The organism is Micromonospora sp. NPDC049801, assembly GCF_040656575.1.
Classification (GTDB): domain Bacteria; phylum Actinomycetota; class Actinomycetes; order Mycobacteriales; family Micromonosporaceae; genus Micromonospora.
Genome location: NZ_JBFAMS010000018.1, coordinates 57,006 through 140,404 on the forward strand (window position 1 = coordinate 57,006; position 83,399 = coordinate 140,404).

Sequence of the window (83,399 nt, forward strand, 5' to 3'; positions counted from 1 at the left end):
ACCCTCGGGACACGCGTACCGTCCTCGGCCTCTGTCTATCGGCGATCCACAACGGACCGGTCAGGGGCGCCGACGGCTTCGGCGTCTTCCGGATGTAGAGGGAGTCGCCAATGATCACCAGACTGCTCGTGGCCAACCGGGGCGAGATCGCCCGCCGGGTCTTCGCCACCTGCCGGGCGATGGGCGTGCAGACCGTCGCCGTGCACTCGGACGCGGACGCCGACGCGCCCTTCGTCGCCGAGGCCGATCAGGCGGTCCGGCTGCCGGGCGCCACGCCGGCCGAGACGTACCTGCGGGTGGATCTCCTCCTGGACGCGGCGCGGCGCAGCGGCGCGGACGCCGTCCACCCGGGTTACGGGTTCCTCGCCGAGAACGCAGAGTTCGCGGCGGCGGTGACCGACGCGGGTCTGACCTGGGTCGGTCCGCCGGCCAAGGTCATCGCCGCGATGGGTGACAAGCTGGCGGCGAAGGCGCTGCTCGCCGAGGCGGGCGTGCCGATGCTGCCGAGCTGGACCGACACCGACCAGGCCACCGGCTTCCCGGTGCTGGTTAAGGCGTCCGCCGGTGGCGGTGGCCGGGGCATGCGGATCGTCCGGGACGCGGCCGAGCTCGCCGAGGCCGTCGCCTCCGCGCGGCGCGAGGCGGCTTCGGCGTTCGGTGACGGCACGGTCTTCATCGAGCGGTACGTCGAGCGCGGCCGGCACGTCGAGGTGCAGATCCTCGGCGACACCCACGGGACCGTGCAGGTGCTCGGCGTCCGGGAGTGCTCGATCCAGCGCCGGCACCAGAAGATCATCGAGGAGGCGCCCGGTCTGGTGCCAGCCGAGGTGCGGGAGCGTCTGCACGAGGCGGCCGAGGCCGCCGGACGAGCTGTCGACTATGTGGGCGCGGGCACTGTCGAGTTCCTGCTGACGCCCGACGGGGCGGTCTACTTCCTCGAGATGAACACCCGACTCCAGGTGGAGCATCCGGTCACCGAACTGGCCACTGCGGACGGGCTGGACCTGGTCCGGATGCAGGTGCTGGTGGCCGAGGGTGAGCCGCTGCCGGCGCAGCACCACGATCCCGACACCCGTGGCCACGCGATCGAGGTGCGGCTCTGCGCCGAGGAGCCGACGCAGGGTTGGCGGCCCGCCACCGGCACCCTGCACCGCTTCCAGGTGCCGGGCGTGGACCGCGAGTTCGGCTCGATCCAGCGAGCGGGCCTGCGACTCGACTCCGGCGTGGTGGCCGGCTCGGTGGTAAGCGTGCACTACGACTCGCTGCTGGCCAAGGTGATCGCCGTGGCCCCGACCCGGTCCGAGGCCATCCGCGCGCTCGCGGGCGCGCTGGCGCGGGCCGAGATTCACGGCGTCGCCACCAACCGGGATCTGCTGGTCCGGGTGCTGCGCAGCCCGGAGTTCACGGCCGGCGAGATCGACACCGGCTTTCTGGACCGGCACCCGGAGGTCTTCGCGCCGCTGCTCCCCGCCGACCAGCTCCCGGTCACCGCGCTCGCCGCCGCGTTGGCCGGCGCCGCACACCGCCGATCGACCGCACCGGTGCTCGCCGGCCTCCCCTCCGGCTGGCGCAACGTGCCGGCCGTCGGACAGGTCACCCGCTTCACCGGTCCGGACGGCGAGATCGAGGTCCACTACCGGCTCGACCGCACCGGCGGCCTGGTCGATTGGTCCGTCGCGCAGCACGCCGACCCGGACAACCCCGACGGACGCCGCGCCGCCGGCCAACCCGGCGCCCCTGACGGGAGCGCCGAGCGGCAGGTGGTCGAGCTGATCGAGGCCAACCCGGACCGCGTGGTCCTCGACGTCGACGGGGTGCGGCGGTCGTACCGCGTACACCGGGTGGGGTCGGAGATCTTCGTGGACGGTCCGGACGGGGCGGCGAGCCTGGCCGAGCTGCCGCGTCTGCCCCTGCCGACCGCGGAGCTGGCCGCCGGGTCGCTGCTCGCGCCACTGCCCGGCGCGGTGACCCGGGTGCACGTCGAGGTCGGCCAGCGTGTCGCGGCCGGCGACCTTCTGCTCACCCTCGAAGCGATGAAGCTGGAACATCCCGTGCTCGCCCCGACCGACGGCGTGGTCGCCGAACTGCCGGTGTCCGCCGGTGGTCAGGTACGGACGGGCGACGTGCTGGCCGTTATCGGAAAGGACCACTGATGAACTTCGACCTCACTTCCGAACAGGACCAGTTGCGCGACGCGGTACGGGCGCTCGGCCGCCGGTACGGGCACGGCTACTTCGTCGAGAAGGCGAAGGCCGGCGAGCACACCACCGAGCTGTGGGCCGAGGCGGGGCGGCTCGGCTACCTGGGGGTCAACATCCCCACCGAGTACGGCGGCGGGGGCGGCGGCATCACCGAACTGGCAATCGTCTGCGAGGAGTTGGCGGCGGCCGGCTGCCCGCTGCTGCTGTTGGTGGTGTCCCCCGCCATCGCGGCCACCGTGATCGCCCGACATGGCACCGAGGAACAGCGCAAACGGCACCTGCCCGGTCTCGCCGACGGCTCAGCGAAGATCGTCTTCGCGATCACCGAGCCGGAGGCCGGATCCAACTTCCACCGCCTCGGCACGGTGGCCCGCCGCGACGGCGACGACTGGGTGCTCAACGGCCGCAAGTGCTACATCTCCGGGGTCGACGAGGCGGGTCACGTGCTCGTCGTCGCGAGGACGGAGGACTCCGCCACCGGGAAGCTCAAGCCCGCGCTCTTCATCGTGCCGACCGACGCGGCCGGGCTGACCCGGTCCAAGCTGGACATGGAGATCGTGTCCCCGGAGAACCAGTTCCTGCTCTACCTGGACGACGTGCGGGTGCCCGCCGACGCGCTGGTCGGCGAGTCCCTCGACGCCGGGTTGCCGGCCCTGTTCAGCGGGCTCAACCCCGAGCGGATCACGGTGGCGGCGATGGGTGCCGGCACCGGCCGGTACGCCATCGAGCGCGCCAGCGAGTACACCGCCACCCGCAAGGTCTGGGGTGGCCGGAGCATCGGCTCGCACCAGGGGGTGTCGCATCCGCTGGCGCACGCGGCCGTGCAGGTGGAGCTGGCCCGCCTGATGATCCAGAAGGCGGCCACGCTGTACGACGCCGGCCGTGACCTGGAGGCCGGGGTGGCCGGCAACATGGCCAAGTACGCGGCCGGCGAGGCCGCCGCGCTCGCCGTGGACACCGCCGTGCAGGCCCTCGGCGGGGCCGGCATGACCACCGAGTACGGGGTGGCGACGCTGTTGGGCGCGGTGCGGGCGGGTCGGATAGCCCCGGTCAGCCGGGAGATGATCCTCAACTTCGTCGCCCAGCACGTCCTGGGTCAGGAGAAGTCCTACTGAGGCGCGGCGGGCGGCCCGGGGGCGCGGCAGGCGGCGTCGATGCGGTACACCGGGCGGACGCGGCGGCCCAGCCCTTCCAGCAGCGAGTCCTCGACGTGGAAGTCGTGGATGCGCAGCCGGTGCCGGGGCAACTCCTCCTCGCTCGGGCAGAGCACCTGCGCCCGGACGAGTCCGACGGGCACGTACCGGACCCCACCCCGCTCCTGCAGGATCACCATGTTGACATCGTCGGTGGTCACCACGTGCCCTCGTACGTCCTCGGTCGGGCCGTTCTCGGCGCCCACCGTGGTGACGGTGAGCGGTAGGACCGGTGTGCTGATCACCGGCAGCGCGGCCCAGAGCAGCATGGCCAGCACCGCCACCTCGGTCACCGACGCCAGCGGACGGATGACCACGCCGGGCAGCGGCCCGGCGATGAACAGCGCCAGCACCGGCGGGACCGTCAGCAGCGCCAGCACCAGCAGGTCACCCTCCGCGCCGGCGGCGCGCAGCGTGGGCACCATCAGCCACCCGTACCCGGCGAACAGCGCGATGATCGCCAGGAACCGGGGTACGACCCATTCGTGCAACCGCTCCGGCCGGAGCTGGAACGCGGCCGCGAACGCGGGCAGCAGCAGCGGCAGGTAGAGCAGCGGCCAGGTGAGCAGGGCGAGCAGAAAGCTGGCCAGCACGAACCAGGCCGGGGTGAGGTCCGCCCAGCGGGCGAAGAGTGGACGACGTCGGGTGCCGGGTGGCAGGCGCTCCACGCTCACGGCCAGCACCGCGCCGAGCGCGAAGACGGCGACCAGCCCGGTGGAGAGCAGTCGGGCCGCGGTGGTGAGGAAACCCGCGAGCAGGTTGACCGTCCCGACGTTGGCGACCAGCAACAGGGTGGTCTGTAGCTCGCCGCCCGCCTCCACGCCGAGCCGGAGCACCGAGAAGATCGCCGGCACGCCCACGACTGCGGTCCAGAACGACTGGCTGGCCCGCGCCCGCCGTTCCGACGGGTCCCAGGGCACGCGCCCGGGCTCGACCTGGGCCGTCGGCTCGACCGGCACCGCCGCACGGGGCGGTGGAACCGGGCCGTCGGTGGCGGTCGGCGTCGTGCTCACGACGAGGGCGACTTGTCGTCGAAGTCCACCAGTTTCGGCACGTTCAGCGGCTGCGGCTGACGCTTCTCGACGTGCAACCACGGCCCGAGGGTGCTGTTGTACGCGATCTGCCAGGGGCTCGCCTCCCCGTTGCGGCCCATCTGGTAGCTCTTCTGCAGGAAGTACGCGACGAGGTCACGCAGCGCGGGGTCGCCGATCGGCACGCCGATGCCCAGCAGTTCGCTGGTGCCGAACGGCATGTCGACGACCTCGAACTCCCTCGGGTAGATGGACAGGAAGCCGGCGAGGATCGTCTCGTCGGAGCTGACCGCGTCGTACCGGCCGCGCCGGATACCGTCGACGCAGTCCCCCACGTCCTTCACCACGAACGTTCTGACCTGGTGCTTCTCCAGCTCGGCCTCCGTGGTGGACCCACCGCTGGTGCAGACCTTGTAGGCCGGGTCACGCAGGTCCTCAATGGTGCGGATCTTGTCCTTGAGCCGGACCGGCACCATCACCTCCTGGGTGGTGACGAAGTACGGGCCGGCGAAGCTGACCAGCTTCTCGCGCTCCTCGGTCATCGAGAAGCTGGACACCACAAGATCCACCGTGCCGCCCTGCAGCGCCGGGATGCGGTTCTCGGTGGCCACCGACACGAACTCCAGCCGCTGCTCGCCCTGGTAGCCCAGCGAGGCCGCGATGTACTTGCCGATCTCGACGTCGAAGCCGACGTGCTGGCCGTTACGCAGGTCGCCCATCAGCGGCTCCTTGGTGGCGACGCCGATGCGCAGCGTCGACTGACCGAAGGTGTGCGACTCCCGCAGTTTCTGCTGGACCGACGGCAGATCCGGCTCCTTGCGGCTGTCGCATCCGGCCGCAGCGGCCAGGGTGAGGGTCAAAGCGACCGCCAGCGTCGTCGCGACCGAGCGGAGCCGGGACCGGGGTGGGCGTACGTTCATGGGCGACCTCGCTGACGGAGCAGCCTGCGGAACACCGAGAGTAGCGAGGCGAGTCCACTGCGTACGCGATCCGATCGGTCAGGTCGACCCAACCGTTTGATCGACGCCGCTCGGCGTGGCGGATCGCCTCTGCGGTTGACAGCGAGCCGGGCCACGACATGCTGGAAGGGTGAATCGACTCTCCAGGATCGATGCGCGGATGGTGGCGGCGGTCGCGGCCCCGGGTGCCCTCGCGCTGCTGATCCTGCTGGTCGTCCTGCGCCGGCAGGACCTTGTCGGGGTCGTTCTCGCGCTGTTGTGCGTGCTGCTGGCGACGGTCGCCACCGTCGCCGTGTCGGCCGCCCGCCAGCGTGACGAACCGGAGCCGGCGGAGCAGCCGAACCCCACCGCCCCACCGGACCTGATGCCGTACGGCATCGACGCGGACACCCTCGACGCGCTGGACAGCCGGGACGCGTTGCGTGCGGTGCGTGACCGGGGACGGACGCGCGGCGGGTTCAGCGACCGGTGAGAGTGGGGGCGGTGAGCGCGTCGACGCCCCGGCCGGCCAGGCAGCGGTAGACCCGGTCGACGTTGCCGTCGACGGGCGGCAACACCTCCAGGTGCCAGCCGGCCGGCTCGGTGATCTCGGTGGTCAGCCGGAACGTCGTGGCGCTGCACACCTGTCGTACCTGCTCGGCGGCGACCACCTCGTCGTGGTCCGCGCCCACCAGCGGCACCGGCAGGATGCCCTCGGCGTACGCCTCCCAGGTGTGCCGGCCGTCGCAGGGGACCCGGGCCGCCTCCGCACGTTCGCCGCGGATGCGCACCGGGCCGAAGCACTCCAGTTCGGGCAGACAGCGGGCGCCACTGGGCAGTGCGGTCGGCACGCCGGCGCAACCGGGCAGCGGCCCGGTTGCCGGGGCCGCGACCCGGGTCACCGAGGGGGACGGGCTGGGCGGCCCGTCACTGCTGGCCACCCAGGCGCCGGTGGTGGCGGAGGCGGCGAGCGCCAGCACGCCGGCGCCGCCGAGGAACCAGCGTCGCCGCCAGCGCCGCCCGCCGGGCACGCCGGGGCGGGTGTCCTCGACCGGTGGACGGGGACCGGGCTGGCCCGTGCCGTACAGGCCGGATCGGGGCGAGCCACCGCCGATCGAGGCGCCGCCGCTGAGGGGGGCGCCACTCACCGGGGCGGCCGGCCCGCCGAACGGCAGGGTGGTGAGCAGGTCGTGCAGTTCGAGCGCGGACGGCCGCTCGCCCGGATCGTTGGCCATGCCGAGCCGCAGCACGTCGATCAGCTCGTCCGGCACGCCGGGCAGGGCGGGGATCGGCTGGTTGAACATCTCCAGCACGGTCACCAGACTGGGGTTGCGCTCGGACTGCCACCGCGGCGGTCGGCCGTGCATCACCGCGTAGAGGGTGGCGCAGAGCGCGTACACGTCGACGGCCGGCGATGGCGGGCTGTGGCTGAACATCTCCGGTGGCGCGTACGCCGGGGTGAGCACCTCCAGGGTGACCGAGGCGTCCCGGGCCTCGGCCAGTACGGCCAGCCCGAAGTCGGCAAGCACCGCCGAGTTGAAGTGTGAGTAGAGGATGTTCGCGGGCTTGACGTCCCGGTGCAGCACCCCGGCGCCGTGCGAATGGGCCAACGCGTCGGCGATCTTGATGCCGAGGTCGCGGGCCTCCACCGGCCCGAGCGGCGAGTTGCGCATCCGCTCGGCGTACGACCCGTCGCAGAGTTCCATGATCAGGTACGGGTGCTGGTCGACGGTCACGCCGACGTCGAAGAGGTCCACGACGTGCGGGTGCGACGACATCCGTCCGGCCGCCCGCGCCTCGCGCAGGAAGCGGGCCTGGTCGCGTTCGCTGTCCAGCGTGCGATTTTCGACCTTGACGGCGACCTCGCGGTCGACGGAGATCTGGGTGGCCTGGTAGACGGTGGCGTAACCACCTCGGGCAAAGACCCGCAAATCAGTCAGACCGGGCACGATCGGCACCGGCAGGCCGCCGGTCGGGGTGTCGGTCACCGCTCGAAAATACCCAACCCTGCCGGTGGCTCAGCGCACCGCGTCCGCCGAAGCGGCCGGCGCTGAAGCGGCAGAGGCGGGCGGCGTGCCCCGGCGAGCGTCCATCCGCAGGCCGACCGCGGTCGCCACCGCACCGAGCCCTTCCCACGCGGCCACGCCGAAGAACCTGTCGGGAGCGATGTCGGCCAGCACGGCGATGGTGAACACGGTGAAGGTGACCAACCGGAACACCACCGTGAACCGGTAGAACGACCGCCACTCGGTGACCGTAGCGAGCAGGTAGTAGACGCCCATGTTGAACGCCGCCATCGAGGACGCCAGCAGGAAGGTGCCGGTGTAGTCGCCGGCGGAACGCGTCGCCGGCACCTCGAACCCGAGCATGCGCAACTGCGCCTCCGGCCAGAGCAGACCGACGCCGCCCATCACGAGCGCCAGGACGCCGAAGACCGCGATGGTCCAGCCGGCGACGGAACGCGGCAGCTTCATGGTGGGCCTCCCCCAGGCACGGCGACGGTCACCACTGTGGAGCACCGCGCGGTGGTGACACGCTAGCCGCTCCCCGGGACAACCACATCCCCAGAACCGCCAAAACCCACCGAACCCCCACCCACCCGCGGGCGACGATCATGACGTTATTGCGTCGACACGCCGGCGTCGGTGGCAACAACTTCATGATCAGCGGGCGGGGGATTCGTGGGGGTCAGGCGTTCCTGGAGGGCTTTGGCGGCCCGTCGTTCGCTGCGCTGTTCCGTCGCGTACGCCAGGCGGACCGCCTCGTCGGCGCAGGACCGGGCCTCCTCCGGGTGGCCGCAGGCCGCCAACGCCTCGGCGAGCACGCTCGCCGCGATCACCTGACTGCGTACGTCCTCGGCGGGTGCGGCGACCGCCCGTCGGGCCCAGTCCAGCGCCTGCTCCCGCTGACCGTGGGCGAGCAGCGCCGACGCGTACCGGGCCATGGTCTGGCGGCGGGACAGGAGCAGGGAGGGCGTGGTGGCGGCGGCCGTCGCCACGGGGGCGAGCAGCCCGACCGCAGTCGCCGGATCGCCGGCCGCCAGTCGGGCGGTGGCCAGCAGCACCCGGGGCGCGACCTGCGCCGGCGCCTGCGGGTTGTGCGGCTCGACGGCCGTCAACACCGCCCGTGCGGCCTGCTCTGCGGTCTCGTGGTCGCCCATGTCCAGCGCCACGGAGCCGCGCAGCGTGCCGGCCATTCCGGTGAGCAGCGGGTGGGAGGTCTGCTCGGCGTACACCAGGGCGTCGGTGAGCAGGTCGGCCGCGTGTTCCGGCTCGCCCAGCCCACGCGCCACGACGGCCCGGACCACCAGCGCGAACCCGCGCCCCCAGTCATCGGAGGCGGCCGCGAACTCGCGGTACGCGCGGCGGGCCTCCCGGTCCGCCTCGGCCAGGTCGCCCAGCTCCGCGGTGGCGTACGCCGCGACCGCGCGCAGCGTACCCACCGCCCACGCCTCGCCCACCCGCTCGCCGAAGGGCAGGAAGACCTGCGCCAGGCGGCACGCCTCCCGCAGCCGACCGGCGAGCAGCCGGGCGAACGCGGTGGTGCCCCGCAGCCACGCCCGACCGTACGGGTCCTTCAGCTCGGCGAAGAGCCGTGCGGCCCGACCGAGCACGGCGTCGGTGCCGGCGAAGTCACCCCGGGTGGTGGTCACCCACGCCAGGTTCTGCAGCGACCAGGCCTGCCCGCGCCGATCCTGCGCGGCGAGGCTGACCTGGTACGCGGCGGCCAGCCGGCTGCTCGCCTGGCTCAGCCGACCGGCCACGAAGTCGCCCATGCCGAGCCGGCGCATGGCGGACGCGCGCAGCGTGGGCAGCCCTTCGGCGGTGGCCACCTGCAACGCCTCCTGCCAGGCGGCCTCCGCCCGGCCCTGCTCACCGAGGGTCTGCTGGGCCTGCCCGGCGAGCAGCAGGGCGCTGGCCCGGGTGGCGTCGTCCCCCGCGTTCGCGGCGATCTTCTCGGCGAAGGCGAGCGCGTCCACCACCCGACCGATCTGCAGCAGCGCGCGGGCGTGCACCACCCGGTCGGTCGCCGGCACCCCGTCGCGAGCCAGTTCGCTGGCGCGTTCGGCGTACTCGACGGCGAGGGCGGGCTCCCCGGCGGACAGTGAGCGGCGGGCGGCCCGGCCGAGTGCGGCGATCCCGAGCGGGACCACGGCGCGGGCCGGCGCGTCCGGTCGCAGTTTCACCGCGTCGGCGAGCGTGGCCGCCCGCTGCACGTGTGCGGCGACGAAGTCGTCGCGGGCCTCCTCCGAGAAGCCGCCCGCGGTGACACCCTCGGCCGGCGCGGCCCAGCGGGCCAACGCGGCGTGCCGCTCGGCCAACTCCGCCTTGCTCACCCCGGCGTACGCGGCCTCCCGCATGAGCGGGGTGGCGAACGCGTACCCGGAGCGGGTGCGGTGCAGCATGCGGCGTTGCAGCAGCTCCTCGACGGCGCGGTCGAACTCGACGGCGACCACCGCCGACGGCCTCCCGTCCCGGCGCTGCTCGCGGAGCGCTTCCAGCGCGCCCGTCGGCACGGTGTCGCCGACGACGGCGGCGTCGCGCAGCACGGAACGGGCGTCCGGAGGCAGCGCGTCGATCCGGGCGGCGAGGACGGCCGCGAGGTCCCGCGAGAGCAGCCGGCTGCCCAGCGAGCCGGGCACCAACCGCCAGCCGGACGAGTCCTGGTCCCGCGTGCCGGCGGCGGTGGTCAGCGCACCGCGCTCGATCAGCAGGGTGACCAACTCGGCCAGGTAGAACGGGTTGCCCTGGGCGGTGGCGAGCAGCCGGTCGGCGTCGGCCGGCGGCAACTTCCCGCCGCCGAGATAGCTGGTCAGCAGGCGGGCCGCGTCGGCGCCCCGCAGCGGCGGCAGGGAGTGCACCTCGGCGTCCGCGACACGGGTCAACGCACCGGCGGTACGGACCAGTTCGGGGCGGCCGAGCAGCAGGACGAGCACCGGGCCGGTGAGTCGGGAGAGGGTCGACCCGAGGGCGCTGATGGTCTCGGCGGTCGCGTCGTGCAGGTCGTCCACCACGATCACCAGCGGCGCTTCCGAGGCGAGCCCGCTGAGCAGGTCGGCCACGGCGTTCGGCACCGCCTCGGCGTCGGCGGCCGCCGCACCCGCGGCGCCCCACTCGCCGTTGTCGGTGCCGGAGTGCGCGGGCAGTTCGGCGTAGCCGAGCAGGGCGAGCAGTTGGTCGTTGGCGATCGGAGCCGTCTCACCCGAGCGGGCGAGACGCTGGCCGAGTCGGCGTAGCCGCTCCTCCACGGCCGGCCGGGTCAGCGCGGTGGCGGCGTCGCTGGGGAGACCGACGGCGGCACGGACCAGGTCGGCCAGGGGCGCGAGCCGACGCCGCTCGCCGAAGGCGGCGCAGCGTACCGACAACACCCGCGCGCCGGTGTGCGCCGCGTACCGGCCGGCGCCCACGTCGTACCCGGCCGCGAGGCGCTCCACCTCGGCGGCGAACCGGGACTTGCCGATGCCCGCCTCGGCGGTCATCAGCAGCACCCGCGGGTCACCCTGGTCGATCACCTCGGCGAGTCGGCCGGCGACCCGCCCGATCTCGGTCTCCCGGCCCACGTAGGGCGCCTCGTCGCCGAGACCCGAGCGGGTGCCCGGCGCGTCCAACAGGCCCAGCAGCTCGTACGCCTCGACCGGTTCCCGCTTGCCCTTGAGCCGCAGCGGGCGCAGCGCCCGCCAGGAGGCGACGTGCCGGGTGGCGGCGGCGGTGCGCCCGCCGGCGTAGACCGCGCCGACGGCAGCGGCGTCGGCCAGCCGGGCGGCGGTGTTCACCGTGTCGCCGATGACCGTGTACTCGATGGCGGCCTGGATACCCGCGATGACGTCGCCCGTGTTCAGGCCGACCCGCAGACCGAGCGGCGCGCCGCCGCCCCGCTCGTCGTCGAGCACCCGGCGCACCGCCCGCTGCATCGACAGGGCGGCCCGGACGGCCCGCTCGGCGTCGTCCTCGTGCGCCACCGGGGCCCCGAAGACCGCCATGATCCCGTCGCCGGTCAGCTTGTCGACGTGCCCGCCGAAGGTCTTGACGGCGCCGGCCAGGGCAGCGAGCACGCGGTCGGTGACCGCGCCGACGCGTTCCGGGTCGAGGTCCTCCGACCAGGAGGTGAATTCGGAGAGGTCACCGAAGAGAACGGTGACGACCCGGCGCTCGGCCGCCGGCAACGTGGCGGCCGCCGGTAGCGCGGCGCCGCAGTTGTGGCAGAACCGTGCGCCGGGGACGGCGACAGTTCCGCACACCGGGCAGGTCACGTGTGCTCCAACCCACTGACCCCCGGCGCGGATTCCCCGCTGTCGACGCCCAGATATTCGAGCTGGGCACGGACCGACCATTCCGCCGCCCACCAGAGCGAGCGGTCCACGTCCGCGTAGACCGCCGCCACCACGTCGGCGGGCGTCCGGGCGCCGGCGTCGACCGCCGACCGGACCTGGTCGAGCCGGGCCCGCCGGTGGGCGAGGTAGAACTCGGCGGCGGCGGCGCAGTCGGCCAGCGCCGGGCCGTGGCCCGGCAGCGCCGCGATCCCGGTGTACGCGGACAGCAGCTCGAGGCTGCCCAGGTAGTCGCCGAGGTTCCCGTCCGGGTGGGCTACCACCGTCGTGCCCCGGCCCAGGATGGTGTCACCGGTGAGCACCACCCGCTCGTCGCCGCGCTCGATGAGGAAGCAGACCGAGTCGGCGGTGTGTCCGGGAGTGTTCAGCAGGCGGATGCCGAGGGTGTCGTCGAGCGTGGTCTCGGCGCTCAGTGGCGTACCGCCGATGGTGTGCGCCGGGTCGGCGGCGAGGACCGGCGCACCGACCAGCTCACGCAGGCGGGCGGCGCCCTCGGTGTGGTCCGGGTGGCCGTGGGTGATGAGGATCAGGCCGATCGGGCCGTGCTCCGCGATCCGCCTCAGGTGCCCCTCGTCGGCCGGCCCGGGGTCGACCACCACGGCGTGGTCGGCGTCGGGCGCGCGCAGCACCCAGGTGTTGGTCCCGTCGAGGGTCATCGGCCCCGGGTTCGGCGCGCGCAGCAGCGAAACCCACGCCGGCAGCTCGCCAGCCAATGCCGCCACGGCCCCCGTCACGTGCCCGCTCATGGCTGCGATCGTACGACCCCGCCCGACACTCCCCGCGATCTTGCACTTCCTGCTGCTACTTCATGCCTGTTCACGGCATTCGTCGGGACAGGAAGTGCAAGATCGCGGTGGGGTCAGGCGACCTCGACGATCAGTTCGATCTCCACCGGGGCGTCCAGGGGGAGTTCGGCCACGCCTACCGCGCTTCTCGCGTGCCGGCCGGCCTCGCCGAAAACGGTGCCGAACAGGTCGGAGGCACCGTTGATCACGGCGGGCTGGCCGATGAACCCGGGGGCCGAGGCCACGAAACCGGTCACCTTAACCACCTTGACCACGTTCTCCAGGCCGACCAGCGAGTCGACCGCCGCCAGCGCGTTGAGCGCGCACCGCTGGGCCAGATCCTTGGCCTGCTCGGCGGAGATCCCCGCGCCGACCTTGCCGGTCGCCAGGAGCTTGCCCTCGGCGATGGGCAGCTGGCCCGAGACGTACACGTGCTGCCCGGACTGCACGGCCGGCACGTAGCTGGCCACCGGCGGCACCACGTCGGGCAGCTCGAGGCCCAACTCGGCGAGCTTCGCGTGGGGGCCGTTGCTCATCGCGTCACCTCGCCGTTCGCGATCGCGGAGCGTCGCCGCGCCGGAGTCCCGGCGCTCACGCCTTGGGCCGCTTCAGGTACGCCACGAGCTGGTCCGGATTCGGGCCGGGGACCACGGCGACGAGTTCCCACCCGTCCTCACCCCAGTTGTCGAGGATCTGCTTGGTCGCGTGGACCAGCAGAGGGACCGTGGAGTATTCCCACTTCTGCATCGCTGGAGGGCTCCCTCGTGGTGCGGACTTCGTCGAGGCACAGCCTACGGTCCGCTGGCCGGGCGGGGCGCGGGACGTTGCTCCGGCGTGGCCGGCAGCTCTCCACAGGGCCCCTCGTGCCCGTACCCCTGCGGGCAACGCGAGCGGTCGGGCAGCAACAGGTCGCAGAAGACCCGGTGCCGGTTGTTCTGGTCGTCCGCGTTGGACACGGTCGTCTCACCCGCGTCCAGTTCCGGCAGGAAGCCCAGCGACACCGCGACCCGCCCGGCCAGCAGGGTCGCCGCCGCCAGATCGGGCACCCGGATCGGCAGGTGGATGACGAAACCCGGCTCGTCGTCGTCCCGCGACCGCTCGACCGGTCGGTTCGACGCTCGGGCGATCTCCGGCGGCTCCGAAACCCGGCGGTACGACCGCTCGTTGATGGGCAGGTTGCCGACCAGCCCGCCGGCCACCTCACCCGTGGACCCGAGCCGCCGTTGCCGGTCGTTCGTCGGGAACTGGGTGCGAGGGATGTTGTCCGCGTCGCGCATGAACTGCCTCCGGTCGTACCTCTCGGATCACGCTTCCGGTCGGGCTCAACCAACCGTTCCGGTCCCCCGCACCGGGACGAAGGTAGGTCCAGGGGGGCGGTCTCGCCAACAGGACGCGCACGATCAGTCACCCAGAGTCACATATGTGACAGACCGGGGGCAGGAATCCCGACTGCGTCGGATGTCACCATCCGCTTCTCCGGCTCGAGAAGTGACGTACGGCGCGGTAGGGGCGACACCGAACCGGCGGTCGGCCGCTACCCTCTCGGTCGGACGGTCGCGCAGCGCCCGGCCGCCCGCTCGATCTCGCTCGGCGCCCGGGGTGGCGGCCGGGCGCCGCACCCCCGGGGGAACGAGATGACCCAACCGCCCAGCGGCGACCAGGCCGGCCCGCGCGCTCTTCCGCCGGCCCACCCGGACCCCACCGGCCAGCCCGACGCGGCGACCAGCCCCGGACAGTCCGACCCGACGACCTCCACCGGCGAGTCCGGCTCGCCGACCACACCGGCCCAGCCCGCTATCCCGGCCCAGCCCGGCCCGTCGGCCCAGCCCGGCCAGCCCGCCGGGGCCAGCCCGCCGGCGTTCCCCGCTCAGAGCGCCGGGTCCGGCCCATCCGCCCCCGGCGGGCAGCTCGCCCTCCCCGGCCAGCCCTTCTCCGGCCAGCCAGTCCCCGGTCAGCCCCTCTCCGGCCAGCCCGTCTCCGGTCAGCCACTCTCCGGTCAGCCTGTCTCCGGCCAGCCTGTCTCCGGTCAGCCACTCTCCGGCCAGCCCGTCTCCGGCCAGCCACTCTCGTCCGGTCAGCTCGGGGCAGGGGCGTTTCCCGCGCAGCCCGGAGCGTCGGCCGCGCCCGCCCCGCCCGGTGGCGTCCCGCAGAACGGGGGCCCGGCCGACACGTCGGCGCTGCCCGTCTCCCCGGGCGCGATTCCGCCGCCCCCGCCCGGCTACCCGCCGTACGCCGGCACCGCCGAGCCGAAGAAGAAGCGCGGTCTGCTGATCGCGGTCATCGCGCTGGCCGTGATCATGGTGCTCTGCGTCGGTGGTGGCGTCGTGACGTTCCTGACCCTGCGCAACGCCGAGTCCGGCGAGGGCGCGAAGGAGCCGGCGGTCGCCGTCGACGAGTTCCTCACCGCCGTCTACAAGGATCGGGACGCCGGCAAGGCCGCCGAGCACGTCTGCGCCGCCTCGCGCGACGACAAGAAGATCGCCGCCAAGGTGGCCGAGGTGGAGAAGTACGCCGCCACGTACCAGAACCCCCGATTCAAGTGGACCACCCCGAAGGTCGACAACCAGACCGGCGACCGGGCCACCGTCTCCACCCGGGTCACCATGACCACGGCCGACGAGAAGGTTGCCGACCAGGACCTGCGCTTCACCGTGGTGCAGAAGACGGGTTGGTGGGTCTGCGAGGTCGCGTGACCCGTCGCCCTGGATAGGCTCGACAGGTGCGTGCACCTGAGCGGCCGTCCGACCCGGCCGGTAGCGGATGGTCGGCCCGCCTCCACGTCGTGACCGGCAAGGGCGGCACCGGCAAGACCAGCGTGGCGGCGGCGCTGGCCCTGGCGCTGGCCGCCGGTGGCCGGCGCACCCTGCTGGTGGAGGTCGAGGGCCGACAGGGCATCGCCCAACTCTTCGGCCTCGACCCGATGCCGTACGAGGAGCGACACCTCGCCGACGCGCCGGACGGCGGTGAGGTGCGCGCGCTCGCGGTGGACGCCGAGGAGGCCCTGCTCGAATACCTCGACATGTTCTACAAGCTGGGCGCGGCGGGGCGGGCGCTGCGCAAGCTGGGGGCCATCGACTTCGCCACCACCATCGCCCCGGGCCTGCGGGACGTGCTGCTCACCGGCAAGGTGAAGGAGGCCACCACCCGTACCTCGGGGCAGCGGCGCGCGTACGACGCCGTGGTGCTGGACGCGCCGCCCACCGGTCGGATCGGTCGTTTCCTCAACGTGACGGCCGAGACGGCCCGGCTCGCCAAGGTCGGCCCGATCAAGACCCAGAGCGAGGGGGTCTCCGCCCTGCTGCGCTCCCCGATGACGGCCGTGCACGTGGTCACGCTCCTGGAGGAGATGCCGGTGCAGGAGACGGTCGACGCCATCGCCGACCTGACCTCCCTCGGCTTCGGCATCGGGAAGGTGATCGTCAACGGCGCCCGGCCCTCGTTGCCGGCCGGACCGGCGGTCACCGCGGCGGACCTGCGCCGGGGTCTGGTCGCCGCTGGACTGCCGGCCGATCAGGACATCGTGGCCGGATTGCACGACGAGGCACGGGACCAGCTCATCCGGCGCGAACTGGAGGATTCCCTCCGCGCCGACCTGGTGGAGCTGGGGCTGCCGATGGTCGAGCTGCCGTTGCTGCCGGACGGGGTGGACCGGACGGGCCTCGCGACCCTGGCCCAGGCCCTCGTCCACGCCGATTGACTCACACCTGAGCGCAGCACGGGCGCATGGACCGACGCGGCCCGATACGCTCGATTGGTGCCTTCCGAAGACGCGGCGCCGCAGCTGGACGTCGACCAGATCCTCGCCGACCCGGGCGTGCGGATCGTCGTGTGCTGCGGTGCCGGCGGGGTGGGAAAGACGACCACGGCCGCCGCGCTGGCGCTGCGGGCCGCCGAGCAGCACGGCCGCCGCACGGTGGTGCTCACCATCGACCCGGCCCGCCGGCTCGCCCAGTCGCTGGGCCTGACCGAGCTGGACAACACGCCCCGGCAGGTCAAGGGCATCGACGTCGAGGCCAGCGGCGGTGAGTTGCACGCCATGATGCTGGACATGAAGCGCACCTTCGACGACGTGGTCCTTGCGCACACCGACCCGACGAAGGCCGCGGAGATCTTCGCGAACCCGTTCTACCAGGCCATGAGCTCGACGTTCGCCGGCACCCAGGAATACATGGCGATGGAGAAGCTGGGCCAGTTGCACGCGCGCGGCGAGTGGGACCTGATCGTGGTGGACACCCCGCCGTCCCGCTCGGCGCTGGACTTCCTGGACGCGCCGGCCCGACTCTCCCGCTTCCTCGACGGTCGGATGCTGCGCCTGCTGCTGGCACCGGCGCGCAGCGGCGGGCGGAGCATGTTCAGCCTGGTCACGGCGTCGTTCGGGATGTTCTCGAAGGTGGTGCAGAAGGTCCTCGGCGCGCAGCTGCTCACCGACCTGTCCGGCTTCGTGGCCGCACTCGACTCGATGTTCGGGGGCTTCCGGCAGCGGGCCGAGCAGACGTACCGGATCCTCCAGGCGGGGGAGACGGCCTTCCTGCTGGTCGCGACGCCGGAGCCGGACGCGGTCCGGGAGGCCGCCTACTTCGCGGGCCGCCTGCGCGAGGAGAAGATGCCGCTCGCCGGCCTGGTGCTCAACCGGGTGCACCGCCCGGTGGTTCCGAAGCTGGACGCCGAGCGGAGTCGCGCCGCCGCGGAGCGGTTGGCGGAGCTGGGTGGACACGAGGGCACCGCCGACGTGCTGCGGGCGCACGCGGCGCTGGCGCGTCAGGCGGTACGCGAGCAGCAGGTCGCCGCGCGGTTCACCGAGGCGTTCCCGGCGGTGCCGGCGGTGTCGGTGACGGCGCAGCCCGCCGACGTGCACGACGTCGACGGGCTACGGACGATCGGCGCGGCGATCAGCCGGTCGTGAGCGGCGTCAGGTTGCCGCGGTGACCAGGATCTTGTCCTTGCCGGCCTGGTCCTTGCTGTTCTTCTTCATCGCTGCCTCGAACATCTTGCGCCAGCTCGTCACCTGCGGGTGACGACGCAGCAACGCTCGGCGTTCCCGTTCGGTCATACCGCCCCACACACCGAACTCGATCCGGTTGTCCAGCGCGTCGGCCAGGCACTCGTACCGAACTGGGCAGCTTCGGCAGATCCGCTTGGCCACGTTCTGTTCGGCGCCCTGTACGAACAACGCGTCCGGGTCCCCGTTCTGACACGCCGCCAGCGACGGCCAGTCAGTGATCATGCCCATGTGTACTCGTCCCCCCTTGCAGTACCTACCGACCTCGTTGCACGGCAGCCGGCAATTTCCCCCCGATCGCCCGGCTCACCTTCCCCAAGGCGGCGCGGACGACATGTGGCGCTGTCGCCGCCATCATCATGCTCTGTAGTCGACTGATTACGCAACGTTGTCGGCGAAATCCATCATTCCGGACACTCCCGGCTTCCCGGGCTCTCGACCGCCGGTTACCCCGCCGAGGTCCACGAAAACGCTGCGCCGCCTTCACCAAACGGAGGAGACTCACGCCGATCACACGCAACCTCGTACCGGGGGTCATGCGTTTAGCACAACGAGGGCAGCGCGCGCAGGAAATGGGGAAAGACGCCCAGGCGCCCCTCGTTCCCTACTCGCGTACCATGCCGAGGTGACCTGGATGCGGAAACGTGACCACAATGTGCTGACCAACGCCGCATCGCTGGCCATCTGCGGCCTGTTGGCCGGCGTGGTGGTCGCTGCGGCGGCCTTCCCCGCGGTGGCGATGTCCGGACTGGCCGCGAAGGCCGGCGCTGAGACATTCGGCAACCTGCCAACGGAGCTGACGGTGGCCCGCGCGCCACAGATCAGCTATCTGTTGGCCTCGGACGGCAAGACACCGCTTGCGACGATGTATGACGAGAACCGCCGCGACGTGAAGCACGCCGACATCTCGCCGTACATGATCAAGGCCATCATCGCGGCCGAGGACCACGACTTCTACAAGCACAACGGCGTCGACATCAACGGTGTCGCCCGCGCGTTCGTCAACAACCAGAACGAGAGCGCCGGCCGCCAGGGCGCCTCGACGCTGACCATGCAGTACGTCCGGCTGGCGATCGCCTACTCGGCCACCCACCCGGCCGACGTGGTGGCGGCGACCGAGGACACCAGCGCCCGCAAGCTCCGCGAGATGCGCCTCGCCCTGCAGGTCGACAAGGAGTTCTCCAAGGACGAGATCCTGACCCGCTACCTCAACCTCGCCTCGTTCGGCAATGGCGCGTACGGCATCTACGCGGCCAGCCAGGTCTACTTCGGCAAGCCGCCGAGCAAGCTGAAGATCGAGGAAGCGGCGCTGCTGGCCGGCATGGTCAAGGCCCCGACGACGAACGACCCGACCACCAAGAGCGGTTACCCGCTGGCGCTGGACCGTCGTAACTACGTCATCCAGAACATGGTCGACACCAAGGCCATCACCCAGCAGGAGGCCGACGCCGCCAAGGCGGTCAAGCTGAAGGTCCAGGACAAGCGCACCCCGAACGGCTGCGTCGCCACCAACGTCAACAGCTGGGGCTTCTTCTGCGACTACTTCTACCGCTGGTGGATGCAGCAGCCGACGTTCGGCTCGACGCCGTACGACCGTGAGCGCCGGCTCAAGAGCGGCGGCTACACCGTCGTGACGTCGATCGACGTGCAGGCGCAGAAGGGCGCGGACAAGGCGGTCCGCAAGTCCAAGAGCGAGAACAGCAAGGAAGCCGCCATGGTCGCCGTGGTCGAGCCGGGCACCGGCCGGGTGCGGGCGCTCGCGGTCAACCGGCAGTTCAAGCTGGACGACCCGAAGCACCCGAAGAACAAGATCTCCAGCGATCCGGCGAAGAGCAAGCGGGGCATCAAGGGCAACTACCCGGCGACGGTCAACCCGCTGCTCACCGGCGGTGACGGCATCGCCGGCTACCAGGCCGGCTCGACGTTCAAGATCTTCACGATCGTGGCGGCCCTGGAGAAGGGCGTCCCGCTCAGCTACTCGATGAACGCGCCGCAGCAGTTCAAGTCGGAATACATCATCGACAGCAGCAGCGAAGCGGCCTGCCCCGGCACCCACTTCTACTGCCCGACCAACTCCGGCAAAAAGGCCGGTGGCGTGCAGAACATGTGGACCGCGTTCGCCCAGTCGGTCAACACGTACTTCGTGCCGCTGCAGCAGCAGGTCGGCGCGGAGAACGTGGTCGACGTCGCCAAGCGGGCCGGCATCCAGTTCCGGGCCAGCAACGACGCCAAGTTCGCCGCCACCAAGGACGCGGCCCACCAGTGGGGCGCATTCACCCTGGGCGTCTCCTCCACCACGCCGCTGGACCTGGCCAACGCGTACGCGACCCTCGCGGCGGACGGCAAGTACTGCGAGCCGATCCCGGTGCAGGAGATCCGCGACCCGGAGGGCAAGAAGCTGGACATCGCCAACCCGCGCTGTGAGAAGCGGTTCAGCACCGAGGTGGCCCGCGCCGCCGTCGACGCCGCCCGCTGCCCGGTCGGCGACAACTCCAAGACCAGCAAGTGCGGCAGCAGCCGTACGGCCGCCGCGGTGAAGGGCATCGTCGACGCGCCGGTGGCCGGCAAGTCCGGCACCACCGACTCGGAGAAGACGGCCGCGCTGGTCGCGATGACCAAGCAGTACGCGGTGGCCGGCATCATGGCCGACCCGGACTGGCCGCAGACGAACGTCAAGATGAAGCACTCCGAGAAGGACGGCATCAACCCGCCGGTGTACGAGACGCTGCGGGACGCCATGAAGGGCAAGCCGCGCATCAACTTCGAACCCCCGGGCCAGAAGATCTCCGAGGGTGACCAGCGCAGCATCCCCGACGTGAAGTGCCAGCCGGTCGACACCGCGAAGTCCCGGATCAAGGGCGCCGGCTTCGAGCCGGTCGTGTCCGAAACGAAGGTGGCGTCGTCCTGCCCGGCGGGCACCGCCGCCGGCACCAGTCCGGACGGGCGCACCATCAAGGGCGGCGTGGTCACCATCCAGATCAGCACCGGCGCCGGCGGCACTCCGCCGGACAGCAACAAGCCCGGGCAGCCCGGCAACCCGCCCGGCCGCCCCGGTAACCGTCCGGGCGGCTGAGGCCCGGCGACACCTGCGAACGGGCGGGCACCCTCTCTCGGGGGTGCCCGCCCGTTGCGTTGGGTCGAACCGGAGCCGCGTGGCGGATCAGAGGCCGAGCTGTCGCCGTACCTCGGCGGCCACCCGACCCCCCTCGGCCTGGCCGGCCACCGCGGCCTGGGCCGCCTTCATGGCCGGGCCCATCTGGGCCTTCCCGGTGAAGCCGCCCGCGGCGAGCGCCCCCGCGACCAGGTCGGTCAGCTCGGCATCCGAGAGCTGCTTGGGCAGGTAGCGGTCCAGCACCTCGCCCTCGGCGGTCTCCTTGGCGGCCTGCTCGGTGCGGCCCGCGTCGGCGAAGGCGGTGGCCGCCTCCCGGCGCTTCTTGGCCTCCTTGGTCAACACCGCGAGCACCTCGTCGTCGGTGAGCTCGCGCTTGGCCTTGCCGGCCACCTCGGCGGTGCCGACGGCGGCCAGGGCCATCCGCAGCGTGGAGGTCGTCAGCTCGTCGCGCGCCTTGAGCGCGGAACGCATGTCGGCGGTGAGGCGGTCCTTCAGCGTGCTCATGGACGGTCAAACTACCCTGAACGCCATGCGAAAGCGCACACTATTCCGCCTCGCCGCCGGAACCGCAGCGGTTGGAGCGACCACCCTCGCGTACGCGTCGCTCGTCGAGCGCAACCTGTTCACCCTGCGGCGGTACGACGTGCCGATGCTCCCGGCCGACGCGGAGCCGCTGCGCGTGCTGCACCTGTCGGATCTGCACATGATGCCCAACCAGGCCCGCAAACAGCGCTGGGTGGCGTCGCTGGCCGCCCTGGACCCCGACCTGGTGGTGGTGACCGGCGACAACATGGCGCACCCCGGGGCGGTGCCGGGCGTGCTGCGGGCGCTACAACCGCTGCTGGACTATCCGGGGGCGTTCGTGTTCGGCTCCAACGACTACACCGGTCCGGTGCTGAAGAACCCCTTCAGCTACTTCCTGCCCGAGCGGGAGTACACCGAGGGCGTCGAGTTGCCCTACGAGGAGCTACGCCAGGTCTTCACCGGCGCCGGCTGGGCAGACCTGAACAACGCCCGGACGAGCCTCAAGGCCGGCGGTCGCGAGCTGGACCTCGTCGGCGTCGACGACCCGCACATCGACCGGGACGACTACCCGGCCGTGTCGGGTCGGGTGGCGTCCTCCGCCGATCTGTCCATCGCCGTGACGCACTCCCCCGAGCCGCGGGTGCTCGACCAGATGGCCGCCGACGGCTTCGGCCTCCTGTTGGCCGGGCACACCCACGGCGGGCAGGTCTGCGTCCCGGGGTACGGGGCGCTGGTCACCAACTGCGGCCTGCCCCGCTCGATGGCGCGCGGTCTGCACCGATGGCCGGGCTCGGACTCGTGGCTGCACGTCTCCGCCGGCCTCGGCACCCACCCGACGGCCCCGGTCCGCTTCGCCTGCCCACCGGAGGCGAGCATCCTGACCCTGATCCCCCGCTAGGCTTGATCGACTCGACTTCCCGCAAACCGGCCCATCCGCCCGGACCGGACACCGCGCTTTCAAAGAAGGCGTGTCGATCACCCTCGTGACCGGGCTGGGGCGGCGGGGGTACCGAGTTTGACCATCGGAGCGGGTGGGCTACTATTTGTCGGCACGCCTCGGGGTGTGGCGCAGCTTGGTAGCGCGCTTCGTTCGGGACGAAGAGGTCGTCGGTTCGAATCCGGCCACCCCGACCAGAGGTAAGAGGGCACATCCGATCGATCGGATGTGCCCTCTGCGTATGTCGTCAGGCCGCGACTATCGACGTATCAACGCCTCGATACCCCGCAGTCGTTCGGCCAGTTCCGCTGCCGCCGACTGCGCGGACGCCAATGGCGGACCGAGTTGGGCGAGCTTTTGCACGTCCCGCAGCACCCGGGACTTCTGAATCGGCCGGTCCCGCGTCAGTTCCCGGACAAGGCGGTGCAGGAAGGCCATGTCGAGGTCGCCCAATGTGAGTTGGTCGAAGGCGGCGGCCGTCCGATCGACCAGTTCGTGTGTCTCGGTCAACATCTGGTCGGCCAGCCCTGGCCTCCGCGCGGCCGGCAGAGCGGTCAGGGCGGTCCCGGCCGTCGCCCAGGCGTCCCGCAGGCCGGACACGGTTGCCGGCAGGTGCCCGAGGACCACCGAGTAGAGCGGCCACGTGGCGGCGAGCAGTTGCAACTGCCCGGCCAGCGCCGTCGCGTGATCGGGCACGAGCGGCAGCATCTGAGCCCCGAGGATCACGTGTTGGAGATTGACGTCGTGCATGCCCTGCACGGCAGGGCCCGCCGCCGGTGCGGTGGCGGTGAGCGCCTCGGCGTACCCACGGGCCTCCCGTACGGCCTCGATCAGCTCCTCGCTGGCCAACCACTCCTGCCGGTACGACTCCTCACCGGCGACCAACTGTTGGATCACGACCAGCGCGATCGGCAACCCGAGTGCGGCGGTCGCCAGCGACGAGGCGACGTTCGTCAGGAACGGCCGGTCGGACCAGAAGCCCTCCCGATCCCCGAGCCATCCCGCGGCCAGCACCACCACGCCGACAGCCCAGGACACGAGCGCGAGCAACCGGACCGTTGGGCTGGCCGCCCGCCACGAGATCGGAGATCGGTTCTGTCGAGGTCGCACGCCCACCCCTGACGGAAACTGTGGTCGTCAGACGGCCGGAGCGTACGGCCAGCACCGTGACCGACAGCACCCCGAGTCGGGAGACGGACACCGTCAGTCGTGTCGCTCGGTGCGCTCGATCTCGCTGAACGCGGCGGCCAGGTAGTCGGCCAGCGGCGCACCCGTCACCGCCAACAGATCGGCCACGAGCAGCGGAGCATGCCGCGCCAGGGCGGACGCGCCGGGAGGCGAGTCGTCGCCCTCGGGGTCGTACACCCCCAACGCGCCAGCCAACAGTACGAGCACCACGTGCGGGTCCACATCCGAACGCCAGCGCGCCGCGTCCTGCACGCAGCGTGCCAGAACCTGGCGGATGTCGTCGCCGTCCAAGCCGTCCGGGTGGCTCTCCTCCAGCAGGAGCCGGACCACCGTGCCGAGCACCAGCCCGGACCGCTCGTCGGCCGCCAGGTCGTCCACCGTCTCGTCGTACGCCTGGTCGTCGCGGGCCTGGGCGGCGGCGACGGCTGCCGTGGCGGTCACCGCGATGGCGCGGGCGGACGCGGGCAGGTGTCGCCAGGTGCCGGTCATCGGGCCAGCATCGCAGACCGGGCCGACACCGGCGGACGTCGTGGCATTGGTCACGCCGCGCCGGGGCAGCGCGACGTTGGTCCAAAACGGTTCGCGTGCGTCACACCCACCGAACAGAATGCCGGACATGTTGCGCCGCGCCCTGCCTCGCCGTCCAGAAGCCCGCCGTATGCTCCTCGGCACCCTGCTGTCGGCGATCGGGCGTGGCCTGACCCTGCCGTTCCTGTTCATCTACCTGACCGACGTGCGGGGGCTCACCGACACCCGCGCCGGACTGGTGATCGGCTGGTACGGCGTCGTCACCCTGGCGCTGTCACCGCTGGGCGGGACGCTGATCGACCGGATCGGGGCGCGCCGGGTGGTGGTGCCGTGCCTGGTGATCGAGGCGATCGGCACCGGTTCGCTGGCGCTGGTCCACTCGACCGGCTCGGCCCTGCTCGTGATGACGGTGATCGCCATCGGCAGCTCGGCGATCTGGTCCGGCGGGAACACGATCCTCGCGTCGCTCACCGACGACGGCGAACGGCAACGCGTCTTCGGGCTGAACTTCGCGCTGCTCAACCTCGGCATCGGCATCGGCGGGATGACCTCCGGGGCGATCGTCGACACGGCGCGACCCGACACCTTCCAGACGATCTATCTGCTGGACGCGGTCAGCTATCTGATGCCGGCCCTGATCCTGCTGACCCTGCCGGGCGTCGGCCACCGACTCGGTCAACGCTCGACCGACGCCGGGCCGTCGAGCGGGGGCTACCTGACGGTGCTGCGGGACCGCCCGTTCCGCCGGCTCGTGATCTTCGGCCTGGTCCTCACCACCTGCGGGTACGCCCAGGTCGAGGTCGGATTCGCCGCGTACGCCATACGGGTCGCCGAGGTGAACCCCCGCGTCGTCGCCTGGGCGCTCGCGGGCAACACGGTGACGATCGTGCTCGCCCAACTGCTGGTCATCCGCCGGATCGAGGGCCGCAGCCGCACCGGCGCGCTCGCCGTGGTCGGGGCGGTGTTCGCCGCCGCCTGGCTGGTCCTCGGTGTCGCCGGCGTCGTCAGCACCGGCAACGCCCTGGTGGCCGCCCTGTGCGTGGTGGCCTGTTCGGCGATCTTCGGTTTCGGCGAGACGCTGCTGTCGCCGGTGATGCCGGCGCTCACCAACGCCCTGGCAACCGACGAACTGCGCGGCAGGTACAACGCCATGAGTTCGATGATCTTCGGCATCAGCGGGGTGATCGGTCCGGTGACCGCCGGCCCGCTCATCGGCGCGGCGAACGGCATGGTCTGGGTGGCGGTCGTCGTCGGCGGTTGCCTGGCCGCTTCACTCATCGCGCTCTCGCTGCGCCGGCTGCTCACCGTCGAGCAGGACGGCCGCGTGACGATCGTTCCGCCCACGCCCATCCCGGCACCCGCCTCCGCCTGACCCGCACCCGTGGGGCGCCCCGGGCCTCCTCGCCCGGCGGGCCGCGCCGCTCGCCTCCGCAAGCACCCCCCGACCCGGCGAGCAACCCGGCGTCCCCGCGCCCGGTGAGACCCCTTCGGCCGCCCCCGCAGCTTCACAGATGCTGCTGCCTCCGCCGCGTCGGAGACGGCAGCATCCCCGATACTGCGCGGATCTTGGCCGCACTCCGCGCTTGATCGTGCTCGATCCTGGATGTAGTGGCATCCCGGCACTCGCAGGCCACTACCTCCATGATCGAGCGTGATCTTGCGGCACAGACCGCGTCCGGCCGCACAGGCAGCGCGGGGCCGCCGGGGAAGGGTCGGGCCCCGGAGCGTCCGCTCCGGGGCCCGACGTCGCGGGGTCGGCCGTCAGGCGGCGGGAACCTCGGCGGTGGTGCGGATTCGGTCGAGCGCCGGGGCGGAGACCGGCGACTGCGCGGTCAGGTACGCCACCAGCGCGTCCAGGTCGATCAGGCCGGTGACCTGGTTGGTGCCGCCGGTGAGGGCGCTGAAGCCGTCGCCGCCGCCGGCCAGGAAGTTGTTCACCGTCACCCGGTAGGTGGCGGCCGGGTCGACGGCGGTGCCGCCGATGGTGAGGCTGCCCCGGACCACGCGGGTGCCGGCGCACGGGTCGGCCGCGGTGCCGGTGGCGCCGGCCGGGTCGACCACGTAGCCGACGGTCGACGACGGGTACAGCGTCCGACCGGTGACGAACTGCTGCTCCAGTACGCAGTAGAGCTGCGCCCCGGTCAGGTCGAGGGTCACCAGGTTGTTGGCGAACGGCTGCACCGTGAACGCCTCCTCGTAGGTGACCGGCCCGGCGTTGAGGTCGGCCCGGACACCACCGGGGTTCATGAAGGCGGCCACCGCGTTCTGTTCGTCGTCGGTGGCGGCGAGCTGCGCGTCGGCGACCAGGTTACCCAGCGGGGATTCGCCCAGGGTCGTACCGAAGAGGGTTTCCTGGGTCTTGGTGATGGCTTCGGTGGTCTCGCCGACCTGGCGGTCCGCGACCGGGCCGAGCACGGTCTTGTAGCGGTCGATCAGGGCGGTCTGCTTCGGGTCCTTGGCGACGTCCCGGGTGACGACCACGTTGTTCGCGGCGGCGGAGATCACGTCACCGCTGCGCCGGTCGATCTTGAGGTCGATGTCGGTGACGAGGCGGCCGAAGGAGCTGGCGCTGGTGACCAGCTTGCCGTTGATGTTGCAGTTGTACGCCTGGTGGGTGTGACCGCTGACCACCACGTCGATCGACGGATCCATCCGGTTGGCGATGTCCACGATGGGCCCGGTCATGCCGACGCAGTCGTTGATGCCACCGGTCGCCGCCTGGGCGCCGCCCTCGTGCAGGAGCACGACGATGGTCTGAACGCCCTTACGGCGCAGCTCACGGGCGTACCGGTTGGCGGTCTCCGCCTCGTCGGCGAAGGTGAGGCCGGCGACGCCCTGCTGGCTGACGATCTGCGGGGTGCCCTCCAGGGTCATCCCGATGAAGCCGACCTTGACGCCCTGCACCTTGTGGATCGCGTACGGCGCCATGAGCGGCTTGCCGGTGGCGGTCTTGAAGGCGTTGGCGGAGAGGTACGTGAAGCCGGCACCCCGGTACGGCGTGCCGTCGGCGCAGCCGTCCACCGGGTGGCAGCCACCGTTCTGGATACGCAGCAGCTCGGCGGCGCCCTCGTCGAACTCGTGGTTGCCGACGCTGGCGTAGTCCAGACCGGCCATGCTCAGCGCCTCGATGGTCGGCTCGTCGTGGAACGCGGCGGAGAGCAGCGGCGACGCGCCGATCAGGTCGCCGGCGGCGACGGTGATGGTGTTCTTCTTCTTCGCGGCGGCCCGCAGGTCGGCCAGGTGGGTCGCGAGGTATTCGACGCCGCCCGCGGTCTGTCCGGCGATGGTGCCGCTGGAGCCGCTCGGGGGTTCGAGGTTGCCGTGGAAGTCGTTGAGGGCCAGCAGGGTGACGTCGACCGGCTTCGGTCGCGCGTCGGCCTGCTCGGGGGTGGTGGCGACCGCGCCGAGCGCTGCCACCGCGAGCGCGGTCAGGCCGACAGCGGCCCGACGCATCCCGGGTACGGACATGGAACTCCTCGTGAGAATCGACGCGTGCGGTACCCGGCCGGTGGGTCGACCGGGCCGCCGACCGACACCGTCGGAGAGGGTCGGTCACGGTTGGGAATCGCCTCCCGCCCGGACAGCCTCTCATCCGGACGCCGGCCGGTCGAGTCGAGCGACGGATCGCGACCGACGCGTCGGGCTGAGCGTGAGAGCTGCGGAAATGCCCATCGTCGGACCAGGCCCACGTGTCGAACAATCGATGACCGGTGGCGGAACAACGTCGGTCGAAGGTCCAGAGGGGACGGAATCAGCCGACCGCGGTGAGCGCTTCGGCGACCACTGTGGCGACCGCCTCGGGCCGCCAGCCGTCGACGACCCCGGGTCGCCGCGCCAGGTAGTCGACGATCCGCTCAGCCGGCCAACCGTGTGACTCGTGCAGCCCTTGGGCGATCATCCGCAGGTAGGCGGGTGCCGGTGGCCGGTGCGGCACGGCGGACGCCGGTTCGGGCGCGGTGAAGGTGAGCATCGGGATGCCGGCACGCCGACCGGGGCAGACGAGGGTTTCGTAGCGCCCCGGACCGAGCGTCGCCTGGCCGTGGGCGACGGCCGCGTCGATGGCCGCGCCGGTCGCCGGGAGCAGGTCGGCGGTGTCGCCCGGCGGGCGGTACATCTCCTGCGCGGCGATGTCGGTGAACTGGTCGATGGTCACCAGGTAGGCCCGCGCGGCAGCCTCGCCCGGCAGCCGCGGGTCGTAGAACGCCATGCCGCCGGTCCACGCGCCGGACTCACCGGCGAAGTAGATCCCGCCGGGCATCCAGACCGGCGCCGACCGGCTCGGAGGACGGGTGTCGCGGCAACCCGGGTACGTCCGTCGGCCGCCGGGTGGACAGCCGCCGCCGATGTACCAGGCCAGCCTGGCGGCGTGCATGTTCGACCCGTACGCGACGTACCAGACGAGCACGGCGGCGACCTCAGAAGCCGCAGGTCTGCCCGGCCGAGTGGCTGACCTGGACGGTGTGCGTCACACAGCCGTCCGGCTCGATCCGGTGCAGCAGGAAGGCGCTCGGCTCGGCGACCCAGCCGATCACCTCGTCCGTGGCCATGGTGAGGGTGCTCTGCTTCCAGGTGCTGGGCGCCACGGTGAGCACGGTGCCCGCGTACCCGGTGGTGACCGTGCGGTGCAGGTGCCCGGCGGCGACCCGCACGACGTGCCGGTGCCGGCCGATCACCTCGGCCAGCGCGGGCCCGTCGGCGAGCCGGATGGCGTCGGCCGCGGGGATGCCGACCGCGACCGGCGGGTGGTGCAGGCAGAGGATGGCGGGCACCTCCGGACGGCCCGCGAGAACCCCGTCGAGCCAGCCGAGCTGCTCCTCGCCGAGCTGGCCGGCGTCGCTGCCGGGGACGAGCGAGTCGAGCACCACGATGGTCGCCGCCTCGTGGTCGACGTGGTAGTACGCGGAGAACCCGTTCCCGAGCCAGGGCGTGCCACCGAACGCGTCGAGCAGCGACTCGCGGTCGTCGTGGTTGCCGGTGGTCAGGTAGATCGGCAGTGGGAACCGCCCGATCAACTCGCGCAGCGCCGCGTACTCGTCGGGTCGGCCGTGGTCGGCCAGGTCGCCGGTGATGACCACGCAGTCCGGTCGCGGGTTCAGGGCGAGCACGCGGCCGAGCGCCCGGTGCAGCCCGGCGGCGGGCTCGGCGGCGAGCAGACCGGTGGTCAGGTGCGGGTCGCTGATCTGCGCGATGAGCATCGGCTCGCCTCCAGGACGTCGGGACCCCCACGCTATCGCCCGGCACCTTACCCACAGGCCCGTCCACAGCCTGTGGATAGCACATGTGTACGAAGCCGGAAGCCCTTCCGGAAAACGTGAGTACGCTTGCTCCAGCCCCTCCCCTACCTGGAACGACGTGCGAGTGGATCATCAGCGAGTCATCCGTGACGTCAGCGTCCGCCTGTCGATGGCGTCCAGCGCGCCGGAAGCCTGTCGGTGGACGGTCAGCGCACTGTCCCACCACACCCCGGCCACCATCTCGGTGCTGCTCGAGGCCCACGACCGGCTGCGGTGCGTGGCGGCGACCGGCGCGTGGCAGGTCTTCGCGACCGTACCGGCGCGCACCGGGATCGTCGGCCGGGTGTACGCCACCGGCACCGCCGCCGCGGTCCCGGACGTCACCGTCGACCCGGACTACCTACCGGTACGCCCCGACGTCACGACCGAGCTGTGCGTTCCGGTACGCGACCCGGGCGGCCGGGTGATCGGCGTACTGGACCTGCAGTGGAGTGACCCGGTCGACCTGCGGCCCTGGCGGGAGACCGCGCAGCGGCTGGCGGCCCGGCTCGGCGCGCGGATCGCCGCGCTGGGCGGCCCGCCGTCCGAGAGCCGCAGCGAGAAGCTGCTCCGGCACGCCGCGGCACTGTCCGCCGCCCCCACCGAGGCGGCCGTGATCAGCGCGGCGACCGAGGCCGCCCGGGAGGTGTCCACCCTCTCCACCGCGGTGCTGGTGATCGGCGGCCAGCTCGGCCCGTCCCCGGCGACCCCGGGTGACCTGGAGACCCGGATCCGTGCCGAGCTGGCCGGCGCGGGCCCGGCCGCCCTGGACCGGATCGTCGAACGGGCACACCGCTACGGCGCCGGATACACGCTGGGCGAGGCCGGGCATCCCCCGACCGAGGACTATCGACCGCTGACCCGGGCGGGGGTACGCACGCTTGTCGCCGTGCCGGTCGGGCCGGCGGACGCCGACGGAGTGCTGCTGGTCGCCGACGGCCGCGCCCTGCACCCGGACCCCACCACGGTCAGCCTCATGGAGCTGCTCGCCGGGCAGGCGTGGACCAGCCTGGACCGCCTGCGTACGCTCGTCCGGCTGCGTGAGCAGGCCAGCTCCGACCCGCTCACCGGGCTGCGGCACACCGGCCCGTTCGGGCAACGGATCGCGGCGGCCACCCCGGGGCGTACGGCCCTGCTGGCGATCGACGTGGACGGCTTCAAGACGGTCAACGACACGTACGGGCACCAGGCCGGCGACCAGGTGCTGGTCGGGTTGGCGCGGGCGCTGGAGGGCGCGCTGCGGCACGGCGACGAGCTGTACCGGATCGGCGGTGACGAGTTCGTCGCGGTGATCGAGGTGAGTCGCCCGGAGGAGGCGGTCCGGATCGCCGAGCGGTTGGCCGAGGCGGCCCGCCGTACCGGCCGCACGATCAGTGTGGGCGTCGCGCTCCCCCGCCCCGGCGAAACCCCCGACCGCACCCTGAAAAGAGCCGACCAGGCCCTCTACGCGGTAAAACGCCAAGGCCGAGACGGAGTCCACCTAGCGGCGGCCTAACCCCCACCCCCAGGCCCCGCTGGAGTGCGTCGATCTTGCACTCTCGGTTGCCGTTTTGTCACCTTCACGCCTTATGCGGCGACAGAAAGTGCAAGATCGACGCGGCGGGGAGCGCGGGGCCGGGGCCGGGGCAGCGCGGAGCGCGGGGGTTAGGGGGTGCGGAGTTCTTTGGCTAGGAGTTCGGCTATCTGGGCGGTGTTGAGGGCTGCGCCCTTGCGGAGGTTGTCGCCGGTGACGAAGAAGTCGAGGGCGCGGGGGTCGTCCAGGGCACGGCGGATCCGGCCGACCCAGCTCGGGTCGGTGCCGACCGCGTCGATCGGCATCGGGAACTCACCCGCTGCGGGGTCGTCGACCACGATCACGCCGGGCGCGTTGCGCAGCGCCTCGCGGGCACCCTCGGCGTCGACCTCGGTGGCGAAGACGGCGTGTACGGCCACCGAGTGGGCGGTGACCACCGGCACCCGGACGCAGGTGGAGCTGACCTTGAGATCGGGCAGGCCGAGGATCTTCCGCGACTCGTTGCGGATCTTCATCTCCTCCGAGGACCAGCCGCCGTCGGCCGACGAGCCCGCCCAGGGCACCACGTTGAGCGCCAGCGGCGCCGGGAACGGGCCGAGGTCGTCGCCGACCGCCTGGCGGACGTCGCCGGTGCGTGAGCCGAGCGCCCGATCGCCGGCGACCTTGGCGAGCTGGTCGTGCAGGATGTCCACACCGGCCTGGCCGGCCCCGGAGACCGCCTGGTAGGAGGCGAGCACCAGCTCCCGCAGGCCGTACTCGCGGTGCAGCGGCGCGATCGCGATGATCATCGCGAGGGTGGTGCAGTTGGCGTTGGCGATGATGCCCCGGGGCCGGTTGCGGACCTGTTCGGGGTTGATCTCCGGGACGACCAGCGGGACGTCCCGGTCCATCCGGAACGCGCCGGAGTTGTCCACCGCGATCGCGCCTCGCTCGACCGCGATCGGGGCCCATTCGGCGGAGACCTCGTCGGGCACGTCGAACATCGCCACGTGGACCCCGTCGAACGCCTCCGGGGTCAGCGCCTGGACGACCATCTCCTCGCCCCGGCAGCGCACCCGCTTGCCGACCGACCGCTCGGAGGCGAGGAGTCGGATCTCGCCCCAGACGTTGCGACGCCCGGTGAGCAGCTCGCACATCACGGTGCCGACGGCACCTGTCGCTCCGACCACGGCGAGGGTGGGCAGCGCCGTCATCGGCGCTACCTACCCGTCCCGGCGTAGACCACGGCTTCGGTGTCGCCACCCAGCTCGAACTGGTCGTGGATGGCGCGGACGGCGGCGTCGAGGTCGGTGTCCCGGCAGACCACGGAGACCCGGATCTCGGAAGTGGAGATCATCTCGATGTTGACCCCGGCGGCGCCGAGCGCGGCGAAGAAACCGGCGGCCACGCCGGGGTGCGAGCGCATGCCGGCGCCGATCAGCGAGACCTTGCCGACGTGGTCGTCGTAGAGCAGGCCCTTGAACTTGACCGGCTCCTGGATCTTGCTGAGGGCGGCCATCGCGGTCGGACCGTCGGCCTTGGGCAGGGTGAACGAGATGTCCGTACGGCCGGTGCCCTCGGTGGAGACGTTCTGCACGATCATGTCGATGTTGATCTCGGCGTCGGCGACGGTGTCGAAGATCCGCGCGGCGGCACCCGGCTCGTCGGGTACGCCGACGATCGTGATCTTGGCCTCGCTGCGGTCGTGCGCGACCCCGGTGATCAGTGCCTGCTCCACGGAAAGGTCCTCCATCGATCCGGTGACCATCGTGCCGGTGTTGGTCGAGTATGACGAACGGACGTGGATCGGCAACCCCGCCCGGCGGGCGTATTCCACGCTACGCAGGTGCAGCACCTTCGCGCCGCACGCGGCCAGCTCCAACATCTCCTCGTAGGTGATGTCCCGGATGTGCCGGGCGTTGGGCACGATCCGCGGGTCGGCGGTGAAGACGCCGTCCACGTCGGTGTAGATCTCGCAGACGTCGGCGTGCAGGGCGGCGGCGAGCGCCACGGCGGTGGTGTCCGAACCGCCCCGGCCCAGCGTGGTGACGTCCTTGGTGTCTTGCGAGACGCCCTGGAAGCCGGCCACGATGACCACCGAGCCCTCGTCGAGCGCGCCCTTGAGCCGCCCCGGCGTGACGTCGATGATCCGGGCGCGGCCGTGCACCGAGGTGGTGATCACGCCGGCCTGCGAGCCGGTGAACGAGCGGGCCTCGTACCCCAGGTTGTGGATGGCCATGGCCAGCAGGGCCATGGAGATCCGCTCCCCGGCGGTGAGCAGCATGTCCAGCTCGCGGCCCGGCGGCAGCGGGCTGACCTGGTTGGCCAGGTCGAGCAGCTCGTCGGTGGTGTCCCCCATCGCGGAGACCACCACCACGACGTCGTCGCCGGCCTTGCGGGCGGCGACGATGCGCTCCGCCACCCGCTTGATCCGCTCGGCGTTGGCGACGGAGGACCCGCCGTACTTCTGCACCACGAGTGCCACGACGGTGCACTCCCTCCCAGCGACCCTGAGCGTGCCGACGCCGCCGGAACCGGGGCCGGCGGCGCGTGTCAGACCCCCTGAGCGTATCCGGCGGGTCACGGCGGCGGGTCGGGTGATCCCACCATCCGGCCCGCGCGGCCGTCCGGCCGACGCGCTTGGCCAGGTCCGCAAGAGGCCAGGGGTACGCGGACAAACTGCTCCGACACGCCGGGAGGCGGCCACCGTGCGCCGTTGCCCGCAGGTGCCCCGCACCCACCAGAATGGGCCGGTGCCCGTCCTCCTCCGCCCGGCCGGCCGCGTGCTCGGACCGCTCGTGCTCGCTCTGCCGGTAGCCCTGGTCGCCTGCGACAGCGCCCAGCCCCCGCCTCCACCGCCGGCCGATCCCGGCCCGGTCCAGGTGGAGGGCACCCGTGACGAGTTGGCCGCCCTGGCCGCCGCCGCCCAGGATCGCCACCTGGTGGCGCGGTACGTGTTCAGCCGGAGTGGTCAGCCCGACCGCACCATCGTGTTCACCAGCGCGAACGACGGCAGTTGGCGGGTCGACGTGCCGGGTGGGGCGCTCGGCGGCACCGCCGACGTCTCGCTCGCCGCCACCTCCGACGGGCTGTTCCAGTGCGCCCTGCCCTCGACGGGCCACCCGGAGCCGGCGCGCTGCGTACGCCTCGGCGACCGCGACGACGCCATCCCACGCCGGTTGGATCCCCGGATCCAGCATCCGCTCACCGACTGGTTGGACGTGTTGACGGACCGACGCGCGCCGCTCGCGGTGGCCGCTGCCACCACGCCGAACGGCCTGACCGGTGCCTGCTACTCGGTCGACTCCACCTCGGCCTCGCTGAACGCGCCGCTGGACGTCGGCATCTACTGCTACGACCCGGACGGCACGCCGACCGGTGCCCGGACCGATGCCGGAACGCTGCGACTGGCCGCCCCGCCGGGCGCGGCACCCGCCACCGTGCAGTTGGCGGGGCCGGTCGTCGACGCGGAACCGTTGGACACCGCGGCCCCGCCGACTCCCGATCCGTCAGTCAGCCCGAGCGCGGGAACGTCCTGATCTTCGTACCGTTACGGGTGCTCTTGCCCACATCTCCGCAGCCCACTTTCCGCCGCTAAACGCCCATACGGGACGATTGCCGGCATGGCTGACCTGACCCCTCTCCTCGCCTTCCGCTGGAGCCCCAGGGCCTTCGACCCGAGCGCCACCCTGACGCCGCAGGAGGCGGCATCGCTGCTGGAGGCCGCGCGGTGGGCACCGTCGACGGACAACGGGCAGCCCTGGCGGTTCGCCCTCGGGCACCGGGACGACGACAACTTCAAGCGCATCCTGATCAACCTCCCGGACGGCGACCAGTGCTGGGCCCGGCACGCCGCGACCCTGGTCGTCGGCGCGCACACCGGCGGCGACACCGAGCGGGCCGCGTACGACCTCGGTCAGGCGATCGCCCACCTGACTCTGCAGGCCACCGCCCTGGGCCTGCACGTACGCCAGCTCACCCGGTTCGACCGGGCCGGCCTCGCCACCGAACTCGACCTGCCCGGCGGCATCCGACCGCTGGTGGTCGCCGCCGTCGGGCGACTCGGCGACCCGTTCGCCCTGCCGGCGGAGCTGCGCGCCAGCGAGACCGGCCTGCGGCACCGCCGCCCGGTCGTCGATCTGTTGCTCGCCTAGCGCTGTTCCCGGAGGGCGGCCGAGCCGAGGCGGGCCGACCCTGACGTCAGCCGCCCCGACTGGCGCGGAGCAGCACCGCAGCCGCGTCGGTGTTGCGGTAGAGGACGTGCCGACCCTGTCGAGCGCGGTCGACCAGGCCGGCGGCGTGCAGCGCGGTCAGGTGCGCCGAGACGTTCCCGGCGGACATCCCGGTACGTCGGGCCAGGTCGGTGGTGGTGGACGCGGTGTCGAGCAGGTACAGCAGCGCGGCCCGGCCGGAGCCGACCACCCGGGCCAACGGGTCGCCGGGCGGCGGCGCGGCCGTCTCCCAGAGCGTCCCGACCGCCCGGACCGGATACGCGGCCGCCGGCAGCGAGTCCTCCAGCAGGTTCCACAGCACCCGCCGCTCGGAGAACACCGTCGGGTTCAGCGCCAACCCCCGGTCCCGCAGGTCGAAGTCGCGCTCGAACGGGTCGTCGCTGACCACCCGGTCGCCGAGCCAACGCAGGCTCGGGTGGAGCTGCTCGAAGAACCGACCGGCGCCGCTCTCGGCGAGCTGGGCGGCGCGGTACGCCACGTCGGCGTCGAGCAGCGCCCGCATCCGCGACCAGTCCGGGGCGATCGCCTCGTCGTACCAGACCCGCATCGCGTCGACGAGCTGCGGCAACAGCCCGCGGGGGTCGGCGAGCAGCGCCTGCCCGAACGAGCTCAGCGGTCGTCGCCCGATGGTCGACAGCAGGTCCTGGACGACCACGGCCGGCGGCGTCGCGGCGATCTGGTCGAGCTGGTCGGCCACCTCCACGTTCGGGCGGGCGGCCGGGGTGATGAAGTCGGGCAACGGGCAACCGCGCCAGGTCAGCTCCGTCAGGGGTCGGACCCGGGCGGCGACCTCGGGACGACGCAGGGTCACCCGAGCACGGTCGATCCAGGGCAGGTGCACCGCATAGCGGACCGGGCTGGCCAGCGCCCACATGCTCATGACCGTCTCGTTGGCCGGCGACACGGCGAGCCGCACGCCCGCCACGTCGGCCAGACTGAACCGCAGCTCGGACACACGCCCTCCCCCGGGAGCAGGATTCGGTTCAGCCTAAAAGGCTCGACCGCCGTTGTGGGCACCCGGTTCACTTCCCGCCCATGGGGGCCAGAGAGAGCATTCGTACCGCCGTCGTGAACGTCGTACCGCCGGCCGGGTTGACCCGCGCGTTGGCCGTGCAGGCCATGGTCTACGCCGTCGGCAGCGGCCTGTTCCACGCCGGCAGCGCCGTCTTCTTCACCCGCGCGCTGGGGCTCAGCGCCGCCCAGGTCGGCCTGGGCCTGTCCATCTCGGCGGGGGTGTCGCTACTCGGCACGGTGCCGCTGGGCGGGCTCACCGACCGGTTCGGGCCGCAGCGGGTCTGGGTGGTCGGGCTGGTGCTGGACGCGGCGCTCTTCGCGTCGTACCCGTTCGTGGGCGGCTTCGCGAGCTTCCTCGCCGTGGTGGTGGCGCTGGCAATGGTGGACGCGTCGACCGGCGTGGCCCGCCAGGTCTACTCGATCAACGCGCTCCCGCCGGCCGAACGGGTCACCGCGATGGCGTACCAGCGGTCGTCGTTGAACGTGGGTTTCGGGCTGGGCGCGGTGATCAGCGGCCTGGTGCTGGCGGTGGACACGATCGAGGCGTACCGGGGGATGGTCTGGTTCATCTCGGCGGTCTTCCTGGTCACGGCCCTGTTCGTGCGGCGACTGCCCAAGCTGCCGCCGGTGGCCCGCCCGACCGAGCCGATGGGTCGGCTGGCGGTGCTGCGGGACCGGCCGTTCATGGCGGTGTCCCTGCTGTCCGGGCTGCTCACCGCGCACGGGGTGCTCTATCTGACCGTGCTGCCGCTCTGGATCCTCACCCACACCGACGCCCCGAAGACGGTGATCGCCGCCCTGGTTCTGCTCAACACGCTCCTGATCGTGCTGCTCCAGGTACGCGTCAGCCGGGGCGCCGACACCGCTGGCGGCGCGGCGCGGGCCTCCCGTCGTGGGGGTCTGCTGATCGCCGTCTCCTGCCTGGTCCTGCCGATCTCCGGGATCACCCGGGGGCTGCTCACCGTCGTGGTGCTGGTGGCCGCCGCGATCCTGCTGATCCTGGCCGAGCTGATCCAGTCGGCGGGCGCCTGGGGGTTCACCGCCACCCTGCCGCCAACCGACCAACGCGGCGCGTACGTGGGGGCGCTGCGGCTCGGCGAGCAGGTGCAGTACCTGATCGCCCCGGCCGGGTTGACCGCGCTCGCGGTCAGCACCGGCGGGTGGGGTTGGTTACCGACGGCAGCGATCTTCGTGCTGCTCGCAGTGGCGATCGTGCCCGCCGTGACCTGGACCGAACGGACGCCCAGGCTGGGTTCCCAGGCCCCGGAGCCGACCATGACATCGATCCCATAGTCCGGACCAGCCTTTGCACCCCCCGTTCCATCACGTAGGGTGACCTGGTCATGTGGCGGGCGCTTCTTCTTCTTAGCCGCCGCGACGAGGCCTGACCGGCCGGCACCTCGTCGCGGAGTCGCATCGCGCCGTCCAGCACATCTGAGTTTCCTCTCGGCACCGCCGCGCACCGCCGCCCGGCAATCCGCCGACACCTTCCGATCTGCTGACGCCACATGTTCCCAGGGAGCACTCCGAGATGGCTCAACCTGTCACCGACGCCGAGACCGATCCGATCGCCCGGCAACGCCCCAGCCGGATGCCGTACCACCGCTACCAGCCGTACCGGGAGCAGTTCCGGGTCGACCTGCCGGACCGCAGCTGGCCCACCCGCACCGTCGACGCCGCGCCGCGCTGGTGCGCGGTGGACCTGCGCGACGGCAACCAGGCGCTGATCGACCCGATGTCGCCCGAGCGCAAGCGGCGGATGTTCCAGCTGCTGGTGCAGATGGGCTACAAGGAGATCGAGGTCGGCTTCCCGTCGGCCAGCCAGACCGACTTCGACTTCGTCCGGCAGCTCATCGAGCAGGACATGATCCCGGACGACGTCACCATCCAGGTGCTCACGCAGTGCCGGGAGCACCTGATCGAACGGACCTTCGAGTCGCTGCGCGGCGCGAAGCGGGCCATCGTGCACTTCTACAACTCGACCTCGACGCTCCAGCGGCGGGTGGTCTTCGGTCTGGACCGCGACGGCATCGCCGACATCGCCACCACTGGCGCGCGGCTCTGCCAGAAGTACGCGGAGATCCACACCCCGGACACCGAGATCTTCTACGAGTACTCGCCGGAGTCGTACACGGGCACCGAGCTGGAGTACGCGCTGGAGGTCTGCAGCAAGGTCATCGACGTGATCGACCCGACGCCCGACCGCCCGCTGATCATCAACCTGCCGGCCACCGTCGAGATGGCCACCCCGAACGTGTACGCGGACTCGATCGAGTGGATGCACCGGCACCTGCCGCGCCGCGACAGCGTCGTGCTGAGCCTGCACCCGCACAACGACCGGGGCACCGGTGTGGCCGCCGCCGAGCTGGGCCTGCTGGCGGGCGCGGACCGCATCGAGGGCTGCCTGTTCGGCAACGGCGAGCGCACCGGCAACGTGGACCTGGTGACGCTGGGGCTCAACCTCTTCTCCCAGGGCATCGACCCGATGATCGACTTCTCGCACATCGACGAGATCCGCCGGGCGGTCGAGTACTGCAACCAACTGCCGGTGCACGAGCGCCACCCGTACGCGGGTGACCTGGTCTACACGGCGTTCTCCGGCTCCCACCAGGACGCCATCAAGAAGGGCTTCGAGGCCCTGGCCGCCGACGCGAAGGCCGCCGGTGTACCGGTCGACGAGCACACCTGGGCGGTCCCGTACCTGCCCATCGACCCGAAGGACCTGGGCCGCACCTACGAGGCGGTCATCCGGGTCAACTCGCAGTCCGGCAAGGGCGGCGTCGCGTACATCATGAAGAGCGAGCACCAGCTCGACCTGCCGCGCCGGCTCCAGATCGAGTTCTCCGGCGTCGTGCAGCAGGTCACCGACCACGACGGCGGCGAGGTCGACCCGGCCGCCATGTGGGAGATCTTCGCGACGCACTACCTGCTCGACCACCAGCCGGATCCGGCGGTCCGGTTCACCGGCTACACGATCGGCACCGCCGACGGCAAGGTCGAGATCGAGGCCCAGGTCGGTGTCGGTGGCGAGCGGCGGTCGCTCACCGCGATCGGCAACGGCCCCATCGACGCGTACGTCAACGCGCTCCAGGCGGTCGGCGTGGGCGTCCGGGTGCTCGACTACCACGAGCACGCGCTGTCCTCCGGCGGTGACGCGCAGGCCGCCGCGTACGTGGAGTGTGAGGTGGACGGTCGGACGGTCTGGGGTGTCGGCACCGACGCCAACATCGTGACGGCCTCGATCAAGGCGGTCACCAGCGCCGTCAACCGCGCCCGCCGCTGAGATGTAAGGAAGGGCCCCTTGTTAGCGCCTAGGCGCTAACAAGGGGCCCTTCCTTACATCGGGGCGTTGCTCATCGCGGGGGCGTGGCGGCGGGCATCGAGTGGCAGGGCTGCGACGGTGGGGCCTCCCGGGGTGGCCGGTGCACCAGCACGAGGGCCAGCACCGCGCCGGCCAGCAGTAGCCCCGCGCACCAGGCCAGCGCTGCCCGGAACGCGTCGGTCAGCTCGGCCTTCTGCTCGTAGCCGCCACCGGACAGGCCCACCAGCAGCGGCAGCGCGGCCACGGCGAGCAGACCACCGGCCCGGGACGCGGCGTTGTTGAAGCCGCTCGCAACCCCGGAGAACCGATCCTGCACGGCCGCGAGCACCGACGCGGTCAGCGGCGCCACCACCAGGGTCAGTCCGAGGCCGAAGAGCAGCACCCCGGGCAGCACGTCGGTCCAGTAGGACGCGCCTGGGCCGACGCCGCGCAGCAGCAGCAGGCCGATGGCGGCGATCACCGGGCCCACGGCCAGTGGCAGCCGGGGACCGATCCGGGCCGACATCGCACCGGCCCGGGCCGAGCCGACGAGCAGCAGCACCGTCATCGGCAGCAGCGCGATCCCGGTCCGGAACGCCGACCACTCGACGACGTTCTGCAGGTAGACGGCGAAGAAGAAGGTGAACCCGCCGAGCGCGGCGTAGACCACCACGGTGAAGACGTTCAGGACGGCGAAGAGCCGGCTGCTGAACAGCCCGGTGGGCAGCATCGCGGTGTCCCCGCGCCGCCGTTCCAGCAGCACGAAGGTCACCGCGGCCACCACACCGACCAGCGCGGCGATCACCACCGGCGCCGAGGCGAAGCCGCGAGCGGGCGCGTCGATCAGGGCGTACGTGACGCCGGCGAGCGCCAGTGCGCCGAGCACCGCCCCGGCCACGTCGAAGCGGCGGCGCGTACGGCCCGGCCCGTGGGTGCGGGAGGCGTTCTCGTCGCGACTCTCCGGCACCCAACGCAGCGCGGCCAGCACGACCAGGACGGCGATCGGCAGGTTGAGGAAGAAGATCCACCGCCACGAGAGGGTGTCGATCAGCCAGCCGCCGATGAACGGCCCCAACGCCGTGGACACTCCGGACAGTCCGGCCCACGCGCCGATCGCCCGACCCCGGTCGTCGGGGTGGAAGCTGGCCTGGAGCACCGAGAGCGAACCGGGCGTGAGGAGCGCTCCGCCCGCGCCCTGCACGATCCGGGCCGCGATGAGGGTGCCGGTGCCCTGGGCGAGCCCGCACAGCACCGACGCGGCGGTGAACCAGAACACGCCAATGAGGAACACCCGCCGCCGACCGAAGCGGTCCCCGAGCGACCCGCCGAGCAGCACGAACGCCGCGAGCGTCAACAGATACCCGTTGATGGTCCACTGAAGATCGGCGACGTTGGCCCCGAGGTCCTGGCCGAGTTTCGGCAACGCCACGTTGACGACCGTGGTGTCCAGGAAGACCATGCCGGAGGCGAGCACCGCGGCGAGCAGGGTTCCCCGGCCGGCGGCGGTGCCCATCCGCAGTGCGGGCGACGGTACGGAGGAGGTCATCCCACCAATCTTGCTTGCACATTGTGGGAGACGCCACGAAACGCCGAAACCGTCCCCGGGTACTGTGCGCAAGCGCCGGGAGCCCGCAAGCTGGAGAGGTGTCGTCTGTGCGTACCAGATCAGGACCGCGTGCGTCGATGGCCGCGCTCGTCGCGGCGCTGGCGCTCGTCATGGCCGGCTGCGTCCCACCCGAGGAGGCGGAGACCACGCCGACGCCGGGTGGCGGCGGTAACGCCGTCGAACAGTTGGGCCAGTTGACCGTCGCCACCGCTGGCTCGATGAAGGGCTACAGCCGGGAGCGCTTCCCACACTGGCGGGACACCGGCAAGAACTGCGACGTGCGGGACTCGATCCTGCAACGCGACGGCAAGGACGTGAAACTCTCCGGCTGCAACGTGGTCGGGGGTCGCTGGGAGAGCGTGTACGACGGCCGCAGCGCGACCGATCCCTCCCAGGTGGACATCGACCACACGGTGCCGTTGGCCAACGCGTGGCGCTCCGGCGCCGACGAGTGGGACAACGCCAAGCGTGGCGACTTCGCCAACGACACCACACGTCCGCAGCTCATCGCGGTTTCCGCGTCCTCCAATCGGGCAAAGGGTGACCAGGATCCGTCCCAGTGGAAGCCGGCGAACCGGTCGTACTGGTGCCAGTACGCCAAGGACTGGGTGACGGTGAAGCACTACTGGAAGCTGACGGTGACCAGTGCCGAGAAATCCGCGCTGACCGACATGCTGGAGGGCTGCTGATGAGCGAGGAACCTGCGACAGAGGCCAAGGCGAACGCGGACACGGCCCCGTCCGCGGCCGGGATGACCGCGGACGGCACCGGCGACACCCCGGCCGCGGTGCCGGGGGCCGGCATGGTCGCGGACTCGACCGGCGCCAGTGCCCCGCAGAGCCGGACCGCCGACATCGTGCCCGGCCCGGGTGGGGTGATGACCGACGAGGTCGGCGTCGTCACCGGGGAGCTGACCCTGCGCACCGAGTACGCGGACGGCAAGGTCACGCTGCGGGTGCAGTACAAGGACGCGGACGAGTGGTACGTGGTGACCGGCGGGCTGGTCGCGCTGCCCGATCCGGCAGGGCTGGACGCGGTGCACGCCGTGGCGGTTGCCCTGCTGAACCGCCCCGAGGGCTGACAGCCCGTACGCCGGTCAGGGGCCGTCCGTGACGGACGGCCCCTGACCGTGTCACGGGGTGGGGATCAGCTCGCCGGGCGGGTCGACCGGGCCGGTGCCGTCGGTCGGGCGGACCAGCTCCACCTCGACCTCGTGCGGGCGGATCCGACCGGCGGCGATGTCCTCGGCGAAGTGGCAGGCCACCCGGTGCCCGCCGACCACGTCCCGCAGCTCCGGTCGCTCGCTCGCGCAGCGGGTCGGCTGCGCCCACGGGCACCGGGTGTGGAAGCGGCAGCCCGTCGGCGGGTTGCTGGGCGAGGGCAGGTCACCGGCGAGCAGGATGCGCTCGCGGCGGTCCTCGACGACCGGGTCGGGCACCGGCACCGCGGACATCAGCGCCCGGGTGTAAGGGTGCATCGGCTCGCGGTACAGGTCGTCGCTGGACGCCTCCTCGACCAGACCGCCGAGGTACATGACGCCCACGGTGTCGGCGATGTGCCGGACCACCGCCAGGTCGTGCGCGATGATCAGGTACGTCAGGCCGCGCTCGTTCTGCAGATCCTCGAGCAGGTTGAGCACCTGCGCCTGGATCGACACGTCGAGTGCGGAGACCGGCTCGTCGGCGACGATCAGGTCCGGGTTGAGCACCAGGGCCCGAGCGATGCCGATGCGCTGGCGCTGACCGCCGGAGAACTCGTGCGGGTACTTGCTGAGGGCGGACGCGGGCAGGCCCACCGCCTCCAGCGTCTCGCGCAGTCGCCGGTTCGTCTCGGCCTTGTCGCCGGCCAACCCGTGCGCCTTCAGGCCCTCCACCAGCAGCGACTCCACCGACTGCCGGGGGTCGAGGCTGGACAGCGGGTCCTGGAAGATCATCTGCATGCGGCGACGGGCCCGCCGCATGGCCTCGCCCTCAAGGGCGCGTACGTCGGTGCCGTCGAACACGATCTCGCCGTCGGTGGGCTCGACGAGCCGCAGCAGGCCACGGCCGAGGGTCGACTTGCCGCAGCCGGACTCGCCCACCAGCCCGTACGTCTGGCCCTTGCGGATGCTCAGCGACACGCCGTCGACCGCGTAGACGTACCCGACGGTCCGGTCGAAGAGCAGGCCGCTCTTGATCGGGAAGTGGACCTTGACATCGCGCAGCTCGATCAGCGCAGGGGTCTCGTCGGTCATCGGACCGCCACCTCCTCAGAGACGGGGTTGTTGCAGCGCAGGTCGCCGCCGGTGGCGGTGGGTTCGAGCGGCGGGGGCCCTTCCAGGCACGCGTCCACGACGTGGTCGCAGCGCGGCGCGAACGCACACCCCTCGGTCCACGGGATGTTGTCGGCGACCGACCCGCGGATCGCGTGCAGTCGCTCGCCGCGCGGGGAGTCCAGCCGCGGCACCGAGTTGAGCAGCCCGTGGGTGTACGGGTGCCGGGCGTGCGCGAACAGCTCGTGCCGCCGCGCCCGCTCGATCACCTTGCCCCCGTAGAGCACGTTGACCGTGTCGCAGAGCCCGGCCACCACGCCCAGGTCGTGCGTGATCATGATCAGCGCGGTGCCGCTCTCGTCCACCAACTGCTTGAGCAGCGTGAGGATCTGCGCCTGGATGGTCACGTCGAGCGCGGTGGTGGGCTCGTCGGCGATCAGCAACCGGGGCTTGCAGGCCAACGCGATGGCGATCAGGGCGCGCTGGCGCATGCCGCCGGAGATCTGGTGCGGGTACTCGCTGAGCCGCCGCTGCGGGTCGGGGATGCCGACCGCGTCGAGCAGGTCCCGTGCCTCCCGCAGCGCCTGCTTACGGTCCCGGCCCTGGTGGCGTTCCAGCACCTCGGCCACCTGCACACCGATCGGGATGACCGGGTTCAGCGACGACAGCGGGTCCTGGAAGATCATGCCGATGTCCCGGCCGCGCCGGTCACGCATGTCGCCCGGTCGCAGCTTCAGCAGGTCCGCGCCGTCGAACAGCACCTCTCCACTGACCCTGTTGCCGCGCTTGGGCAGCAGACCCATGATGGCGAGGCTGGTCACGCTCTTGCCGCAGCCGGACTCGCCGACCAGGCCGACGGTCTGCCCCGGCTCCACCGTGAAGCTGACCTTGTCGACGGCGTTGAAGGGTCGCTCGCCGCGCCGCTGGAACACGACGCTCAGGTCACGCACGTCGAGCAGGCTCATCGGGTCACTTCCTTACTGCTGTGGTCCTTGCTGATCGGGCACACCGCGATCACCGCCGGTTCTTCGGGTCGATGGCCTCGCGCATCGCCTCACCGAACAGGGTGAAGCCGAGCGCGACCACGATGATCGCCAACGCCGGGTAGTAGGCCAGTTCCGGGCGTACCTCGAAGTAGCGCACACCGGCGTCGCCGAGCATCGCGCCCCACTCGGCCCGGTCCCGATCGGGGTCGCCGAGGCCGAGGAACGAAAGCGACGCGGCCTCGATGATCGCGACGGAGAGCGTCAGCGTCGCCTGCACGATTACCGCGGTCATGGCGTTGGGCAGCATGTGCCGCAGCACGATGCTGCGCTGCTTGACGCCCAACGCCCGCGCGGCCAGCACGTGGTCGCTCTCCCGCTGGGCGAGCATCGAGCCGCGCAGCAGCCGGGCGAAGATCGGCACGTTGACGATGGCCACCGCCATGATGACCGTCCACTGGCTCGACTTGCTGGCCAGGGCGACCAGGGTGATCGCCAGCAGCAGGGCGGGCAGGGCCAGCATCACGTCGGTGATCCGCATGAGGATGTTGTCCACCCAACCGCCGACGGCGCCGGCGATCGCACCGAACAGCACGCCGATGGCGAGCCCGATGAGGGTGGCGAGGACGCCGACGAAGAGGGTCTGCCGGCTGCCGTAGACCAGGCGGGACAGCAGGTCCCGGCCCAGCTCGTCCGAACCGAGGGGGAAGCCGTCCATGGGCCCGGCGATGTTGTTGGGCGTAAGGACGTCAGTCAGCTCGTCGAAGCGCTGCACCGGGTCGTGCGGGGCGATCAACGGCGCGAAGATCGCCACCAACACGAAGAGCGCGATGATGGTGGCGCCCACGATGGCGGCCGGGTTGCGGCGCAGCCGACGAAACGCGTCGCGGAGCAGGCTCACGCCGCCGGGGGCGGCGGTGGACTGGGCCAGTTCGTCGAGGCGGGCCTTCTTGCGGTCACTGAGACGGGTGCGGCCCGCGTCGGACGCCTGCTCCTTGTCGCTACGGGGAGCAGGGATGCCGGCCTGCGTGTTTGGTTCGGTCATCGCACACGCACCCTGGGGTCGATGAAGGCGTAGGAGAGGTCCACCAGGAGATTGACCACCACGAAGACCAGCGCGGACAGCAGGATCAGCGCCTGGAGGATCGGGTAGTCGCGGCTGCCGGTGATCGAGTCGGTGATCAGCGTGCCGAGACCACCCCAGTTGTAGACCTTCTCGGTGAGGACCGCGCCGGACAACAGCGCGCCGGTCTGGAGACCGATGGTGGTGACCACCGGCAGGAGCGCGTTTCGCAGGATGTGCCGGCCACGGACGGTGCGGTTCCGCAGGCCCTTGGCTTCCGCCGTGCGTACGTAGTCCTCGTTGAGCACGTCCAGCACGCTGGCCCGGGTCATCCGGACGATGACCGCCAGCGGGATCGTGGCGAGCGTGAACGCCGGGAGGATCAGGTGCCAGAGCGCGTCGGCGGTGGCGTCGAACTCCCGGGTGAGCAGGCTGTCCAGGACGAAGAAGCCGGTGATGTTGGTGTTGTCCAACCCGATGCTGACCCGGCCGGACGGCGGGAACCAGTGGATGTTCTGGGTGAAGACGTCCTTGAGCAGATAGCCCAGGAAGAAGATCGGGATCGAGACGCCGAGCAGCGTGCCCACCACCGTCAGGTGGTCGAGGATCCGGCCGCGCCAGCGGGCGGCGAGATAACCCAGTGGGACGCCCAGCCCAACCGCGATGAGCATCGCCGTGAGGGCGAGCTCCACGGTGGCCGGGAAGGCCCGGCCGATGACCTCGGTGACCGGGTCACCGGTACGGATCGAGTTGCCGAGGTCACCGGTGAGGATCCGCTGCATGAACTTGCCGTACTGCACGAGGATCGGCTGGTCGTAACCGAGCGCCTTGGTCAGCAGAGCCCTGGTCTCGGGGGTCGCCCGTTCACCGAGCAGCGCGTCGACCGGGCCGCCGGGCAGGTTCCGCAACCAGACGAAGATCAGCGCCGACAGGGCTATCAGCGTCACCACCAGCTGTAGCAGGCGGCGGACTATGACTCGCAACATCTCTCACACACCAGACTCTCGATGGTCGCGGAATCGGCCCGGGCGGGGGAAACCCCCAACCCGGGCCGATTCCGCCTACGGCATCAGCCGATTGACGTCACTTCTTGACGCTGACGGTGTTGAACCGCTCGTCGGTCAGCGGGCTGGCCTTCAGGCCCTCGACGTCCTTGGTGACGACGATCGCCGGCGGCGCGTGCCAGACCGGCACGGCCGGCAGCCACTTGGCCGCGATGTCCCGGTTGACCTGCTCCCAGGCGGCCTTCTTGCCGGCGTCGTCGACGGTGCCGTCGGCCTTGGCGATCGCGTCGAACATCTCGGTCATGCCCTGGTCGCCGAACTCGGCCTTGCCCCGGCCGAAGAAGGTGCCGACGAAGTTGCCCGGGTCGTTGTAGTCACCGGTCCAGCCGAGGATGTGCAGGTCCTGCTTGCCGAACGTCTGCACGTCGTCCTTGAAGCCGCCGTTCCACGGGCGAGGAACGCCGTTGACCTTGATCCCCACGGCCTGGAGGTCGTTGGCGAGGATCGTGAAGATCTCCTGCGGGTTCGGCATGTACGGCCGGGAGACGTCCGGCGGGTAGTAGAAGTTCAGCGTCAGACCCTCGGCACCGGCCTCCTTGAGGAGCTGCTTGGCCTTGTCCGGGTTGTACTCGTACTTCTGCACGTCCGGGGCGTAGCCGAGCACGGTGTCCGGCATGAACTCGTCGGCGACCTTGGCGCCGGTCGGGCCCTTGGTCTGCGCGAGCTGCTGGCGGTTGAGCGCGTAGGCGATCGCCTGCCGCACCCGCAGGTCCTTGAGCTTCGGGTTCTTCTGGTTGATGCCCAGGTAGAGGATGTTGAACGCGGGGCGGGCGATGACCTGGAAGCCCTCGTCGCCGAGCGCCTTGGTGTCGGCCGGGGCCGGGAAGTCGATGCCCTGGACGGTACCGGCACGCAGCTCCTGCTTGCGGGTGTTCTCGTCCTTGATGATCTTGATGATCATCTTGTCGACCTTGGCCTTGTCACCGAAGTAGTCCGGGTTCCGGTTGAGCGTGATCTCGCCCTTGGTCTTGTCCCAGCCACCGAAGGTGAACGGGCCGGTGCCGACCGGGTGCTCGTTGGCGAAGGCGCTGTACTCGAACGAGTCGCCGTTCTGCTTCACCGTGTTGGCGTCGTACTTCTTCAGCGCCTCGGGGCTCGCGATCGAAAGCGAGGTAAGCGCGAAGGCGCCCGGGAAGGCACCCTTGTACTTCTTGAGCGAGAGGACGGCGGTTCCGTCGTCCTTGGCCTCGCACTTGTCGTAGATCGACTCGCCGGCGCCCTCGGCCTCGTTCTTGGCGAAGCCGCCGAAGACGTCCATGTAATAGATCATGTTCGCCTGGGCCGCGGCGCCCTGCATGTTGTACCAGCGGTCGAAGTTGTAGCAGACCGCCGCCGCGTTGAAGGGGGTGCCGTCGTGGAACTTCACGCCCTGCCGCAGCTTGAAGGTCCAGACCTTGCCCGTCGGGTCGTGCTCCCAGCTCTCGGCCAGGCCACCGGTCAGCTCAGCCGTGCCCGGCTTGTGGCTCACCAGGGTGTCGAACATCTGCCGGACCGGCCGGAACGACTCGCCGTCGTCGTTGAAGATCGGATCGAAGTTCTTCGGGTCACCGGCACCCGCGAAGATGAAGGTGCCGCCAGTCTTGGCCTCGCCACTGTCGCCGTCGCGCTCGCTCTCCGCGCAGCCGGCCGCGCCGACCGCCAGAGCGGCAACGGCCGCGATGGCCATGGCCGTTTTAAGCCTTCTCGCCTGCATCTCTCACCTCTGTCATGCGCATGACCACGCCGAGCTGTGGCTCGGTCCGTGTGCGGGAGGCTATGACATGTAACACCGGAAGCGGAACGGCCGTCAGGCAATCGCTACCAACCCGACACCTTGCGCAGACGTCTAACAGTCATCGGCAGGACGAACGCATCGAGCGACACATCGACCGCGTTGCTCTGGGACGCGACGAGGCCACCGTCGGCCACCGGATGACGCGGGCCACAGACGGCATCCGGAGCGGTCGATCAGGAAACGGGCGGTGGGCAGACCTCCAACCGCTCGACGTCCGCACCGGCCCGGGCCGCGCCCAGGTCGTGGAACGTCACACGGTGGCACGCGTCGACGCTGACCCTGCCGAACATCGTGCCGTAGGGGGCGGAACCGTACACGGTCACCACCAGGTCAGGTGCCCGGCGGACTTCCCGCACCTCGACCTGGGTGCCCTCCGCGACCACCGCCAGGCGTTCGTCGGTTGGCGTCGGGTCGTCGGTGGCGACCACGGCGTCGCCGAACGACCGGGCGTTCCGGATCACGGTGGCGTCGGCCGCGGCCTCACTCGCGCGACTCTTCGCCGCGAGTCTCCGGCTCCCCACCTCGATCGTCACGAGGACGCCGGCGAAGGCCAACGCCAGCACGGCCGTCAGCACCGCCGGAGCCCAGGACCGCTTTTCCGAACGCCGCGTCGCCACACGCCACCTCCCCAGGTACGCCGATGGGCCCGCGCTCATCGCGCGGACCCAGTCAGTTGTAGCCCACCGGTGACGATCTGTGGGGGTCAGACAGCCCGGCGGCCCTCGAAGGCACGACCCAGGGTGATCTCGTCGGCGTACTCGAGGTCGCCGCCGACCGGCAGACCGCTAGCCAGCCGGGTCACCGCGATCCCCATCGGCTTCACCATCAGCGCCAGGTAGGTGGCGGTCGCCTCGCCCTCGGTGTTGGGGTCGGTGGCGAGGATCAGCTCCCGCACCGCGCCGCCGCTCAACCGGGTCAACAGCTCCCGGATGCGCAGATTGTCCGGGCCGATCCCTTCCAGCGGATTGATCGCTCCACCCAGCACGTGGTAGCGGCCCCGGAACTCACCGGTCCGCTCAATGGCCACCACGTCCTTCGGCTCCTCCACCACGCACAGCACCTCGTCGGTGCGGCGCGGGTCGCGGCAGATCCGGCACTGCTCGGACTCGGCCACGTTGTAACAGGTCGTGCAGAAGCGCACCAGCTCCTTGACCTTGCGCAGCGCGCCGGCCAGCCGGTTCACGTCGGCGGGATCGGCCGAGAGGACGTGGAACGCGATCCGCTGGGCGCTCTTCGGGCCCACGCCCGGCAGTCGCCCCAGCTCGTCGATCAGATCCTGGATGGCGCCTTCGTACATCTGCCGGCTCAGAAACCGGGCAGGCCGAGGCCGCCCATGCCGCCGGTGACCGGGCCCATCTTGCGCTCGGTCAGCTCACGCGCCGCCTCGGCGGCGTTGTGCACGGCCGCCACCACCAGGTCTTCCAGCGTCTCCACATCGTCCGGGTCGACGGCCTTAGGGTCGATCTTGACGGCCTTCAGCTCGCCGGCACCGGACACGGTCGCGGTGACCAGCCCGCCGCCGGCCGTGCCGGTCAGCTCGGCCTCGGCCAGCTCGGCCTGAGCGACGGCGATCTGCTGCTGCATCTTCTGCGCCTGCTTCAGCATCTGCTGCATGTTCGGCTGTCCACCTGGGCGCACGGATGGCTCCTTCTCGCACTCGTCTGCTCGGCCGCCGACCAGCCTAGCCGCTGGGACCGACGTCGCCGTGCCCGGTGCGTCCGCCCACGCCGGGAGCGCCACGGCTGGCAGATCCGGTCGTCGGCGATGAGCCGGGCTGAGGAGATCGAGCCGCCGACCTCACCACCCGGCTCGGGGACCGACCCGGTATCAGCGACATCGCGTGCCCCACCCGGCGGGTACGCGGTGGCTGGTCAGAACCGATCGAGCTGCGCGCGGACCAGCGACTCGACGATCGGCACCGACCCCGCCGAGCCGCCCGCCGCGCTGGCGATCACGATGAGCTGGTCGCGCCCGGCGACCGCCCACACGCCGGGCCGTTCGGCACCGATGAAGACCGTCGACCCCGGGACGCTGGCCAACTCGGCCAACTCCCCGGGAGTGACCTGCTGGAGGTCGGCATAGGAACGCCGGAACTGGTTGGCCGACTCGGTCGAGTTGAACTCGAGCAGGGTGATCGAGATCGAGGTGCCGTCCGGTTGTGTCCAGGCCGATCCGGCCACGTGGACGACGTCGGCGTCCGCCTGCTCGGCGAGCAGGAAGGTCCGCTCCCGGGAGAGCGGCAGCACCCGGCCCAGGTCGACCTGGTCGTCGCCCGCGGCGGGCGCGACGGTCGTCGAGCCGACCGGTGCCGCCACCACCAGGGTGTCGAGCGCATCGAGCTGCTGCTCCTGCGCCGATCCGATCGCGTGCCAGGTGACGGTGACCAGGAGGCCGGCCACACCGAGAACCGCCACCACCCCGACGATCGGTGCCGGACGCCGCCACCACGGGGCCATCGTTCGGACGTTCGGGCGTGATCCCTGCCAGACGAAGGGTGTCGACTCCGGCACCGCCGGCGGGATCGTCGCGGCCCGTTCGTCGTCAAGCGTGGCGTCCGCAGCCGGACTCGCGGCGTCCGCAGCCGGACTCGCGGCGTCCACTGCCGGAACCGCGGCGGGGGCCGGCAGCTCCGGCAGCGTGGTGACGGCGCGCACGAGCAGCACCACCCCCACCAGGCCGAGCCACACGCCACCGAGGAGGGTCGTGCTGGGGCGATCCTCCAATGGGAAGCCGCTGACGTCGATGGCTGCCGTGGCGGGCAGGAGGGTGCCGATTCCCAGCACCATGCCGAGCAGCATGGCCGCCAGCCGCAGACCGAACCGCCACGGCGGGCGCACCCAGGCCACCACCGGCAGCGCCAGCAGGGCCACCCATCCGACGCACAGCGGTTGCCAGTAGCCGGGTAGCTCGGTCAGCGCGAAGGTCCGCACCTCGGTCGAGGGCGGACTACCGATCAGTTGGTCAAGCGTGGTCAGACCCGGACGCACGGAGACCCATGGCACGGTCCATGCCTGAACCAGGATGAACAGACCGACGACGGTAGCCACCGCGGACTTGACGCGACGACTGCCGGTATCGGCCGCCCCCTCTCCGGCAGAGGTGATCTTCACGGCGCACATCCTGACAGCACAGGTACGGCTACCACTACCCCGAACCGGCCGTCTGCCGGTAGTGCGCCGCTACCCGCCGTACTGGTCTGCTCGACGTATGAATCTCAACCGCAGTGGCCGCGTCGCCGCGCTCTGCTGGGCGGTGGCCGCGCCGATCTTCCTCGTGGCCAGTCTGATCACCGGCCTGCGGTGGCGCGAGCCGACCTACAGTTGGGCCACCCACAACATCAGCGACCTCGGCAACGTGCACTGCGGGATCTGGGACACCACCCGTCCCCGTCTGGTCTGCTCGCCCTGGCATCCACTGATGAACGCGGCGATGCTGGCCACCGCCGTACTGCTCGCCACCGGACTGCTGCTGACCTGGCGACTGTTCGGCCGGGGCACGGTGGTGCGCTCGGCGCAGATCCTCCTGCTGCTGGCCGCCGGTGGGTACGCCCTCGCCGCGCGCTATCCGGCCGACGTCGACGAGAACCGACACGTGCTGGGCGCGTTCCTGATCATGGGTGTGGGCAACGTCGGCCTCCTGCTCGCCGGTTTCGCGCCCGACTCCACGGTGCTCGGCCGATGGCGACGACTCTCCCTCGCCGCCGGGCTCACCGCGTTGATCGGGACCGTCCTGTTCGTCGCCCAGCAGGGCACCGGCATCGGGGTGGGCGGCATGGAACGCGTCGCCGTACTGCCCTTCCCGCTGTGGGCCTGCTGCCTCGGCGTCCTGCTGGGCGAAGCGCCCGCTACCGAGCATCCACCTCGTCGATCTTCTCAGCGCCGAAGGTCTCCCGCAGCAGCCGTACCGCCTGCTCCTCGCTCGACTCCCGGGCCGTCTTCTCGTCGATGACCTCGTCCAACGGCTCGTCGCCCGGGTCGAACCCCTCGTAGGTGGGTTTCGCCGCCGGGGCCGCGCCGCCCGGCCGTCCGCCGCGCAACGGTCCGTCGTAGTCCGGGTCGTAGGGAGGTTCGCCCGCCCATTCCGCGTCCGCGGTGGGCCGGCTCGCCGATGGGGTACGCGCACCGCGCCCCGCCGCCGCCGCGCGAGCCGCGGCGATGGCGCTGCTCACCGGTGCGCCACCGGCTGACGCCGGCTGCCGGGTCGCCGGTGTCGGGTTGTCCCGCCCGCCCGGCTTACCGCCACCGGCCAGCGCGCCGGGGCCACCCGCAACACCGGGTCCGCCGCCGTTGGCGATACTGCCGTTCGTCCTTGCACCGTTCGTGCCGGTCGATGCGGGGTCGCCCGACGTGGCGTCGGAGCGTGCGGTGCCTTCGGCTGACGCGCCGCCGGGGCGGGCAGCCTCCGGCCACGCCTCGTCATCGGCCGCCTCGGCGGCCGGCGCTCCGCCGCCGGGGAGCGCTGCCTCCGGCCAGTCGTCCTCCAGGCCGGCGGCGGTCGAGGTCGGCACGGCCGGTGGGGTGCTCGTCGGGCCCGAAGCGGCAGCCACCGTCGGCCCGGCACTCGGGCCGGGTGCCGCAGGCAGCGCACTCGACGGGCCGGACGCGGCCGCAGCCGCGGCGCTCGGACGGGGTGCCGCGGGCGGCGCACTCGACGGGCCGGACGCGGCCGCGGGCCCGGCGCTCGGACGGGATGCCGCAGGCGGCGCACTCGACGGGCCGGAAACGGCAGCCACAGTCGGCGCGGCGCTCTGGCCGGGCTCGACGGGCGGCGCGCTCGTCGGACTGGCGGCGGCCGCGTTCGGTGTGGCGGGTCGGGTCGGCGCGGCCGCCTGGGGACGCGGGCCGGACAGCGACGCGGCACCCCGCTCGCCGGCCACCTCGCAGCGGATCTGCCAGCGCCCGCCCAACTCCTCGTAGAGCGCGTCGGTGAGCACCGCCGCGTGGTCGGCCATCATCTTGGCCAGCACGGAGGACTTCACGGTCAGGACCAGCATGTCGCCGTCGAGTTCGCGGACCACCGCGTCGCGCATCAGGGCGGCGATCCGCTTGTTGGTCCGGTTGACCTTGCCGACCACGTCGGGCCAGACCCGCCGCACCGCTACCGCGTCCAGTGGCGGGGCCGGCGTACCGGGGCGGGGCGGAGCGGGCGTCGCCGGGTCGGGCAGTACAGCCGACGGCGGTACCGCGCGACGCGGGGTCGAGCCGGTGCCCGGTCCGGCGGGCGACACGGGCGCGGCCGTCGGGGCGGCGGCCGACGCGCCGGGCGACACCGGAATCGGGGAGTCCGCTCCCGAGGGCGCGTGCACACCTCGGCTGCCCGAGGCGACATCGGCCGAGCCAGCAGCGCCACCGGCACCCGAGGCGGCATCCGGCCTGCCAGCAGCGCCACCGGCCGCCGAGGTGGCATCTGCCGAGCCAGCGATTCCGGCGGCCGAGCCGGCGGCGGTAGCGGTCGGGGCGGCCGAGCCGGCGGCGGTCGGGGCGGTGGAAGCCGAGGCACCTGCGGTTCGCGGAGCCGGGGACGCCGTCGGGTCGACATCCCACGGCGGGGCGGACGTCGGGGCGGCGGCGGGTGTGGGGGCTGCGGCAGCCGGGACCGGAGGGGCGTGCTGTGGGCGTACCCCTGGGGTGGTGGCCGGCGCGGACCCGGCGGGGTCGGCGCCACCCAGGGTGAGGCGGCGTTCCATCCGTTCGAGGCGCTGGAGCAGGCCGCCGGTGGAGTCGTCCACGCCGGGCAGCAGCATCCGGGCGCAGATCAACTCAAGCAGTAGGCGGGGTGCGGTGGTGCCGCGCATCTCGACCAGGCCGTCATGCACGATGTCGGCGCAGCGGGAGAGCGTGGCCGAGCCGAGTTGCGAAGCCTGGGCGGCCATCCGCTCGATCTGGTCCCCCGGGCCGTCGATCAGACCCTTCGCTGCGGCGTCCGGCACCTGCTGGATCACGATCAGGTCGCGGAGCCGTTCCAGCAGGTCGGAGGCGAACCGGCGCATGTCGTGCCCGGCCTCGGCGACCCGGTCGACGGTGGCGTAGGCGGCGGCGCCGTCACCGGCGGCCAGCGCGTCGCACATCTCGTCGATCAACGCGGAGTCGGTGACCCCGAGCAGGGAGACGGCTCGGGCGTAGCTGACGCCCTCCGGGCCGGCGCCGGCGATGAGCTGGTCGAGCACGGAGAGGCTGTCCCGCATGCTGCCGCCACCGGCGCGCACCACGAGCGGGAAGACCGCCGGCTCGACGGTGACGCCCTCGGCCTGGGTGAGCTGCTCCAGGTACGGGCGGACCACCTTCGGCGGGAACAGCCGGAACGGGTAGTGGTGGGTGCGCGACCGGATCGTGCCGAGGACCTTCTCCGGCTCGGTGGTGGCGAAGATGAACTTGACGTACTCCGGGGGCTCCTCGACCAGCTTGAGCAGGGCGTTGAAGCCCTGGGTCGAGACCATGTGCGCCTCGTCGATGATGTAGATCTTGAAGCGGCTGCTGGCCGGCGCGAAGAAGGCGCGCTCGCGCAGCTCGCGGGCGTCGTCGACGCCACCGTGGCTGGCCGCGTCGATCTCGATCACGTCGATGGAGCCGGTGCCGTCGGCGGCCAGCGAGCGGCAGGACGCACACTTGCCGCACGGTTCGGGGGTGGGGCCCTGCTCACAGTTGAGCGAGCGGGCCATGATCCGGGCGCTGGTGGTCTTGCCGCAGCCGCGCGGGCCGGAGAAGAGGTAGGCGTGGTTGAGCCGGCCGCTACGCAGCGCCTGCGACAACGGCTCGGTGACGTGCTCCTGCCCGATGACCTCGGCGAAGGTACGTGGCCGGTACTTGCGGTACAGCGCCAGCGTCACTCGTCCCGCCTCCTCTCGACCGAGCCATTCTGCGCCGGTCGGGCGCGGGTGACCACCCACCCCGCCGGGTCGCCTGGACCGTCGCGCTTGATCGACTCGGCTTCTTGGAAACCGGGGTGTCCGCGCGCCTCTGACAGCCCGACATCATGCACGTCGGTGTGGATCAAGGCCCCGGGAACGAAAAGGCCTCCCGTGCACCCGGCAGAGCTCGCTTATCCTTGCTGCCTTCCGGCCCTGGGGAGGTTCACGAGATACCGCCGCACGGGAGGTGACGCCAACCCTACCCGACGGCTCGTCGATCTTCGGGGGGTGGTGGGGTGTCCCGGTCGACGGCGGCCTGTATCCTGGCTCGCGGAGGATTCGCCTAGAGGCCTAGGGCGCACGCTTGGAAAGCGTGTTGGGTTTACACCCTCACGAGTTCGAATCTCGTATCCTCCGCTCGCGGAGCATGATCGACGCCCGGCAGACCGATAACAGGTCGGCCGGGCGTTGTCGTTGTGGTCTCATCGATGCCATGGCTGACTCGACCTGGCAGTGGGACGAGACGTTGTACGCCGGCAGCGCCCGGCACTACAGCGTCGGCCGGTGGCCGTACCCGCCCGAAGTCGCCGAGGCCATCGGCACCGCGCTCAACCTGGACGGCACCGGCCGGCTCCTGGACGTGGGCTGCGGTCCCGGTTCGTTGACGCTGCTGCTCGCGCCCCTGTTCGAGGCGGCGGTCGGGGTGGACGCCGACCGGGACATGCTCACCGAGGCGCGACGCCTGGCCAGCGAGGCCGAGGTGACCAACGTCGAGTGGCGGCACCTGCGGGCCGAGGAACTGCCCGCCGACCTGGGTACGTTCCGGGTCGCCACGTTCGCCCAGTCGTACCACTGGATGGATCGGCCGCTGGTGGCCCGCCGGGTCCGCGACATGCTCGCGCCCGACGGGGCCTGGGTTCACGTCGGCGCCACCACCCACCAGGGCATGGCCGACGACGACCCACTGCCGTACCCCCGTCCGCCCTGGCCGCGGATCAACGAACTGGTCGCGCGCTACCTGGGGCCGGTCCGCCGGGCCGGACAGGGCTCGCTGCCCACCGGCACCCCCAGTGGCGAGGCGGAGATCATGCTCGCCGCCGGCTTCTCCGGCCCCACCCGACTGACCGTCGAGCAGGGGATGGTCGTGCAGCGGTCGGTGGACGAGCTGACGTCGGCGGTGTTCTCACTGTCCAGTTCGACGCCGCACCTGTTCGGCGATCGGCTGCCCGCCTTCGAGGCGGACCTGCGCGAGCTGTTGACGACGGCGGCGCGGGACGGCTTCTTCGCCGAGCGCCGGCGCGACGTGAGCATCGCCATTTGGCGACCCTGACGCCGCCGCACTCGGCCGGTCAGCTCCCGCACAGTCCCAGACCCGCAGTGCAGCCCAGAACGCTCACCCTCGGGCGCGGGTCCAGGCCAGGAAGCGGTCGGTGAGCCGGGCCGGATCGACGTCCCGGAGGTGTTCGCTGGCCTCGCTCAGCAGTGTCGCGAGGTAGATCGTCAGCGCGACCCGATCGCCCCGGTACTCGCCGAGTAGCCGGAGCTTCGCCGCTGAGCAGGGCCAGGCGATACCGCAGGCCTGGCATCGCCAGGTGGGTCGGGTCGGCAGGTGGTTCCGGTGGCGACGGCGCGGCATGGGTGGACCTCCTTCCCTGGTGGAAGGGGTCACCCCGCCTCCGCGTCGGGGCGACCCCGGGACTGACGCCGACCGCCGGGCTGCTGCGCCTCCACCGGCCACGCCGTCTTCTGTGGACCACAGTGCGGCGCGTCACCGGGCACCTACAGGGCGTAGCTATATGGTTCTCAGATATTCGAGACATCCGATGGAGGGGCCGTGAACGACGCGTTGCGGGTAGCACTGAACGACACCGGGCACACCACCGAATCCCTCGCCGAGAACGTCGGCGTCGACCCGAAGACCGTCGCGCGCTGGTTGGCCGAGGGGCGCATCCCGCATCCTCGGCACCGCCTGGCGGCAGCGGAAGCCCTCCACAAGAACGTGTCGGACATCTGGCCGGACACTGCGAGACGTCGTGACCCCATTTGGTTCCGTCCCTGGCAGGAAATCGAGCGCGAGGCGGTGTCCCTGCGGTGGTACGAGTCGACGGTCCTGCCGGGGCTGTTGCAGACCGAGGCGTACGCCCGAGCGGTCCTCGGCGGCGCGGGCCTGATCCCCCGGAGCGAGGTCGAGCGGCACCTCGCCGTTCGACTCAACCGGCAGGGTGTGCTCAAGCGGGACGACCCGCCGCAGTTCACGGCGGTCATCGACGAGGCGATCCTGCGCCGGCCGGTGGGCGGCCGGTCGACCATGCGCGAGCAGATGCTGGCCCTCGTCGCGGCCTGCGCCGAGCCGCACATCCGGGTGCACGTCGTGCCGGCCTCGGTCGGCGCGTACGCCGGACTGAACGGGCCGTTCGTGATCGCGCACAGCCACGATCATCGGGTCGCCGGCTACCTGGACAACCAGCTTCAGGGACAAGTGGCTAGCGACCCCGACGACATCGCGGCCATGATGGCGGCATGGGAGAACGTGCGCGGCGAGGCGCTGTCGCACTCACAGTCGGTCGAGCTGATGACGGAAGTGGCGGAATCATGGAGTTGAATGGCGCGCGGTGGCGCAAGAGCACCCGCAGCAGCGGCAACGGCGGCGCGTGCGTCGAGGTCGCCGACAACCTGCCCGGCGTGGTCGGCGTGCGGGATTCCAAGGACCCGACCGGTCCGGCGCTCGCCTTCACGCCGACGGCCTGGCGCGCGTTCCTGGCCGATCTCGGCGACCGCGCCTGAGTCCCCGACCACGCACCCGCCGGGCCGCCCGGTTCCGCAGCGCCGCGTACCGTGCCAGGCACGGACGGCGGCGAGGACGACCGTCGTACACATGTTCTATCCACAGGTTGTGGACGACGGCGGGGGTGTGATGGCGTACCAGCTCAGCGCGGTGGTCGCGGACGCGGACCTGCTCCGCGAGCACACCGCCGAGCTGGACCACGCCGTCCTCGGTGAGCTGCGTCAGGATTTCGCGCTGCTGCCGGTCACCCCGCAGTTGGTGGCCGAGCTGACCGGATCGCTACCGGACTACGTGGCGGACGACCGCAGCGCCGAGCAGCCGTTCGACCTCGTGTTGTCGCCGCCGCTGGTCGAGTTGCTGGCCGTGTGGTCACGTTCGGGGCCGGTGGCGTACCTGGAGGCGGAGTTCGGCGGCGGCGTCGGCCACCAGTCGGCCGTGGTGTGGCTCGGCGGGGCGCTGTCCTGGGGCCCGCGCTTCGACGACGTGCTGGAAGCCCCACGGGAGGAGTGGCCGATCAATGCGGCACTCGTCCGACTCGGCGTCGAGCGTGGGGCATGGATTGATCCGTTCGCCGAGCTGGGGTTGCATCTGGAACGCAACACCGCCGGGTGGCTGGCGCACGGGCGGCGTCGACTCAGCGCCGACCACTGGGACGATCTGATCGAACAGTGGGAAAACCAGTAATCCGTCGGCGGGCAGCAACCTGAACGGCCCAGCCCCGTTGGGGACTGGGGGATTCCATGAAATTGCGACAATTCACGTTTATTGCCATGCTGCTGACTGCCGCCTCGATCGCGGGCAGCGGTGCGCCGTCCGCTGGGCCGATGCCCGCGAACCGGCCCGCCGGCGTAGTCGAGATCATCGACCTGAACGGCCTGCGCGACATCGAGTTCGGTGACACCGAGGCCGAGCTGACCCGCCGGGGCGTCCTGCGTACCGACCTGGACGCCTGCGGACCGGTCCTCGCCGGCCACGACACGGCCAGTCCCGTCTTCGTCGAGGACAAACTGGTGCTGCTGTGGGTCGGCGACCCGATGCGCACACCGGAGGGCATCACGGCCGGCTCCCCGGTCGAGGAGGTCTGGGACCGCTACCCGTCGGTCACCCGGCTGCCCGCTCCACAGGGGACACACCGGCTCGACGGGCTGCTCGCCCGCAGCGGCGACCGCGCGTACCTGTTCCTGCACGACGGGCGCACGGTCCGAAAAACCATCGCCGGGTACGCCGAGTGGGCGCGCCGCCTCTTCGACGAGGGCGCCGGTCCCTGCTGACCCGCCTCGGCACGGCGGGCGGCCGGTCCCACGTTTGGAACGACCGTCTGCTCAGATGTCAGCCGCGCAGCGACCGCCAGAAGTCGTACGAGTGCTCTGCCGTGAAGTCCGTCGTGCCCGACCCGCCGCCACCGGCCAGGACCCGCACGTACCCGGAGCGGTCGCGCAGTCGGGGCCACCCGGGCCGACCCGTCCGGGCGAAGTCGCTCCAGGCGCGGACCATCTCGCCGGAGAGCCGCCGCTGGGTGGGCGTGAAGGCCTCGGCGTAGTCGACGTCGAACAGGTACGGCAGTTCGGCGCAGTGGTACGCGCCGGTCGGGAAGGTCGGCGTCGGCCCTTCGGCGAAGAACGGCGCATCCTCGTCGGCGAACTCGTATAGGTACGTCGGCACGGTCCGGGCGAACGCCAGCGCGGCCGAGTAGATCGGCTCCGCGTACGCCTGGTCGGTCCACACGGCCCCCAACGCCTCGCTGGCGGAGCGCGTGTCGTCGCTCGGATAGCGGGCCAGCACCTCCTGCGCCCGGTCGCCGAACATGGCGCGTACCTGCTCGCGGTACTGGTCGTCGGTGAGCGGGCACGACTCGGGCGGCTGCCCCGGGGCGGGCGGCTGGGGGCAGTTCATCCCGCTGCGTTCCATCCCCCACACCTGGAGCGTGGACTCGTCGCGGTTCGTCCCGGTCAACACCGGCACCGGGTGCAACCGACCGCTGACCAGCGCGTCCGCCGGATCCACCGGCAGGGTACGGCCGTCGACCACCGGGCCCAGGTCGACGCCCGCGCCCGGGTAGCCGACCGCGTCGACGAGCGTTGCGGCGTCCCGCCCCCGAAGGCAGGCGGCGAGCACACCGGGGTCGGTGCAACCCACCCGCCCGGCCAACTCCCGCGCCGCCTCGACCGCCTCCGCCCGGGTCTGAACGGGGTTGGCGCACGAATTGCTCTGCATGATCGCGCGGTGGAACAGGCCGGCGGAGCCGGGCGCGGCGAGGTGGGCGCAGACACTTGTCGCGCCGGCCGACTGGCCGGCCAGGGTGACGCTGCCCGGGTCCCCGCCGAAGGCCGTCGCGTTGCGGCGCACCCAGCGCAGCGCCGCCTGCTGGTCCTGCAACCCGTAGTTGCCGGTGGACCCGTCCGGCCCGGCCAGCGCCGGATGCGCCAGGAAGCCGAGCGCACCGAGCCGGTAGTTCACCGTGACGACGATGACGTCGCCGTCGGCGGCCAGCCGCTCCCCGCCGTAGGCGTCACCCTGGCCGAAGCGGAAGTCGCCGCCGTGCAGCCACACCAGCACCGGTCGTGGCGTCCGAGCGGGGGTGCGGGGCGTGGTGACGTTGAGGTAGAGGCAGTCCTCGGACGCCGACGGGTCGTCCATCGGCAGCCCCTTCAGTTGAGCGCAGGCGGGGCCGGGCCGGGTCGCGTCGCGTACGCCCGTCCACTGTGGCCCGGGTCGCGGTGGGGCCCAGCGCAGCGCGCCCAGCGGCGGACGCGCGTACGGGATGCCCTCGAACGTCAGGTGGTCCGGCGCGACGCTCCCCCGGAGGGCGCCCTGGTCGGTCCGCACCACGGCCGCGCCCTGGCGATCGGCCGCCTCGGCGGCCGGGCCGACCGCCGTCGCTGCCGTCGCGAGGAGCGCGGTCGCGCCCATCGCGACGACCCACCGACGGTACGGGATGCTGGTCATCACAGTCTCCGATCATCGAACCCGGTACGGCGTATCGGCCGTCTGCGGCGAGCATGTCGATTCGGCGACGGGTCGACCAGGTAGCTCTAGTGCACCCACGAGCGGCCGGCTGGAAATGTTGACGGACGGGTTCGGGTGCTCTAGTGCGCTAGGCTTCGGTCGGCGGAAGGGCGACCGTGCCGGAGATCGACGAGTCCACACCCCCGTACCTGCGCATCGTCGCGGAGCTACGGCGGCGCATCGCGTCCGGTGAGCTGGGCCCCGGCGACCGGGTGCCGTCCACCCGCCAGCTCGTCCGGGAACGGGGCGTCGCGATGGCGACCGCGAGCCGCGCCCTCACCGCGCTCCGGCAGGAGAACCTGATCCGGGCGGTGCCCGGCGTGGGCATGGTGGTCGCCGGCTCGGAGCCCGCGACGCCCGGTCGGGGCGGACGGGCCGAGGTGCGGCGCGGACCCCTGCACGGGGTGACCCGCGACCAGGTGGTGCGTACGGCCATCGGCATCGCCGACGCCGAAGGGCTGGCCGGGCTCAGCATGCGGCGCATCGCGACCGAGCTGGACGTGCCGACCATGTCGCTGTACCGGCAGGTCCACGGCAAAGAGCACCTGCTGCTGCTGATGGCGGACGCCGCCTTCGCCGCGTATCGGCTGCCCGGCACGCTCCCGCCCGGGTGGCGGGCCCAACTGGAGCTGCTCTGCCGGCTGCAGTGGTCGATCTACTGTCGACACCCCTGGCTGGCCCAGGTCGTCTCGTTGACCCGTCCGCTGATGGCCCCGCACGCCGTCGCGCACACGGAATGCGCCCTGCGCGCCCTCGCCGGATGCGGGCTGGACCGGCACACCCGGCTGCACCTGGTGGTCGCCCTCGCCAACCACGTACGGGGGACGGCGGTGAACCTCCAGCAGGGGGCCGAGGCGGAACAGGACACCGGCCTGACCGATGACGAATGGATGGTGGCCCAGGCCGACGCGTTGGGCCGGCTACTCGCGGCCGGCGAGTTCCCGCACCTGGCCCGGCTCTCCCGGTCGGCAATCGACCTCAGCGCCGACAGCCTCTTCGAGTTCGGGCTGCAACGGCTCCTCGACGGGGTGGCGGCGCTCGTTCGAGCGTGAGCGCTCAGGCCGGGTTGTCCGCAGTCGCGGGGCGGCGCGCCCCGGACACGGCGGCGAACCCGGCGAGCGCGATCTCCGCCGTCTGCCGCAGCTCGTCGCGAGGGACCCCGGCGGCGGCGTGGATCGCCTGCCCCTCGGTGACGCTCATGACGAATCGGGCCAGCGCGGCCGGGTCGGCGTCGGTCGGCAGGTCACCCTCGGAGACGGCACGGGCGAACCGGTCGGCGAGGGCCCGCTCACCGGCCAGACGGCTGGCGGCGAGGAATTCCGCGACGCCCCCGTTCTCGCTGGAACAGGCGGTGCCGCCCTGGATCGACAGGCAGCCGGCCGGGCGGTCGGGTCGGGTGACGGCGAGCACGTTCTCGCGCAGGAGAGTGGCGACGACCTCGTACGTGGTGCCCTGGGCGATTGCGTGCCGCGCGTACCCCATGTCCTGTTCGGCGTAGCGGGCCACGGCCTTGCGGAACAGCTCCTCCTTGCCGCCGAAGGCGGCATAGAGGCTGGGCTTGTTGATGCCCATGGCCGCGGTCAGGTCGGTCATCGAGGCGCCTTCGTACCCCTGACGCCAGAACACCTCAAGCGCGCGCTCCAACGCCTCGTCGACGTCGAAGCCCCGAGGACGCCCTCGTACCGGCACGGTCGATCACCTCCGGCACCCATCCTAGCCGCGATGAAACCGATCGGTACAGAAATTTGTCGCACGGCCCAGGGGTTGCTACGGTCGGATCAGTACCGCTCGGTACACAATTTTCGAAGGAGACCGATCGTGGGACAGCTCGACGGCAAGACCGCCCTCGTCACCGGGGGCACCACCGGCATCGGCCTGGCCGCCGCCCGCCGCTTCGCCGCCGAAGGCGCGTACGTCTTCGTCACGGGCCGGCGCAAGGGCCCGCTGGACGAGGCGGTGAGCAGCATCGGCGTCAACGCGACGGGCATCGTCAGCGACGTCGGCAACCTCGACGACCTGGACCGGGTGATGCGGGCCATCGAGGAGCGCGGCGCCGGGCTCGACGTGCTGTTCGCCAACGCCGGCGGCGGCGAGTTCCGGCCGCTCGACTCGATCACGGTCGAGCACGTCGCCACCACCTTCGACACCAACGTCTACGGCACCATCTTCACCGTCCAGAAGGCCCTGCCCCTGCTCAACGAGGGCGCCTCGGTCGTGCTGACGGGCTCGACGTCGGCGGTCAGCGGCATTCCGGCGTTCAGCGTCTACGCCGCGTCCAAGGCCGCCATCCGCTCGTTCGGCCGCTCCTGGGCCGCCGAGCTGATGGACCGGAAGATCCGGGTCAACACACTCGTGCCCGGCTCCACCGAGACTCCCGGACTCGCGGGCCTGGCTCCCAGCCCCGGGGAGTCGCCCGCCCTGCTCAAGACGATCGCGTCCACCGTGCCCATGGGCCGCCTGGCCCACCCGGACGAGATCGCCAACGCGGTGCTCTTCCTCGCCTCCGACCAGAGCAGCTTCATGACCGGCAGCGAGCTGTTCGTCGACGGCGGCGAAACGCAGCTCTGACGGGAGAACGCCCGGTCGATCCGCAAGGGGTCGCACCGGGCGTTCCCGTTTTTCCCGAGCGGTGGCGGCCGCACCAGCAACCTCTTCGCCCCGACCCCGTTGAGGCCTGCGGGATTCAATGGAGGGGCTGACCTGCCGATACTGACAGGTTGGCCGACGCATCGATTGGCATCATCCTCGAATACCGACGGAGCCGCTTCCGGGCCCGCTCGACAAGCACTGAGATCGTCGGCAGTATCACGGGAAGAGGTGCCAACCTGCCCAAGGATCCCTAGTCGGAGGAGCCGCAGCGTGACGGTACGTCGAGAGAGGCCCGCAAGACGTCTTTCCGACCTGCTGACAGGGGACAGAATCGCGGTGGTCGCCGGCGCCCACGACGCCCTCTCAGCCCGGCTGGCCGAGCACCGGGGTTTCGACGCCATCTGGGTGAGCAGCTTCGGCGTCACGAATTCACTTGGCCTCGTCGACGAGGGTGTCATCACTCTGAACGAGATGCTGGATGCCGCCTGGCGCATCAAGCGCTCCACCTCCCACCCGGTCATCGTGGACTGCGACACCGGCTACGGAGACGTGATCAACGTACGGCGGCTGGCCCGAGAGGCGGTGGACCGGGGCATCGATGCGATATGCCTCGAGGATCAGGCCTTCCCCAAGAGGAACACGTTCCTGGATGGTGAACACCAGCTCGATGATGTCCATCGCTTCTGTTCGAAGATCACGGCCGCCGCCGGATCCCGGACCGCCGATGACTGCCTGGTGGTGGCGCGCACCGAAGCGCTCTCCCAGGGGTTCTCCGTGGACCACGCACTCGAACGAGCGAACGCCTACGTCGAGGCCGGCGCCGACGCGATCATCATCCAGCACCGATCCAGTGACATGCACGCGCTGGAGGCGTTCGCCGACGGCTGGCGCGGGAGGGCACCCCTCGGGGTGCTGGCCACCTCCATCCGCCAGACAGGCTTCGAGGAGATGCAACGCGCCGGCTTCGCCCTGGCCATCTACGCCAATCAGGGGCTGCGTGCCGCGGTCAGAGCCATGGACGACACGTACCAGTCCATCCTCGGAGCGGGCGGACGTCAACCGGCGGATCTGGCGCTCGCCTCGATGGAGGAGGTCCTGAAGTTGCAGTCGGAATCAGGGTGGAATTGAGATGGAGCTTCTCCTCCTGCGCCACGGTGAGACGGAGTGGAATCTCACGGGCCGGATGCAGGGACTCAGCGACACCCGTCTGACCCGGGCCGGCATCGACCAGGCTCACCAGGCGCTCGCCTCCCTCCCCCCGTTCTCGCAGGTATGGACCAGCCCGCTGCAACGGGCCCGCCTGACCGCCGAGGCGATCGCGGAATCGCAGGACATCCCGTGCCGGGTCGACGAACGGCTGATCGAACGAAGCTGGGGGGCCTGGGAAGGCATGCTGCCGGAGGACGTCGACCAGAAGTGGCCGGGTTGGCGGGCAGCGGGCCGGAAGCCGGACGGATACGAACATGACGAATCCGTCTTCCGCCGCTTCCTGGAATGGCGCGACTCAGTCACCCACGACGGTTCGGCGACGCCGCTCGTAGCCGTGACCCACGGCGGTTTCATGAGCGCGGTGGTCCGCGTTCTCGGCGGCTCGGACAGCGGGTACAAGAATCTCGAGGGCGTATGGATAGGCGAGGTCGAGGAACGGCCATTCATCCGACGCCACGAGGAGTTCATTCCGAACGCACGGAAGCTGACTCGATAAGGGACGGGTGAGCGTGGAGGCGGCAGGCGCAGCCAAACGAATCAGAGAGACCTTCGGCCTGGTCGTCGGTGTGCCGGACTCCTCTCTGACGTTCCTGGGTCCGATCTGGCAGCAGCCGGGCGAGGACGCGTCCGTGTGCACCAACGAGGGCTCCGCCGTGGCGCTGGCCGCCGGCTGGGCGCTCGGCAGCGGCAGATGCGCGCTGGTCTGCATGCAGAACTCGGGACTGCTGAACGCCTTGAATCCCCTCACCTCGCTGACGCACGCCTCCGTCCAGTCCGTCCCCCTGGTCCTCCTCATCGGAATGCGGGGCTGGGCCGGCGACGAGCCTCAACATGAGGCGGTGGGCCGCGCCACGACGAGCCTGCTCCGCACGGCGGACATCCCGTTCCGCACCACCTGCGCGTCCGACCTGTCGGACGTCGTCTCCACGCTGGGCCTGGCTCACCAGCAGGCGGTTGCCAGCAACACGGTGACCGCGGTCCTGGTCGAGGCCGGCGCCGCGCGTCCGCCCACACCTCCGGCGACGGGAGGCCGTGCACTGGAGGACTGGACCAGTCGCGACGCCGTACGACTGGTCCTGGACACTGCCCCGTCCGGAAGCATCGTCGTCGGCTCAACCGGCTTCAACAGCAGACTCGTGCACGAGTACCGCACGGACCATCCCGGCCGGTTCGACGAGTTCGTGTACTGCGTCGGAGCCATGGGTCACGCGTGCTCCGTCGCTCAGGGTCTGGCAGTGGCCCGCCCGGACGTGCCGGTCATCTGCGTCGACGGCGACGGCTCGGCCCTGATGCATCTGGGAGCGGTGCTCCTGCCCACCGCGCTCACCGTCCCGAACTACCGGCACGTGATCGTCAACAACGGCAGCCACGAGTCGGTCGGTGGAGGCGACACGCTCGGATCCCGCTTCAGCTTCTCGGCCCTCGGGCACGACCTCGGCTGGCCCACGGGAGTGTTCCGCGGCCCGACCACGCCTGATGTCCTCACCGCGCTGGGCCGACTGCTGAACGCGACCGGCCCGGTGCTGGTCGAGATGCTGACGCGCCCCGCAGGCGTCGGCCCACCTGCTCGGCCCCGGCCGCCGTTCGTGCGGACGAGGACGACGTCCCATCGGTTCCGGTAGGACTCCGAGGAGGTATGAGTCGTGAATTTCACCCCGTACCAGGTGTTCATGGATCCCGCCGACGTGGCGCGCCTGGAGCGACAGCCGCGCGGGACATGGCGCCGGCAGGTGAGCCGGTTGGTTGACGCCTGCGGCATCGGTGAGGTGCTCACCACGCGCGGCATCGCGGTGTTGTCCGGGCTCGACGATCTCCCCGGCCCGCAGTTGCGGGTCGTCTTCCCCCTGATCTGCGAGGCGCTCGGGACGTTGATCCCACAAAGCGTCGGCCCTTCGGCACAGTTGCTGAGAGAGGTGACGTACCGGGGGAACGACCTGTCGGATCGCACGCTCCGCTACTCCGACAGCCGGGACGGCGGAAGCTTCCATACCGACGGCGTACCCGTTCCCGGCGAGGTGCCGGATCTCATCGCCCTTCTCTGCCTGCGTCAGGCGGCGGCCGGCGGTGAACTCGTCTTCATAGACTCGCAGGAGATCCTGCGGCTGGCGTCGGCACAGATGCCGGACATCCTCGACGTCCTGGGTAACCAGTTCCACTTCGACCAGCGGCGCAAGGACGCACCCGGTGCCACGATCGTACGGCGGGTCGTCGAGCGCTCGGGGGCCGACGACCGCGCGCACCACTTAACATATCTGCGGGACTATATCGAGTCCGGGCATGCGATGCCGGGGGTGCGGCCGCTGACTCCGGCCGAGACGAGGGCCATGGATCTCCTCGACGCCATGATGGCCAGCGAGGCTCTACACATCGAGGGGCGGCTGCTCCGGGGGCAGATCGTGATCAGCGACAACCGGCGTTACCTGCACGGGCGTCATGCCTTCGTCGACGCGTCCGAGGGCGCGGGGAGACTGATGCTGCGAGCCTGGATCAGGCGATGATCAAATGAGCAAGTACATCGACTTCCACGATCCTCACAATCGGGACACCTACGTCGGGCGGTCCGCGGACCCCGCCTGGTCGACGCTCTTCGCGCGACTCATGCGCCCGGAGGGTCGGTTGGTCGCCGACCTGGGATGCGGCGGTGGCATCTACACCAAGGCGATCGCGGGCATGGCACCGCAGCTGGTCGTCGGGATGGACTCGTCGCACCTGTCATTGGAGTCGGCCCGGAGCTACTGCCAGGGAGTCGACCGCGTGTCATTTCTGCTGACCGACGCGGAGGCCGTGGGCGCGGAGGACGACGTCTTCGACGGAGTCGTCGAGAGAGCTCTCATCCACCACTTCACGACGTTGCACCGCAATTTCCGGGAGGCCCGCCGCATCCTGAAACCCGCCGGCCTGCTCTGGGTCCAGGACCGCACGGTGGACGACGTCCTCCTACCGCCTTCGGCGGAGCACATCCGTGGCTACTACCTCGCCTTCGACGAACGGCTGAGGGCAACCGAGATCGAACGCCGGCGACGAGAGCCGGATGTCACGGCCGCTCTCCTGGAGGCAGGATTCCGGCTTGTCAACAGCAGCAAAGTCTGTGAGCTGCGCAAAGTGTTCCGCGAACCGGGCGAGTTGTACGAGGAGATCGTCCTGCGGCGCGGCCGGTCCCTGCTCCACGCGCTCAACGACCGGCGTATCCGTCAACTAGCCGACTACGTCGTCGAGCGGATTCCTCGTTGGCCGGCGGTCGAACGCGACACCTGGACGGTCTGGATCGCCGAAAAGTAGCCGCTGTCATGGCGCGTCGAGGTAGGTGTTCTGCTTGAGAGCCGCATCCCAGAGGATCTTGATCTGCGACGCGTACAGGGTATAGGTGGGATTGCCGGGTCGCACCACGTAGGAAACCGTCGCCTGGTCGGCCTCGTTCTCGTGCAGGTAGTGCTGCACGCGAATGAGGGAATTCTCCGACAGCCGGTTCACGTCGATCGCGATGAAGGCCATGGGCATGATGCGGTCCGACACGGCGAACTGAATATTTCCGCTGCCCCGCAAACGGATGTAGAGATCCTTGAAGAGGTTCGCCTGATTCAGGTACCGCTGCTGACTGTGGCGCTCGGAGTCCGAGTACCTCATCCGCCGAAACCCCTCGAGGACGTCGAGGTCGCCCACGTTGAGCACCAGGAAGCGCACCTGCACACGTCTGTTGAGCCCGGCGAACAGATCCTTCGCGGCCACGAAGCCGGTCAACGTGGTACCACTGATGAAGACGTCGTGACGCGCCGACGCCACAGCGGTTCTCCAGTCGAAGGTGTGGCGTTCGACGAACTCGACACCTATTCCCCGATGGGCGAGCGTCCTCGCAATTTCCTCGGTACTCCTGGTCAGCACTTTCCAGCGACTGCTGAAGAGAATGAAGAAGTCAATGACGATCATCGCCAGGAGTGCTTCAATGAATGTGAGATGCAGATTTCGTTGATTGAGGACCTCGGTGACGACCACCGCAGTCAGCGCGAATATCGCCTGAAGCGTGATGAATGCCGCGTCCAAGAACCTCAGAAGCCTCTTCATCGCCACTCCCCGAAACGGCCGAGTCGATGGAATTCAAGTGTGCGGAACCGCCTGGACACCGGAAGCTCATAGAGTTACCACAGTTAATGTGATGATCGCAACCAGTAGAAATTTCGTCTCTTCTGCAAAGTCTCACGCAGACCTTGACGGCGGAGAACAAGCAGCGCGCCGGGGACCGTACGGTCCCCGGCGCGCTGCTACGCACGAGCGGTGGCGGCGGGATTTGAACCCGCGGAGGGCGTAAACCCTCACACGCTTTCGAGGCGTGCTCCTTAGGCCACTCGGACACGCCACCGCCGACGAGGGTACAGGACCGCGGGTTCGGACGCCGAACCGGTATCGCCCGAGCCGGCCTGGCAGGATCTTTGCCATGAGTACGCACATCGGCGCGAAGCCGGGCGAGATCGCCGAGCGGGTCCTGATGCCAGGTGACCCCCTGCGGGCCAAGTGGATCGCGGAGACCTACCTCGAGGGCGCGACCTGCTACTCGACGGTCCGGGGCATGCTGGGCTTCACCGGCCGCTGGAACGGCGTCGACGTCTCCGTCCAGGGCTCCGGCATGGGCATGCCGTCCGCCTCCATCTACGCCCACGAGCTGATCAACGAGTACGGCGTGAAGACGCTGATCCGGGTCGGCTCCTGCGGCGCTCTCAGCACCGACCTGCAACTGCGTGACGTGGTGGCGGCGATCGGGTCGTCCACCGACTCGAACATGAACCGGATGCGCTTCGACGGTCTGATCGACTACGCCCCGGTGGCCGACTTCGGGCTGCTGCGTACCTCGGTCGAGGTGGCCGAGCGGCGCGGCATCGCGATGCACGTCGGACCGATCCTGGCGGCGGACGCCTTCTACACCGACCGGCCGGACCTCTACGACACGCTCGCCGACTACGGCGTGCTGGCGGTGGAGATGGAGTCGGCGGCGCTCTACACGATCGCGGCCCGGTTCAAGGCTCGGGCGCTGACCGTGCTGACCGTCAGCGACCACATCAAGACCGGCGAGAAGACCACGTCGGAGGAGCGGGAGCAGACCTTCAGCCAGATGGTCGAGATCGCGCTCGACACGATCATCGCCTGACCTTCCGGGGACGGCGCACCGCGGAGAGCGTGATGACTCACAGGCATCTTGATGCCTCACAGTCATCACGCTCTTTCGCCCACGCCGGGCCAGGCCACGCCACGCCACGACACGCCGGGCCACGCCGCTCAGACAGCGGTGAGCGCCTCCGTCGGGGCGAGCCGGGCGGCGCGGACCGCCGGGTAGAGGCCGGCGAAGCCGCCGATGACCAGGGTCGCACCCACCCCGCCGAGCATCGCCCACGCCGGCACCACGGTCGGCCAGTCCTGGGACAGCGCGTATCCGGTGGTGACCAGGATTCCCAGCAGCACCCCGCCGACCCCGCCGAGCGCCGAGAGCAGCAGCGATTCGGCGAGGAACTGGGTGCGTACCTGACCTCGGGTGGCCCCGAGCGACCGGCGTAGGCCGATCTCGGCCCGGCGTTCCAGCACCGAGATGACCATGGTGTTGGCGACGCCGACGCCACCGACGAGCAGGGCGACCGCGCCCAGCCCGAGCAGCAGCCCGGTGAAGGCGGCGTCGGTCGCCTCGGCGGCGGCCAGCGCGTCGGACGGGCGGGACACCTCCACCTCGTTGGGCGCCTCCGGGTTGGCGGTCGCGCCGAGCACCGACCGGACGGCCTCGACCTGTGACTCCTCGGCCCGGGTGTAGACGGTGCTCGGATGCCCGTCGAAGCCCAGATAGTCGGTCGCCGCCGACCAGCCGACCAACGCCGACGTGTCCAGCTCCGGGGCGAGCGGCACGGGAGCGAGGACACCGACCACGGTGAACCACCGCCCGCCCAGCCACACCTGTACCTGCGGGTCCGCCTCGCCGACCCCCAGCCGGTCGGCGGCGGTCGCGCCGAGGACCACCGCCGGGTAGCGGGCGGTGGCCTCGTTGAGCCACGTTCCGCTGGTCACCTCGGCCCCGACGGTGCCGAGCAGGTCCAGGCGGGCCGCCCGGGTGGCGATCCCGCCCGTCTCGGCGGCCGGAATCCGGTCCGAGCGGTAGACCTTGGCGTCGGACACCTGCCCGGTCGCGGATACCTCGGTCACCGGACCGATTCGGCCGATCATGGACACCGACTCCTCGGGGAGCTGGGCGTCCGCGCCGAACAGGGTGTTGCCCGATTCCACGGTGAGCAGGTTGGTGCCGAGCGCGTCGAGCGCCCGGTCCAACTCGGCCCGGGACGACGAGGAGATGCCGACGACCGCGATCATCGCGGCGATGCCGATCGCGATGCCCAGCGCGGACAGGAACGCCCGCAGGGGTCGGGTCCGCAGGCCCACGCCACCGACGCGCAGGACGTCCCCGGGGCCCATCCGGGCCGGGGTGAGCACCGCCATCAGCCGACCCCGCCCGTCGCGAGGACCGAATCGTGCCGCACCGCGCCGTCCCGCATCCGTACCTGTCGGGGCAGGCTGTCGGCGATCTCCCGATCATGGGTGATCACCACGACGGTGGTGCCGGCCCGGTGCAGCTCGTGCAGCAGTTCCAGCACTCCGGCGCCGGACGTCGAGTCGAGGTTCCCGGTCGGCTCGTCGGCGAGCAGCACGGCCGGCTCACCCACCACCGCCCGGGCCACGGCCACCCGCTGCCGCTCCCCGCCGGAGAGTTCGTGCGGCCGGTGCCCCAGCCGGTGGCCCAGGCCGACCCGGACCAGCGCGGCCTCCGCGCGGTCGCGCCGCCTCCGCAGGGGTACGCCGGAGTAGAGCAACCCGTCGGCCACGTTGTCCACCACCGGAACGCCGGGGGCCAGGTGGAACTGCTGGAACACGAAGCCGATGCGGGTGGCCCGCAGCGCCGACAGCTCCCGGTCGGTGAGCTTCGCCGCGTCGTACCCGTCGATGAGGACGCTGCCCGACGAGGGCCGGTCGAGGGTGCCGATGAGGTGCAGCATCGTCGACTTGCCCGACCCGGACGGGCCGACGATGGCCACCAGCTCGCCGTAGCCGATCCGCAACGACACGTCGTCCAACGCGACGACGCCGCCGGAATACCGCTTGCTGACCCGGTCCAGCACGATCACGTCGCCCGTCACGCCGGCACCACCACCGTCGTCCCCTCGGCGATTCCCTCGCCGGTGACCTCCACCCGCCCGTCGGCGAACAGGCCCGTGGTCACCGCCACGATCCGGCGGGCGCCGCCGTCGACGACCTCGACGCCGTAGCCGCCCTCGGCGAGGGCCAGCAGCGCCGCCACCGGCACAGTGAGCACGTCCGCGCGTTCCGAGGCGGTGAAGGTGACGTCGACGCTGGCCTGGTCGAAGCCGGCGAGGGCCTTCGGATCGGTCACCGTTACGGTCACCTCGATCTTCGTCTCCGCCTCCGCCGCCTGGCCGTTGGCGCCGGCGGAACCGGTCTGGATGACCGTCTCGACCGTGCTGATCGTGCCGTTCACCGCCCGGCCGTCCGGCAGCTTGACCGCGACCTTCGCGTCGCGCTTGGCCAGCCGCTGGTCGTCCACGTCCAACTCGACGGTGACCACCCGGCTGGTGCCGGTGTAGGTGAGCACCGCCTGACCGGGCTGGGTGACCGCGCCGACGTCGAGCTGGTGGCTCTCCACCCGCACCTCCCCGTCGGCGTACACGACGCGCGCGGGCTCGACCCGGCCCGTCTCGGCCAGGCCGAGGTCGTCCTGCCACTCGCGGACCGCGTCGGCGGTCGCCCCGGTGTACTCGTCATCGACCGTGAATCCGTCGTAGCCGAGCGCCACGAGGTTCCGCTCGAACTGCGCGACGTCGGGGCCCTCCACCCCGGGGGCGAGCGTCCGGTACGCGGGCAGTCCGCCGTACAGGAGCACCACCTCCGCGTTGTCGACCAGGTAGAGCGCCTTGCCCCGCCGTACCGTCGACCCCGTTGCCGGCAGTCCGGTGAGCGTGCCGCTCAGCCTCGCCGTGGCGGTACGCGTCGTGCCGTACCCCAGCTCGCCGTCGGCGGTCTGGGAGTCGGCGAGGGTCTGCCGGGTGATGGCGGCGGTGGCCGCCGAAGCGCCGGCCTGGGCGGCGTCGCCGCCGCTCCGGCCGCCGAAGCCGACCGCGGCGATCACTCCCACGGCCGCGACCAGCAGCACGACGCCACCGACGAGGGCAGCCCGCAGCGGTACGCGTCGGGTGGCGCCGGTCACCGGCCACCGCCGAACTGCGGCGCGTACTGCCGGCACTTCTCCATGGCGGCGCGCAGCGCCGGGTCACCGAGGTCGAGCCCGCTGTCGCCCTTGGTGATCTGGATCCGTCCGTCGGCGTCCGGGTCCGGGAAGTTCGGCACGCCGTTCTCCCGCATGCACTTGGCCATGGTGCGCATCTGCTCGGCCTGCTCCGGGTTGAGCTGGGGACCCTGCCCGCCGTTGGGCAGTTTGTCGCGGCACTTCTCCATGGCGGACTGCACCTTCTGCGGGTCGACGTTCTCGCCGAACCGGAACGCCGGCCGGCCGCCCGCCTCCGGGTCGGGCATCTCCACCCCGTTCTCCCGCATGCACCGGGCGAACGCGAGCTGCCGTTCCGAGTCGTCCGCCGGTGTGGCGCTCGCCGTCACGCCGTCCTTCGCCCCGCCGGCGGTCGCGACTCCACCGCCGTCGTCCGCTGGGCCGCACCCGGCCAGTGCCAGCACGAGCAGGGCGGGGATCGCGAGTATCTGTCGCCGCATGGTGTCCGCCTCCGTTTCCTCCTCCGGCGCGGATCGCCGGACGTTGCCGCCCAGTTCACGGCAGCGGACGTATCCGGGGCGTAACCGTGCACGGTTACGCCGCCGTTACCCGCCAACGGGGACCATGGACGGGTGAGAGTGCTGGTGGTCGAGGACGAGAACCTGCTGGCGGACGCCATCGCCGAGTGGCTGCGCCGTGAGTCGTTCGCGGTCGACGTGGCGTACGACGGGGACGCCGCGCTGGAACGGCTCGGCGTCAACGAGTACGCCGTGGTGGTCCTGGACCGGGACCTGCCGGTGGTGCACGGCGACGACGTGTGCCGGGCGATCGTGGACGCGGGCGGGGAGACCCGGGTGTTGATGCTGACCGCCGCCGCGGCGGTACGCGAGCGCGTGGCGGGCCTGGCGATCGGCGCGGACGACTACCTCACCAAGCCGTTCGCCCTGGTGGAGTTGTCGGCGCGGGTGCACGCGTTGACCCGTCGCGCCCGCCCGGCCGCACCGCCGACGTTGCGCCGCGCCGGGATCCAGCTCGACCCGGCCCGCCACGAGGTACGCCGCGACGACCGGCACGTGGCGCTGTCCCGCAAGGAGTTCGCGGTGCTCGCCGAGTTGCTACGCGCCGACGGCGCCGTGGTCTCCGCCGAGGAGCTGCTGGAACGCGCCTGGGACGAGCACATCGACCCGTTCACCAACGTGGTCCGGGTCACCATGGTGAAGCTGCGCCGTAAGCTCGGCGACCCACCGGTGATCGAGACGGTGCCGGGAGCGGGGTACCGCATCCGATGAAGCGGCTCACCATCCGCGGTCGCCTCACCCTGATCTACGGTGGGCTCTTCCTGCTGGCCGGCGTGGTCCTGCTCGCCGTCACGTACGTGCTGGTGGACCAACGGACGCCCCAGCCGTTCGGGGTGAAACTGAGCGACCTGCCGAAGACCACCGCGACGCCACCCAAGCCGGGCAACGGGCAGAACATCGAGACGCTGCGCGCCCTCGTCGAGGAGGCGCAGAGCGAGGCGAGGCGCAACGCGTTGGAGTCGCTGCTCACCCAGGGCGGCATCGCGCTGATCGTGGTGTCGGCGGTGGCCATCGCGTTCGGCTGGCTGCTCGCCGGGCGGGCGTTGCAGCCGTTGCAGCAGGTCACCGACACCGCGCGGCGGATCGCCGGGGCGGACACCGCCGGTCGCGGGCTGCACGAGCGGATCGCGCTCGCCGGTCCCCGCGACGAGGTACGCGAACTCGCCGACACGTTCGACGAGATGCTGGAACGGTTGGACCGTTCCTTCGACGGGCAGCGCCGGTTCGTGGCGAACGCCTCGCACGAGCTGCGGACGCCGTTGGCGCTGAACCGCGCGCTGGTGGAGTTGGCCGTGACGCGGCCGGACGCGCCGGAGGAGACGCGCAGGTTGGGCGAGTCGCTGCTGGCGGTCAACGAGCGGCACGAACGGCTCATCGACGGGCTGCTGACCCTCGCCGACTCGGAGAACGAGCTGACCGAGCGGACGGCGGTCGACCTGGCGGAGGTCTGCGCGCACGTGATCGACCAGGCCGGCAAGCAGGCGCCCGACCTGCCCGTACACCGGTCGCTCGCCCCGGCCCCGACCAATGGCGACCCGGTGCTGTTGGAACGGCTGACATTCAACCTGGTGGAGAACGCGCTACGGCACAACCTGGCCGCCGACGGATGGGTCGAGGTGCGCACCGCCCTGGTGGACGGACGACCCACCCTGACGGTAACCAACACCGGCCCGCTGATCGCCGGCTACGACGTCGAGACGATGTTCCAGCCGTTTCGCCGGCTGTCGCGCGAGCGGGTGGCCGGTACGCGTGGTTTCGGACTGGGCTTGTCGATCGTCCGTGCGGTTGCTCGGGCCCACGGCGGCACCGCCGAGGCGCACCCCCGCCCGGGTGGCGGCCTGGTCGTCACGGTCACCCTGCCCGCAACCTGACCACCCGCCTCCCCCTCGCGGGGCCAGCGAGAGCGCGGGGCCTCAGCGGAAGAAGGCGCGCAGCACGGCGGCGGTCTCGGCTTCCAGCACACCGCCGTACACCTCGGGACGGTGGTTGAGCCGGCGGTCGCGCAGCACGTCCCAGAGCGAGCCGGCCGCACCGGTCTTGGGTTCCCACGCGCCGAAGACGACCGTGGAGACCCGGGCGAGCACCAGCGCGCCCGCGCACATGGTGCACGGCTCCAACGTCACCACCAGCGTGCAGCCGTCCAGCCGCCACTCGCCGGTCCGTTCGGCCCCCCGGCGCAGGGCCAGCACCTCGGCGTGGGCGGTGGGGTCGCCGGTCAGTTCCCGCTCGTTGCGCCCGATCGCCAGCTCGCCGCCGTCCGGGCCGTAGAGCACCGCGCCCACGGGAATGTCGTCGACGCCACCGCTGGGGATCGCCGGGTCGGTGACGGCGACCTCCAGGGCTCGGCGCATCCACCGCTCGTGCCGCTGCCGTCGCCCGATCTCACCGGGGTCGGCCAGGCCCTCGTGCGCGCCCGGCCCGGCTCGGCCCACCGCGCCGGGCGTCGGCTGGCCCGGCCTGATCATCTCCAACGACGGGTCGGTGGCGTCGGCCGGCTCAGACCTCACGCAACTCCTCGACCTCGTCGGCGCAGCCGAGCGCCTCGCAGATCTCGGCGGTGACGTCCGCCGGCAGCATTCCCTCGGTGCCGCAGAGCGTCAGCAGCTTCTGCGCGGAGATGCCCAGGTTGGCGAGCAGGTCGGCGTCGCCCACCGGATCGGCCTCCGGGTCGACGGCGGGCTGCTCGCTCTCCTCGTCGCCGCTGGCGGCGGGGCGCGGCTCGTCGTCGCCGTCGAGCCCGGTCACCGACGTCTTCAGGTCACCGACCAGCAGTTGACCCAGCCGGGACTCCTCGGCGTACGCCGAGTCCGATCCGAAGACCCGCAGGTCCTCGCCCTCGTCGAGACGCAGGATCACCAGGTACGCGTCGTCGGCCTCGACAAAGAGCAGCGACACGTCGGCTTCCTGGTCGACGTCGCGCAGCCGGTCGGCGACCTCGTCGATGTCCGTGGCACCCCGAAGGTTGACCTCGGTCGCGGTCCAGCCACTGTCATCACGCACCACGGCCGCAGCGAAGTACGACACGGTTCCCCCAAAAGCCCTCGGCACAGCGCCGACTCGTCAAGGGTGCACGTTAGCCGGTCGGGTCGGCAGGCGACCGGTCAACGCCCCGAGACGCCGGCCAAACCTGACAAAGTCCGATCAGCCAGTTACCCGACGGCGGGTGGCGATGAGTTGGCGTAGACGCTCGGTGCGCTCTCGCTGCGGCCGGCTGCGCTGGCGTACCGCCCGTGCGCCCGCCAACTCGGCGAGCAACTGGAGGCGGCGGCGGTTGCGATCCGGGTCCTGCCGCGGGGTGGTCCAGGCCATAGTGCCGAGAGTGCCGAGTCTCGGCGGCCACGTCAAGACGGCGTTCGCTCCGCAGCCAACCGGGCACGCGACGCAGTCGCCCACGCCCTGATCCGGGTCGGTCCGGCCTCGCTCACCACAGCGGCCAGTCACCGCTCGTCGCCCAGCGCACGGCCACCACGGCGGCGGCGATGCTCCAGCCGCCGGCGGTCACGATGGCCACTCCGGTGGCCACTCCACGGTCGCCGTACCGCACCAGCACCAGCGCGGTGGCCCAGGCGAGCAGGCCGGCCACCACCGTCCACCACGCGTAACCGACCACGTCGGTGCCGAGGAGCCCGAACAGCAGCAGCCAGGCAGCCGCCGCACCGCCGCCGGAGGCGACCCCAGCGCCGGTCACCGGGTGCGGTTCGCGGTAGGTCGGTCTGGTCGGTGGCCCGGCCGGGAAGAGCCCCGACGGGGTACGCGACGCCGGGCGCGCGGCGGCCGGGTCCGGGATGGGGCCTTCTCGGGCGATGCTCACCGGCTGCCCTCCCTCACGCGCGTCGCTCGTCCCCACGGTACCGGTCTGTCAGGATGGCCGAATGCCCTCGCCGACGATCGGTCGCCGCGTGCGTCCGGCGTACCCGATCCTGTTGCTGCTCGCCCCGATGCTCGCCGCCGGTTGCGCGACCACCCGGCCCGGGGTGCCGCCGGACGGCGTCGCCGCGCCGTCGCCGTCGGCGGTCTGGGCGACCGGGGAGCAGCCGGCGGCCCCGCCGGTCGCGCCGACCACGAAGCCCCCGGCCAGCCCGACGCCGTCGTCGGCCACGCCGTCGCCGAGCGCGCCCCGCGCCGGGGTCCGGCATGTCTTTCCGGTACGCGCCGACAACGTGGACTACCACCCGACGCACGGGGCGTACCCTGCGACGGACGTGTTCGCGAACTGCGGTCAGCCGTTCGTGGCGGTGACCGACGGCAAGGTGCTGGAGGTGAGTCGCGTCGACAGGTACTCCAAGAGCGGGCCGCAGGGCCCGGACAACGGCGGCCTGTCGGTGTCGCTGCTCGGTGACGACGGGGTGCGTTACTACGGCTCGCACCTGAGCGTCGTCTCGTCCGACGTCGAGGCGGGGGTCCGGGTGCGTGCCGGTCAGCAACTCGGCAAGGTGGGCCGGACCGGCAACGCCAACAACGTCTGTCACGTGCACTTCGGGATCTCGCCGCCGTGCGCCGGTAAGGACGGGTGGTGGATCCGGCGCGGCGTGATCTGGCCGGCGCGCTACCTGGACTCGTGGCGGCGCGACGGCAACCGGGAACCGGCCGCCGAGGTGACCGCGTGGCAGCGCCAACACGGCTGCCCGAAGGCTCCCTGACATGGCCGCCCGGGACCCCATCGCCGACCTGCGCCGGATCGCGTTCCTGTTGGAGCGGGCGAACGAGGCCACCTACCGGGTGCGGGCGTTCCGTTCGGCGGCCACGGCGCTGGCTGGCCTGCCGGCGGCCGAGGTAGCCGAACGGGCCGGCAACGGCACCCTCACCGAGCTGGCCGGTGTCGGCGACGTGACGGCTCGCTGCGTGGCGGAGTCCCTGGCCGGTGAGGAACCGGTCTATCTGCGCCGGCTGGTGGCGACCGAGGGCAGCGACCTCGATGCCGAGGCCGCGGCGCTGCGCGCCGCCCTGCGGGGCGACTGCCACACCCACTCGGACTGGTCCGACGGCGGCTCGCCCATCGAGGAGATGGCGCTGGCCGCCGTCGAGTTGGGTCACGAGTACCTGGTGTTGACCGACCACTCGCCGCGGTTGACCGTGGCCCGGGGGCTGACCGCGGCGCGGCTGCGCCGTCAGCTCGACCACGTGGCGCAGGTCAACGCGGCGCTGCCGGAGGGTTTCCGGATCCTCACCGGCATCGAGGTGGACATCCTCGCCGACGGGTCGCTCGACCAGGACGAGGAGTTGCTGGCCCGACTCGACGTGGTGGTCGGCTCGGTGCACAGCGGCCTGAAGGACGAGCGGTCGAAGATGACCCGGCGCATGGTGCGGGCCGTTGCCAACCCGCACCTGGACATCCTCGGTCACGTCACCGGCCGGATGGTGTCGTCCCGGCCGGCCGGGGTGACCGGCCCGGGTGACAAGGGGCACCGGGCCCGGACCCGCGCGGAGAGCGACTTCGACGCGGACGCCGTCTTCGCCGCCTGCGCGGAACACGACACCGCAGTCGAGATCAACTCCCGGCCGGAGCGGCAGGACCCGCCGAAGCGACTGATCCGACGCGCCCTGGAGGCGGGCTGCCGCTTCGCGATCGACACGGACGCGCACGCGCCCGGCCAGCTCGACTGGCAGCGGTTCGGCTGCGAGCGGGCCGCGCGCTGCGGCGTCCCGGCCGACCGGGTGGTCAACACCTGGTCGGCCGAGCAGCTCGTGGAGTGGACCCGCAACCGAGCCTGACCGGCGGTCCGGACTGGTCGGGGCATGGCGGCGGGTCAGCGGCGGGCGGGCTCGACGGCGGGCGCGGCGGGCTCGACGGCCGGCGCGGCGGGCGCGCTCACGCCGACGACCGGTCGGGGCGTCCGACGGCCGAACACGCCCTGCGCGACCGCGACGCCCAGCAGCACGATGAGCGCACCGACCGGCTGGTGCCAGTTGAGCCGCTCGTCCAGCACCACGGCGCCGATCAGCACCGCGAAGATCGGAATCAGGTACGTGACGGTGGACGCCGTGCTCGCGCCGGCCAACCGGATGTTGCGCATGTTGATGACGAAGGCGAGCCCGGTGCCGAGCGCGCCGAGGGCCAGGACGCTCGCCACGACCTTCGCCGACAGCTCGGTGGGCAGCGGCGGCGCGCCCGCGACGAACGGGGTGACGATGGCGAGCTGCACGGTGGCGAGCAGCAGCTGCGCCGTGGACAGGGACAGCCCGGAGTGCGTGCTGCCGGCGATGAACCGCTTCTGGTACGGGATGGCGACGCCGTAGCAGGCGGCCGCCCCGAAGCACATCACCTGCCCGACGAAGTGCGCCCCTCCGATGCCCTCCCAGACCCCGAGCACGACGAGTACGCCGACGAAGCCCAGCCCGAGGCCGATCGCCCGGCGTACGGTCAACCGCTCGGTCCGGAACACCAGCACCGCGAGCGGCAGCACGATCAACGGCGTCGTCGCGTTCCAGATGCCGGCGAGCATCGACTCGACCCGTTGCTCGCCGTAACCGAAGAGGGTGAACGGCACGGCCACGCCGAACGCGGCGACGACGGCCAGGTGCGCCCACACCCGGGGCTCACGGGGCAGCCGGTCGCGCAGCACCGCAAGGACGACCAACAGGGTCAGCGCGCCGGCGCCGACGCGGTAGAGGGTCAGCTGCACGGGGTGCAGCTCGGCCACGCCGACCTTGATGAACAGGAAGCTGGAGCCCCAGATGGCGGCGAGGGCGAAGAAGCCCGGTAACCAGGCCCGCAGCGGGACCCTGTCAGGAGCGATATCGGTTGTCACCCCTGACACTCTGCCGGAGGGGTGCGACAGAGTCGTCCGCTTTTCCGCTGCTTGGACACGACAATTGACATCGACATCCTGACCGGGCGGTCACGTAGTGTCGCAGCGTGGGACGAATTGATGAAATCGCCAACCGCTACGTGGACAAGTGGGCGCCGTTGAGCCCGACCGGCGCGACCTACGTCGGCATCGCCGGCCATGACAACAAGCTCGACGACCTCTCACCGGACGGATACCGGGCGCGCGCCGACCTGACCCGCGAGACGCTCACCGAGCTGGAGACGGCCGAGCCGGACACCGAGGCGGAGCGCACCGCCAAGGAGGCCATGCAGGAACGGCTCGGTCTGGACCTGGCCCGCTACGAGGCCGGCGAGACGACCAGCGAGGTCAGCGTGATCACCAGCGGGCTGCACGAGATCCGCATGGTGTTCGACCTGATGCCGACTGCGACGGCCGACGAGCAGGCCAACATCGCCACCCGGCTCAACGGCCTCGCCGGCGCGCTGGAGGGCTACAAGACCACGCTGCGTGAGGCGCTCGCCGACGGGCAGGTCAGCTCGAAGGTGCAGCTCGTCGAGGTGGCCAAGCAGTGCGACATCTGGACCGACCCGACCGGGGACAACTTCTTCCACGGTCTGGTCGAGCGGCTGGGCGCGGACGGCACCCTCGGCGCCGAGCTGCGCAGGGGCGCGGCGGCGGCCACCGCGGCCACCGCCGAGTTCGGTCAGTTCCTGCGGGCCGAGCTGGCCCCGCACGGGCGCGACAAGCAGGCCGCCGGCCGGGAGCGCTACGAACTCGCCTCGCAGTACTTCCTCGGCGCGAAGATCGACCTCGACGAGACGTACGCCTGGGGTTTCGCGGAGCTGGCCCGCCTGGAGGCGGAGATGCGGGTCGTCGCCGGGCGCATCGCCGGTTCGGGTGCGACGGTCGACGAGGCGGTGGCGCGGCTCGACGCCGACCCGGCGCGCACGATCCAGGGCAAGGAGGCGTTCCGCGACTGGATGCAGGCGCTCGCCGACAAGGCCATCGCCGAGTTGCACGGCACCCACTTCGACATCCCGGAGCAGGTCCGCCGGATCGAGTGCTGCCTCGCGCCCACCAGCGACGGGGCCATCTACTACACCGGGCCGAGCGAGGACTTCTCGCGGCCTGGTCGGATGTGGTGGGCGGTGCCGCAGGGCATCACCGACTTCTCCACCTGGCGCGAGGTGACGACGGTCTACCACGAGGGCGTGCCGGGGCACCACCTTCAGGTGGCCCAGACGGCCGTCCGGGCCGACCTGCTCAACCGCTGGCAGCGGCTGCTCTGCTGGGTCTCCGGGCACGGCGAGGGCTGGGCGCTGTACTCGGAGCGGCTGATGGACGAGCTGGGTTACCTCCAGGACCCGGGCGACAAGCTGGGCATGCTCGACGGTCAGGCGATGCGCGCCGCACGGGTGATCGTCGACATCGGCATGCACCTGGAGCTGGAGATCCCGAAGGACAACCCGTTCGGCTTCCACCCGGGCGAGCGGTGGACGCCCGAGCTGGGTTGGGAGTTCATGCGGGCGCACTGCCGGGTGCCGGACGAGAACCTGCGCTTCGAGCTGAACCGCTACCTGGGTTGGCCGGGCCAGGCGCCGTCGTACAAGGTGGGTGAGCGGATCTGGTTGCAGGCACGCGAGGACGCGATGGCTCGCAAGGGCGCCGACTTCGACCTGCGGGAGTTCCACCGGCAGGCGTTGGACCTGGGCGCGCTGGGCCTCGACCCGCTGCGCAAGGCGCTGGCCCGACTCTGACCGGTGTTCAGCTCGTGGGGCGGCGTCCGGTCCGGACGCCGCCCCACGCTGCGGTCACTGCAACGTCTGCTTGAGGGTGGGTCGGCCGGTCAACGTGTCGCAGGAGATGAAGGCCAGGTCGATCTGCGGGTCGGTGAACGTGAGCGGCAGCGGCGAGGTGACCGGGATGCCGTCGGGGAAGGGCAGGTCCGGAGTCAGGGTGACCTTGATGCCCAGGAACCGGCCGACGAACCGGGTCGCGTAGAAGGTCACGTCACCGTCGATCGTCAGTTGGTCGGTCTCGCTCAACAGCGAGCCGCCCGAAGGCCCCGCGACCAGCAACGCGAAGTCGCTTGTCACCGCCTTGCTCATGGTGAACTTCAGCGCCCGCATCTCGCCGTTGGCGGTGCGCAACGGCTCGACTCCGCGAAACCGCAGGTTCGTCATCTCCACCTTGGACCCGGTCAGTTTCGCGGGGGTGGCCGAGACCTTGGGCATGTCCGGGTCCGCGGCCAGCTTGGGCAGCGGCTTGCCGGGCTCGACGGGCGCGGGCTTGGTCGGCTTCGGGCTGGCACACGAATCGTCGGGGGCGCGGGTGGGGGTCGCCGTCCGGGTCGGGCTGGGTGTGGCGCTGACGCTGACGGTGGGAGTGGCGCTCGGAGTGGCCGACGCGCCGGCTCGCGCGGCGCTGCCGGTGGGCTCGGCCGATCCACCTGTCGGTTCCGCCTCGTCGTCGTCGCCGCCGGTGAACAGGTCACCGATGCCGTCGACGATGTCGGTCAGCAGATTTCCGTCCGACTTATCCGACGTGGCGGTGGGGCTCGCACTCGGGCTCGGGCTGGCCGGAGAGGTGGCGGGGGTGCTGGGCCGGACCGACGAGGTCGGGGTTGGGCAGGAGGGCGCCGCCGCTCGCACCGGCGACGCCCAGTCGACCGTCGTCAGACCCGCGCTGGCGAGGCTCATCAGGAGCAGCGTCACCACGTACGTCTTCGGGTCGCGGGCCACCGTCGACCTGGTCTGGGACGCCTCCGGCTCGGCGGCGAAGGGCGGCATCTCCGTGGTGTCGCCCGCGCTCGCCCGCTCAGCCGGTGCTGGTTCGCGCAACACGGCACGCGGCTGCGGGAGGATGTCGGTGAGCGGCCCGGTGACCTCGTCCTCCCGCTCGCGCTCCGGCAGCAGCTCGTCGACGAGCGGCGCTTCGTCGGCGGTGGCGCCGTCCTCGGCCCGCTCGTCGTCCGGCTCCTCGGCGGCCAGGGGCACCGCCGCGGACTTCTTCACCGGCACCCAGGCGAAGCCGAGCGCGCTACCGACCATGCCCAGCAGCATGCCGATGAAGAACCCGCCGAGGTTGACTCCGATCAGCGAGTAGACCGCGGTCACCGCGCCGACGATGGCATAGAAGATCCGCTGCGCGGGGCTGAGCCACATCAGGAGGCCGCAGGTGACCAGGATGGTGGGGATCAACCAGGACAGGAAGCCGGTCGGGCCCATCTGCAGGGTCAGCCCGGCCAGGCTGACCTTGGTGGTGCCGAGGATCTCCACTCCGGCCAGGATGGTGAAGAGGCCGCCCCAGAATGGCCGGGACCGCCGCCAGCGGCGGAAACCGCGCCAGGCCTGACCGACACGGCCGGGCTGCGCGCGATGAGTGGCGGTCGACACGTACGTCCTCCTGGGGTGAAAGGGGTGGGCAGGACCGAGGCTCGCGAGGGGATGCCGGCGGTGACCGCGTCGTCGAGTGCCCGCATGGTCTCGTCGATGGGCGTGCGCTGGTCCCAGATGTGCACCCAGTAGACGTCGA

At 71.4% G+C, this 83,399-nt stretch carries 78 protein-coding genes, 3 tRNA genes, 1 other RNA gene and 2 pseudogenes (1 of these 84 only partly in view); 38 read left to right on the top strand and 46 right to left on the bottom strand.

The genetic code is table 11. The features are described 5' to 3' along the window. The 3 genes in view from AB0I89_RS27875 to AB0I89_RS27885 are tightly spaced (at most 12 nt apart) and all read left to right on the top strand, a layout consistent with a single transcriptional unit that may run on beyond the window. A protein-coding gene (locus tag AB0I89_RS27875; protein WP_357132833.1) for a carboxyl transferase domain-containing protein crosses the window boundary here: on the top strand, positions 1-98 show its end. The gene continues 1,504 nt to the left of window position 1, outside the view; 98 of the gene's 1,602 nt are visible here — the last part of the coding sequence; the start codon falls outside the window, past its left edge; it ends in the stop codon at positions 96-98. Between the two features lie 12 nt (positions 99-110). Continuing rightward, positions 111-2,153 carry a biotin carboxylase N-terminal domain-containing protein gene (locus AB0I89_RS27880; protein WP_357132835.1) on the top strand — a complete coding sequence of 681 codons (2,043 nt, stop codon included), beginning with the start codon at positions 111-113 and terminating at the stop codon, positions 2,151-2,153. After that, positions 2,153-3,316 carry an acyl-CoA dehydrogenase gene (locus AB0I89_RS27885; protein ID WP_357132837.1) on the top strand — a complete coding sequence of 388 codons (1,164 nt, stop codon included), beginning with the start codon at positions 2,153-2,155 and terminating at the stop codon, positions 3,314-3,316. The genes AB0I89_RS27880 and AB0I89_RS27885 overlap by 1 nt, the downstream gene beginning before the upstream one ends. Here the strand turns inward: AB0I89_RS27885 and AB0I89_RS27890 are convergent. Together AB0I89_RS27890 and AB0I89_RS27895 are read right to left on the bottom strand one after the other, a co-directional pair. Next, positions 3,310-4,407 carry a hypothetical protein gene (locus tag AB0I89_RS27890; protein ID WP_357132839.1) on the bottom strand — a complete coding sequence of 366 codons (1,098 nt, stop codon included), beginning with the start codon at positions 4,405-4,407 and terminating at the stop codon, positions 3,310-3,312. The genes AB0I89_RS27885 and AB0I89_RS27890 overlap by 7 nt on opposite strands. Then, entirely contained in the window at positions 4,404-5,345 is a 942-nt protein-coding gene (locus AB0I89_RS27895) for a transporter substrate-binding domain-containing protein (protein ID WP_357132841.1), read from the bottom strand. Before AB0I89_RS27895 ends, AB0I89_RS27890 begins: the two co-directional genes overlap by 4 nt. 169 nt (positions 5,346-5,514) lie before the next feature. Between AB0I89_RS27895 and AB0I89_RS27900 the strand changes: the two genes are divergently transcribed. Further along, positions 5,515-5,856, top strand: a complete 342-nt coding sequence (locus AB0I89_RS27900) for a hypothetical protein (protein WP_357132843.1) — start codon at positions 5,515-5,517, stop codon at positions 5,854-5,856. Here the strand turns inward: AB0I89_RS27900 and AB0I89_RS27905 are convergent. The 7 genes from AB0I89_RS27905 to AB0I89_RS27935 all read right to left on the bottom strand — a co-directional run bounded on the left by AB0I89_RS27905 (position 5,843) and on the right by AB0I89_RS27935 (position 13,753). Continuing rightward, complete coding sequence (locus AB0I89_RS27905) at positions 5,843-7,351, bottom strand: serine/threonine-protein kinase (RefSeq protein ID WP_357132845.1); 1,509 nt, start codon at positions 7,349-7,351, stop codon at positions 5,843-5,845. The genes AB0I89_RS27900 and AB0I89_RS27905 overlap by 14 nt on opposite strands. Positions 7,352-7,381: 30 nt before the next feature. Next, positions 7,382-7,837, bottom strand: coding sequence for a hypothetical protein (locus AB0I89_RS27910; RefSeq protein ID WP_357132847.1), 456 nt, complete (start codon positions 7,835-7,837; stop codon positions 7,382-7,384). Between the two features lie 146 nt (positions 7,838-7,983). Further along, entirely contained in the window at positions 7,984-11,613 is a 3,630-nt protein-coding gene (locus tag AB0I89_RS27915; protein ID WP_357132849.1) for an adenylate/guanylate cyclase domain-containing protein, read from the bottom strand. Further along, entirely contained in the window at positions 11,610-12,437 is an 828-nt protein-coding gene (locus AB0I89_RS27920) for an MBL fold metallo-hydrolase (RefSeq protein WP_357132851.1), read from the bottom strand. The genes AB0I89_RS27915 and AB0I89_RS27920 overlap by 4 nt, the downstream gene beginning before the upstream one ends. A gap of 113 nt (positions 12,438-12,550) precedes the next feature. Continuing rightward, complete coding sequence (locus AB0I89_RS27925) at positions 12,551-13,012, bottom strand: RidA family protein (protein WP_355052533.1); 462 nt, start codon at positions 13,010-13,012, stop codon at positions 12,551-12,553. A gap of 55 nt (positions 13,013-13,067) precedes the next feature. After that, positions 13,068-13,223 carry a DUF4177 domain-containing protein gene (locus tag AB0I89_RS27930; protein WP_007466198.1) on the bottom strand — a complete coding sequence of 52 codons (156 nt, stop codon included), beginning with the start codon at positions 13,221-13,223 and terminating at the stop codon, positions 13,068-13,070. A 44-nt stretch (positions 13,224-13,267) separates the two neighbouring features. After that, positions 13,268-13,753: a hypothetical protein gene (locus AB0I89_RS27935; RefSeq protein WP_357132853.1), complete on the bottom strand. Its 486-nt coding sequence runs from the start codon at positions 13,751-13,753 to the stop codon at positions 13,268-13,270. Between the two features lie 882 nt (positions 13,754-14,635). Here AB0I89_RS27935 and AB0I89_RS27940 point away from each other — a divergent pair. The 3 genes and pseudogenes from AB0I89_RS27940 to AB0I89_RS27950 form a co-directional block, all read left to right on the top strand. Then, a pseudogene (locus tag AB0I89_RS27940) lies at positions 14,636-15,169 on the top strand (hypothetical protein); the annotation flags it as partial. Positions 15,170-15,195: 26 nt separating this feature from the next. Next, positions 15,196-16,173, top strand: a complete 978-nt coding sequence (locus tag AB0I89_RS27945; RefSeq protein WP_357132855.1) for an ArsA-related P-loop ATPase — start codon at positions 15,196-15,198, stop codon at positions 16,171-16,173. 57 nt (positions 16,174-16,230) lie between these two features. Next, the gene (locus tag AB0I89_RS27950) at positions 16,231-17,379 is read left to right on the top strand and encodes an ArsA-related P-loop ATPase (protein WP_357132857.1); all 1,149 of its coding nucleotides are present in this window, start codon (positions 16,231-16,233) and stop codon (positions 17,377-17,379) included. 6 nt (positions 17,380-17,385) lie between these two features. Here AB0I89_RS27950 and AB0I89_RS27955 read toward each other — a convergent pair whose 3' ends face one another. Continuing rightward, complete coding sequence (locus tag AB0I89_RS27955) at positions 17,386-17,706, bottom strand: WhiB family transcriptional regulator (protein ID WP_355052537.1); 321 nt, start codon at positions 17,704-17,706, stop codon at positions 17,386-17,388. A gap of 403 nt (positions 17,707-18,109) precedes the next feature. On the opposite strand from AB0I89_RS27955, the gene AB0I89_RS27960 reads away from it, so the two are divergent. After that, positions 18,110-20,548, top strand: coding sequence for a penicillin-binding protein (locus tag AB0I89_RS27960; RefSeq protein WP_357132859.1), 2,439 nt, complete (start codon positions 18,110-18,112; stop codon positions 20,546-20,548). 87 nt (positions 20,549-20,635) lie between these two features. Here the strand turns inward: AB0I89_RS27960 and AB0I89_RS27965 are convergent, their stop codons facing one another. Next, complete coding sequence (locus tag AB0I89_RS27965) at positions 20,636-21,091, bottom strand: GatB/YqeY domain-containing protein (RefSeq protein WP_355052539.1); 456 nt, start codon at positions 21,089-21,091, stop codon at positions 20,636-20,638. 25 nt (positions 21,092-21,116) lie between these two features. Here AB0I89_RS27965 and AB0I89_RS27970 point away from each other — a divergent pair, with 25 nt between their 5' ends. Then, a complete protein-coding gene (locus AB0I89_RS27970; protein ID WP_357132861.1) occupies positions 21,117-22,010 on the top strand; it encodes a metallophosphoesterase in 894 nt (297 codons plus the stop codon). A gap of 159 nt (positions 22,011-22,169) precedes the next feature. Then, positions 22,170-22,246, top strand: a tRNA-Pro gene (locus tag AB0I89_RS27975). A 61-nt stretch (positions 22,247-22,307) separates the two neighbouring features. Here the strand turns inward: AB0I89_RS27975 and AB0I89_RS27980 are convergent. Continuing rightward, positions 22,308-23,159 carry a hypothetical protein gene (locus AB0I89_RS27980; RefSeq protein WP_357132863.1) on the bottom strand — a complete coding sequence of 284 codons (852 nt, stop codon included), beginning with the start codon at positions 23,157-23,159 and terminating at the stop codon, positions 22,308-22,310. A 93-nt stretch (positions 23,160-23,252) separates the two neighbouring features. Further along, positions 23,253-23,726, bottom strand: a complete 474-nt coding sequence (locus AB0I89_RS27985; RefSeq protein ID WP_357132865.1) for a hypothetical protein — start codon at positions 23,724-23,726, stop codon at positions 23,253-23,255. Positions 23,727-23,853: 127 nt separating this feature from the next. On the opposite strand from AB0I89_RS27985, the gene AB0I89_RS27990 reads away from it, so the two are divergent. Further along, positions 23,854-25,137, top strand: a complete 1,284-nt coding sequence (locus AB0I89_RS27990; protein ID WP_357132867.1) for an MFS transporter — start codon at positions 23,854-23,856, stop codon at positions 25,135-25,137. A gap of 389 nt (positions 25,138-25,526) precedes the next feature. Here the strand turns inward: AB0I89_RS27990 and AB0I89_RS27995 are convergent, their stop codons facing one another. The 3 genes from AB0I89_RS27995 to AB0I89_RS28005 form a co-directional block, all read right to left on the bottom strand. Continuing rightward, positions 25,527-27,233, bottom strand: a complete 1,707-nt coding sequence (locus AB0I89_RS27995; RefSeq protein WP_357132869.1) for a bifunctional metallophosphatase/5'-nucleotidase — start codon at positions 27,231-27,233, stop codon at positions 25,527-25,529. 283 nt (positions 27,234-27,516) lie between these two features. Further along, complete coding sequence (locus tag AB0I89_RS28000) at positions 27,517-28,170, bottom strand: histone deacetylase (protein ID WP_357132871.1); 654 nt, start codon at positions 28,168-28,170, stop codon at positions 27,517-27,519. 10 nt (positions 28,171-28,180) lie between these two features. After that, positions 28,181-28,960, bottom strand: a complete 780-nt coding sequence (locus AB0I89_RS28005) for a phosphodiesterase (protein WP_357132873.1) — start codon at positions 28,958-28,960, stop codon at positions 28,181-28,183. A 163-nt stretch (positions 28,961-29,123) separates the two neighbouring features. Here AB0I89_RS28005 and AB0I89_RS28010 point away from each other — a divergent pair, with 163 nt between their 5' ends. Then, positions 29,124-30,533: a sensor domain-containing diguanylate cyclase gene (locus AB0I89_RS28010; protein ID WP_357132875.1), complete on the top strand. Its 1,410-nt coding sequence runs from the start codon at positions 29,124-29,126 to the stop codon at positions 30,531-30,533. Between the two features lie 149 nt (positions 30,534-30,682). Here the strand turns inward: AB0I89_RS28010 and AB0I89_RS28015 are convergent, their stop codons facing one another. Together AB0I89_RS28015 and AB0I89_RS28020 are read right to left on the bottom strand one after the other, a co-directional pair. Further along, entirely contained in the window at positions 30,683-31,744 is a 1,062-nt protein-coding gene (locus tag AB0I89_RS28015; protein ID WP_357132877.1) for an aspartate-semialdehyde dehydrogenase, read from the bottom strand. A 5-nt stretch (positions 31,745-31,749) separates the two neighbouring features. Beyond that, the gene (locus AB0I89_RS28020) at positions 31,750-33,015 is read right to left on the bottom strand and encodes an aspartate kinase (protein WP_357132879.1); all 1,266 of its coding nucleotides are present in this window, start codon (positions 33,013-33,015) and stop codon (positions 31,750-31,752) included. 268 nt (positions 33,016-33,283) lie between these two features. Between AB0I89_RS28020 and AB0I89_RS28025 the strand changes: the two genes are divergently transcribed. Both AB0I89_RS28025 and AB0I89_RS28030 read left to right on the top strand, forming a co-directional pair. After that, positions 33,284-34,069 (top strand): hypothetical protein, encoded by a 786-nt coding sequence (locus AB0I89_RS28025; RefSeq protein ID WP_357132881.1) that lies wholly within the window; start codon positions 33,284-33,286, stop codon positions 34,067-34,069. Positions 34,070-34,153: 84 nt separating this feature from the next. Further along, positions 34,154-34,684, top strand: coding sequence for a nitroreductase family protein (locus tag AB0I89_RS28030; RefSeq protein WP_357132883.1), 531 nt, complete (start codon positions 34,154-34,156; stop codon positions 34,682-34,684). 46 nt (positions 34,685-34,730) lie between these two features. Here the strand turns inward: AB0I89_RS28030 and AB0I89_RS28035 are convergent, their stop codons facing one another. Then, entirely contained in the window at positions 34,731-35,717 is a 987-nt protein-coding gene (locus tag AB0I89_RS28035; protein ID WP_357132885.1) for a MarR family transcriptional regulator, read from the bottom strand. 80 nt (positions 35,718-35,797) lie between these two features. Here AB0I89_RS28035 and AB0I89_RS28040 point away from each other — a divergent pair, with 80 nt between their 5' ends. After that, on the top strand, positions 35,798-37,069 hold the full coding sequence (locus AB0I89_RS28040; RefSeq protein WP_357132887.1) for an MFS transporter: 1,272 nt from the start codon (positions 35,798-35,800) through the stop codon (positions 37,067-37,069). A gap of 238 nt (positions 37,070-37,307) precedes the next feature. Beyond that, the gene (gene leuA / locus AB0I89_RS28045) at positions 37,308-39,059 is read left to right on the top strand and encodes a 2-isopropylmalate synthase (protein WP_357132889.1); all 1,752 of its coding nucleotides are present in this window, start codon (positions 37,308-37,310) and stop codon (positions 39,057-39,059) included. A 70-nt stretch (positions 39,060-39,129) separates the two neighbouring features. On the opposite strand, the gene AB0I89_RS28050 is transcribed toward leuA, so the two are convergent. After that, entirely contained in the window at positions 39,130-40,623 is a 1,494-nt protein-coding gene (locus AB0I89_RS28050; protein ID WP_357132891.1) for an MFS transporter, read from the bottom strand. A gap of 137 nt (positions 40,624-40,760) precedes the next feature. Between AB0I89_RS28050 and AB0I89_RS28055 the strand changes: the two genes are divergently transcribed. Together AB0I89_RS28055 and AB0I89_RS28060 are read left to right on the top strand one after the other, a co-directional pair. Further along, a complete protein-coding gene (locus AB0I89_RS28055; RefSeq protein ID WP_357132971.1) occupies positions 40,761-41,372 on the top strand; it encodes an HNH endonuclease family protein in 612 nt (203 codons plus the stop codon). Then, on the top strand, positions 41,372-41,764 hold the full coding sequence (locus AB0I89_RS28060) for a hypothetical protein (RefSeq protein WP_357132893.1): 393 nt from the start codon (positions 41,372-41,374) through the stop codon (positions 41,762-41,764). The genes AB0I89_RS28055 and AB0I89_RS28060 overlap by 1 nt, the downstream gene beginning before the upstream one ends. Before the next feature lie 51 nt (positions 41,765-41,815). On the opposite strand, the gene AB0I89_RS28065 is transcribed toward AB0I89_RS28060, so the two are convergent. The 9 genes from AB0I89_RS28065 to AB0I89_RS28105 form a co-directional block, all read right to left on the bottom strand. After that, positions 41,816-42,916, bottom strand: a complete 1,101-nt coding sequence (locus AB0I89_RS28065; RefSeq protein ID WP_357132895.1) for an ABC transporter ATP-binding protein — start codon at positions 42,914-42,916, stop codon at positions 41,816-41,818. Next, complete coding sequence (locus AB0I89_RS28070) at positions 42,913-43,899, bottom strand: ABC transporter ATP-binding protein (protein WP_357132897.1); 987 nt, start codon at positions 43,897-43,899, stop codon at positions 42,913-42,915. Before AB0I89_RS28070 ends, AB0I89_RS28065 begins: the two co-directional genes overlap by 4 nt. 49 nt (positions 43,900-43,948) lie before the next feature. After that, positions 43,949-44,962, bottom strand: coding sequence for an ABC transporter permease (locus AB0I89_RS28075; RefSeq protein ID WP_357132899.1), 1,014 nt, complete (start codon positions 44,960-44,962; stop codon positions 43,949-43,951). After that, a complete protein-coding gene (locus tag AB0I89_RS28080; protein ID WP_357132901.1) occupies positions 44,959-45,966 on the bottom strand; it encodes an ABC transporter permease in 1,008 nt (335 codons plus the stop codon). The genes AB0I89_RS28075 and AB0I89_RS28080 overlap by 4 nt, the downstream gene beginning before the upstream one ends. Positions 45,967-46,063: 97 nt before the next feature. Continuing rightward, entirely contained in the window at positions 46,064-47,737 is a 1,674-nt protein-coding gene (locus AB0I89_RS28085; protein WP_357132903.1) for an ABC transporter substrate-binding protein, read from the bottom strand. A gap of 254 nt (positions 47,738-47,991) precedes the next feature. Continuing rightward, positions 47,992-48,435: a hypothetical protein gene (locus tag AB0I89_RS28090; protein ID WP_357132905.1), complete on the bottom strand. Its 444-nt coding sequence runs from the start codon at positions 48,433-48,435 to the stop codon at positions 47,992-47,994. 86 nt (positions 48,436-48,521) lie between these two features. Next, entirely contained in the window at positions 48,522-49,115 is a 594-nt protein-coding gene (gene recR / locus AB0I89_RS28095) for a recombination mediator RecR (protein WP_355052561.1), read from the bottom strand. Positions 49,116-49,123: 8 nt separating this feature from the next. Continuing rightward, the gene (locus AB0I89_RS28100) at positions 49,124-49,432 is read right to left on the bottom strand and encodes a YbaB/EbfC family nucleoid-associated protein (protein ID WP_357132973.1); all 309 of its coding nucleotides are present in this window, start codon (positions 49,430-49,432) and stop codon (positions 49,124-49,126) included. A 257-nt stretch (positions 49,433-49,689) separates the two neighbouring features. Further along, a complete protein-coding gene (locus tag AB0I89_RS28105; RefSeq protein ID WP_357132907.1) occupies positions 49,690-50,928 on the bottom strand; it encodes a hypothetical protein in 1,239 nt (412 codons plus the stop codon). A 97-nt stretch (positions 50,929-51,025) separates the two neighbouring features. Between AB0I89_RS28105 and AB0I89_RS28110 the strand changes: the two genes are divergently transcribed. Continuing rightward, positions 51,026-51,766, top strand: coding sequence for a DUF998 domain-containing protein (locus AB0I89_RS28110; RefSeq protein ID WP_357132909.1), 741 nt, complete (start codon positions 51,026-51,028; stop codon positions 51,764-51,766). Here AB0I89_RS28110 and AB0I89_RS28115 read toward each other — a convergent pair. Then, positions 51,663-54,644 carry a DNA polymerase III subunit gamma and tau gene (locus AB0I89_RS28115; protein ID WP_357132910.1) on the bottom strand — a complete coding sequence of 994 codons (2,982 nt, stop codon included), beginning with the start codon at positions 54,642-54,644 and terminating at the stop codon, positions 51,663-51,665. The two genes, AB0I89_RS28110 and AB0I89_RS28115, sit on opposite strands and share 104 nt — an antisense overlap. 181 nt (positions 54,645-54,825) lie before the next feature. Beyond that, an RNA gene (gene ffs, locus AB0I89_RS28120) (signal recognition particle sRNA small type) lies at positions 54,826-54,915 on the bottom strand. 82 nt (positions 54,916-54,997) lie between these two features. On the opposite strand from ffs, the gene AB0I89_RS28125 reads away from it, so the two are divergent. Next, positions 54,998-55,082 (top strand) — tRNA-Ser (locus AB0I89_RS28125). Positions 55,083-55,158: 76 nt separating this feature from the next. After that, a complete protein-coding gene (locus tag AB0I89_RS28130; protein ID WP_357132912.1) occupies positions 55,159-55,995 on the top strand; it encodes a class I SAM-dependent methyltransferase in 837 nt (278 codons plus the stop codon). A 63-nt stretch (positions 55,996-56,058) separates the two neighbouring features. On the opposite strand, the gene AB0I89_RS28135 is transcribed toward AB0I89_RS28130, so the two are convergent. Next, complete coding sequence (locus AB0I89_RS28135) at positions 56,059-56,301, bottom strand: flavin reductase (RefSeq protein WP_357132914.1); 243 nt, start codon at positions 56,299-56,301, stop codon at positions 56,059-56,061. A 198-nt stretch (positions 56,302-56,499) separates the two neighbouring features. Here AB0I89_RS28135 and AB0I89_RS28140 point away from each other — a divergent pair, with 198 nt between their 5' ends. The 4 genes from AB0I89_RS28140 (at position 56,500) to AB0I89_RS28155 (ending at position 58,721) form a co-directional block, all read left to right on the top strand. Continuing rightward, entirely contained in the window at positions 56,500-57,267 is a 768-nt protein-coding gene (locus AB0I89_RS28140) for a helix-turn-helix transcriptional regulator (protein ID WP_357132916.1), read from the top strand. After that, positions 57,258-57,449 carry a DUF397 domain-containing protein gene (locus tag AB0I89_RS28145; RefSeq protein WP_357132918.1) on the top strand — a complete coding sequence of 64 codons (192 nt, stop codon included), beginning with the start codon at positions 57,258-57,260 and terminating at the stop codon, positions 57,447-57,449. The genes AB0I89_RS28140 and AB0I89_RS28145 overlap by 10 nt, the downstream gene beginning before the upstream one ends. 130 nt (positions 57,450-57,579) lie before the next feature. Further along, positions 57,580-58,134, top strand: coding sequence for a hypothetical protein (locus AB0I89_RS28150; RefSeq protein WP_357132975.1), 555 nt, complete (start codon positions 57,580-57,582; stop codon positions 58,132-58,134). 92 nt (positions 58,135-58,226) lie between these two features. Continuing rightward, positions 58,227-58,721: a hypothetical protein gene (locus tag AB0I89_RS28155; protein WP_357132977.1), complete on the top strand. Its 495-nt coding sequence runs from the start codon at positions 58,227-58,229 to the stop codon at positions 58,719-58,721. A gap of 58 nt (positions 58,722-58,779) precedes the next feature. On the opposite strand, the gene AB0I89_RS28160 is transcribed toward AB0I89_RS28155, so the two are convergent. Then, positions 58,780-60,396: a carboxylesterase/lipase family protein gene (locus AB0I89_RS28160; protein WP_357132920.1), complete on the bottom strand. Its 1,617-nt coding sequence runs from the start codon at positions 60,394-60,396 to the stop codon at positions 58,780-58,782. A 176-nt stretch (positions 60,397-60,572) separates the two neighbouring features. Here AB0I89_RS28160 and AB0I89_RS28165 point away from each other — a divergent pair, with 176 nt between their 5' ends. Beyond that, positions 60,573-61,508, top strand: a complete 936-nt coding sequence (locus tag AB0I89_RS28165) for a TetR/AcrR family transcriptional regulator C-terminal domain-containing protein (RefSeq protein ID WP_357132922.1) — start codon at positions 60,573-60,575, stop codon at positions 61,506-61,508. A 4-nt stretch (positions 61,509-61,512) separates the two neighbouring features. On the opposite strand, the gene AB0I89_RS28170 is transcribed toward AB0I89_RS28165, so the two are convergent. Beyond that, positions 61,513-62,145, bottom strand: a complete 633-nt coding sequence (locus tag AB0I89_RS28170; RefSeq protein WP_357132924.1) for a TetR/AcrR family transcriptional regulator — start codon at positions 62,143-62,145, stop codon at positions 61,513-61,515. A gap of 129 nt (positions 62,146-62,274) precedes the next feature. Between AB0I89_RS28170 and AB0I89_RS28175 the strand changes: the two genes are divergently transcribed. From AB0I89_RS28175 to AB0I89_RS28200, 6 genes are all read left to right on the top strand, one after another. Beyond that, positions 62,275-63,024: an SDR family oxidoreductase gene (locus tag AB0I89_RS28175; RefSeq protein WP_357132926.1), complete on the top strand. Its 750-nt coding sequence runs from the start codon at positions 62,275-62,277 to the stop codon at positions 63,022-63,024. 291 nt (positions 63,025-63,315) lie between these two features. Continuing rightward, entirely contained in the window at positions 63,316-64,173 is an 858-nt protein-coding gene (locus tag AB0I89_RS28180) for an isocitrate lyase/PEP mutase family protein (protein WP_357132928.1), read from the top strand. A gap of 1 nt (position 64,174) precedes the next feature. Further along, entirely contained in the window at positions 64,175-64,750 is a 576-nt protein-coding gene (locus AB0I89_RS28185; protein ID WP_357132930.1) for a histidine phosphatase family protein, read from the top strand. Between the two features lie 13 nt (positions 64,751-64,763). Beyond that, positions 64,764-65,876, top strand: a complete 1,113-nt coding sequence (locus AB0I89_RS28190; protein WP_357132932.1) for a thiamine pyrophosphate-dependent enzyme — start codon at positions 64,764-64,766, stop codon at positions 65,874-65,876. 21 nt (positions 65,877-65,897) lie between these two features. Beyond that, the gene (locus AB0I89_RS28195; RefSeq protein ID WP_357132934.1) at positions 65,898-66,752 is read left to right on the top strand and encodes a TauD/TfdA family dioxygenase; all 855 of its coding nucleotides are present in this window, start codon (positions 65,898-65,900) and stop codon (positions 66,750-66,752) included. Positions 66,753-66,756: 4 nt separating this feature from the next. Then, the gene (locus AB0I89_RS28200) at positions 66,757-67,533 is read left to right on the top strand and encodes a class I SAM-dependent methyltransferase (protein WP_357132936.1); all 777 of its coding nucleotides are present in this window, start codon (positions 66,757-66,759) and stop codon (positions 67,531-67,533) included. A 6-nt stretch (positions 67,534-67,539) separates the two neighbouring features. On the opposite strand, the gene AB0I89_RS28205 is transcribed toward AB0I89_RS28200, so the two are convergent. Further along, the gene (locus AB0I89_RS28205) at positions 67,540-68,313 is read right to left on the bottom strand and encodes a hypothetical protein (RefSeq protein WP_357132938.1); all 774 of its coding nucleotides are present in this window, start codon (positions 68,311-68,313) and stop codon (positions 67,540-67,542) included. A gap of 208 nt (positions 68,314-68,521) precedes the next feature. Then, a tRNA-Ser gene (locus AB0I89_RS28210) sits at positions 68,522-68,608 on the bottom strand. Between the two features lie 75 nt (positions 68,609-68,683). Between AB0I89_RS28210 and deoD the strand changes: the two genes are divergently transcribed. Next, positions 68,684-69,391, top strand: a complete 708-nt coding sequence (gene deoD, locus AB0I89_RS28215) for a purine-nucleoside phosphorylase (protein ID WP_334627940.1) — start codon at positions 68,684-68,686, stop codon at positions 69,389-69,391. A 128-nt stretch (positions 69,392-69,519) separates the two neighbouring features. On the opposite strand, the gene AB0I89_RS28220 is transcribed toward deoD, so the two are convergent. Genes AB0I89_RS28220 through AB0I89_RS28235 form a run of 4 tightly spaced genes read right to left on the bottom strand, consistent with a single transcriptional unit; the run spans position 69,520 to position 73,017 of the window. Continuing rightward, positions 69,520-70,719: an ABC transporter permease gene (locus AB0I89_RS28220; RefSeq protein WP_357132941.1), complete on the bottom strand. Its 1,200-nt coding sequence runs from the start codon at positions 70,717-70,719 to the stop codon at positions 69,520-69,522. Beyond that, positions 70,719-71,402: an ABC transporter ATP-binding protein gene (locus tag AB0I89_RS28225; RefSeq protein ID WP_357132979.1), complete on the bottom strand. Its 684-nt coding sequence runs from the start codon at positions 71,400-71,402 to the stop codon at positions 70,719-70,721. The genes AB0I89_RS28220 and AB0I89_RS28225 overlap by 1 nt, the downstream gene beginning before the upstream one ends. A gap of 8 nt (positions 71,403-71,410) precedes the next feature. Then, a complete protein-coding gene (locus AB0I89_RS28230; RefSeq protein WP_357132943.1) occupies positions 71,411-72,499 on the bottom strand; it encodes a peptidoglycan-binding protein in 1,089 nt (362 codons plus the stop codon). After that, entirely contained in the window at positions 72,496-73,017 is a 522-nt protein-coding gene (locus AB0I89_RS28235; protein WP_357132945.1) for a hypothetical protein, read from the bottom strand. Before AB0I89_RS28235 ends, AB0I89_RS28230 begins: the two co-directional genes overlap by 4 nt. 132 nt (positions 73,018-73,149) lie before the next feature. On the opposite strand from AB0I89_RS28235, the gene AB0I89_RS28240 reads away from it, so the two are divergent. Continuing rightward, positions 73,150-73,806 carry a response regulator transcription factor gene (locus tag AB0I89_RS28240; protein ID WP_357132947.1) on the top strand — a complete coding sequence of 219 codons (657 nt, stop codon included), beginning with the start codon at positions 73,150-73,152 and terminating at the stop codon, positions 73,804-73,806. Beyond that, positions 73,803-74,966 carry a HAMP domain-containing sensor histidine kinase gene (locus AB0I89_RS28245; protein ID WP_357132949.1) on the top strand — a complete coding sequence of 388 codons (1,164 nt, stop codon included), beginning with the start codon at positions 73,803-73,805 and terminating at the stop codon, positions 74,964-74,966. Before AB0I89_RS28240 ends, AB0I89_RS28245 begins: the two co-directional genes overlap by 4 nt. 42 nt (positions 74,967-75,008) lie before the next feature. Here the strand turns inward: AB0I89_RS28245 and AB0I89_RS28250 are convergent, their stop codons facing one another. From AB0I89_RS28250 to AB0I89_RS28265, 4 genes are all read right to left on the bottom strand, one after another. Then, positions 75,009-75,560, bottom strand: coding sequence for a nucleoside deaminase (locus tag AB0I89_RS28250; RefSeq protein ID WP_357132981.1), 552 nt, complete (start codon positions 75,558-75,560; stop codon positions 75,009-75,011). Between the two features lie 31 nt (positions 75,561-75,591). After that, positions 75,592-76,119: a tRNA adenosine deaminase-associated protein gene (locus AB0I89_RS28255; RefSeq protein WP_357132951.1), complete on the bottom strand. Its 528-nt coding sequence runs from the start codon at positions 76,117-76,119 to the stop codon at positions 75,592-75,594. A 117-nt stretch (positions 76,120-76,236) separates the two neighbouring features. Continuing rightward, entirely contained in the window at positions 76,237-76,404 is a 168-nt protein-coding gene (locus AB0I89_RS28260; RefSeq protein WP_357132953.1) for a hypothetical protein, read from the bottom strand. Between the two features lie 112 nt (positions 76,405-76,516). Further along, positions 76,517-76,882 carry a hypothetical protein gene (locus AB0I89_RS28265; RefSeq protein WP_357132983.1) on the bottom strand — a complete coding sequence of 122 codons (366 nt, stop codon included), beginning with the start codon at positions 76,880-76,882 and terminating at the stop codon, positions 76,517-76,519. A gap of 85 nt (positions 76,883-76,967) precedes the next feature. On the opposite strand from AB0I89_RS28265, the gene AB0I89_RS28270 reads away from it, so the two are divergent. Further along, a complete protein-coding gene (locus tag AB0I89_RS28270) occupies positions 76,968-77,735 on the top strand; it encodes a peptidoglycan DD-metalloendopeptidase family protein (protein ID WP_357132955.1) in 768 nt (255 codons plus the stop codon). A 1-nt stretch (position 77,736) separates the two neighbouring features. Continuing rightward, complete coding sequence (locus AB0I89_RS28275) at positions 77,737-78,807, top strand: PHP domain-containing protein (protein ID WP_357132957.1); 1,071 nt, start codon at positions 77,737-77,739, stop codon at positions 78,805-78,807. On the opposite strand, the pseudogene AB0I89_RS28280 reads toward AB0I89_RS28275, so the two are convergent. Next, positions 78,690-79,844, bottom strand: a pseudogene (locus AB0I89_RS28280) (DMT family transporter); the annotation flags it as partial. The gene AB0I89_RS28275 and the pseudogene AB0I89_RS28280 sit on opposite strands and share 118 nt — an antisense overlap. A 107-nt stretch (positions 79,845-79,951) precedes the next feature. Between AB0I89_RS28280 and AB0I89_RS28285 the strand changes: the two are divergent. Then, positions 79,952-81,622 (top strand): DUF885 domain-containing protein, encoded by a 1,671-nt coding sequence (locus AB0I89_RS28285; protein WP_357132959.1) that lies wholly within the window; start codon positions 79,952-79,954, stop codon positions 81,620-81,622. 54 nt (positions 81,623-81,676) lie between these two features. Here AB0I89_RS28285 and AB0I89_RS28290 read toward each other — a convergent pair whose 3' ends face one another. After that, positions 81,677-83,260, bottom strand: a complete 1,584-nt coding sequence (locus AB0I89_RS28290; protein WP_357132961.1) for a DUF6114 domain-containing protein — start codon at positions 83,258-83,260, stop codon at positions 81,677-81,679. Positions 83,261-83,399: the final 139 nt, after the last annotated feature.

Excerpts from the sequence above, each read along its gene's own strand:
- AB0I89_RS28130 (WP_357132912.1), top strand. The coding sequence starts at position 55,159 with ATGGCTGACTCGACCTGGCAGTGGGACGAGACGTTGTACGCCGGCAGC.
- AB0I89_RS28150 (WP_357132975.1), top strand. The coding sequence starts at position 57,580 with ATGGCGTACCAGCTCAGCGCGGTGGTCGCGGACGCGGACCTGCTCCGC.
- AB0I89_RS28005 (WP_357132873.1), bottom strand. The coding sequence starts at position 28,960 with ATGCTCATCGCGCAGATCAGCGACCCGCACCTGACCACCGGTCTGCTC.
- AB0I89_RS28145 (WP_357132918.1), top strand. The coding sequence starts at position 57,258 with ATGGAGTTGAATGGCGCGCGGTGGCGCAAGAGCACCCGCAGCAGCGGC.
- AB0I89_RS27965 (WP_355052539.1), bottom strand. The coding sequence starts at position 21,091 with ATGAGCACGCTGAAGGACCGCCTCACCGCCGACATGCGTTCCGCGCTC.
- AB0I89_RS28260 (WP_357132953.1), bottom strand. The coding sequence starts at position 76,404 with ATGGCCTGGACCACCCCGCGGCAGGACCCGGATCGCAACCGCCGCCGC.
- AB0I89_RS27955 (WP_355052537.1), bottom strand. The coding sequence starts at position 17,706 with ATGGGCATGATCACTGACTGGCCGTCGCTGGCGGCGTGTCAGAACGGG.
- AB0I89_RS28250 (WP_357132981.1), bottom strand. The coding sequence starts at position 75,560 with ATGATCAGGCCGGGCCAGCCGACGCCCGGCGCGGTGGGCCGAGCCGGG.
- AB0I89_RS27995 (WP_357132869.1), bottom strand. The coding sequence starts at position 27,233 with ATGTCCGTACCCGGGATGCGTCGGGCCGCTGTCGGCCTGACCGCGCTC.
- AB0I89_RS28075 (WP_357132899.1), bottom strand. The coding sequence starts at position 44,962 with ATGACCGAACCAAACACGCAGGCCGGCATCCCTGCTCCCCGTAGCGAC.
- AB0I89_RS28245 (WP_357132949.1), top strand. The coding sequence starts at position 73,803 with ATGAAGCGGCTCACCATCCGCGGTCGCCTCACCCTGATCTACGGTGGG.
- AB0I89_RS27985 (WP_357132865.1), bottom strand. The coding sequence starts at position 23,726 with ATGACCGGCACCTGGCGACACCTGCCCGCGTCCGCCCGCGCCATCGCG.
- AB0I89_RS28205 (WP_357132938.1), bottom strand. The coding sequence starts at position 68,313 with ATGAAGAGGCTTCTGAGGTTCTTGGACGCGGCATTCATCACGCTTCAG.
- AB0I89_RS27895 (WP_357132841.1), bottom strand. The coding sequence starts at position 5,345 with ATGAACGTACGCCCACCCCGGTCCCGGCTCCGCTCGGTCGCGACGACG.
- AB0I89_RS27920 (WP_357132851.1), bottom strand. The coding sequence starts at position 12,437 with ATGAGCGGGCACGTGACGGGGGCCGTGGCGGCATTGGCTGGCGAGCTG.
- AB0I89_RS28050 (WP_357132891.1), bottom strand. The coding sequence starts at position 40,623 with ATGACCTCCTCCGTACCGTCGCCCGCACTGCGGATGGGCACCGCCGCC.
- AB0I89_RS28040 (WP_357132887.1), top strand. The coding sequence starts at position 35,798 with ATGGGGGCCAGAGAGAGCATTCGTACCGCCGTCGTGAACGTCGTACCG.
- AB0I89_RS28055 (WP_357132971.1), top strand. The coding sequence starts at position 40,761 with ATGGCCGCGCTCGTCGCGGCGCTGGCGCTCGTCATGGCCGGCTGCGTC.
- AB0I89_RS28135 (WP_357132914.1), bottom strand. The coding sequence starts at position 56,301 with ATGCCGCGCCGTCGCCACCGGAACCACCTGCCGACCCGACCCACCTGG.
- AB0I89_RS27960 (WP_357132859.1), top strand. The coding sequence starts at position 18,110 with ATGCGGAAACGTGACCACAATGTGCTGACCAACGCCGCATCGCTGGCC.
- AB0I89_RS28015 (WP_357132877.1), bottom strand. The coding sequence starts at position 31,744 with ATGACGGCGCTGCCCACCCTCGCCGTGGTCGGAGCGACAGGTGCCGTC.
- AB0I89_RS27990 (WP_357132867.1), top strand. The coding sequence starts at position 23,854 with ATGTTGCGCCGCGCCCTGCCTCGCCGTCCAGAAGCCCGCCGTATGCTC.
- AB0I89_RS27880 (WP_357132835.1), top strand. The coding sequence starts at position 111 with ATGATCACCAGACTGCTCGTGGCCAACCGGGGCGAGATCGCCCGCCGG.
- AB0I89_RS28080 (WP_357132901.1), bottom strand. The coding sequence starts at position 45,966 with ATGTTGCGAGTCATAGTCCGCCGCCTGCTACAGCTGGTGGTGACGCTG.
- AB0I89_RS28060 (WP_357132893.1), top strand. The coding sequence starts at position 41,372 with ATGAGCGAGGAACCTGCGACAGAGGCCAAGGCGAACGCGGACACGGCC.
- AB0I89_RS28065 (WP_357132895.1), bottom strand. The coding sequence starts at position 42,916 with ATGACCGACGAGACCCCTGCGCTGATCGAGCTGCGCGATGTCAAGGTC.
- AB0I89_RS28110 (WP_357132909.1), top strand. The coding sequence starts at position 51,026 with ATGAATCTCAACCGCAGTGGCCGCGTCGCCGCGCTCTGCTGGGCGGTG.
- AB0I89_RS27925 (WP_355052533.1), bottom strand. The coding sequence starts at position 13,012 with ATGAGCAACGGCCCCCACGCGAAGCTCGCCGAGTTGGGCCTCGAGCTG.
- AB0I89_RS27970 (WP_357132861.1), top strand. The coding sequence starts at position 21,117 with ATGCGAAAGCGCACACTATTCCGCCTCGCCGCCGGAACCGCAGCGGTT.
- AB0I89_RS28235 (WP_357132945.1), bottom strand. The coding sequence starts at position 73,017 with ATGCGGCGACAGATACTCGCGATCCCCGCCCTGCTCGTGCTGGCACTG.
- AB0I89_RS27885 (WP_357132837.1), top strand. The coding sequence starts at position 2,153 with ATGAACTTCGACCTCACTTCCGAACAGGACCAGTTGCGCGACGCGGTA.
- AB0I89_RS27910 (WP_357132847.1), bottom strand. The coding sequence starts at position 7,837 with ATGAAGCTGCCGCGTTCCGTCGCCGGCTGGACCATCGCGGTCTTCGGC.
- deoD (WP_334627940.1), top strand. The coding sequence starts at position 68,684 with ATGAGTACGCACATCGGCGCGAAGCCGGGCGAGATCGCCGAGCGGGTC.
- AB0I89_RS28085 (WP_357132903.1), bottom strand. The coding sequence starts at position 47,737 with ATGCAGGCGAGAAGGCTTAAAACGGCCATGGCCATCGCGGCCGTTGCC.
- AB0I89_RS27935 (WP_357132853.1), bottom strand. The coding sequence starts at position 13,753 with ATGCGCGACGCGGACAACATCCCTCGCACCCAGTTCCCGACGAACGAC.
- AB0I89_RS28070 (WP_357132897.1), bottom strand. The coding sequence starts at position 43,899 with ATGAGCCTGCTCGACGTGCGTGACCTGAGCGTCGTGTTCCAGCGGCGC.
- leuA (WP_357132889.1), top strand. The coding sequence starts at position 37,308 with ATGGCTCAACCTGTCACCGACGCCGAGACCGATCCGATCGCCCGGCAA.
- AB0I89_RS28270 (WP_357132955.1), top strand. The coding sequence starts at position 76,968 with ATGCCCTCGCCGACGATCGGTCGCCGCGTGCGTCCGGCGTACCCGATC.
- recR (WP_355052561.1), bottom strand. The coding sequence starts at position 49,115 with ATGTACGAAGGCGCCATCCAGGATCTGATCGACGAGCTGGGGCGACTG.
- AB0I89_RS28100 (WP_357132973.1), bottom strand. The coding sequence starts at position 49,432 with ATGCAGCAGATGCTGAAGCAGGCGCAGAAGATGCAGCAGCAGATCGCC.
- AB0I89_RS28275 (WP_357132957.1), top strand. The coding sequence starts at position 77,737 with ATGGCCGCCCGGGACCCCATCGCCGACCTGCGCCGGATCGCGTTCCTG.
- AB0I89_RS28030 (WP_357132883.1), top strand. The coding sequence starts at position 34,154 with ATGGCTGACCTGACCCCTCTCCTCGCCTTCCGCTGGAGCCCCAGGGCC.
- AB0I89_RS27930 (WP_007466198.1), bottom strand. The coding sequence starts at position 13,223 with ATGCAGAAGTGGGAATACTCCACGGTCCCTCTGCTGGTCCACGCGACC.
- AB0I89_RS28185 (WP_357132930.1), top strand. The coding sequence starts at position 64,175 with ATGGAGCTTCTCCTCCTGCGCCACGGTGAGACGGAGTGGAATCTCACG.
- AB0I89_RS28220 (WP_357132941.1), bottom strand. The coding sequence starts at position 70,719 with ATGGCGGTGCTCACCCCGGCCCGGATGGGCCCCGGGGACGTCCTGCGC.
- AB0I89_RS28160 (WP_357132920.1), bottom strand. The coding sequence starts at position 60,396 with ATGACCAGCATCCCGTACCGTCGGTGGGTCGTCGCGATGGGCGCGACC.
- AB0I89_RS28200 (WP_357132936.1), top strand. The coding sequence starts at position 66,757 with ATGAGCAAGTACATCGACTTCCACGATCCTCACAATCGGGACACCTAC.